The sequence below is a fragment of the Propylenella binzhouense genome (assembly GCF_009866965.1).
GTDB classification, from domain to species: Bacteria; Pseudomonadota; Alphaproteobacteria; order Rhizobiales; family Afifellaceae; genus Propylenella; species Propylenella binzhouense.
Genome location: NZ_SPKJ01000002.1, coordinates 1 through 114,019, shown reverse-complemented (window position 1 = coordinate 114,019; position 114,019 = coordinate 1). Strand labels below are relative to the sequence as shown.

The following is a 114,019-nucleotide window of genomic DNA, read 5'->3' as shown; positions in this document are numbered from 1 at the left end:
TCCGGCTCGCCGACGGACGGGTCCTGGAGCGGAAGGCGCTCTTCTTCGCGATGCCGGACCGCCAGGCCTCGGATCTCGCCGAGCGCCTCGGCTGCCGGTTCACGCGCCGCGGCGCGGTCGACACCGGCACCTACGAGACGACCAACGTGCCCGGCCTCTATGTCGCCGGCGATTCCTCGCGCCATGTCCAGCTCGCCATCGTCGCGGCGAGCGAGGGCGCGATGGCGGCGTTCGCGATCAATTCCGAGCTGCTCGCGGAAGACTTTCCCTAGCGAGCGGGCCCTAGCGAGCGGGCCCTAGCGAGCGGGCCCTAGCAAACGGGCCCTAGCCCCCGTCTCACGCGTCGGCGGGAGTGCCGGCCGTCGCGATGACGCCCTCGCGGTCGAGCCGCGCGATCTCGGCCGGCGCCAGCCCGAGATGCCGCGCGAGCACCGCGGCCGTCGCGCTGCCGAGGACGGGCGGCGGGATCGACGCCGTGGCCGGCTCGCCGACGAACTTCACCGGGTTCGCCATGACGCGCAGCGGCCCGCCCGCCCGCGCCGGCATCTCCTCGATCATCGCGCGGTGCCGGAGCTGCGGATCCGCCATCACCTTGTCGAGCGTGTTCACGACGCCGACCGGAATGCCCTCGGCCTCGAGCAGCGGCACCCATTCGTCGGCGCGGCGGCGGCGCATCGCGGCCTCGAGGAGCTCCGCCAGCGCGGCGCGGTTCTGGTGCCGCTCGCGGTTCGTCACGAAGCGGGGATCGTCGGCCAGGTGGTCGAGCCCGAGGACGCGGCAGAGGCCGCGCCACATGCGCTCGGTGTTGGCGGTGATCACGAGCTCGGTCCCTTCCGCGCAGGTGAAGCCGCGATAGGTCGGGATCGAATCGTGCGCCGTGCCCTGCCGTCCCGGCACCACGCCGGAATGGAGGAAATAGGCCGCCTGGTAGCAGAGCATCGCCGCCTGCACGTCGAGCATCGAGATGTCGCAGATGGCGCCCCTCCCGGTGATGCCCCGCCGCACCATCGCCGAGAGCGCGGCGATCGCCGCATACATGCCGGCGGAGAGGTCCCCGATCGGGATGCCGGAGCGGACCGCAGTGCCGCCCGGCTCGCCGGTGAGGCTCATGCCGCCGGAAAGCGCCTGCACGATCATGTCGTAGGCGGGCTTGTTGCGGTACGGCCCGTCCTGCCCGAAGCCCGAGATCGAGGCCCAGATCAGCCGCGGATGCTCTCTGCACAGCTCCGCCGCGGAGAGGCCGAGCCGGTCGAGCACGCCGGGGCGGAAGTTCTCCACCACGATGTCGCAGGTCGCGATCAGGTCGCGCGCGATGGCGAGGCCCCGCTCGCTCTTCAGGTTCACGACGATGCTGCTCTTGTTGCGGTTGATCGCGTGGAAATAGAGGCTCGACCCCTCGCGGAAATAAGGCGGGATGTGCCGCGCGAGGTCTCCCTCGGGGCTCTCCAGCTTGATGATCTCGGCCCCGAGATCGCCCAGGATCTGCGTGCAGTACGGGCCCGACAGGAACTGGGTGAGATCGAGAACGGTCACGCCTTCGAGCGGGCGCATGGCCGCGGCGGCGTCGTTTGGCATCGGCTCCACGTCCCGTCTGGCGCTAGCGTGTCAGGATGTGGATGGCGCAGGCGCCATGGTCGAAGCCGGAAATGCCGCCGCCGGTGGCGTGCGCCAGCCCGACCTTCGCGCCCGGCACCTGGCGCGGCCCGCATTCGCCGCGGAGCTGGCGGGTGATCTCGACCACCTGCGCCGCCCCGGTCGCGCCGATCGGATGCCCCTTCGAGATAAGGCCGCCCGACGGATTGACGGCGACCCGCCCGCCGATCTCGGTCGCCCCGCTGTCGATCAGCGCGCCCGCCTCGCCCTTCTTCGAGAAGCCGAAGGCGTCGTAATAGATGAGCTCCGCGATCGAGAACGCGTCGTGCACCTCGGCCACGTCGATGTCCTCGGGCCCGAGCCCCGCCTCCTCGTAGGCCTCCGCGGCGCCCCGGACGGTGATCTCCGGCGTCGTCATGTCGCGGAACCCGGCAGTGAAGCGACCGGAGGTCAGCTCGGAGGCGGCGACGAAGACGGGATCGCTCCGCAGCTTCCGCGCAAGCTTTTCTGAGGTGACGACGAGCGCCGCCGCCCCGTCGCCGGTCGGGCAGCACTGCAGCAGCGTGAACGGCTCCGCGATCATGCGGCTGCCGAGCACGTCCTCGACCGTCACGGCCTGGCGGTACTGGGCATCCGGATTGAGCGCCCCGTTCTTCCGGTTCTTCACCGACACCTTGGCGAGCTGCAGCTCGGTCAGGCCGTATTCGTGCATGTAGCGCTTGGCGCGCATGGCATAGAGGGCCGGCATCACGAGGCCTTGCGAGACCTCCCAGTCCTCCTTCTCGAGCGGCAGGGTGCCGCCGCCGAACTTGGTGAGCTTCTCGGCGCCGACGACCAGCACCGCCTCGTACTTGCCCGCGCGCACGGCGAGCACGGCCTGGGCGAGGGCCGAAGAGCTCGAGGAGCAGGCATTCTCGATATTCGTGACCGGGATGCCGGTCAGCCCCATCCGGCCGAGAATGCGCTGCCCGGCCATCATCCCGCCGAGGCTGGTGCCGCAATAGCAGGCCTGCAGGGCCTTCGGCTCGATCCCGGCATCGGCGATGGCCGCCTTGACGGCCGGCCAGCCGATATCGGCGAGCGACTTCTCGCGCATCTTGGCGAACGGGACCATTCCGACCCCGGCGATAGCGGCCCGGACCATCTCAGCCTTCCTTCTTCTCGAAAGCGAAGGTCTCCACCGGCCGCCCGTCCTCGTCGCGGCCGAGGACGGCGGTCGTGAGGGTCACGCGGTCGCCGATCCGGGGGCTCCCCCTCAGGTGTCCGAAGACGCGGGCGCCGTTGGGCAGGTCGACATAGCCGACGGAATAGGGGGTGAACCAGGGCGGCGGGGCGGCGTGGACGGTGGTCTCCGAATAGAGCGTGCCCGATCGCGGCATGTCCTCGGCCGCCTGGTCCGTCGAAGCGCAGCTCGGGCAGATGCCGATCGGCGGAAAGTAGACCAGCCCGCAATCGGCGCAGCGTGCGCCGCGCAGCACCGGCGCGCCGTCGGGGCCCCGGCCGACATGCAGCCGCTCCAGCCCCGACAGGGTCTCCGCGGTCACGACACTGAGCTTCTGCATCATCCACCTGTTCTGCATAAACGAACGATCGTTCTCTTATCGTTAGGCAACTCTGCGGCGGACGTCAACCCGGGTCGCGCAGCTTGACTTCCCGGTCCAAATGAGGTGAACCTCATAAGAGATCATATGTTCCTTATAATGGAACGGCATTGGCGCGGATGAGCGCCTGCCCGCAATCGGCCGAAGGGAGGAAGAGAAGATGGGCCATGCGCCGCGGATCGCGATCATCGGAGCGGGAATGGGAGGCCTCGTGGCTTATTCCGCGCTTCGGCAGCGCGGCATAGACAGCCATATCTTCGAGCAGGCGCCGCATTTCCTGCGTCTCGGCGCCGGCATCCAGATGAGCCCGAACGCCATGCGCGTCCTGCGTTCGCTCGGCCTGGAGGAGCGGGTCAAGGCCACCGCCTTCCGCCCCGGTTCCTGGAAGAACCGGACATGGGACACCGGCGCGATGCAGTTCGAACTTCCGCTCGGCGACGCCGCCTCGGCGAGATACGGAGCCGACTACCTCCTGATGCATCGCGGCGACCTGCACGAGGCCCTCGTCTCGATCGTGCCGGACGAGGCGATCAGCCTCGACAGGCGCGTGGTCGGGATCGAGACCCGTTCGGACGGCGTGGAGATCACGTTTCAGGACGGCACCCGGACCAGCGCCGATATCGTCGTCGGCGCCGACGGCGTGCACTCGCGCGTGCGCGAGACGCTGCTCGGGCCGGAAAAGCCCGATTACACCGGCCGCGTGGCCTACCGCGCCACCTTTCCGGTCGAACGCCTGTCGATGGAGATCGACGAATGCACCAAATGGTGGGGCGAGGACCGGCACATCGTGATCTATCTCACCACCGCCGCGCGGGACGAGGTCTACTTCGTCACCTCGCTGCCGGAGCCGGACTGGACGCTGGAATCCTGGTCGGCGAAGGGCGACGTGGACGTGCTGCGCAGCGCCTTCGCGTCCTTCCACCCGCAGGTGCGGGACGTGCTCCGCGCCTGCCCCGAGGTCAACAAGTGGGCGATCGTCGACCGCAAGCCGCTCCCGCACTGGCAGGACGGCCGGATGGTGATCCTCGGCGACGCGGCCCATCCGATGACGCCCTACATGGCCCAGGGTGCCGCCATGGCCATGGAGGACGGCGTCATGCTGGCGCGCTGCATCGCGGAGACGCCGGACGATGTCGCCGGCGCGCTCGCCCGCTTCGAGGCGACGCGGCAAGCGCGGGCTGCCCGCGTCCAGGCCGGGTCGCACGCCAATACCTGGATGCGCGAGCGGACAGACCCCGACTGGTGCTACGGCTATGACGTCCTGAACGCCCCGATCGCCTCCGGCGACCGCGCGCTCAACGCCGCCGCCGGCTGAGCCGTCGCGAGGCGCGATTGGCTATCGCTTGGGGCGCGCTCGGCCGAAATCGGGTCCGGCCACAGGCAGCGAACGGCTCAGGACGCCGCGCGGCTCCGCTCGGCCGACGCCCCGCCGGTGAGGCGCGTGATCTTGTCCGCGGTCGCGCGCACGGCCGCGATCAGCTTCTCCTGCAGGTCCTCGACGAAGCGCTGTTCGGGGATCGTCACGCTGACGTCGCCGATCACGGCACCCGTGCCGCTGAAGATCGGCGCCGCGATTCCGACCGCTCCGGTGATCCGCTGCCCGTGCGTGAGCGCATAGCCCTGGCGCCGGACCTGCTCCAGCACGGATCTCAGCCTGTTCGGATCGGTGATCGTCTCCGGCGTCAGCCTCTCGAGCGGCCCGGAAAGGATCGCCTCGCATTCCTGCTCCGGCAGGAACGCGAGAATGGCGAGACCGGTCGCGCCGGTATGGATCGGCGACCACTGGTTGAGGCGCACGGCATAGCGCAGCGGATGCGTGGACTCGATCGAGGCGACGAACACCATCTCCCGCCGCGTCGAATCGTAGAGGCCGAGGAGAACCGTCTCATTGTGCTCCTCGGCCAGTTCCTGCATCGCCGCCATGGCGAGCTTGCGGATCGGGATGCGGTCGGCCGAGAGATAGGCGAGGCGCAGGAAGCCCACGCCGATCCGGTAGCGCTGCGTGACCGGATCGCGGGTCACGTAGCCTTCGTCGACGAGGCCGTTCAGGATCCGGTGCGCGCTGCTCGGGGACACGTGCATCGATTCCGCCAGCTCGCGGACGCCGATCTCGGAATTTTCGGCCTCGAGGATCAGTTCGAGGCAGCGCAGGGTCTTGCTGACGGGATTTCGCTCGCGCGGCATGCTTTTCCCGGCCTTTCGCGGCGCTCCCGCCGTGCCGATTGTTTACGAAACTTCAAGGCGATGCGGAACCCGCCAGATGACGGAGCGGTCTCGTTCGGGACTGTCTCTAGGAAAGCGGTTCGAACCGATATCCCTCCTTCGACCGGCGCAGGCGTCCGAAGCCAGGAAAGGGCAGGTGCATGCCCCCGACGACGATCTCCCGCTCCGCCGTTTCCGCGAAGATGTTCCGGCGCTGCTCGGCGGCCGCCTGCGGCTCGACGTCCGCGACATAGCCCCAGTCCGGCACGGCGCATTGCAGCGCCGGCGCGTGGACGATGTCGCCCCAGATCAGGGTCTCGCCCACCCGGATGCCGGTATGCCCCGGCGTATGGCCCGGCAACGGAACCTGCCGCACGCCCGGCAGCGGCTCGACATCGGGAGCGACCGGGCGCAGCCGGTCGCCGAAGCGCTCCAAGAGCGCCGCCACCACCGGCCGCGAGCGCCCCTGGCCGACGGGCGCGCCGAGCGGGAAGCCGGGCCGCGTCCAGTAGGCGAGCTCCGCTTCGGGAACCAGGATCTCCGTCTCCGGAGGCGCCAGCCCCGCCAGCGTGACCAGCCCGCCGATATGGTCGATATGGAAATGGCTGAGGAAGATGCGGCCGGGCGCCTCGAAGCCGGCCGCGAGCCGGCGCGCCAGCGCACCCTCCACGCCCGGGATGGCGGTGCCCACCCCGGTGTCGACGAGGCAGGTGGAACCGTCCGCCGCCTCGAGCAGGAAGCAGTTCACGGTGACGGGCACGCTCTCGGAGAGTTGGCCGAGCAAAGCGGCTGCGCGCTCCGCGTCCGCGCCGGGGAAGTTCCCGACGGGGATCGGCAGCACGGCATCGCGGATCGCATGGATCCGGACGTCGCCGCAGTCCAGCACGTAGACGCGATCGGTCTCTTCCATCAGCGCGCGCCGCTCACATCGTGTTCGGCAGGAACAGCGCGATCTGCGGGAAGAGCACCAGCAGGACCACCACGATGAACTCGCAGAGCAGGAACCAGGCGACGCCGCGGAAGATTTCGGCGAGCGGCACCGCATCGCCCACGGTCGCCTTGATGACGTAGACGTTGAAGCCGACCGGCGGCGTGAGCAGCCCGATCTCGAGGAACTTGACGGTCAGGACTCCGAACCAGATGAGGTCCACGCCCTGCGCCTCGAACATCGGCAGGAGGATCGGCAGCGTGAGCAGCATCAGGCCGATCGGATCGAGGAACATGCCGAGGATGGTGAAGATCACCGAGGTCGCGACGATCAGGAGCAAAGGCGAACCGAGCTCGGAGAGAAGGGAGCCGAAATAGAACGGCATGCCCGTCATGGCCAGGAACTTGGCGAAGAGCGCGGCGGCGGCGGCGACGAAGAAGATGCGCGCGGTCGAGGCGGTGGCCTCGATCAGGCTTGAGACGAACCGCGCCACCGAGAGCCGGCGCTGCAGGAGCGCGATGAGGAGCGCCAGGGCGGCGCCGGCGGCGCCGGCTTCGGTCGGCGTGACGACGCCGGAATAGAGCCCGCCGATGATGCCGAGCATCAGCGCCAGCAGCGGCCAGATCTCGAGGAGCGCCCGGATCCGCTCCGGACGCAGGCGGCGCTGCTCCTCCGGATCGAGCCGGGGCGCGAGCGCCGGATTGAGCGTGCTGCGCACCATGATCATCACCATGTAGATGAAGGCGGTGAGCAGGCCCGGAATGATGCCGGCGATGAGCAGCTTGACGATGGAGACCTCGGCGAAGACGCCGAACAGCACGAACATGATGCTCGGCGGGATCATCGAGCCCAGCGTGCCGGCGCTCGCCACCACGCCGGTGGCGAGGCCGCGGTCGTATCCGGCCTTCAGCATCTCCGGGACCGCTATTTTGGCCATCGCCGCCGCGGTCGCGATGCTCGATCCCGAGGCGGCGGCGAATCCCGCGCAGGCATAGTTCGTCGCGACGGCGAGGCCGCCCGGAATGCCGCCGAGCCAGAGCCGCGCCGCGCGGAACAGCGACTGGCTGATGCCCGACCCGTGGGCAATGGCGCCCATCAGGAGGAACATCGGGATCGCCGAGAGGGTGTGGTGGGCGGCGAACTCGAAAGGGGTGCTGCCGAGAACCGCGTAGGCGATCCTGAAGTCTCTGATATAGGCGATTCCGAGCAGCCCGACGCCGCCGAGGGCGACGCCGATCGGGACGCGGAGCGCGATGAGGATGACGACCGCGCCGAGGCTCCAGAAGCCGACTTCGACCGAACTCATCACTCCTGCCCCTCGAACACGTCGTCCGGCTTGCGCAGCGCGGCCTCGAGGCCGTCGGCGCCGCGTGCGAGGCCCGCGATGGCGAGGCGCAGCGTGACGAGCAGCATGCCGGCCATGCCGACGACCACGATCCAACGGCTCGGCCAGACGCTGAGGAAGCCGCCGGCCGATTCCCAGACCTCGCCCTGCCGGGTCTTGGCGAGGGCGGTCACGTAGGACCGCCAGAGGAAGAGCGCGAGATAGATGGCCGTGGCGACGTAGACGACGGTGTCGAGCCGGGCCCGCGGCCGCCGCGGCATCTGCGACGTGAACAGGTCCACCAAGATCTGGCCGCCCGAGCGCGAGACATAGGCGAGCGGAAAGAAGGCGATCGTCACCATGTAGTAGGACGAGACGATCTCGAGCGTGCCGTCGAGCGGCGCGTTCAGGACGTTTCGGCAGAACACGTCGACGGCGATGTGCACCATCATCAGCGCCGAGGCGAGGCAGCCGATCCACATCAAGACGTCGACCAGCCGGTCCAGGATCTTTCCTATCGCGGTCACGTGGCCCTCAATTTCCGGCAGGGGTCAGGCAGGCAGGGTGCCGGGCGGCGTCCGGGCCGCCCGGCCGACGACGCTCAGAGGTCGTCGACGTCGATCTTGTCGTAGATCTCCCGCTTCAGGGCGGCGGTGAACTTGTCGACGTCGAGGCCGATCTCGGGGGAGAGCTTGCGCCACTTCTCGAGGTTCTTCTCGTAGGCGTCGATCACCGCGCCCGGATCGGCAAGGCCGAGCTTCTTCATGTCGGTGATTGTGATCTCCCGCAGCTTGGCCCGGAACGTCTCGAGCATCGCGTCGAAATCCTTGCCGCCCGGATACATCTTCACGTCGCTGCCCTTCAGCGACTCGAGCACCTCCTGGTCGACGCCGTAATAGGCGTCGAGCGTGCCGCGCGCGTCGAGCTCGGGCGCCCCGTCGAGGAGCGCCTGCTTCTGCTCACGGCTGAGGCCGTCCCAGGTGTCGCGGTTGATGTAGCCGGTCATCACCGGACCCATCATGCCCATCGGCACGTCGAGGATGGCGGTGACGACGTCCCGGTAGCCGTAGGAATCCATCCAGTTGATCGAGCCGAGCACGCAGTCGATGGTGCCGCGCTCCATGGCCGGGGTGCCCTCGGCCGGGTTCATGGCGACCGGCGTCGCCCCCGCCATCTCCATCATCGGCACGCCAGAGCCCGAGACGCGGACCTTCTTGCCCTTGAGGTCGGCGAGCGTGGCGACCGGCTTGCGGCACATCAGCTTGAACGGCGTGGCGCCGTAGCCGGCGATCGCCACCGCGTTGTTCTTCTTCAGCTCGGACTTGCAGGCGGGGCAGTCGAGCAGCAGCGTCTCGAGCGCCGCGCCGCCCGTCGCGACCACGTCGTCGCCGAACACCAGCGTCGAATAGATGGTGGCGATCGCCGGCAGCGCGGCCGGGTTGTAGGTCGGCACGACCAGCCCGGCATCGGCGATCCCCTCGCCCACCCCGGCCACGGTGTCGCGCCCGCTGAGGAGCTGGCCGCCCGTCACCAGCTTCCATTCGACCTCGCCGCCGGTCTTCTCCGCGACCGCCTTGAACCAGGGCGGCAGCGCCAGCTCGTTCACGGCGTGCTTCGGCCCCGCGTAGCTGCTGTAGATCAGCTCCCGCGCCGCCGCCGGGCCGGCGACAAGCGCCCCGGCGATTCCGGCCGCGGCGAGCGCCGCACAGATCTGCATCCGTCCCATCTCTTCCTCCCTGTTGTGACGAGGCGAACGTCCGTCCTCAGCGCCGACCCGCCTCGGGGATCGGGCTGGCTCAACCGGGCGCAGCGGGGCGCGTCCCGCGCCGCCGGCGCCGGGTCTCAGAGCCTCTTCACCGGCTCCGTCGGCAGGTTGAACAGGCGTGCCGCGTTGAGGCCGAGGATGTTCCGCTTCGCCTGTTCGTCGATGAAGGGGATGTCGGCGATCGTCCCCGGCGTGTCGAAGTCGAAATGCGGCCAGTCGGACGAGTAGAGCAGCTGCGTCTCGGCCTTGATCATCTCGAAGGTCGACTGCAGCGCGCGCGGATGGGTCTTCTCCATCGGCTGCGAGGTGTAGAAGCAGTGCTCCGACATGTACTCGCTCGGCAGGCGCTTCAGGAGCGGCGCCTCGGACTGGCGCATCAGGAACTGGTCGTCGAGCCGCTGCATCAGGAACGGCACCCAGGCGAGCCCGCTTTCCACCCACAGGCTCTTCAGCCCGGGAAAGCGCTCCGGAATGCCGTTCAGCACCCAGTTCGTCATGTGGATCATGTTGCACCAGACGAAGCCGAGCGCATGCATCCCGAGGAACTGGTTGACGGTGGCGAGCGACTGGTCCTGCCAGTGGTAGCCGGCATGGAACGCCACCGGCAGGCCGCGCTCCTCGGCCATCGCGTAGACCTTCATGTAGGCATTGTGGTGCACCGGCTTGTGCCGCACCGACGGCACCGTCAGCCCGATGATGCCGGGCTCGTCGGCGAAGTCCTCGATCATGCGGACGCATTCGTCCGGCTCGTTGAAGGGCAGATAGAGGAAGGTCTTGATGCGCGGATCGGCGCGCAGGAGGTTGTCGATCGTCCAGCGCGTATAGGCGCGCGCGAGGATCACCTCCATCCGGGTCTGCGGATGCAGCCCAAGGAACAGCATCGGCGTCGGAAAGACGACCATGTAGTCGACGGCGAGGCCTTCCATGGCGCGCCGCGTGAGCGTCACGTCACGATGGACAGACTTGTCCTCCACGACCTCCTTCTGGTCGTCCTGGTGCGGGATGCGGCCGCCGACGCTCTGGTAGCGCAGGCCGAGATCGCCCGAGAGCCCGTATGGCGGCGCGCCGACCCGGTTCTTGTGATAGTCGAGCGCGGCCGCCCGCTGCACCGGGTCCTCGATGTAGTGGACGATCTGGTTCCACGACACCGATTCGACGTGATGCGCGTCGATGTCGACGATCAGCCAGTCCTCGAGGCCCCGCCGCTTCGCGTCGCGGTTGGCGTGGTCCAGCAGCTCGCGCGTGTTCGTGTGGACGGAGGCTTCCTGCGTCGGCAGAAGCTCGGCCGGTTTGGTGGCGATGGCATCCATGGTCAGTATCCCTGGTCGTCGGGGCGCTGGCGGAACCAGATCGAGAGCTCCATCGGGCTGAGGCGCAGCGCGCGCAGCAGTTCCGAGCAGGCCGAAACGATCTCGGTCGCGGTCACCTCGTCGTCGTATTGTCCCATCAGCGGGCGGAAGGTCCGCTCCTCGCCGTCGGTGCGGGCGACGTAGAGGCGGATCGCCGCCGTCAGCAGCTGGCGGATCGCGGTCTCCGAGACGCGGTCCGCCTCGCCGCGCCCGAGGAGATCCTTGGCCGCCTCGAACAGGCGTTCGGCGGTCGGGTCGATCCACGCATATTCGTCGTTCGCCCCGTGGCCGGGCCTTCGGTCAGGCAGAGACATAGATGCTGCCGTCCTCGATCTCGAGCTTCGCCGCCCGCAGCCGCACCCTCGGGTTCCCCGGATGCTGCCCGGTTTCGATGTCGTATTCGTAGCCGTGCCAGGGGCAGACCAGGTGGAAGGTTTCAGCGTCGTATTCCTGGAAGCGGGTGGTGCCGTCCTCGGCGACCGGCTCCACGACGCGGTTGTAGATCCGTCCCTGGCAGACCGGGCCGTTCTGGTGGACGCAGCGATTGTGCCAGGCGAAGAGCCGGCCCTTCACCCTGAAGACGCCGATCTCCTTGCCGTCGCAGGAAACGACGCGGCGCTCGCCGTCCCCGATCTCGCTCTCTTCCGCCACGTAGTACCGCATTAGGCCGCTTCCCTCTCCGCCTCGGTCAAGAAGACGTTGATGCTCTTGCTCCGCCGGTACTTCTTGAATCCGTCAATCCCGAAGTCCTTGCCGAAGCCCGATTGCTTGAACCCGCCGAACGGGCTGCCGAGGTCGGCGCCGCGGCCGTAGCCGTTGATCCAGATCGTGCCGGCCTCGATTGCGCGCGCGCCGTGGATCGCCTTGTCGATGTCGCGGGTGTAGAGGCTGGCGGTAAGCCCGTAGACCGGGTGGTCGGCGAGCCGCATCGCCTCGTCGAACCCGCGGAAGGTCTGCACGCCGAGCACCGGTCCGAAGATCTCCTCGCGCAGCGCCGGGTTGTCGGAGCCGAGCTCGGCCATCACCGTCGGCGCGAAGTACTGGCCGCCGTCGAGGACGAAGCGCTCGCCGCCCGCAACCACCTTCGCCCCGCCGGCGCGGCCGCTCTCGACCAGCGCCTCGATCCGGTCGGCCTGCCGCTTGGAGATGATCGGCGGCAGGTCGGTCTCCTCCCGCCAGGTCGGGCCCGGCCGCACGCCGCGCAGGCGCTCCACCACCTTCCCGACGAAGCGCTCGGCGACGGCCTCCTCGACGATGAGGCGCGTGCCGGCGAAGCAGATCTGGCCGGCATTGCGCGAGACGCCGAGCGCCACCAGGTCGGCCACCTTCTCGAGGTCGGGCGCGTCGGCGAACACGACCTGCGGGCTCTTGCCGCCGAGCTCCATCGAGACCGGCTTCATGCCGTGATGGGCGGCGTCCGACATGATCGCCGCGCCGGTCGCCGTCGATCCGGTGAAGCTGACATAGCCGACGAGCGGATGGCGCACGGCGGCGCGGCCGGTGGTCGGGCCGCGCCCGACGAGAACGCTGAACAGGCCCCGCGGCAGGCCGGCCTCCACCCCGAGTTCCGCGATCCGCAGCATCGAGAGCGGCGTGAGTTCGCTCGGCTTCAGGATGACCGCGTTGCCCGCGGCGAGCGCGGGCGCGACCTTGGCGGCGGCGAGGAGCGCGGGCACGTTCCACGGCGAGATCGCCAGGACCACGCCCCAGGCCTCGTGCTCGACCATGTTGAGAGCGTCATGCGACGTGGCGAGGACCTCGCCGGGGCACTTGTCGGCGCATTCGCCGTAATAGCGCAGCAGCTCCGCGACGACGGGGATGTCGCGCTGCCGCGCCTCCGTGACCGGCCGGCTGGAGCACAGCGCCTCGAGCCGCGCCAGATATTCGCGGTCGCGCTCGACCAGCTCGGCCCAGCGCCGCAGCACCGCCCCGCGCCGGCGCGGATCGCCGGAGCCCCAGCGCTCGGCCCGGCGCGTCTCGGCGGCGCAGCGGACGGCCTCGTCGACGTCGGCCTCGCTCGCCTCGCGGAAGATGCCGAGGACGGCTCCGTCCGACGGGCGCTCGACCGGAAGCTCGTCGCCGCCGCCCCGCACGAAGCGGCCGGCGATGAACGAGCCCGACGGGCAGTCGATGGTGTCCGGAGCGAAGCTCGACATGTCCTCCCTTTCCGCGGCGGTTCCTTCGGCCGCCAAGTGTTCTTTTGTACGAAACGCTCGTTCCTTACATTGGAGTATGCATGTTGCCCTAGGCGTGTCAACACGGGCGTCCGGCCGGCGCTGCCACGGTCGGGCGCCCGGAGAGCCGCCGATTCGGGGTCCGGCGCCCGCCCGCTCCTGTTCCGGCGCCCCGCCGCTTGCTCGGTCGTCATGCCCGGGGCTCGACCATTGCTGTCCGGTTTGACCTCAGGCCCGGTACAGGACCATCTGGTCGGGCGGAGCAGCGCGCGGATCGCCGCGGATCAGCCGGTCGATGCGGCGTTCGTGCGTGGGATTGACGCGCACCGGGCGGGCGCAGGCACCCCGAGGAACTGACGGAAGGGGCGGCTCAGAGCCAGAGGATCTGCTTGCGGTATTCGAGATCCTCGAGGAGCCGGACGGCGGGCCCTTCGTGGAAGGCGGCGCCGCGCTCGAGCGCGAAGACGCGGTCGGCGAGCGCGAGCACGAGGTCGAGATTGTGCTCGACGATCACGATCGCGATCTCCCCGCGCAGCCTGTCGAAGACCCGGAAGAGGTCGAGCACCACGGCCGGCGCGAGCCCCTCGAACGGCTCGTCGAGAAGGAGGAGCTTCACGTTCCCCGAGAGCGCGCGGGCGACCGCGACCATCTGCTGCTCGCCGCCGGAGAGATAGTCCGCGGCGACGTTCATGCGCTCCTTCAGCCGCGGGAAATAGTCGAAGATGCGCTCCTCGCTCCAGACCACGCCGTCGCTGCCGTCGGTCTTCCGCGCGAGCCGGCCGAGCGCCAAATTGTCGGCGACGCTCATGCCCGCGAAGAGTCCCCTGCCCTGCGGCACGTAGCCGATCCCGAGCCGCGCTATGTCGGGCGCCGGCAGGCCCGCTATGTCCCGCCCCTCGAACATGATCGTCCCGGAGGCGGGCGGCACCAGCCCGGCGATGGTCTTGAGGAGCGTCGACTTGCCGGCGCCGTTGCGGCCGAGCAGCGCCACGATCTCGCCTTCCCGCACGTCGAGGCGGACGTCGTCGAGGATGTGGCTCTTGCCGTAATAGGTGTTGACGCCGGCGACGGCGAGGAGGCGGTCCCCGGCCGCGCGGTCCGGGCCGCGCCCGGCCGCGGGCGGCGTGCCGGTCCCGGTATAGACCTCCTGCACGCGCCGGTCGCGGCGGACCTCCTCGGGCGTGCCGGCGAGCAGCACCTCGCCCTGGTTCATCACCGTGACGCGGTCGGAGAAGCCGAGCACCCGGTCGATGTCGTGCTCCACGATCAGCACCGGGATGCTCGCCGCAACGTCCCGGACGAGGTTGGCGACGCGCTCGCGCTCGGCCGCGGCGAGCCCGGCGAGCGGCTCGTCGAGGAGGAGGAGGCGCGGCTTCGACCCGAGCGCGATGCCGAGATCGACGAGCCGCTGGCCGCCATAGGAAAGGTCGCGCCCGGCAATGCCCTCGATCCCCTCGAGGCCGAGGAAGCGCACCAGCGCCGCCGTCTCCGCATGGATCTCCGGATAGGAATCGACGTCGCGCCAGGCGTTGAAGCGGCCCGGATGGCAGGCCTGCAGCGAGAGCCGCAGGTTCTCGTAGATCGAGAGGCCCCGGAAGAGGTTGGTGATCTGGAACGAGCGCGCGAGGCCGCGCCGGCTGACCGCGTGGGGCGGCAGCCCGTGGATGCCGCGCCCGTCGAGGCGAACGGTGCCGGCATCCGGCGAAAACAGCCCGGAGACGATGTTGAAGAGCGTGGTCTTGCCGGCGCCGTTCGGCCCGATCAGCGCATGGATCTCGCCGGCCCGGATCGTGAGGCTCGCGCCGGAGACCGCCCGGATCCCGCCGAAATGCTTGGAGACCTCGGCGACCTCGAGCACGCGCCCGGCGCGGGGCTCCGGACGCAGGAAGTCCGGCAGCGGCAGGCCCGCGCGGATCCGGCGCCCGCTCATCGCGGCGGCGCCTTCGGGAGGCGGGCGCCAGGCGCGGGCGAGCCGGCCGCCTATGCCGACCAGCCCCTCCGGCGAGAACAGCACGAAGCCGACGAAGATGAGGCCGAACCAGAACAGCCAGTCGGACGTCCAGATCGAGAAGAGCTCGCGGAAGAGGATGTAGAAGAGCGAGCCCAGCGCCGGCCCGAGCATGGTGTGCATGCCGCCGATCACGACCATGGCGAGGAATTCGCCCGAGAGCCCGACCGAGGTGGCGTCGGCGGAGACGATGTAGTTGAGGAAGCCGATGAGCGCGCCGGCGAGCCCGGTCACGACGGCGGAGAGCACGAAGGCCCCGAGCTTGTAGCGCGCGACCGGATAGCCCTGGAAGGTCGCGCGGAGCTGGTTCTCGCGAATTGCCACGAGGACGTGGCCGAACGGCGAGCGGACCACCCGCAGCAGGGCGTAGAGCACGGCGAAGGCGACGAGCGCGACGAAGACGTAATAGGCCGCCGGGTCGTCGAGGTCGATCGGGCCGATCCGGCTCCGCGTGAGCCCGCCGAAGCCGTCCTCGCCGCCGGTGACGGCGGTCCAGCGGAAGGCGATCGTGTAGCAGAGGGCGGCGAGCGCAAGCGTCAGGAGCGCGAAATAGACGCCGCGCCGGCGCAGGATGAGCGCGCCGGTCGCGAGCGAGACGATCGCGACGAGGAGCATCGAGGCGAGGATCGGCAGCAGGAGCCCGCCGGGGAAGAGGTATCGCTGCGCGATCGCGGCCGCATAGGCGCCGATCCCGAACCACGCGCTGTGTCCGAACGAGGTGAGCCCGGTATAGCCGACGAGCACGTTGAGGCCCATCGCCGCGATGGCGAGCGCGACGACCATGGTCGCGGTGTTCGTCGTCAGCCCGAGCGGATGCATGGCGAAGGGCAGCGCGACGAGCGCGGCGGCGCCGATCAGGAGCGGCCGGCGCTTCGGCGCGGTGAGCGCGGCGATCATTCGAACTTCTCGATCCGCTCGCCGAGCAGACCGCGCGGGCGGAACATCAGCACGAGGAACATCAGCACGTACATCGAGGCCTCGCCGGCCGCCGGCAGGAAGTGGATCGTGATGCCGCGCACCACGCCGACCAGCATCGCCGCGAGCACCACCCCCCAGAAGCTGCCGAGGCCGCCGATGACGACGACGACGAAGGCGACGGTGACGATTTCCGCGCCCATCGCCGGATGCACGGAGGCGATCGGCGCGAAGAGCGCGCCGGCGAGCGCGGCCATGGCGACGCCGAGGACCACGATGGCGGTCATGTAGGGCTGCAGCCGGATGCCGAGCGCGGCGACCATGTCGGGCCGCTGGATGCCGGCGCGCACGACGCGGCCGAACGAGGTCCTCTGGATCGCGAACCAGAGCCCGCCCACCACCAGCGCCACGATCGCCAGGAGCAGCAGGCGGTAGCGCGAGAACAGGAAGTCGCCGACGAGGACGGAGCCCTTGAGGCTCGCCGGCATCGAGACCGGGAGCGGCGCGCTGCCCCAGACCATCCGGATCAGCTGCTCGGCCACCATCGCGAGGCCGAAGGTGACGAGCAGGCTCAGGATCGGGTCGGCGGCGTAGAAGCGGCGCAGGATGAAGCGCTCGAAGAGGATGCCGAGAATGCCGACGGCGGCCGGCGAGAGGATGACGGCGGCGCCGAAGCCGAGCCGTCGGGCGATCTCCACCGAGGCATAGGCCCCGAGCGCGTAGAACGCGCCATGCGCGAGGTTCACCACGCCGCCGACGCTGAAGATCAGGGAAAGCCCGAGCGCGATCAGCAGGTAATAGCCGCCGAGGACGAGACCGTTCACCACCTGCTCGAGCAAGAACACCAGCTGCATAGGCGGTCCGGTCGTTGGGGCGAGGCGGGCGGCGGAGCGAGGCGGGCGGTGCGGGCGCCGGCCGGGCGCCCGCACATGCCGGGCCTCAGAGCTTGCAGGGATTCTGCTCCTTGGTCGGATAGATGGTCTCGAGCGGCTCGCCGGCCGCCGGCACCGCCGGGCCGAGCGCCATCAGGTCCCACTTGTCCTTCATCTCGGCGGCGGCCTTCACCGTGAACGGATAGGCCTCCTGGACGAGCTGGTGGTCCCAGGCGCGGAAATAGGCGGGCCGGCCCTTCAGGATGTCGAACTCGGCGCCCTTCTCGAAATGGTCGGCGAGCGCCTCGCTGTCCGTCGATTTCGCCTCGTTCATCGCCTGCGCGAGCATCTTCAGCGAGACATATTCGATCCAGGCGTGGTTCTCCGGCGGCTTGCCGTGCTTCTTCTGGAAGGCGTCGACGAAGGCCTTCGAGGCGGGCACGTCGAGCGTGTGGTACCAGACCGTCGGCCAGGTGCCGCTGAGGTTGCCCTCGCCCGCGGCCCAGGCGTCGGCCGTGTTCAGGTTGAAGCCCACGATCGGGTAGGGCAGGCCGAACTCGGCATATTGCTTGACGAGGTTGGTGACCTGGTTGCCCGCCAGGTTCGAGCAGACGACGTCGGGCCGGGCCTGCCTGATCTTCAGCAGATAGGGGCTGAAATCGGTCACGTCGGTGGCGACGAGCTCGTCGCCCGCGAGCTTCGCGCCGTGCGCGTCGAAGAACGCCTTCGCCGCCCTCAGGAGATCGTGCCCGAAGACGTAGTCGGCCGTGAGCGTGTAGAAGCTCTTGCCTTCCACCATGCCGTCCCGCATGAGCGCGCTGCCGACGGCGTTCACCATCACGGTGTTCGGGATGTCGATGCAGAAGAGGTAGCGGTTGCAGCTCTCGCCGCGCAGCGTGTCGGAGCGCGGGCCGGTCGCCAGGAAGAGCTTCTTGTTGCGCGCCGCGACCTGCGAGATGGCGAGCGCCGAGGCCGAGCTGATCTCGCCCATCAGCACCAGCGCGCCGTCGCGGTCGAGCATGCGCTGGGCCTTGGTGGAGGCGGTCGCCGGATTGATGGAATCCTCCGACATGACCTCGAGCCTGCGGCCCATCACGCCCCCGGCGGCATTGATCTCCTCGGCCGCCATCGCGATGCCCATCACGGCATATTCCCCGAGCGCGCCGAGAAAGCCGGTCATCGGCGTGAGATGCCCGACCTTGATCGTGTCCGACTGCGCCCGGACGATGGCCGGCATTCCGATCGCATAGGCGCCGGCGAGCGCCGCGCCGCCCTTCAGGACGCTTCGTCTAAGCAAATCGCTCATCAGAGCTCTCCCTCCCGTCTTCCGTCCGGTCGGGACCCGCGCCGGCTGCCGCGGCCAGGCCGCGGCGCCGGTCTTTTCGTGCCGATCCGGATCAGCCCCGCTCAGGGGCCGCCCGGCATCGCCAAAGGCAACCGGATGGCAAATCCTCTCACAATGAAAGACGACTTTTCAAGTGCCGGGATGTTTGGACTCCAACCAAAGTCTCATCCTCACTCGGCCGCCTCGTAGGAGGTGGCGACCGACACCGCCTCCCAGGCGTCGAGTTCGCGGGAGACCCGCTCGAGCTTGCCGCGGATCGCGCCGACGCACACGGCCCCGAGCGGCAGCCGCAGGGGCGGCGTTTCGGCGTCGACGGCCGCGATCATCGCCTCTGCGCCGCGATAGGGATCGCCCGGCTGCTTGCCGTCGGTCTCCATGAGCGCCTCGCGGAAGCGGCCGATCGTGGCCGCATACGCCTCCATCGGCGGCGCCGATTCCATGGAGCGGTTGCGGAATTCGGTGCGGAACGGGCCGGGCTCCACGATCGTCACCCTGATCCCGAACGGAGCCACCTCCTGCGCGAGCGCCTCCGACATGCCTTCGAGCGCGAATTTCGTGGCGCTGTAGAAGCAGAAGCCCGGCGCGCCCACGAAGCCGGTCATTGAGGAGACGTTCACGATGTGGCCGCGCCCCCGCGCGCGCATATGCGGCAGAAGCGCCCGGATCATGCGGTAGGGACCGTAGATGTTGGCGTCGAAATTCCGCTTGAGGGCCTCCTCGTCGACCTCCTCGAGCGCGCCGACGAGGCCGTAGCCGGCATTGTTGACGAGCACGTCGATGCCGCCCGTCCAGTCGAGCGCCGCGGGGACGGCGGCGCCGATGCTCGCCGGCTCGGTCACGTCGAGGGGAAGCGCGAGCGCGCGGTCCGGATGGCGGTCGGCGAGGTCGGCGATCCGCGCGGTCTGCCGCGCCGTGCAGACCACGCGCTCGCCGCGCGACAGAAGCACTTCGCTCAAAGCGCGGCCGAGTCCGCTCGAGCACCCGGTGACGAGCCAGGCTCGCCGAGGCGCGGCATTCGATGCCAAGATCTGCTCCTGCTGGGCTGTCATGTCCTTGCCGCCGTTTCCGGCAGCGGCTGGGTCGAGCGTATGTTTCATATCGCTGTACGTCAATCGATCATGTGATAGAACGCTCCTCGCCGATCCGCCCTTTGGCGCGGCTCCAAGCAGGACGGGAACGCCATGGCGCGCATGAAAGGTGCCGACCTCATCACGGAATATCTGGTCGAGTGCGGGATCCCCTACGTGTTCGGGATCTGCGGGCACGGCAATGTCGGCATGCTCGATTCCCTCTATCAGGCGCGCGACCGGATCACGCTCGTCTCGCCGCGCCACGAGCAGGTCGCCGCGCACATGGCCGACGCCTATTTCCGCGTCCGGCACGAGCCGGTCGCGACGCTCACCTCCTGCGGTCCGGGCTCGTGCAACATCGTGATGCCGCTCGCCTGCGCGCTCACCGACAGCTCCGCGGTCTACGCGATCACCGCGAACGTGCCGACCTCGCAGTTCAACCGGAGCCCGTTCCAGGAGATCAACCGGCACTACCAGGCCGACTTCCCGAACATCATCCGGCCGGTGGTGAAGCGGAGCTACCAGCCGACGCGGGTCGACATGCTGCCGCTCGCGCTCCGGCAATCCATGACGACGATGCTGTCGGGGCGGCCCGGCCCGGTCAATCTCGACGTGCCGTTCAACGTGTTCCAGGAGGAGGACGAGGTCGCGCTGCCCCCGGCGGCGCCGAGGCTCGGCGCGCAGCGGAGCGGCGCCTCGCCCGACGAGGTGGCGGCCGCCCTCGACATGGTCCTTGCGGCGAAGCGGCCGGTGCTCTTCGTCGGCCACGGCGTGACGCTGGCGGAAGCGGGCGCCGAGCTCACCGCATTCGCGCGCCGGCTCGGCATCCCGGTGATCGCTTCGCCGAACGGCATGGGCACGCTCGACATGGAGGACCCGCTCTCGCTCGGCTTCATTGGGCGGAACGGCGCCTATCCGGCGAACCAAGCGGGACGCCGCGCCGACCTCGTGATCGCGATCGGCGCCCGCTTCGACGACCGCTCGGCGTCTTCCTGGCTGCCCGGCTATTCCTGGAACTTCCCGCATTCGAAGCTCATCCATGTCGACGTCGACCCGGCCGAGCTCGGCCGGAACTATCCGCCCGAACTCGGCGTGCTCGCCGACGCGCGGACCTTCCTGCGCCAGCTCCTCGCCGCGCTCGAGGCCGGCAGCGTCGCCGCCGATCCGTTCGCGGCCTGGCGGGCCGACATTGCGACCTGGCAGGCTGAGTGGGAGGCCTTCACGCGCCCGAACTTCGAGCTGCATGCCTCGCCGATCCGGCCGGAGCGGGTCGTGGCGGATTGCCAGTCGGTCCTCCCGCCGGACGCGATCCTCGCCTGCGACGTCGGCGTCAACCACAATTGGTACATGCAGTTCTGGAAGGCGCGCCGGCCGCAGACCATGCTGAATTCCTGGGGCTTCTCGGCGATGGGGTTCGGCGCCGCCGGCGCGCTCGGCGCCAAGCTCGCCGCCCCCGACCGGCCGGTCGTGGCGATCGTCGGCGACGGCTCCTTCACCATGGTGCCGCATGTGCTCTGCACGGCGGTCGAGTACCGGATCCCGGTCGTCTGGGTGATCTGGAACAATTTCGGCTGGGTTTCGATCCGCGACATCCAGCTCGGCATGTTCGGCGGCCGCGAGCTCGGCACCATGTTCAATGCGGGCGACAACAACAGGCCGTACAATCCCGATTTCGCGGCCTGGGCGCGGGCGGCCGGCGCCGACGCGCTCACCGTCACGCGCTCGGAGGACTTCAAGGGCGCGCTGGAGCACGCGATCGCGGCGGAGAAGCCCTTCCTGCTCGACGTCCATGTGGACGCCGAGGTCCGGCCGCCGGCGACGGGCGCCTGGGAGCTGCCGCCGACGCCCTACAGGGAGCCGGTCTTCGGATCGCGCTGGCTGCCGGGCGCGGTCGAGCCGGCCGGCTAGGCCGCGCGAAAGGAACCAGCAGAGAGGAGACGACCCGCCATGGCCGAGGATCCGCGCCACCCCTTCATCCGCAACATCGCCGCCGTGCCGTGGCGCGAGTTCCCCGGCCATTTCGGCGGCGCGCTGTCGAAGCCGCTCGCCATGCCCGAGACGGCGGGTACGCGGCACATCGACTACCGCATCTCGATGTACCAGCCGATGGCCCATGTCGCGCGCCACAAGCACGCGGTCCAGGAGCAGGTCTATCACGTGCTCGAGGGCGAGGGCCTGATGGAGATCGACGGCGAGGCGCATGTCGTGCGCAGGCACGACGTCATCTTCCTGCCGCCCGGCGTCGAGCATTCGCTCTCCAATACCGGCCTCGTCGACCTCGTCTTCCTCGTCGTCACGTCCCCGGTCACGGACGACGCGCCGCCGGCCTGACGCGCGTCAGCCCGGATCGTCCCCGGTCACCGCCGCGTAGGCGGCGTTCCGCCCGGCGCGGCGGCCGGAAACGAAGGCCCAGGCGAGGTGGTGCCCGTGGCCCCTGAGGAGCAGGCCGCCCTGGCCGGTCGAGCCGGCGGCGAAGAGGCCGGGGATCGGCCGCCCCTCCGCTCCGAGCACGCGGTGCTCCCGGTCGACCGCGAGCCCGCCCTCGGCATGGACGAAGACGGAGCGGACCGGGCCGAGCGCGACATAGGGCCCGCCGCCGAATCCGGGCCGGTCGCCGGCGCCGGCATTGTAGCCGCCGATGCTCGCCGCAAGCGCGGAAGCCGGCATGCCGAGCCGGTCGGCGAGCGCGGCGATCGTCGCCGCCGAGCGGAACACGTCCGGCCGGTTCCGCCGGTAGTCGGCGACATAGGCATAGGCGACGCCAGGAGCGGTCGAGACGAAATGCGGCCAGCCCGAGAAGAGCCGCGCAATGCGGTCGTCGAGCAGGATGTAGGCCACCTTGCCCGGCTGGTCCGGCACGGCGAAGGCGGGCCGGCCGGTCTCCTCCACGAAGCGCTCGCCCTTCGCGTTGACGAGGACGGCACCGGCCTCGAACAGGCCGGGCGAGGGCGCGAGCGCGGTGGTGACGAAGCTCATCACGAAGGGGCGCAGCAGCGCATTCGGCATGTTGTCGAGCGACCAGGCCATGAAATCGGCGAGGACGGGCCAGGGCGGCAGCTTCAGGAGCAGGCTCTGCCGCGCGGGCGGGACGAAGCGGAGCTCCGGGCCGAGCGCGAGGTCGCCGTTCAGGATGCGCGCGCCGAGCGGCAGCGCGAGCTTCTGGCCGTCGCCGGTGGCCGTCGCGTTCACGCCCTCCACCTTCGCCTCCTGCTCGCCCATGAAGCGGGCCTTCAGCTCCGGGTCGCTGGTGAAGTCGCCGGCGGCGAGCACGATGCCGCCGCGGGCGCGGTAGCGGCGCGGTCCCGCCGGGGTCGCGCAATCGGCGCCGACGACGCGCCCGTTTTCGGTTGCAAGCGCGACGACGCGCGCTTCCAGGCGGACGGCCACGCCGCCGCGCCGCGCGGCCTTTTCGAGATGCGTGACGAACGACCGCGCGTTCGGCACGACGTTGTGCATGCGCGGCTTCTTGTGCGGCGGCTCCGGCATCGGGCCGAAGAAGCGGACGCCGTGCCCGAGGAGCCAGCGGAACGTGTCCGGCATGCCGTCCGCCAGAATGCGGCGGAGCTCCGCATTGTCGCGCGGATCGAGCGCGCCGTTGAAGCCCGCCATGTCGGCCCAGTGATCCTCCGGCCTGTCCTTGATGCCGCGCCGGATCTGGTGCGGCGTGGCGGTCGCGCTGACCGAGCCGACGGACCAGGCGGTCGAGCCGCCGAGCGCGGGGTTCTTTTCCAGGAGAACGACCTCGCGACCGGCGGCGCGGGCCTCGATCGCGGCGGCAAGGCCCGATCCGCCGCCGCCGACCACGATTACGTCGAAGATCGCCTCCGGCGACCCGCGGCCCTCCGGCCCGCCCGCGACTGCCGGGGCGGAGCTCGGGCCGTCGAGGGATTCGCCCCCTTCCGTCACGACGGGCGAGCCTGAACGGAGCCGCCAGCACCGAGGCCGATTGCGGCGAGCCGCGCGGCGCTTTCGACGATCTCCCGATCCGGATCGGCCGAAACGATCTCCAGCACCGGACGGGCCGCGTAGCCCGCCGCAGCGAGCGCGGCGGGCACCGCGCCGAAGGGAACGGTGCCGCTCCCGACCGGCGCATGCCGATAGACGTCGGTCCCGGTGTCGGAGAGGTGGACCAGCTTCAGCCGGTCGCGCGCGCGGAGAAGACCGTCGAACACCGGCTCGCCGATGAAATGCGCGTTGGCGACATCGTAGACGATGCCGACCGCATCGCAGCCATAGGTGTCGACGGCCGCGGCGAGCGTTTCGATCTCAGGCAGGAACGCGAACGGCATGTTCTCCACCCAGAGCGCCGTGCCGGCGGCTTCCGCCTTCGGCACGAGACGGTCGAGCGCGGCGAAGAAGTGCGCCGCGAGCTCCTGCGGCGGCGGCGGGAAGAGCGGGTTCGCCTTGCCCGGCGCGATCACGAGACCCGACGCGCCGAGATCGCCGGCGAGGCCGACCGCCCGCTCGAGCATCCGCAGCGAATGCTCCCGCATCTCGGGCGCCGCGGCCGCGATGTTGATGTCGATGTTGGGCATGTTGAGCGTCACGAGCCCGAGCCGGCGGCTCGCAAGGAGGCGACCGAGATCGCGGACCGTCGCCGGTTCAGAATGCCAGAGATGGCCGGGATGGATCATCACCTCGAAGGTCTCGAAGCCGAGGTCGGCCAGCCGGGCGAGGCAGGCATCCGCAGGTTCGCGGCGCATGTAGGAATAGGTGTTGCAGCCGAAGCTGCCGGCCTTCGGGTCCATCCGTCTTGTCCGCCGCCGTCCCGCCGGGCGCGCCCGCTCCGTCGCGACACTGTGGCCGCGGCAAGCACGAGTCAACCGCATCTTACAATGTGAGCCGTGATTTGCGGATGCGGAATACAGTGGTAGCATTGCGCCGGAATCCGCGTCCCGGCGCCACCGTACCGGAGGCGGGGCCTCTGGAATGATTTCGGCAAATCACTATGAACAGGGGCTGGAAGCCGGAGAAATCGACTTGAGCTCTCAAACGAAGGCCCGGACGAGCAATGGCCGGAGCGGGCGCGCCAGACAGCTGCCGGAACTTGCCGAAATCGTCCCGAAAGGGCTTCCGGCGATGGCGGAGGACAGCGACGGCCGGCAGCCCGGCGGCGTCCAGTCGATCGGACGGGCCTTCGCGATCCTGGAGGAGGTCGCCCGCAACCGCGAGGGAATCGGCCTCGCCGACCTCAGCAAGCGGGTCGGCCTGCACAACAGCACCACGTTTCACATCGTGAAGACGATGGTCTCCCTCGGCTATCTCCGGCAGCTCAAGGACAGCAAACGCTACCGGATCGGGCGGCCGCTCTTCGCGCTCGCCGCAGGCGCGCTCGACGAGACGGAGATGGTGAGCCTCGCCACGCCGGTGCTCGAGGACCTGTCGCGGGTCTCCGGCGAAAGCAGCCATTTCGCCGTTCGCATGGGCGACGCCGTCGTCGTGATTGCACGCACGACCGGACCGAGCGCCTTCCAGCTCACCGACCGGGTGGGCGTCGTGCGTCCGGCGCATGCGACCGCGCTCGGCAAGGTGATGCTGGCGGCGCTCGCTCCCGACCAGCTCGACCGCTTCCTGGAACGCGCCGACTTGAAGCCGCTGACGCCGAAGACGGTCACCGATCCCCAGATCCTGCGCCGCGAGATCGACGAGGTCCGCCGGTCGGGAATCGCGTTCGACGACGGCGAGTTCGACCCGGAGGTGCGCTGCGCCGCCGTGCCGGTGCGGGACTTCACCGGGCAGGCAGTCGGCGCGATCGGAATTTCGGGGCCGATCTGGCGGCTCTCGATCCAGACCCTGCAGGGCCGGATCAAGGACGTGAAACGGGCCGCCGACGAACTCTCGCTGCAGTTCGGCGCGCCTGCGGACGACGCCGGATGACGGTCCGCCCCGGCCGGGCGACGACCGCCGCCCGGCGCAGATGCGCAGCGGAGCCGGGCCGATGACACATGTGGTGGTCGCGCGCTGGCGCTGCGCGCCAGGCAATGCGGCGACAGTGACGGAGATCCTGCGCGACCTCGCGGCGCAGTCGCGCCGCGAGCCGGGTGTCGTCCGCTTCGTGGTGCATCGCGCAGCCGAGGAGCCGGGCTCCTTCCTGATCTACGAGGAATATGCCGACGAGGCCGCCTTTCGCGCCCACCGCGCGACCGCGCATTTCCGCGACCTGGTGCTGGGGCGCGCCGTGCCGCTGCTCGACGCGCGGACGGTCGAGGCCTTCGCGGCGATCGACTGACGCGGCACGCCCGCAGGCGCGGGGACACCGCAGGGCGGCACGACGGATCGGGCCGCTCGGCACGGCTGCGGCGTCGAAGGGCCACAGCCGGCCTTCTTTGCAGCTTTTGCGCGCCGAACGACGGCCCGACGCCGCATAGCCGCGCCCGCGCTTGACGAGAATGCCAGCGCGGCCCCCGCGCTCCTGCAAGGACCTGCTGCCGCGGCGGGCTTGCGCGAGACGGCGAGTCCCTCGGATGGCCACCGCGATCGAGACCATTGCTCAATGGGCGGCGGGCACGCCACCGATAACGTCGCCGGCGGCCCGGCAGAAGGCGGCCCGCGGAATCGTCGATACCGTCGCGGTCATGCTGGCAGGGTCGGCGGAGCCGGCAGCGATCAAGGCGCTCACGGCGCTTCGCGCCTGCTCCGGTCCGGTCACGGCATTTCCCGATGCGCGGCTCGCCGCGCCGTTCGCGGCTCTCGTCAACGGGACGGCGGCGCATGCGATGGACTTCGACGACGGCGAGAATGTCGGCTTCACCCATGTCAGCGCCGTGCTGGTGCCTGCCCTGCTCGCGCTCGGCGAGGAGCGTCACGCCAGCGGTGCCGCGTCGATCGACGCCTATATCGTCGGCGTCGAAGCCATCGTCCGGGTCGGCGAATGGATCGGCGTCGGCCATTACGGCCGCGGCTGGCATTCGACCTCCACGGTCGCGGCGCTCGGGGCGGCGGCCGCCTGCGCCCGACTGATCGGCCTCGACGCGGTCGCAACGGGCCGCGCGATCAGCATCGCCGCCAGCATGGCCGGCGGCTTCCGCTCTCAGTTCGGCACGATGGTGAAGCCCCTGCATGCCGGATTCGGGGCAAAGTCGGGCGTGCTCGCCGCGATTCTCGCCGAGGCCGGCATCGACGGGTCAAACGAAGCGCTCGACGGCCGGTTCGGCTTCGATACGCTCATGGCCGACAAGCCGAAGCGCACCTTTGCCGAGGCGGTCCAACTTGGCGCGCCGCTCTGGCTGGAGGACTTCTGTCCCTCGGCAAAGCGCTTCGCGGCCTGCGGCTCTACCCATGGTGCGCTCGACGCGATCCTGGAACTGAAGGCGGAGCACGCCTTCTCGCTCGCCGATGTCGCGGCTTTCGAGACGATGCTGCCGGACATATCCTACAGCACGCTGATTGCCACCCCTCCGGCCAACGAGATGGAGGCGCGCTTCAGCCTCGAGCATTGCGCGGCGGTGGCCATCGACAAGGGCGCCCTGGCCCTCGCCGACTTCGCCCCCCACGTTCTCACGCGCCCGGACTACCTGGCCTTCCGCGACCGGGTCACGATCCATCCCTATGACGGCACCAACGCCTACCGGGACGGCGTCTATTGGACGCGCACCGAAATTACGTTGCGTGATGGCCGCGTGCTGGCGACGGAGGTCACCGACAAGCGCGGCTCCTCGCGCAATCCGCTCTCCGACCAGGACCTCGCCGACAAGTTCCGCATGTGCGCCGGCCACTCCTTCGACCTGCGCGGCACGGACGCGATCCTCGCGCGGCTCTTCGCGATCGATGCGGTCCCGGATATCGCCGGCCTGCTCTCCGACATCCGCAGCGCCATCGTTCTGCGGATGACGCCGCCCGTGCCATGGCATCCGAGCGCCTAAAGCAGCGGCATCCATGGACGCCGCCGCAATTCGCGGCAGGAGTCTGCCGACGGGACCGATTTTCGCGAAACGTTGCGGGCTTCGCGCCGCGAACATGCACGGAGGGCGCCGAGATCGCCGCTTTTCAGTGAATGTTCACAGGCATCTTGAATGGGTCAAGACTGCGCCAAGGCGATCCGGCAGCCAGGCGGGCCTGAGAAGGTCGACGGATCCGGGGCACAACAACGCAGAGGTTATGAGGGGCATTCGATCCAACCATCTCGCGGTCTTCATCGTGAAGCGGCTGCTTGCGACGATTCCGTTGATGACCCTGGTGATCGCCGTCAGCTTCGTGCTGATCCAGATCGCGCCCGGTGATCCCATAACGGTGCTCATCGGCGAGGGCAACCCGAGCGACGCGCAGATCGCCGAGATCCGGGCCCGGCTCGGCCTCGACCAGCCGATCTACGTCCAGCTCTGGCACTATTTCGCTTCGATCCTGCATCTCGACCTCGGCTATTCCTACGTGTCGAGCGGGCCGGTAATCGAGCTGATCGCAGCGAGGCTGCCGAACACGCTGATCCTGATGCTGCCGTCACTCCTCATCTTCACGGTGGTCGGGGTGGCAATCGGCGTCTATGCCGCGACACGCCCCTATTCAGCGCGGGACAATGCGATCTCGGTCCTGGCCGTGCTCGGCTACTCGGTGCCGGTCTTCGTGCTCGGCCAGATGGCGCTCCTCTTCTTCGCCTCCTGGCTCGGCTGGTTTCCGACCCAGGGCATGCGCAATTTCCGCGCGCCGGCGACGGGCCTCGGCGGCCTCGCCGACCTCCTGATGCATCTGGCGCTGCCGGCGGTGGTGCTCGGGACGCGCTACCTCGCCGTCAATGCCCGCTTCGCCCGCACCGCCATGATCGAGGCACTCGGCCAGGACTACATCACCTCGGCCCGCGCGCAGGGGCTCGGCGAAGGCGAGGTTCAGCGCCAGGCGCTCCGCAACGCCCTCCTGCCGCTCATCACTGTGCTCGGCATGAACTTCGCCGACATCCTCACCGGCACGGTGCTAGTCGAGATCGTGTTCGGCTGGCCCGGCCTTGGCCGGCTCATGTACGACGCGATCTTCGGTCGGGACTATCCGCTCCTCATGGGCCTTTTCGTGATAGTTGCCCTCGGCGTCGTTCTCATCAACGCCGCGACTGACATCATTTACGGCCTCGTCGATCCCCGTATCCGGAACGCCTGAGGGGCCATGCGCGACTTCTGGTACCATTTCCGCAAGAACCGCGTCGCCGTCCTCGGGGCCGAGATCCTCGTGCTGATGACGCTCCTTGCGATCATCGGTCCGTTCTTCCTGCCTTACGATCCTTTCGCCTTCGTCGGACTGCCGATGGAGCCGCCTTCGCTCCAGCACCCGCTGGGAACGGACGATCTCGGCCGCGACGTACTCGCCCGTTTCATCCTCGGCACCCGCGTCTCGATGGCGGTGGGATTCCTCGCGGCGGCGACCTCGATCTTGCTCGGCGTCTCGCTTGGCGCCGTCGCCGGTTATGCGGGCGGGCTCATCGACCAATTGCTGATGCGCACCGCCGAATTCTTCCAGGTGCTGCCGCAGTTCTTCTTGGCGATGGTGCTCGTCGCGCTGTTCGGTGCAAGCTATGCGATCATCATCCTGGTGATCGGGCTCCTGAGCTGGCCGAGCGTGGCGCGGCTGACGCGCTCGGAGTTCCTCAGCCTCCGCGAGCGAGACTATGTGACGGCGGTGCGGGCGCTCGGCCTCAGCACATGGCGGGTGATCTTCCAGGAGATCCTGCCCAACGCAGCGCCGGCCCTCATCGTCTCCGCCGCCATCCAATTCTCCCACGCGATCCTGCTCGAGGCAGCCCTCAGCTTCATCGGCCTCGGCGACGCGAGCTATCCGAGCTGGGGGCAGATGCTGAACAGCGCCCAGCAGATCCTCCGCCAGGCCTGGTGGGTCGCGTTCTTTCCGGGCCTTGGCATCTTCCTCACTGTCGCCGCCCTGAACCTTCTCGGCGACGGCCTGAACGACATGCAGAACCCGAAGCTGCGGGCGCTCTAGCCATGGCGGGCGCAATTCTCTCCATTCGGAACCTGAAGGCCGATATCGGCACCCGCCAGGGCGTCATGCGGGTCGTCGACGACGTCAGCCTGACGATCGGTCCGGGCGAAGCGGTGGCGCTCGTCGGCGAGTCCGGCTGCGGCAAGAGCATGACGGCGCTCTCGATCACCAAGCTCGCGCCGGAGCGGTCGGTCAGCATCGTCGGTGGCGAGGTGCTGCTCGACGGCCGCGACCTCGTGCCCCTCTCGCGAAGCGAGATGCAGGCGCTCCGCGGCAATGTGGTCGGCATGGTGTTCCAGGACCCCATGACCTTCTTGAACCCGGTGATGGCGGTTGGCAGCCAGATCGCCAATCCGCTGCGCCGACACATGGGACTGCGCGGCGCGCGCCTCGCTGCGCGGGTACACGAGCTGATCGACCTGGTGCGGATTCCGGAGGCGGCGCGGGTGGCGAAGAGCTATCCGCATGAATTGTCAGGCGGCATGCGCCAGCGGGTGCTGATCGCGCTCGCCTGCTCGCCGAAGCTCCTCATCGCCGACGAGCCGACCACCGCCCTCGATGTCACGATCCAAGCGCAGATCCTCGACGTGCTGAAGAGCTCGCTGAAGGAGTTCGGGACCGCGCTCCTGCTCATCACCCACAACATGGGCATCGTCGCGGACATGTGCGACCGGGTCTATGTCATGTATGCGGGCCGGATCGTCGAGGAGGCGCGGGTGGAGGACATCTTCGCCCGGCCGCAGCATCCCTATACGCGCGGTCTGCTCGCTTCCGTGCTCCGCCACGACCGGCCGCCCGAAGCGCTGAAGGTGATGACCGGCAGCGTGCCGAACCTGATCGCGCCGCCCGCCGGATGCCGGTTTCGCCCGCGCTGCCCGAACGCCATGGCGGTCTGCGCGACCGATCCGCCTTGGATGGTCGACGACCGGGGCCAGGGAGCGGCCTGCTGGCTGAACTCGCGATGACGGCCCTCCTTCAGGTCCGCGACCTTGCCAAGACCTATCATCCGAGCGGCCTCTTCGGCGGCCGGACGGTACGCGCCGTCGACGGGGTCAGCTTCGACATAGAGCGTGGCGGCACGCTCGCGCTCGTCGGCGAATCCGGAAGCGGCAAGTCGACCACGGGCCGGCTGGTCATGAATTTGATCAAGCCGAGCGCAGGCGAGGTGATCTTCGACGGCGGCTCGGTCTACGAGCCGTCGCGCGTGGTCCAGCGCACGCTCCGCCGCCGCATGCAGGTCATCTTTCAGGACCCCTATGCCTCTCTCAATCCGAGAAAGACGGTGGGGCACATCGTCGGCCAGCCGCTCGCGATCCATCGGGGCGGTGCGCCGTCCCGCTATCGGGACGATGTGATCCGCATGCTTGATCTCGTCGGCCTCAGCCCCGGTGATCGCTTCATCGGCCGCATGCCGCACGAATTCAGCGGCGGCCAGCGCCAGCGCATCGCCATCGCCCGGGCGCTGATGCTGGAGCCCGAATTCGTGGTCGCCGACGAGGCGGTCTCGGCCCTCGACGTCTCGGTCCAGGCGCAGATCCTGCAGCTCCTTCTCAAGCTGCAACGGGACTACAAGCTGACCTTCCTCTTCATCACCCACGATCTCGCGGTGGTCCGCGCGATCGCGCAGCGGGTGGCAGTGATGTACCGCGGCCGGATCGTGGAGACCGGCAGTGTCGAGGAGGTCTTCACCGCGCCGAAGCACGACTATACGCGGGCGCTCCTCGCCGCCTCGCCGATCCCCGATCCGGCGCTCGCGCGGCGGCGCGGCCGGCTCCTTCAGGCGCCGTCTGCCGGGCCGGCGCGATGAGCCGCATCGCCTCATTCTCGATCATCCGACCGCCGGCACGGCCCGCCGGCAGAGTGCATTCGCCCGGCCCTCTCCAACCAAGTGAAAGGTGACGATATGCTTCTCGAAGACGTGTTACGGCCCGCCCTGTCGGTGATCAGGAACATTGCCATCCCGATCTATTCGCTAGCGCTTGCCGGGGTGCTTGCCGCGACAGTGCCCGCGGCCGCCGAAGATGCGGCCACGCCGCTCTATGGCGGCACGATGGTGGTCGGCCTCGCCACCGAGCCCTCGACGCTCAACATCGCGCTCACGACCAACCTGCCGGAATCGCTGGTCGCGGGGAACCTCTACAACAAGCTGCTCCGGCTCGGCATCAAGGAGGAGTTCCTGCCGGAGCTCGCCACCTCCTGGGAGGTCTCGCCGGACGCGCTCGCCTACACGTTCCGCTTGACCGAGGGAGCCAAGTGGCATGACGGCGTGCCGTTCACCTCGGCCGACGTGAAGTACAGCCTCGAGGAATTGACGAAGAGGTACCACCCCAACGCGAGCATGATGGCCCCGGTGAAGTCGATCGAGACGCCGGACGCGAATACCGTCGTGATCACGCTCACCCAGCCGAGCGAGCCATTCCTCGTCTTCCTGGCGCTCCGCGCTTACATCCTGCCGAAGCACATCTACGAGAACACGGATATCCGGCAGAACCCGGCGAACATGAAGCCGGTCGGGACCGGGCCCTACAAATTCGTCTCCTGGGACCGGGGCAGCCAGATAACGCTCGAGCGCAACCCGGACTATTTCGAGAAGGGCCTGCCCTACATCGATCGCTTCGTCTACCGGGTGATGCCCGACGCCTCCTCGCGGATTCTCGCGCTGGAAAACGGCGAGGTGGACTACCTCACCCACGATATCCCTTCGACCTCGCTCGCCGCGTTGAGGAAGAATCCGGACCTGACGGTGACCACCGACGGCGTGTCGTCGATCGTCGCCATCTCGCAGCTGATGTTCAACCTGGATCGCGAGCCTTATGATGACGTGCGGGTCCGGCGGGCCCTCACCATGGCGCTCGACAAGACCTTCATCGCCGAGCGCTCCACGCTTGGAGCCTATACCCGCTCGGACGGACCGATCCACAGCCTGAGCGCCTGGGCCTATGACAAGAACGCCCTCACCATCTACCCCTACGACGTGAAGGGGGCGGAGGCATTGCTCGATGAGGCGGGCCTGAAGAAGGACGCCAACGGAGTACGCTTCTCGATGGAGATCATCGCCCCGCGCGGCCGCGACGACCAGGTGCGGGCGGCCCAGATCATCTCGGAGATGTATGGCAAGGTCGGTGTGAAGGCGACGGTGAAGATCCTCGACAATTCCGCGGTCGGGCAGGTCGTCTATGTCGACCGGAACTTCGATGCGCTCGTCAACCTTCTGACGACGGGCCCGGACCCGGCGGTCGGCGTCGAGCGGCAATATGTATCCTCCAACATCCGGCCGGTGCCCTTCACGAATGCAAGCGCCTACCGGAACCCGGAAGTGGATGCCCTGTTCGCCGATGCAGCCAAGGCGACGAGCCGCGAGACCAGGGCGGCGCACTACAGCAAGATCCAGGCGATCCTGAGCAAGGACGCGGCCGAGACCTGGCTGTGGGAAGTGACGCCCTATTCGATCAGTCGGAACGAATTCAAGAATCTGCACAAGGACAGTGCGGCGGCCGTCTATCACCTGTTCACCGGGTGGTGGACTGGCGGCAAGCCGAAGCAGTGAGCGCGCTCTGCCGGGCGGAAAGCGGTCCACCCGGCAGACTTCTCCCGGCAGGAAATCAAACGAGCCGAGGGCCTGCGGGACCAGGCTTTCGGAATCAGCGGACGAGGCGGCGGGGCCGGTCCGGATCGGATGTCGCCGAGGCGATGTCGGCCCAGCGTTTCTCGTCGCCCTCGGGCTCGTCAAGATGGAGCGGAAGGGCAAAAGAGGTCTTCACCCGGTCCATCACGACGGTGGTCTTGAAGCCGCGGATATCGCGATTCTGATAGAAGAAGTCGCGGGTGAAGTTCTCGTATTCCACCATGTCCCGGGCGCTGACGATGAGGACGAAATCCGCCTCGCCCGTCACGTAGTAGCCGCTCAGGATCTCGGGCGTGCGCCGGATGGCCGCCTTGAAGCGATCGACGATGTCGGCCCGCTCGCGCTCGAGGGTGACTTGGACGATCATGATCAGCGGGCGTCCGACGGCGGCCGGCGAGACGATCGCGACATCACCCTCGATTATGCCCGCATCTCGGAGCCGCTTCAGCCGTCGCTGGCAGGCGGTCGCGGACAGGCCGACGATCTCGCTCAGAGCTTCCGCCGTCAGGCGGTTGTTGGTTTGGATGGCGCTGAGCAGCCGATAATCCAGCCGATCCATCTGCATTCGTCACCTCTGCGGCACATCGAAGACGGGGCCGGCCCGGCGTCCGAAAAGACGGTCTCAGCCTGCGAAAACTCTAAGCCGGCCGCCCGTCCGATTCAACGGGAGGATCGGTCTGCCAGCGGCGGCAGATCGTGCTTACGGCCGGCGGAAACCGGTGGAATCTTGCGTTACCCGGCGTGAAACGATGCCTATTGCCAGGGCGGCCGCCCCATGCTCCGCGGCGCGTCTTCAACAGACGCTCTCGTCGGGGCTCGCATGAAGATAAAGAAGGTTCTCTGCTCGACCGGCATTTCCGGCTTCCTCTACAAGGACCTCGCAGCGATCAAGGCAGGCGCCGAGCCGGACGGCGCGCTGCTCTATAAGGGTAAGCCCGTCACCCCGGGTTTCAAGAAGATCATCCAGCCCGGCAAGACCGTCTCCGTGATGCTGATCCTCGAGGACGGCTCGGTGGGCTTCGGCGACTGCGCAGAGGTGATCCTGGTCGGGCTCGCCGGCCGCGATCCGATGTTCGATCCCGATGTAATGGTGCCCCTCATCGAAGGCCCGATCAGCGAGGCGTTGATCGGACGCGACGTGTCGCGCTTCCGCGCCCTTGCGGTCGAGATCGATCGGATGGAGGTGAACGGGCGGCGGCTCCATTCGGCCGTCCGCTACGGCGTTACCCAGGCGCTGCTCGATGCCTGCGGGCAGGCCAACCGTCTGACCATCGCCGAGGTGGTTGCGCGCGAATATGCCACGACTCCCGTCAAGAAGCGGCTGCCGGTTCTCGCCGGAGCGCTCCGGCTCGACTGGGCGCAGCACGACCGCATGATCCTGAAGCGGGCCGACGTGCTCCCGCACACGCCCTTTCTCAGCGTGCGCGACCACGTCGGCTATCAGGGCGAAAAACTCGTCGAATACATGCAGCGGCTGGCCAGCCGCATCGCCGAGATCAAGGATCAGGACTATTTCCCACGCATCCACATCGACCTCTACGGCACGCTCGGCGAGCTTTTCGAGAACGATCCGGCCAAGATCGGCGCCTATATCGGCAAGCTCGAAGAGATCATCGCGCCCTACGATCTCCTGGTCGAATCGCCGGTAATCGCGCCGACCCGGGCCGAGCAGATCGCGATCTATAAGGCGATCCGCGGCGAGATGGACAAACGCGGCATCAAGGCCGGTCTCGCCATCGATGAATGGGCGAACACGCTCGACGACATCAAGGCCTTCCACGACGAGCGGGCCATCCAGAACGTGCAGATCAAGACGCCCGATATGGGCGGCGTCACCAACACGATCGAGGCGCTGATCTATTGCCGCAAGAACGGCATCGGCTCCTGCCTCGGCGGATCGTCGAACGAGACCGACCAGTCGACCCGGATCACCGCCGAGATTGGCATCGCCTGCGGCGCCAACATGGTCTCGACCAAGCCCGGACAGGGCTCCGACGAAGGCTGGATGATCCTCGTCAACGAGATGGAGCGGGCGCTCGCACTCATCGCCTCGCGTCAGGTCGGTTGAGGAGCGGTGACAATGCTTCCCGAGGCGGCAGGCCGTCACGCGGCCAGCATCGAGCTTCCCGAGAACGCCTATATCGCCGGCCGGTGGATCGAGGCGGATTCCGGGGCGCGCGTCGAGGTGTTCAATCCCTCGACCGGGGCCCTGATCGGCAGCGTGCCGGATATGGGCGCCGCGGAAGCGCGCCGCGCGATCGAGGCGGCGGCGGGGGCTTTCCCGCGGTGGAGAGGTCTGCTGCCGCAAATGCGCGCGGCGCTGCTCAAGCGCTGGCACGACCTGATCGTCGCCGAGCGGGAGACGCTCGCCCGGCTGATGACCCGGGAACAGGGCAAGCCGCTCCGCGAAGCGCGGGGCGAAATCGACTATGGCGCGAGCTTCGTCGAATGGTTCGCCGAGGAGGCGAAGCGTCTCGACGGCGAGAGCCCGCTCAGCCATCTGCCCTCCCGGCGGATGACCGTGCGACGCGAGCCAGTCGGCGTGGTCGCCTGCGTGACCCCCTGGAACTTCCCTTCGGCGATGCTTACCCGGAAGGCCGCGGCGGCGCTCGCGGCGGGGTGCACCGTGGTGGCGCGGCCGGCCTCGGAGACACCCTTCTCCGCGCTGGCCCTCGCCGCCCTCGCCGAGCAGGCGGGCATACCGGCCGGTGTGTTCAACGTGGTAACCGGCGATCCGGAAACGATCGTCGGCGAGTTCTGCGCCAATCCGCTAGTGCGGGCGATCAGTTTCACCGGCTCGACCGAGATCGGCAAGGCGCTGATCGAGCAGAGCGCGGGAACCGTCAAGCGGGTCACGATGGAGCTCGGCGGCCACGCCCCCTTCATCGTCTTTCCCGATACGGACCTCGACGAGGCGGTCGCGGCCGCAGTCGATGCCAAGTTCCAGACCACCGGGCAGGACTGCCTGGCGGCCAACCGCATCTATGTCCATGAGGCGATCTATGAGGATTTCGTCGCCCGCTTCACGGCGGCCGTGCGGCGGCTGAAGGTCGGCGACGGCTTCGACGAAGGGGTCGATCTCGGCCCGCTGATGCATGAGCGGGCGGTGGCGAAATGCCTGCATCACGTCCGGGATGCGGTGACAAAGGGCGCAAGGCTGACGACTGCCGGGGCGGCCCGGCGGCTCTTCGTCGAGCCGGCGGTGCTCGCCGACGTGACGCCCGCCATGGCGATCTTCCACGAGGAGACCTTCGGCCCGGTCGCCGCCCTCATCCGCTTCTCATCGGAGGCGGAGGTGGTCGCCTCGGCCAATGACAGCCGCTACGGGCTCGCCGCCTATCTCTTCACCCGCGATCACGACCGCATCTGCCGCCTGACCGATGCGCTCGAGACCGGGATGATCGCCGTCAACTGCGTGCAGATGACCGGATATCCGGTGCCATTCGGCGGCGTCCGCGAATCCGGGCTCGGCCGCGAAGGCGGCCGGCACGGCATCGAGGAATTCACCCACCTGAAATATGTCTGCGCCGCCTTCCGCGCGGCGTAGCCGAAAGCAGAGCCATGGATCAGAGCATCAACGACCTTTCCGTCATCGACCGCGCGCATGTGTTCCACCCCTCGACCCATGCGGCTCAGTTCGCGCGAGGCGAGATCCCCAACCGGATCATGACGGGCGGCAAAGGCGTCTACGTCGAGGATCGCGACGGGCGGAGGAGCATCGACGGCTTCGCCGGGCTCTACTGCGTCAATGTCGGCTACGGGCGGCACGAGATGGCGACCGCGATCTACGAGCAGGCCAAGCAGCTCGCCTACTATCACACCTATGTCGGCCACTCGAACGACCAGATCATCCGGCTCTCCGAGCGCATCGTGCGGAAGGCCGGGATGGGGATGAGCCGAGTCTATTACGGCCTGTCCGGCTCGGACGCCAACGAGACCAACATCAAGCTGGTCTGGTACTACAACAACGTCCTCGGCCGGCCGGAGAAGAAGAAGATCATCTCCCGCCGGCGCGGCTATCACGGCTCCGGCCTGATGACCGGGAGCCTGACCGGCCTGCCCGGCTTCCAGAACCATTTCGACCTGCCGCTCGGCCGCGTGCTGCACACCGGGACGCCGCATTACTGGCGCGCCGGCAAGCCTGGCGAGACCGAGCGGGCCTTCTCGCGCCGGCTCGCGGACGAGCTCGATGCGCTGATCCGCGCCGAAGGACCGGAGACGGTCGCCGCCTTCATCGGCGAGCCGGTGCTCGGCACCGGCGGCATCGTGCCGCCTCCGGAGGGGTACTGGGAGGAGATCCAGAAGGTTCTCGCCGCGCACGACGTGCTGCTCATCGCCGACGAGGTGGTGACCGCCTTCGGCCGGACGGGGGAATATTTCGGCTGCCACACCTACGATATCCGGCCGGACATCATCACCATCGCCAAAGGCGTGACCTCGGCCTATCTGCCGCTGTCCGGCAGCATCATCGGCGAGAAGGTCTGGTCGGTCATCGAGGAGGGCAACGACAAGTTCGGCGCGATCGGTCATGGCTGGACCTATTCCGCCCATCCGCTCTGCGCGGCGGCGGCCAATGCCAATCTCGACATCGTCGACAGGGAGGATCTGACAAGGAACGCCCGCGAGACGGGCGCCTATCTGCAGGCGGCGCTGCACGATGCCTTCGACCACAATCCCCTGGTCGGCGAGGTTCGCGGCGTCGGACTCCTCGCGGCCCTCCAATTCGCCGCTGACCCGGATGAGAAGACGCCGTTCGATCCCGCACTCGGCGTCGGTGCCAAGGTCTCCGCGGCGGCGCTCGAGGAAGGGCTGATCGCCCGGGCCATGCCGAACGGCGACATCCTCGGCTTCGCCCCGCCGCTGATCATCACCCGGGGCGAGATCGACCAACTCGTCGCGATGACCAAGCGGGCGGTCGACAAGGTCGCGAAGGATCTCGGCCGGTAGGGGTTCAGCCCGGAAGGGGGAGAAATCAGTCGAACCGCGCCGACGCTCCGAGAGGGATCATGGGCCAGGTTCTGCACGGCAGCGCCACGACGACAGAGGCGCTCCGTCGAGCGATACAGCGTGGTCACGAGAGCCTGCAAACGCCGGCCAAGCGCTGTGGGGACCGACCGGAAGATTGTCGGGACATGGCACCGGCTGGGGGCCGGGCGCGGCGGGCGCGTCGCGCTGATAGACCCTTGGCGGGCCGAATTCGATCTCGGCTGCGACGGGGGACCAGTCTGGAACCATGAGCAAGTTCGGCGCGGCGCTATTTGACGAAGAGGTCGCGCGGCAGCCTGCTGAAGCTCTCGATGCCGCCTTCCGTGACCCGGAAGGCCTCGCTCAGCACATAGCCCCAGCTGTCGTACCACATGCCCGCCATGAGGTGGAACGTCATGTCCGGCTTGAGGACGGTGAGGTCGCCTGGCCGGAGGCTCGCGGTCTTCTCGGTCCAATCGATGCCGATCGCGTAGCCGACGCGGGACTTCTTCTCGAAGCCGTGCTTGCGCGTGGTCTTGCGGAAAAGCGCCTCGACCTCCTCGCAGGTCCAGCCGGGACGGACGCTGTCGAAGACGGTATCGACCGCTTCCTTCGTCGCCAGGTGGAGGCGCTGCAGCCGCTCCTCGGGCGTGCCCTGGACGATGGTGCGGGAGAGGCCGGTGACGTAGCGGTGGCGGAAGCCCCCGAGCTCGACATTGGTGACCGTGCCCGGTGCGAGCTTCGCGTCGGTCCAGGCGAGATGCGGAGCGGCGACGCGCGGGCAACCGGAGGGCATGTGGGGCGTGACTGGCCGGTCGCCGCCGAATTCCGGCAGACCGCGAATCTGGGCTGCCATCACCTCGGCGCCGACATCGCATTCGCGTGCGCCGACGACGCTCTTCTCGATCGCGACGCGCATGGCGGCGTCGGCGATCTGGCCGGCCTGTTTCATATAGGCCAGCTCGGCCGGCGACTTGATCAGGCGCTGCCACGTGACGAGGCCGTCGGCATCGGGCCAGCGGACATTGGGGAGGGCCTGCTGCAGACGGCCCCAGCTCACCACGTCGAGCTGGGAGAGCTCGACGCCGATCCGCTTCGACGCGATGCCCCAGGCGCGGAAGAGATCGCCGAAATGGTCGTACGGATGGCTGCGCGGATGGGCGATATAGTCCTCCGGATAGCCGTGGATGTGCTTCGCCGCCATGAAGGCGGTGTCGCCGGGAACGTCCATGTCCCGCACGATCAGGCGCGGCTCCTCTTCGCCGGCGATGACGACCAGAGCCTGCGGGACATAAGCCGAATGGGCGTCGAAGCCGCTCAGATAGAAGATGTTCGCGGCGTCGATCACCACCAGGCAATCCATGCCGGCGGCATCCATCCGGCGCTTGGTCTCGTCGACCCGTCCGAGGAATTCTTCCTTGGGGAAAGCGGGCATTGGCGGTCCTTGTCGAGGGCGGAACGGGATCAGGCGGCGGCGAGCCAGGGACTGTGCCTGTGCTTCAGGAGGGCAATGGTCCGGTTCATCTCGTTGACCTGAAGGGCGAAGCTCTCGTCGCCGCCCATGCCGGGCTTGGAAAGCAGGAAGGCGGGGCGGGTGGCAAGGCCGATATGGGTGGTGATGCGGGAAGATTGCTGCGTCTCGTTGGCGGTGCCGCCGAGATAGGCATCCATTCCGGCCTCGTTGCAGTAGATGACCGCTTCTATCGTATTGTTGATGCCGCCGAGGTCCGGAGTCTTGATCTGAACCATGTCGGTCGTGCCGGCATCGGCCCAGGCGCGGATATCCTCGAGCGTATTGCACCACTCGTCGGCGATGATGATGGTCCTGATGCCCTTCCGCTTCAGAGCATCGCGAAGCCGGCCGAAGATCTCGATCTGCGGCTCGAGGGCATCGACTACGAAGGGAGATTCGATCATCAGATCATAGGGCGCGACGGCCGCGGCGACCTTGCCAAGATAATCGGCAACGCGCTCCGGATCATTGTCGAAGAGCTCGCCGATGCTGCCATAGACGTCGAAATGGAGCTGGGGCCTGTAATCCGGCGCGCCGATCGCCTGGACGCGCTTTCGGAATTTCGTGACGTAATCGAGGAAGATCTGGCCGTCGCGGCCGATATGGCGGTCGATCTCGCCGAACGAGGAATGGGGCAGGATATCGGCCCGCTTCAGGATCATCCGGTCGTGGAGATTGTAGTTGTCGCGCATGCAGGAGGAGAGGATGCGCAGGCGGCGCGGGGCGATCGTCTGGCCGTATTCGCGGGCCACCACCTCGGCCATCTGCTCGCGGCGGGAGAGCGCGACGGCATCGAGGAGCGCCTGGGTGACGCCATAGCGGACGGCCATGTGGAGCGGCTCGCCATCGACTCGGAGCGCGTCGAATTCGGTCGCGAGGTCCTTGAAGCTGTCGAGGCTGCGGCCGACAAGGCGCGGCGCGATCACCTCGTCGAGAACCTTCTCCTGCTCGGCGGGCTTGAAGGGCCGGTCGCGCCCGGCATAGCCGGCGAGGATCACGTCGGCGCAATCCCCGAGCGCAACGATGTCGTCATCGAGGACGAGCATGACCGAAGCGATCCCGGCCGGCTGGACGATGGTGTCGAAGCCGGGGATCACGGGCTTGCCGTCGAAGAGATAGCCGTTCGGCCTGGCGCCCTGGCGGATGGCGGCGCGGTCCGTATGGACAAAGCTCGATTGCCCCGTTGCGAATACCACGTCCTTGATCTTCACGCTCGGCTCCTCTCGCGCACTGCGCGGCAAGGATGCTAGCGGAGCCGATTCGCCGTATTTCCTCGTTTTCCGCGGCTCGCTTGCCGGATTCGGTCGTGTTGGAGGAGACCGCGCCTTTGTGCCGCCGGATGGTATTTCCCGCCGAGCGGGGCGGCGGCCATTATCAGGGCGGGAAGAGCATCCGGACCGCGGCAGTCAGGAAGGCAAGGCCCCCCGGGAGTGACGCCCACACGCTTCGTAATTTTGCCCTCTTAAGGTTCCTGACCCACGCGGGCGATCGCGCCCAAAAGTTCAGGGCTGCGCGTGCGCGTTTCGCCGAGGGTTCTTGGGAGTGAGCCGCAGCCGTCCCGTTTCTCGCCCCAGACCAGGCGCCCGAGTGCCCCCTTTCGTGCAAGTCATCGCGAAAGGCGGGATCGGCGATGGCAATCAAGGCTTCGGGCCGCTGCGCGAGCGTGGGCGTGCGCAGGTCTGCGATGCCGTGTTCCGTCACAATGATGGCGGCGTCCGCCGCTCCGGGCGCTGGCCAACCTGCATCCAGACCTATGGCGGGTTCGGCTTCGCCGAGGTGTATGACGTGGAACGCGAGTTCCGCGAGAGGCGGCTCTTTCAGGTGGCGCCGATCTCCGCGAACCTTATCCTGTCCTATCTGGCCGAGCATGTGCTCGGCATGCCGAGGTCCTACTGATGTCCGCGCCGGATCGGCCCCTGATCGACATGGATCACCTCAAATCCTGGGTCGGCCGCGAGGATACCGGCTCCGAAATCCTCAGCGAGGAGCTCGCGCGCAAATATCACGCCATGCTCGACATGCCAGGCGCCCCGCCCGCCCATGGCGCGGCGGCGCCGCAGCTCATCCACTTCTGCCTCGCCCAGCCCGCGGTCGCCACGGCGGGGCTCGGCCCGGACGGGCATCCCGCACGCGGCGGCTTCCTGCCGCCTGTGCCTCTGCCGCGGCGAATGTGGGCCGGCGGCGCACTCACTTTCCACCACGATCTCAAGGTCGGCGATTTGGTGCGACGTGTGTCCCGCGTCGCGGACGTGTCGTTGAAGGAGGGGCGCACGGGCCCGCTCTGCTTCGTCACCGTGGCTCACAGGATCGAGGCGAACGGCGTGCTCGCCATTGATGAGCGGCAGGACATCGTCTATCGCGGGGCCGATTCAGGCGGCGCGGGGAAGTCGCCGCCCGCTGCGGAATCAGGTGCGTTCGTCGAGCCCGTGGCGGTCGGCGCGCCCCTGTTGTTCCGCTATTCCGCTTTGACCTTCAACGCCCATCGCATTCACTATGATCGGTCGTACGCCACCGAGGTCGAGGGCTATCCGGCGCTCGTCGTCCACGGGCCGATGCAGGCGGCGCTCTTACGCAATTTTGCCACCAAGCTTCGGGGAGCGCCGCCCCGGCGCTTCAGCTTCCGCGGCCTCGCACCCTTGTTCGATACGGACACCGTTGCGTTGCATGCCAGGGCCGAGGGCGACGGGTTGGTGCTGTGGACCGCTCGCGACCGCGGGCCGGTTTCCATGGCTGCAGAGGCCACGTGGTGATGGGCGGGTCGCTGAATTTCACCGCCGCGCTGTTCCTGCCTGCCGACCGTCCCGAACGCTTCGGGAAGGCGACGGCCGCCGGCGCCGACGCAGCGATCCTCGATCTCGAGGATGCGGTGGCAGCCGACGCAAAGGGCGCGGGCCGTGCGGCCTTGCGCTCGGACCTCGCATTTGTGCCGGTCCGCGCGCGCGTCAACGGACTGGGGACGCCTTGGCACGCCGCCCACATGGCGGCCCGTGCCGGCCGAGGTCTCGCCGCCGTGATCGTGCCAAAGGCCGAGGCTGGCGCGGCATTCACGGCGCTTTGCGAGACAGCGCCGGTCCCCGTGATCGCGTGGCCGGTCTCCTCAGATTACCGGAGGAGACCGGAATGGCCAGGGCCCGCCTCCGCTGCCGTAAGCCCTTCGAGAGCGAGGGAGCGCACCATCAGCTGCGCCGGCGCTGCGCCAACCGGCACGTGAGCCCTTACCCGCTGTGAGGAGCTAGTCCCCAAAGGCTTCGTTGATGGCCTTGAACACCTTCTCAGCTCGACCGGCCGTATGTGCCGGGAGATCATCAACCGACTTCCAAGTGTCGAATTGTCTCCACATCTCGCCCATGATGCGCTTCTTATCGAGTTGCGTATGGCCGTGCCTCATCTTCAAGACGTGCTCGACCTTCTTGCTGATCATGTCGGAGCCGTCCTCTGGGAGGTCCTCTGGCTTAATGGCTATGCCGTAGATCTCGTTCACGCAGTCGATAAAGAATTTGGGCGGAAACAGGTCCTCGATTGCGAAGTCCGTCTGCTTCGTTCCAGCTGCCTTACCGAGCATGATTGTCCTGAACTTCTGCCCACTGTCCGCGGCCATCTTGGACACATAGAGTTCATCAATCTTCGCCCTCGCCTTGTTGCCGGCCTCATCGCTGTCAAGGAGTACGCCCGCATCCCAACCCTGGCCGATGGCAAATCCGGCATACATCGGGGTTTTGGAAGCGCCGTCGGCCGGCCAAAGGTGTATCTTGTCCGACAACCCCTCTCTCCCGGCGGCTTTAAGCAAGCCTGACAGCTTGTGCAGGACCACCGCATCGCCGCCGCCCTCGACAACCATCACCTGCCGGCTCCCGAGGATGCCGCTGTGGTCGCCGGTAAGGCCAAGGCTTTGCTCAATCACTGCCATCGGCGCGCGTTGCGAGCTTACAATGCCCTGTGTGACCGCAACATGATTGTCTCGACTTTCGATGATCCGGACCCGCTCCGGGTGGGCTTGATCCACCATGGAAGCGAGATGCGTGGTGTAAAGAATGGTGTTGTGCTCTGCGAGCCGCTCGAACACCTTGAGCAAGTCCCGTTGGCCTGTGAAATGGAGGTGCACCCCCGGCTCTTCGAGGAGGAGGACACAATCTTTAAAATCACCGTTTGTCGCATGAGTAAATTTCCATGCAAAAGAGACGTACCAGCGAAAGCCCGTTGAGCGACGGTGCAGTCGCACCGGCATTCCTATTCCTGCGTCCTCCGCAAAGATATTCAGCGTTGGCCCATCAATCTCAATATCGAACGACACGTCCTTTTGTTGCCAGAGGTGAGCGAATTGCTGGGTGAGGTACCTCGACGCCGAGCGCTTATCGAAGGATCGGATCGTACGACCCTCGGACGACTGCCCTTTCTTGAGAAAGTCCTGCAGTTCGATGTTGGCGAGATCGAGAATTATGAGGATTGTCTGGTCCTCATTGGGAAGTTTGTGGCGCTGCCCGCCAGCCTTGTCGAGACGTTGCTTTAGCTGATCGAGTTCGATTTGGGCACCGGACATCTCATAATCGCGGATGTAAACAAAATTGGGCGTGTGCTCCTGCATCCACTCCGCTGCTTTGTCCTCGTCTAGGATGCCGTCATCGAACCCACGCAGATGGAAGTCCGTCCGATATCCATAGGCTTTCGCCAGTGAGACCTTCGCCTCTGTCGGGAGCGAGACTTTGGCAGGGGATTTGCCTTCGCCTCCTTCCGAGCCCTCGGCCGGTGCCTCGGGCTTGATGGCGGCATACTCATAAAGCGCTTCTATCTCGTCCCCATCGAGAGAGAACAATGCCCAGCAAACTCGCTTCCCCTTGGCGTCCTTTCGTCCCTCCCACTTATCGACCGGCCAATCTTCATCGAGATCATAGGTCGCGTCATCGATGGGGTTCAGACAGTATAGCGCCTCGAAGAGATTGCTCTTTCCAGCCTCGTTCTGCCCAACAAACGCAGTGATTTGATTGGCGTTGATCCAGCCGGAATCAATCACGTTTCGGAAGTTCGTTACCTGAAAACCTTCGAACTTCATTCTGAGCCCCCCTTTGCTGATCAAGCGCCCCAATCAGATAGGACACAAGGGGGCTAGAGCCAATGGCGAGAGGGTAATTGGTACCCAGCCGGGACAGGTATCGCGTTACCTTGCCGGTTGCCTATGGCCCGCCGCCCGAAAGCGAAAAGTTATGGAAATGTTGGGAAACTGGAGCGGGCGAAGGGATTCGAACCCTCGACCCCAACCTTGGCAAGGTCGTTCGTGAGTTTTCGCTAGAGCCTGTCTTTGCTCGCTATAACTCGCTAAGCCCCTCACAGGCAAAAGGAAATCTCTACACCAATCTTCGCTGGGGTATCCTCAAGCGGCCCCTCAAGTTGCGCCCGCGTGCTTCCCCCGTGCTTCCCCGCCCTCCGCCGCCATGGCCGGGGAAGCAGAAACGGAACGAACTCGGAACGCATAGAAGGTAGGATCATGACCAAGATCACGAAGCGTACAGTCGATGGCCTCCAGCCGCAGGCGGGCCGGGACGTGTTCGCCTGGGACGCCGAGCTGCGCGGCTTCGGCATTCGGGTGAAGCCGTCAGGCGTGAAGACATACCTGATCCAGTATCGCAACGCGGAGGGGCGCACCCGGCGCCTGGTTCTGGGACAGCATGGAGTGCTCGCACCGGAACAGGCACGCGAGTTCGCTCGACAGAAGCTGGCCGCAGCGGCGCGGGGCGAAGACCCGTCGGCCGAACGCCACGCGGCGCGAGAGGGAATGACCGTCGCCGAGGTTTGCGACTGGTATCTCGAGCAGGCCCGAGCGGGTCGCATCCTCGGGCGCAAGCGAAAGCCGATCAAGGCCTCCACGCTAGATTCGGACGAGAGCCGGATTGATTCGCACATTAAGCCGCTGATCGGATCGCGCACGGCTCGTGGCCTCACGCTCCGCGACATCGAAGCGATGCAGGCCGACATCATGGAGGGCAAGTCGGCGAAGGGCCGGAAGGGGAGAGGCGGAAGGACGACGGGCGGAGCGGGGGTTGCGGGCAGGACGGTGGGTACATTGCGGAGCATTCTTGGGCACGCCCTCCGGCTGGAGCTCATCGAGAGGAACCCGGCCGCCGGCGTCCGCCAAGTCGCCGGGAATCAGAAGAAGCGGCGCCTCAGCGAGGAGGAACTGCAACTGCTCGGTCGCACGATGCGCGAGTGCGAGGAAGAAGGTGAGCACCCGACCGGCTTGGCCGCCATCCGGCTCTTGCTGCTCACCGGCTTCCGCCGGATGGAAGCGCTCGCGCTTGAACGCGCGTGGATCAACACGCGCCGGAGTTACGTGAGCTTCCCGGACACGAAGGGTGGGGAGCAGGTCCGTGCGATCGGCAAGGCGGCTGTCGCATGCATCACGGAGCAGATGAGGGTGAGCATGGGCTGGCCCTACCTGTTCCCAGCCGACTGGGGCGAAGGTCACTTCGTGGGTGTCGTGCGCGTGCTCGATCGCGTCTGCGCTCGGGCCGGACTAACTCAGGTTACTCCCCACACTCTCCGCCATACCTTCGCGAGCGTAGCCGGCGACCTGAACTTTTCGGAGCTGACAATCAAGGGCTTACTCGGACACGCCCCTCGTGGCGTCACACAGGGGTATGTCCACCTCGATGTCGCCTTGGTGGTCGCTGCGGATCAGGTTGCAGCTCGGATGGCGGAGTTGCTGGACGGCCCACGAGCGAAAACCGCTAAGACCAAGCGCGGCACGACCCGCCGCGGCTTCGCGAAGGCAGCATGATAAGCATTCACGGTCGAACTCTGGCGACAGCTTGGTTCGAATCCTTTGCGGCGCACCACCTACGCCATACAGCGATCGCTTACGCTCAGGCTCGCCACGTTACTCGGGAGCATCCTGTCGCCCTACGCCGAAGCGGCGCCCCATCGTGGATGAAGATGCGAACTTCTTACTCGCTGCCGCACTATGACCGCGCTTCCCAAGAGCTCCGACGACAGCCGAAGCTGCGATGAATTACGACGAGTCACTACTATGCTTCGAGACGCTCCACGAGCTTCCTCGTGTTCAGATGCGTGCTCGACTGAATCGCACCCCGCTGACGGAAGGATTTCAACGACGATCGGCGGTGCTTCTCAAACCAACGGCAGCGGCGGCCCAACCCGCCTCTTCCAGCGCTTGTCGGCCTTGAACTCGTTGCGATCTCGAGTTGGTCCTCGGCGCACGAGACGTCCCGTTGGTTAGGGTCAATCCGAAGCAGACATGCAGGCTGGCGCAGCGCTGCACATTGACCTATGTCAGTGATCGCTGCTCCGGTCTTTATATCTTTGTTGACCAGCCATGGGCAGAGGCAGTCCAAAGGAGCTCCAGTGCGGTTAGCCGGCAGGACATTCGGTGCGGCAGGTTTCGCGACCAGGATGCTCCTCATCGCGGCCGTCCTGCTTTCCGGATTCGCCGGACAGCCGCACGCGAGCGCTGCGACTGGCACCGACCACGCAGATCAGTTGTTGGCTGTGACACTGGACGGCGCGTCCGCTGAATCTGCCGAAGGTGCCGGCCGCGTCTGGCTTATTGCCGTAGCAAGTGAGTTCGCCCCAAGGGACTGCGCCGCCGAACGTGGCGGCGGAGGAATGCGCCATTGTGGCAGTCCGCACTCGCCGCTTGCTTGCGGCTCCGCTCTTCCCGCGCCATTTCCGGCGACCGAGCTCACCAGCGTGTGCTCCGGTGCCTGGCTCACCCAAACAAGCCTCCTGGGCGGTCGCGAGAGCACGCCTCCCATCCCTCCTCCCCGCCATCTGATCTGAGCCGGCAGCTGCTGCCGGTGAGGTGAGCGCAGCGACGATTCCGCGCCCGCGTCAGACGCTCGCCCGGTGCTCATACGCGAGTACCGGCCGTCCGGACCCATCAGATCAATGGTGCACAATGATATCGATTACCCGTCGTCACCTTATGGCGCTTGCCGGAACATCGGCAGCCTTGGCCGGAACGAACGCCTTCTTGCCCGGTGCGGTGCGGTCCGCATTCGCCGGGGCAGCAACCCCGCTGAGGATCGAACGTCGAACGCTCGATGTCCGCGGTCGCGCGGCATCCGTCTTCGGGATTACCAAACCTGGCGGCTCGCACGGGATCGCGCTCGATCCGGGCGAGGGTTTTACCGTCGACCTTCACAACGCCACGGCCGAGGACACCATTGTCCATTGGCATGGCCAGACGCCCGAGTGGAGCAAGGACGGCGTTGTCATCGGGCCACATGCAGCACTCCGGCCGAACGAAGTCCGGCGCTATGATTATGAGCCGCGGCCAGGCACCCACTGGATGCATTCGCATCTCGGCCTGCAGGAGCAGCTGCTGCTCGCGGCGCCGCTGATCGTCCGCACTCCTGAGGACCTTCGGGCCGATGTGCAGGAGGTTGTCATCCTCCTGCACGATTTCACATTCCGCGATCCTACCGAGCTGCTGGCCGATCTCCGGGGCAGCGCCATGGCGCATGCAACCGAGAATGTATCTTCGATGGGCCATGGAGGCATGGCCGGCATGGATCACATGACCGGAGACGAGCCCGATGTCCCGCTCTCCGGTCTCACGGTGGCACCCGACGCCCATGCCGGTGGTCCCGGTCAGCCGGACCTGAACGACGTCGAGTACGATGCGTATCTCGCCAATGACCGCACCCTTGACGACCCGGAGGTCGTCACGGTGGAGCGCGGCGGCCGCGTGCGGCTGAGGATCATCAACGGCGCCACGACCAGCGCATTTCAGATCGATCTCGGCACCCTCCAGGGGACGGTGATTGCCGCCGATGGCAACCCCGTACGGCCGGTCAAGGGCAAGCGGTTCGGCATGACCATGGGCCAGCGGCTCGACGTGGTTCTCAGCCTGCCACGCGAAGGCGGCGCCTGGCCGATCCTCGCACAGCGGGAGGGCGACAGGGAAAGAACGGGGATCATCCTCGCAACGCAAGGAAGTCCCATCGCCCGGGTGGCCGGAGAGGCGGGAAGCGCAGCACCGCCGGTCGATCTTTCCCTTGAGGAGAGCCTATTCGCCGTGGATCCGCTTCCGCACCGGCATGCGGATGTCACCTTCCGCACCGCATTGACCGGCACGATGATGGGCTACGTCTGGTCGATTGACGACCGGACCTGGGGGAACCACACACCGATCGAAGTGCATCCGGGTCAGCGGGTGGCCATCGAGATGCGCAACGTGAGCCCGATGGCTCATCCGATGCATCTGCACGGGCATCACTTCCAGGTCATCGGGATAAACGGGCGCCCGCTGAAGGGGGCCGTGCGCGACACGGTCCTGGTGCCGGTGAACGGTGCCGTGACCATCGCCTTCGATACCGACAATCCGGGACGTTGGCCCTTCCACTGCCACAACCTCCTCCACATGGCCGCCGGCATGATAACCGAGGTTGCCTACGAAACTGCGCCCGGACGAAGCTGAGGGAGATAGCAATGAACAGCAACAGATCCACCATCGCAGCGGCCGTGACAGCGGCCACCATGCTTTGGGGCTCCGGAGCAATGGCTCAGGACAGCCAGGACCACGAGGCGCCTGCACAGGGGCAGCCGGGCTGGCCGACACTTCTCGAGAGGCACGAGACCGCGCTCGCCGCACGCCTCGAAATGGTGAGGAACATCAGGCCTGCGGCCGAAGCGCTCTATCAGGAGCTGGATGAAACCCAGCAGCGGCTCGCATCCGAGCTCGCCGGCGGCTTGATCGGCGCGCCGTGACGAGGCGGGGCGAAGCGATGGTAATTCCGACCTGCGCGGCTTCTCCGCTCTGGCTGCGATCGTTGCGGCGCTATTTCGCGCTGCTGGCGATCGGCAACCTTGGCTGGGAGGTCGCGCAGCTCCCTCTCTACACCCTCTGGCGGGACGGCACGACCGCGGAGATTGCCTTCGCGGTCCCCCACTGCACGGCAGGCGACGTATTGATCGGGCTGACCGCACTTCTAGGCGGGCTTATGGCCGCAGGCGACGATCGCTGGCCAGGCGAGCGCTTTGGGGCGGTGGCACTCATCACGATCGGAATCGGCCTCGGTTACACGGTGTTCAGCGAATGGCTGAACACCGAAGTCCGCGGCACATGGGCTTACTCGAACCTGATGCCGGTGCTGCCCGGCATAGGCACTGGATTGTCCCCGCTCGCCCAGTGGCTCGTCATCCCGGGGATCGCCTTCTGGTGGGTTCGCCCGACCCGAAAACTGGGGAACGCGACATGACAGGAAGCGGAATGGTCCGCGTGGCGGTGAACGGCTACGGGGTGATCGGCAAGCGGGTCGCCGACGCGGTTGTCCAGCAATCGGAAATAGTGCTCGCCGGAATTTCCGACATCGGGAGGGACTGGCGGCTGCACGTGGCTACCGCCAGAGGGCTCAGGCTTTTCGGCGCCACCGCCGAGCACGCGGATGCGGTGTCATCGGCAGGGCTGGACGAGGTCGACATCGTCGTGGAATGCCCGCCCAAGCGGATCGCAGCCAGGAATGCCGACGAGTACCGGCGACGCGCCAGGACGAGGACCCCCATCCTTCAGCGCGAGCCGGTCAGCCTCGTCGAGGTCGCGTCTGACGGCACGGTGTACGCCTTCATGCTCGGACACGGCCAGTTGAGGGCGAGCGAGCCCGCAGCAATGTTCGCAACGGTCTCCGAGGGCTTCGGAACCTCGTACCTGCTGCACCTCACGGTCGATCCCAGCGATCCGAATCGCCTCTTCGCTGCATCGGCCGATGGCGAAATCCTCCACAGCATCGACCACGGCCGCACCTGGCGAAGGCTGGCCGGTGCCGCACCTGCAGAGAACAAAGAGTAATGGACATGATGGACGGAACAGGCTGGGGCATGGGGGGAATGGGGATCCTATGGATCCTTGTCGCCATCCTGCTCGTCCTCGGGATTGCCGCGCTTCTCAAATACCTGTCCGGCGGCCGCCGATGAAGACGGAGACGGACTCATATCGGGCCTGGCCGCGCCGGTTCAGCGACGGCTTGGGAGACCCTGCCCGCGCCAAAATGCTTCGGAGCCGCTTGAAGACGAGCTTTGCAGGATGAGGATTCCGTTATGAAGCAGCACAAAGAGACGATGGGCATGAACTGGGGCCGGTTCGCGGCGATGATCGCGACCTCGACCTTCATCATGTTCTTCCTGATGTATCATCTTGTCTATTCGTTCGACCACGCTTTCTTCAGCATCAACCGGTTCGTGGCCTCTCTGGTTATGGGCAGCGTGATGATGCTCGTCATGCTGGCGTTCATGTGGTCCATGTACAAGGGTATAGCCGCCAAAGTTGCAGTACTGGCCTTGGCCGCTCTGGCCAGCATCGGCTTGCTCTACGTGAATAGGAGCCAGCTTCTGGTAGACGACCTGAAGTTCATGCGCTCGATGATCCCTCATCACTCGATTGCCATCAACAATGCACGCAAGTCGAGCATCAGTGACCCGCGCGTGCGCGAACTCGCTGACAAGATCATCGAATCTCAGGTGCTTGAGATAACCGAAATGAAGCTGCTTATCGCCGACATCGAAGAGAACGGCTTGCGAGGAACGACCGAGCTTCCGGCGAAGTCGGCCGATGTGACCCCCGAAGTCGTGAGCGAAGCCAGGAAGGCGCTCGAGTAGGCCTCGCTCACGCCGGCGCAGTAATTTGCTGCGCCGCGGGACGGGGTGGCGGTGCGGACGGAACGGGTCTTCTTGCACAGCACCGCTGAGGAGCCCTGCGCGCCTGCCGCCGCCTTGCGCACACTGGCGGTGTCGCCACCTGCGCGCCGAGAGGTGCCATTAAGAACAGCTTCTCTCCGGGATTCTACAGCAGCTCGGCGAAACCGAACGAGAGCATGTGCCCCTGCAATCCGTTCTGGCGGCCGTGGGGACGCGCGTCCATGGGACCGCTCTCTTCATCCTGTCCGTACCCGAGGCGGTGCCTCTCCCGATCCCCAGCGCCTCGATGATCTTTGGAATGCCCATCATCATGATTGCGGGCCATCTAGTCTTCTTTGGAGAGCAGGCCGGACTGCCGCGCCGGATGCACACCCTACCGGTCCCGGCCCGGGCGCTGCGATTGCTCGCCTGTTACCTCACGCCTCTCCTCCTTGTGATGGAGCGCGTCTCGCGGCCGCGCCTAGCCCGGATTTCTCACCGGGTCTCTTTCGTGAGCGGCGTGGTCCGTGATTGTGGTTGCCGATTTTGCGATCCCGATGTGCGGGCACGGGCCGCGGTTTCCGCGCGGGGCGGCTGGCGGCCTGGATGGTGTTCCCTGGGTTCTTGGCCGTCGGGTGGAACGGGGCCGTCAGGCGGCGGCGCGGATCAGCCGGAGCGGTCGTTGCCGGCGCGGCGACAACCTGTTATTTTTATTTTATGTGCCTAGTCCTGTCCCGCCGTCTCTTTGCATTGCTCACCATTCTCGCGGTGACGCTGGGATTGGTGGCGCATGGCGTCCAGGCGGTCAGCATGGGCGCGAGCATGGCGGCGGCCGCTTCCCTGGACATGCCGGCGCCGGAAAACTGTGGCGGCTGTCCGGGCGGGGATGAGCAAGGCGGCATGGTGATGGAAGCCTGCTTCGCCCTATGCGGCGCCACGACCGCGCTGCCGCCCGTCGTGGCCGCTGTCCATTCATCTCCGGCCGAGCAGCCGGTCCCGCTGGTCGCAAGCTTCAGCCTGGGCCGTACCGGTCCGCCTGACCCTTATCCTCCCAGACCCGATCTGAGCTGACGGCGTCCGCCCGCTACGCGGGCGGTGAGCCGTCGCCGGGCGAGCTCGCGTTCAGGCGGGCTCGCTCCCGCTGCGGATCCGAGCCACTTCGCGGCTGCTCCGGTTCCGCGCAGCGTAACCCACTCGACGAAACTCCAGAAAATGACTCCGTCACGCGGTCCGGCTGTCAGCCGCCGAATCCTCGACCTTGCAGCATACCGACCGCCGGCCGGAAGCAAGAGCGCCGGGGGCCGGCGGTGATGCGCCGCCATGTCGCGATCCTCACTACCCTCGTCGCCCTGGCGGCGGGCGCTGCGGCGCTGGGCTGGTTCGGGTTCTCGTCACGAGGGGCGATCGACCCGGACGACCCGGCCCAGGGTGCGCTCGGCCGCGAGATCTACGCCGCGCACTGCGCAAGCTGTCACGGCGCCAATCTCGAAGGCCAGCCGGACTGGCGTGAACGCCGGCCCGACGGCCGCCTGCCGGCGCCGCCGCACGACGCTTCGGGGCACACCTGGCACCATGCCGACCAGCAGCTCTTTGAGCTCACGAAGAAGGGCTTGTCCGGCGTCGTGCCCGGCTATCAGAGCGATATGCCCGCCTTCGAGGGCACGCTCACGGACGAGCAGATCGCGGCTGTCCTCGCCTTCATCAAGAGCACCTGGCCGCCCGACATCCGCGCCCGCCAGGACGCCCGCAGCCGGACCCAACCCTAGCCGGGGGGAAAACCGCCCCTCATGAAAGGAGAGGACTTCGTGGACACGTCAACAACCGCACCGGTTATCGGCCCAAGCTTGGGGCGGGCCGCGCAACGGGCGCTACGCGATCGCCGCGTGCTGATCGGCGTCGCGGCCGCGCTGATCGCAGGCGGAGCGGCGTTCAACTGGGGCTGGCTCGTCGCGGTTGGCGTCGCGCCGCTGCTGCTGTCGCTCGCGCCTTGCCTGATCATGTGCGGCCTCGGCCTCTGCATGACGCGCTCATGTTCCAAGCACGAGCAGGCCGCGAACGGCGCCACCCTGTCGCCTAGACAGATCCTTTCCGCATCGCCGGCGGCTGCGGTGACAAACTCCAGCCGAGCTTGTTGCGGCGCCCCGGTTGGGGACGAGGCGCCATCCCGGCCCTAGCAGCGTAGTCATTCCTTCAAGCGATCGAGGAACTCATGACCAAAGCTTTGAAGAGGACCACCGACGGACGCGCGATGAAGCGGCCGATCAGGTTGATCTTGGCTGCCGGCGCCGTGACGGCGGTGCTCGGCGTTGTCCTGATGTGGCAGGCCGATGCCTCGGAAACCGTGCCGCTCTCCAGGGTGTCGCATATCCACGGCATCGCGGTGGATCGGCAGGAGCCGTCCTGGCTCTACCTCGCCACGCACCATGGCGTGTGGCGCACGGCGCCGGACGGCATGGCCGAGCGCATCTCGGCCGACCGCAGCGACTACATGGGCTTCACGCCGCACCCGATCGAGCCCGCGACCTTCTACGCCAGCGGCCATCCGGAGGGCGGCGGCAATCTCGGCGTGCTCGTCTCGCGCGACGGCGGCCGAAGCTGGACGCAGGTCGCCAGGGGCGCGAACGGCTCGGTCGACTTTCACGCCATGGATGTGAGCCCGGCGGACCCGCACGTGATCTACTGGCTCTACCGCGGCATCCAGGTGAGCCGCGACGGCGGCACGAGTTGGACGATTACCGGGACGCCGCCGGCCGACATATTCGACCTCGCGGCCGATCCGCAGGAGCCGGACACCGTCTATGCTGCGAGCCGCAATGGCCTGATGGTGAGCCGCGATGGGGCCAGAACCTGGCGGGCGGCTACGGTGTGGACTCGTCCGGCGAGCCTGGTCCAGGGCACGCCGGACGGGACGGTCTATGCCTTCGTCGTCGGCGCCGGCCTGGTGAAGCGGTCGGGCCCAATTGGAAGCTGGGAGACAGTGAGCGACGGCTTCGGCGATCGCTTCCTGCTGCATCTTGCCGCCGATCCAGCGGATCGCGATCGGCTGTTCGTCGTGACGCAGCACAGCGAAATCCTCGCCAGCGCCGACGGCGGCCGGACCTGGACGCGGCTCAGCTAGGGGTCGGGGCAACGCGACCGCCGGGGCTCGTGATGGATCGCATGATGGAGGGCATGATGGAGGGCATGGGTTGGGGGATGGGTGGCATGGGCCTGATCGGACTGCTGCTCCTCGTCCTGCTGATCCTGGGGGTCGCCGCGCTCGTGAAGTACCTGATCTCCGGCCGCAGATGAGCGGGCGCTGGTGCGGAAAAGGGGAGGACAATGGCCACGGAAAGAGAAACCGTTCTCGTGACCGGCAGCAGCGGCTTTATCGGCCGGGCGATCGTCGGCCGGCTGGCTGAGCGCTTCGCGGTCGTCGGTCTGGACCTGCATCCGCCGGGCGAACTGCCACCGTCCGCGAGCTTCGAGCGGATCGATCTCACCTCGGACGAGAGCGTCCGCGAGGCGCTGGCTTGCGTGCGCGAGCGGCACGGGAACCGGATCACCTCGGTGGTGCATCTCGCCGCCTACTTCGATCTCTCGGGCGAGCCCAGCCCCAAATACCAGGCGATCACGCTACACGGCACCGAACGGTTGCTGCACGCGCTGCAATCCTTCGAGGTCGAGCAGTTCGTGTTTGCCAGCACGATGCTGGTACACGCAGCCGGCACGCCTGGCGAGCACATTGACGAGGACCGGCCGCTCGATCCCAAGCTGCCTTATCGGGCCTCGAAGATCGAAACCGAGCGGCTGATCCACAAGCGGCGGGGCGAGATCCCGGTGGTCTACCTCCGCCCCGCCGGCGTGTATAACGATGGTTGCCGCAACGCCTTCCTCGCCCGCCAGATCGCCCGGATTTATGAGCGCAGTCCCAAGGCTCGCGTCTATCCCGGCGACCTGCGCACCGGGCAATCCTTCCTGCACCTGGACGATCTTATCGACGCCATCGTCCGGCTGATCGAACGCCGCGCAACGCTCCCGCCGGAGTTTCCGCTCCTGCTGGGGGAGCCGGACGTCATGGGTTACGGTGAACTGCAGCGCGAGATCGGACGGCTGCTCCACGGCGAGGCATGGGAAACCTGGGAGGTACCGAAGGCGCTCGCCAAGGCCGGCGCCTGGGTTGAGAACACGGTCCTGGACGAGGGATCCCTTTATCAAGCCCTGGATGGTCGACATCGCCGACGACCATTACGCGCTCGACACCGGCCGCGCGCGGACGCTGATCGGCTGGGAACCGAAGCACAGCCTGCGCGAGACGCTCCCCAGGATGGTTGAGGCGCTGAAGGCCGATCCGGCCGGCTGGTATGCGGCGAACAAGCTCAATGCCGCCAAGGTGGCGGGGGGCAGCGCGGCGCCGCGCCGCGCCGCGGAACACGACGCGCCGATGCACGGCGACGCGATGCAGGAGCATCACGCCGAAATGGCGGCGATGCGCCAGCGCATGCTCTGGGTGCACTTCCTGGTGGTCGCGCTCGGCGCCTGGCTCCTCACCAGCCCGTTTCAGTTCGCCTTGTTCGATCCCGCGGCGGCAGGCACGGTACGCGACGTGACGCAGGAGCGCGGGCTGTGGGATCCGGCCTTGCGCAATGCGCTCACCGGCTGGAGCGACATCGCGAGCGGGCTGCTGCTGATGCTGTTCGGCGCGCTCGCCCTGTCGCCGCGCTTCGCCTGGGCGCAATGGGGCACCACGGCGGTCGGCCTGTGGCTGCTGTTCGCGCCCTTGTTCCTGTGGACGCCGAGCGCTGCGGCCTACGCCAACGACACCATTGTCGGCGCACTCGCCGTCATCTTCTCGGTGCTCGTGCCGATGATGCCGGGGATGAGCCACGAAGGCATGATGGACGAAAGCGAGATTCCGCCGGGCTGGACCTATTCCCCGTCGAGCTGGCTCCAGCGCCTGCCGATCATCGCGCTCGGCTTCTTCGGGTTCCTGATCGCCCGCTACATGGCCGCCTACCAGCTCGGCCATATCGACGCGGTGTGGGAGCCGTTCTTCTCCGGCGGGAGCGGCAGGAACGGAACCGAGTACATCATCACCTCCGACGTGTCGCGCGCCTGGCCGATCGCCGATGCCGGCCTCGGTGCCACCAGCTACATGATCGAGGCGCTGATGGGCGCGATGGGCTCGGCCAAGCGCTGGCGCACCATGCCCTGGATGGTGACCTTCTTCTTCATCCTGGTGGTGCCTCTCGGCGGCGTCTCGATCTTCTTCATCATCATTCAGCCGATCGTCATCGGCACCTATTGCACGCTCTGCCTGATCGCCGCGGCGGCAATGCTGGTGATGATTCCGCTCACGCTCGACGAGGTGGTCGCGATGGGCCAATACATGCTTCGCTCCGTACGCGCCGGGCGGCCGTTCTGGCGCACCTTCTTCCACGGCGGCCCGGATGTCGGCGGCCAGCCGGACGAATGATCCGGGCTTCGGCGCGCCGCTCGCCCGGCAGGCGGAGGCGGCGGTCTGGGGCGTCACGCTGCCGTGGACGCTGGTCGCCAGCTGCGCCCTCGGCGCTTGGCTGATGCTTGCGCGCGGCGTGCTTGGCACCGAAGGGGCGATGGCCGACAGCGACCATTTGGTCGGCGCCATGATCATCACCGTCGCCGTGTGCGCCATGGCCGAGGTCGGGCGCCCCTTGCGTTTCCTCAACATCCTGTTCGGGCTGTGGCTGATCGCGTCGCCGTGGCTGCTCTCGGGCGCGACTATCGCGGCAAGCTGGAACGACGTGGTCATCGGCCTGCTGGTGGTCGGCCTGAGCCTGCCGCGCGGCCGGCGCAGTGACGAGCACTACGGTTCCTGGGATCGCTATGTCGTATGATCCAAATTTGGCGTTCTTTGAGTCCGACGGGCAGGTCGCGGGCGGCTCGGCCGGTGATCGGAGGCACCCTCGTGCGACGCGCCGCGGGGCCGTGTCCGGCGGCTGGCACGCCGCGCTCCGTCGCTATCTGATCGCGACCGCGGTCGGCCATCTCGCCTGGGAATTCCTCCACATGCCTCTCTACACGATCTGGCGTGAAGGCACCTGGGGTGAGGTTGCCTTCGCTGCCCTTCACTGCACCGGCGGCGATGTCCTCATCGCCCTGACCTCGTTGATGCTTGCGCTGCTGCTGCTCGGGAACGAGACTTGGCCGCGCGAGCGCTTCCGCCCGGTGGCGGCGCTCGCCATCGCGCTTGGGGTGGGGTACACGGCCTTCAGCGAATGGCTGAACGTCGTCGTGCGCGCGGCCTGGGACTATTCGGAATTGATGCCCATCCTGTCGCTGTTCGGCGTGGAGGTCGGGCTGTCGCCGCTGTTGCAGTGGATCGTTGTGCCCGCCGTCGCGTTCGCGCTGGCTGGACGCGCTGCCGCAAGCGCCGGGGCGCAGCGTCGGCGATGAGCGTCTAGGAGAGAGGGTTGGGCGTTTATGCGCGCTGGGTTCTGCCGCTTCTGATCGACTGGACGATGCGGGACGAGGATCTCGCCGCCTACCGCCGGCGGCTGGCGCCGCGCGCCCGCGGGTTCGTGCTCGAGGTCGGCGTCGGCTCGGGGCTCAACCTGCCGCTCTACGGCCCCGCCGTCGAGCGGGTGATCGGCCTTGATCCTTCCTTCGAGCTGTTGGCAAGGGCCGCGGCACGGGCGTGCGGCGCCGCGCTGCCGGTCCACTTGGTCCGCGCCTCCGCCGAGGCGATGCCGCTCCGAGACGCAAGCGTCGATACGGTGCTGATGACCTGGACGCTGTGCTCGATCGCCGATGCGCGAGCGGGGCTGCGCGAGATGCGGCGGGTGCTGAGGCCGGGAGGCGAGCTCCTGTTCGTCGAGCACGGTCTTGCGCCGGAACGGCAGGTCGCCGCCTGGCAGCGCCGGCTGGATCCGCTCTGGAGCCGCATCAGCTGCCACCTCGACAATCCGGTCGACCGCCTACTCCGCGAGGCGGGCTTCTCGATCGAACGGCTCAATACCGGCTATTTGGGCAAAGGGCCGAAGCCGCTGACCTTCATGTATGAGGGGTGCGCCCGCGCGACCTGATCGTCGGCCGCAGGGCATGGCTCAGTAGCGCTCTCGCCACCATCGTCTTGACGACAGCCGCTTTCTTCCTACTTCCGCAGATATGAAGGTAAGCGATCTGCAGCAGGCGGCGGACCGGGCCACCGCCCTCCTCAAGGCGCTCGCCGGCCGCAACCGGCTGATGATCCTGTGTCAGCTCGTCGAGGGCGAGCGGTCGGTCGGGGAACTGGCCCGCCTTATCGGCGCGCGCGAGACCGCGGTGTCGCAGCAATTGGCGCTGCTACGCGCGCAAGGCCTCGTGAGCACGCGGCGCGACGGCCAGACCATTTATTACACGCTCGCCAGCCCCGACGCCGCCGCCGTGATCGCCACCCTCTACCGGCTCTACTGCGCCGCCGAGCAGCCCGACCCCTCCGCCGCTCGTGGGCGGGAAGTCGAACCCGCATAGGCCCGGTCCGACCTGAACGCCAGCAGAAAGGCAGATCATGCTCACCCGCCGCACGTTCATCGCCGCCACCGCCGGGCTCGGCGCCGCCGCCCTCGGCGGCCGCGCCCTGTTGCGCGCGGCGAAGGCCGCCGAGCCGCAGCCGCTGCGCATCCCCGAGCTGATCGACGCCCGGAGCCAAGGCCAGTCCATCGCGCTCAGGGTCCAGCGCGGGCGCACCGCCTTCTTCCCCGACCGGCCGACGCCGACGCTCGGCTACAACGGGAGCTATCTCGGCCCGACGCTGCGCCTCCACCGCGGCGACGAGGTGGAGGTCGCCGTCACCAACGCGCTGGCCGAGGACACGACGGTCCACTGGCACGGGCTGCTGATCCCCGGCCACCTCGACGGCGGCCCGCACCAGCCGATCCGGCCGGGCGCGACTTGGCGGCCAGTGCTGCCGGTCCGCCAGCCGGCGGCGACGCTGCTCTACCATTCGCACGTGCACGGCCGCACCGCCGAGCAGGTCTATAGCGGGCTGGCGGGGCTGCTGCTGATCGCCGATGACGAGGAGCGGGCGCTCGGCCTGCCGTCCGAGTACGGGGTCGACGACCTGCCGCTGGTGCTGCAGGACCGCGCTTTCACGACCGAGGGCGAGTTGGTCTATCCCGGCGGCCCGATGGCGATGATGCACGGCGCGCGCGGCGGCGCGATCCTGGTTAACGGCACGCCCAACCCGGTCGCCCGCGTGCCCGCGCGCCTGGTACGGCTGCGGCTCGCCAACGCGGCCAACGCCCGCATCTTCGAGCTGTCGTTCGACGACAGCCGCGTCTTCCACCGCGTCGCCAGCGACGCGGGTCTGCTGGAAGGTCCGGTCGCGCAGCGCGCGCTGCTGCTGGCGCCAGGCGAGCGGGCCGAGATCCTGGTCGATTTCTCCGATGGGCGGCCGGTGGCGATGCTGACTCGGCCGGACCGCAACGGCCCGATGATGGGAATGGGCATGATGGCCCGCTTCGGGGACGATGGCGGAGGCGCCGCGCCGGTCCTCCGGTTCGCGCCGGCCGGCCGCGGTGCCGTCGCCGTGACCGTCCCGGAGCGCCTGGTCGCGCGGGAGCGACTCGACCCCGCCCAGGCGGTGCGCCGCCGACGGCTCGTCCTCACCATGGGCATGGGGGGAATGGGCATGGGCGAAATGATGGGCGGCCGCATGGGCACCATGATGGGGCCGGGCATGATGGGGCGCGGCATGGGAATGAGCGGCATGATGAGGCTCGGCATCGACGGCCGTCCCTTCGCCATGGAGCGCATCGACCAGCGTGTGCGCCTGGGCGATGTCGAGATCTGGGAGGTCGCGGGCGAGATGATGGCCCACCCCTTCCACATCCACGGCGTCCATTTCGAGGTGCTGGGGGGCGGCGCTGATCAGGGCGCCAAGGACACCCTGCTCGTCCGCGAGCCGGTCGAGCTGCTCGTGCGGTTCACCCAACCCGCCCCGGAGGCGCCGTTCATGTACCACTGCCACATCCTCGAGCACGAGGATAATGGGATGATGGGGCAGTTCGTGGTGGTTTGAGCCGCCGACGCAATCGCTGGCCCGCAAGCCAGAACTGCCTCAACTGCTTTTCCAGTCCGGAGGACGATCAATGACCTACTATTTCGCCAAGACGATTACGGGACCGTTCGAGGCGGCGGTGAGCCGCGTCAAGGGGGCACTCCAGGACGAGGGATTCGGCGTCCTGACCGAGATCGACGTCGCTCGCACGCTGCAACAGAAGCTGGGCGCCGATTTCCGGAATTACCGCATTCTCGGCGCCTGCAATCCGACGCTCGCGCATGAGGCGCTGCGGCGCGAGGACAAGATCGGCACGATGCTGCCCTGCAACGTCATCGTGCAGGAAGTGGACTCCGGAGCGGTCGAGGTCGCCGCGGTCGATCCCGTCGCGTCGATGACTGCCGTCGAGAATGCGGGGCTCCGCGACATTGCCGGGCAGGTGCGCGAGGGTTTGCAGCGGGTGGTCGAGGGCCTCGGCTGAGGCGGTTCGAGCGCTGTGGGCAACGCCGGGCTTCTCTCCGGCGCTGCCACGAGCGGAGGGCAGCATGGGCCTCCACGGATTCTTTCCCGCCACCGCAATGCCGGATCGCGACTGGTGGGCGGCGCTCTGGCCAAAGCCGGAGGACGTCCTGCGGTCGCTGGGCATTCGGCCCGGCATGACCGCGGTCGATCTCTGCTGCGGGGATGGATATTTCACCGCGCCCTTGGCCAAGATTGTCGGCGGGAAGCTCTATGCCCTCGACATCGACCCGCAGATGCTGGAGCAGGCGCGGGCCGAGGCCGCACGGCAGGGCGCCTCCGTCGCCGAGTGGATCTGTGCCGATGCGCGCGACGTCGCCAAGCTCATCCCCGAGCGGGTGGATTACGTCCTGATCGCAAACACCTTCCATGGCGTTCCGGACCAGACGGGTCTCGCCCAGGCCGTGGCCCAAGTGCTCAAGCCCGGCGGCTGCTTCGCGGTCGTGAACTGGCATCCCATACCGCGGGAACAGACGACGGTGCTCGACCAGCCGCGCGGGCCGCGCACCGAGATGCGCATGTCACCGGATCAGGTACGGGCAATTATCGAGCCGGCGGGCTTCCGGCTGCTCCGCGTCATCGAACTGCCGCCGTATCATTACGGCGCGATCTTCGTCAGGTCGGACGCAGAGCCGATAGAATCGACAAAGTAGAAGAAAGTCGTTGTGCCCGGGCGGTTCGTGCCGCGACGGAGCCGCCGCGGATCTATCGCAGATACGCCTTGGCGGCATAGCGGCGCATCATGCGCGGGCCAAATACCGCCGGCGCTGAAGCCCGAGCACGAAGAGCTGCACTGTGAGCTGATCGCCGCCACGAAGGCCGGTGGGCGCACGGGCGAGGCAGCCGAGGCTGTCGCCAACCTGATGTACCCGCATTTCGCTAGTGAAACAGGCGGCTGATCATGTCCTGGGCGTCGTTCTGGATCTTTCGCAAGTGGGCTTCGCTGCGGAAACTCTCGGCATAGATCTTGTAAACATCTTCGGTGCCGGAGGGCCGCGCCGCAAACCAGCCGCTCGCGGCAATGGCCTTGATGCCGCCGAAGAGCTGTCCGTTGCCGGGCGCGGCGGCCAGCGTCGCGCCGATCGGCTCGCCGGCGAGCTCACGGGCGTCGAGCTGATCGGGAGTGACGTTCCTCAGAATCCTCTTCTGATCGGCCGTCGCCGGCGCGTCAAACCTCGCATAGTAGGCCGTGCCCAGCTCGCGAGTGAGACGGTCGTAAGCCTCGCTCGGGTCGTGACCCGTGCGCGCCGTGATCTCGGCGGCAAGCAGACCGAGGATGATCCCGTCCTTGTCGGTCGTCCAAACAGACCCGTCCCGCCTCAGGAACGAGGCGCCGGCGCTCTCCTCGCCGCCGAACCCGACCGAGCCGTCGATCAGGCCCTCGACGAACCATTTGAACCCGACGGGGACCTCGAGCAGCCGGTGGCCGTGCCTTGCGGCGACGCGGTCGATCATGCTGCTGCTGACCAACGTCTTTCCGACCGCGCAGTCCTTTCGCCAGAGATGGCGGCTGTCGAGGAGGTACGAGATTGCCGCAGCCAGGTAGTGATTCGGATTCATCAGCCCCGCCGAGCGGGTGACGATCCCATGACGATCGGCGTCCGGGTCGTTCGCGAAAGCCACGTCGAACCGGTCGCGCAGGTCCACGAGCCGAGCCATCGCGTGAGGCGATGAGCAGTCCATGCGGATGCGTCCGTCCCAATCGGCCGGCATGAACCGGAACGTCGGATCCACCTCGTCGCTGACGATTGTCGCGGTGAGCTTGTAGCGATCGACCAGCGCCGCGCACACGCCGACGGCCGCGCCGCCCAGCGGATCGATGCCGAGAGTGACGCCGGATGCGCGGATCGCCTCCAGATCGATGACCTCACTCAGCGCTTCGATATAGGGCGTAGTGAAATCGTGCCGATGAACGCAGGGCGAACGCAGGGCGCGCTCGTAGGGCATGCGCCGCACGCCGTCGAGCGACCGCGCGAGAATCTCATTGGCTGTCTGTTCGATCCAGCCGGTGGTTTCTGTATCCGCCGGGCCGCCATGCGGCGGGTTGTACTTGAAGCCGCCATCTTCCGGCGGGTTGTGCGATGGCGTGATCACGATTCCATCGGAAAGGCCGCTCGTGCGATTCCGGTTATGCGTCAGGATCGCGTGGGAGATGACCGGGGTCGGCGTGTAGCCGTCGTGGGCGTCGACCATCGTATCGACCTCGTTCGCGGCGAGGACCTCAAGCGCGCTCGCGCGCGCGGGCTCGGAAAGCGCATGCGTGTCGATCCCGAGAAACAGCGGGCCGCCGACGCCGGCGCGCCTCCGGTAGAGGCAGATTGCCTGGGCAATCGCCAGGATATGAGCCTCGTTGAAGGAAATGGCGAAGGCGGAGCCGCGATGACCGGAGGTGCCAAACGCCACGCGCTGGGACGCCACGACTGGGTCGGGCTCGGCGGCGAAGTACGCGGTCACTAACCGCGGCACGTTGACCAGTTGGGACGGGTCGAGCGGTTTTCCAGCTTCCGGGCTTACCGTCTGAGCCACCTCGTTTCTCCCCAACACGGTGCGACGAAGTCTTTTGCCGATATGAGCCTGGCTGGCTCTCCGGCCGCATCCCAAGCCGGCGGTCGTGGCCAGCGCGGGCTGAAACTGCGCGTAGCTATCGCAGGTAGGCCTCGGCGGCGTAGCGGCGCATCATGCGCTGACTGTTGAAGCGGGCGGCGATCTTGCTGATCGACTCCTTCATCATCCAGATCCAGCGGCCGAGGTCGCCGTGGTAGAGCGGCAGGACTGTGCCTTCGAGCTTGTCGTAGAGGGCGCCGGCGTGGTCGCCGCCGTCGCGATCGCGGCCGATCGCCCAGCCGGTGACTCCCTCGATGCAGCCCTCGATCCACCAGCCGTCGAGCACGCTGAGGTTCAGGACGCCGTTCAGCGCCGCCTTCATGCCGCTGGTGCCCGAGGCTTCGTAGGGCGGCAGCGGCGTGTTGAGCCACACGTCGGCGCCAGCGACCAGCAGCTTCGCCAGCGCCATGTCGTAGTTCGGCAGGAAGGCCATCGGGATCTCGTCCGCGAGCCGGCGCATGTGGCCGGAAAGGGCATGGATCAGCGCCTTGCCGCCATCGTCCCGCGGATGCGCCTTGCCCGCCATCACGACCTGGAACGGCTGCCCGCGAGAGATCGCCCGCAGCCGCTCGACATCCGCGAACAGCAGGTCGGGTCGCTTGTAGCCGGTCATGCGGCGGGCGAAGGTAAGCAGCGGCAGGTCCGGCCGCATCGCGACGCCGGTCAGCCGCTCCACCTCGGCCAGCAGCCCCGCCTTGGCCTCCTGGTGGGCCGCCCACAGCGCCTCGTCCGGCAACTGGTCGGCGACGGCCAGCGCCTCGGGGTCGTGCCCCCAGTCCGGCGCGACGGTCTGGAACAACCGGGCCAAGGCCGGGTGCGTCCAGGTCGGGACATGCACGCCATTCGTGACCGCCCGGATCGCATAGCCCGGAAACATCTGCCGGGCGGTTTCGGCATGGCGGCGCGCCACCCCGTTCACGTAGCCGCTCAGGTACAGCGCCAGCCGCGTCATGTTGAGCCGGTCGGCCCCGGCCAGCAGCTTCAGCTGGTCGATTTCGATAAAGTCGCCGAGCAGCCGCGCCACGTCGGCGTAGTCGAAGCGGTCGTGCCCAGCTTCGACCGGGGTATGCGTGGTAAAGACGCAGCGCTCGCGCACGCGGTCATCGTCGTAGCGCAGGCCGCCGTTGGCGGGCCGCCCGGGCGGTCGAGGATGCCGCCGCAGCAGCGCCGCCGCGAGGAGCGCGGCGTGGCCTTCATTCAGGTGATAGGTCTCGATCTCGAAACCGAGGGCGTGCAGCAGCCGCTCGCCGCCGATGCCGAGCACGATCTCCTGCTTCAGCCGGTACACGTCATCGCCGCCGTAGAGGCGGTCGGTGATCGCGCGGTCAGCGGCGTCGTTGTGCTCGAGCCGGGTGTCAAGCAACAGGATCGGGATCTCGCGGCCGATCGGGCAGGTCAGCACACGAAGCCACGGCCGCACCCAGACCGGGCGGCCCTCGATCCGGACGGCGACCATGGCGTCGAGCGGCGTCGCCCAGTCCGCCGGCTCCCAGGGATCGGCATGGTCGACCTGGCGTCCCTCCGCGTCGATCTCCTGGCGCAGATAGCCTTCGCGGCTGGCGAGCGTGACGAACACGACCGGCAGCTCCAGGTCGGCGCAGGACCGCGCGGTGTCGCCGGCCAGCACGCCGAGCCCGCCCGAGTAGGTGTGCATCTCCGGACGGAGCGCCACCTCCATTGAGAAATAGGCGATCCGGGTGCGCGGCAAGAAGGGATCAATTGGCGACATCATCGCTCGTTCCTCAGGCCGGAGGGCAGCCTCATTCACCCCACGCGTAAGCGGGAATGCTGCTGACGTTCAATTCCACGGCCTTCACCCCCGGGACGTTCTCGGCGGCAACCCGGAGGGCTTCGCCCTGTTCAGGCGACTCGACGATTCCCCAGATCCGCACGGTCCCGTCCGCCACCACCACGCTCAATCCGTAGGTCGGGGCCCAATCTGCGTGTGCGATCTCGTCGAGAAGCTGCTTTCGGATCGTCTCGTCGCCGACGGAGGTCTGGGCGGGTGCGATGTCGCGGCTGGCGGCCAGGCCACGCAGGAGATCGGCGCGACTGACGATGCCGACGAGCTTTCCGTCGCGCAGGACGGGCACGCGCTTGATCCGTTTGGTTTCCAGGAGGTGTGCCGTGTCCCCGACCGGCATATCCTCGGTGACGGTGATCACGTCGCGGGTCATCACGGCGGCAGCGGTGCGGCCGTGCGTATTCACATAGTCCGCTGCGCTGGCGCCGGAATCCGACAGCAGCCGCAGCCACCAGGAGCCGTGCCGATGGCTTCCGTCCTCGGCGCGGCGCAGGAAGTCGCCCTCGCTCACCATCCCCACCAGTCGGCCGCCCGGCTCGATCACCGGCACGGCGCTGATATGCCGTTCGAGAAGAAGCCGCGCGACCTCCGGAACGCTCGTCTCCGGCGTCACCGAGATGACGGGCGTCGTCATGATGTCCTTCGTCTTCATCATCGCCCTCCCAGCGCTTCGGTGAGCAAGCCGATGCCCAGCGCAGCGTTGGTCGTGGCAATCGACTCGTGCGGATCCTGCACGTGCCCGGCGAGGGCGCGGATGGCGTCGATCGTCTCCGGTATGACGATCGCCTGGTTGTCGACCATGTAGGCGTAGAAGAGCTCGTCGCCCTCGACCTTCAGCATGTCGGCCCACAGCGCCACCTCGTAAAGGTTGTCGTGCGGTCGGCCGAGATCGGCCATCAGCTCCTTGACCGTATTGATCGCCGTCAGGCCGTCCGCCATGCGGATGAGCGCGATGCGGGGGGACGAGCGGAAAGCGTCGAGGATCTCCTCCTTGTCTGCCGCGCGCGTCAGTTGCACCGCCCAATAGTGCAGGTGTGCCAGGGTTTCCGGCACCTTGACCGCCATCGTCACCACGTCGAGCGCGGGATCGACGCTCTGGGCATCGGGGCCTTGGTGACTGGGGATCTCGGGCTCGGGGACCAGCGTGTTCATGATGCCGCCGAGATGGCTCTCCCAAGGGTCGGTCGCGCGGCGCAGCAGCGTGCCGCGGGCCCGGCGGAGCAGGCCGGCGTGCTTCAGCGCCGTGAGGGTACGAACGATCGAGGTCGTGTTGCAGGAGACGACGCGCGTGCTGTCTCGGCCGAGGGCATCCTTGTAACTCGCCTCCGCCACGAAGGAGTGGCCGGTCACCGCGTGCTTTTCGCCACCCTGCACGATGAACTTGACGCCCTTCTGCCGGTAGAGGTCCACGTTTTTCGCTGCCACGCGCTTCGGCGTGCAGTCGACGACGACATCGGCAGCACCAAGGAGATCCTCAAGCGTTCCGGCGACTGCGAGGCCGGCATTCTGCATCGCCTCAGCGTGCTCGCTTGCGGCTCCATAGAGTCGATAGCCCTTCTGCGTCACGATGCGCGACCGCCAGTCGGCACTGATGTCCGAGACTCCAGCGAGTTCCATGTCCTCTTGCCGGACCACCGCGTCGGCCACACGTTTGCCGATCACGCCGTAACCATTGACCGCGACACGGGTCCTGCTGCTTGCGTTCATGTCTTGCTCCTCCGGTGAGAATGGAACCAGTTCTTTCGCGCGGAGGCTCTCGGGCGACTCCCGCGCATTGCTACAGCCGCCCCGAGCGGGCGATCGCCCGCACCAGGCGGAATGACAGCCACAACGCGAGCGCGTAGCCGAACAACGCCAGCAGCGGCATATCTCCGAACACCCGCGGTCCGACGCTGTGCAGCATGAGCAGCGAGGCTGCGACGTACAGACCCAGGATGATCATCGCCAAGGCGAGGCGGTTGCCGGTGCGGTCGAGATGAGCCTCCAGGCTCTCCAGGCCCTCGTGCCGCATGACGAGGAACGGCCCGCCGCTCTCGCGCTGCGCCCGGTGGAGCCAGGCTGCGAGTAGTCCCGGCAGATCCTGGGCGGTCAGCGCGACTTCCGTCTTCAGTCGGGCAGCGGCCGCCGTGGCCACATTCGCGCGGAGAGCGCCTTCCATGGTTTCGCGGCCGCGCGTCAGCAGGGTATCGAGGATCTTGAAATCCGGATCCAGCGTGCGCAGCGCATTTTCGACCAGGAACAGCGTGCGCATCAGCACGACGAGATTCTGCGGAATGAGGAAGTTCTCGCCCGATCCCAACCGCGCGACGCGCAGCGCGGCCTCGGCCAGCGACCAGTCCTTGAGCGGCAAGGACGCGTAGTCGGCGAGGATCTGCTCGATTCCGCGGACGAAGACGGAGCGGTCCATCGGGCCGCCGAGCAGGCCCAGATCGACGGCCGCGTCAAGCAGCCAGACGGCATCTTGTTGCACGAATGCCTGCAGGTAGACGGCAAGCGCGCGGCGGGTTCGCCCGTCGAGATAGCCGACGAGGCCGAAATCATGGAAGCAGAGCCGCCCGTCGGGCATGACGAACAGGTTGCCCGGGTGGGGATCACCGTGGAACAGGCCAAGGACGAAGAATTGGTGGAGGTAGGCGTCGACAAGCGTTTGCGCGAGCGTTGGACCGTCTACCGAAGGATCGCCGATGCCGAGCCCCCCGCTCATCTCCTGCACCAGCACGGCCTCGGTATAGAGCTCGTCGATGACATCCGGGATGTAGAGCGCCGGCCACGTTCGGAACGCTTCGCCGAAGCGGCGAATGCTGCGCGCCTCCTGGCGGAAATCACTTTCCCTGAGGAGGTTGATCCAGATCTCGTCGATGAGGCGGAGCGGCTGAAAGCGGCGAAGGCGCGGCGCCACAGCCAGGGCGAGGCGGCCGACGCTGACGAGCGCTCGCATGTCGCGATCGATCTGGGCGCGGATGCCAGGCCGGCGAATCTTGACGATCACGGCGCGCCCGTCGGCCAGGCGCGCCCGATGTACCTGGGCAATCGACGCCGCCGCCATTGGTTCTTGCTCAAAGGTTGCGAAGATCGCCTCAACAGGGCGCCCGAGCGCTGCTTCCACGGTTCGCCTCGCCTCGGCGCGCGGGAAGGGCGCGACACGGTCCTGCAGCTGCCGGAGCTCCGCGAGCCAGGCATCGGGTAGCAGGTCGCGGCGCAAGCTGAGTGTCTGCCCGAGCTTGACGAATGTCGGTCCGAGCCCTTCGAGCGTCACGCGAAGACGCCATGGCAGCCGCGAGGCATCGGCGGGAGTTCCGCGGAAGCGCTCTTGCGCCGCCAGCCAGAGAAGGCCAGCCACGGCTGCGCCGATCCGGGGCAGACGGCTGCCGATCATGGACCCGGAGTCCAGCCGATGCGCACGTCCCGACGGCCGGCGGCACGGGTAGCCGAGCGTTCCCGGTCGGCGATGTAGTCGCGCGTCAACGGCACTGCATCGCGCCGACGCGCGAGCTGGATCTGGAACACCATCATCGGGCCGTGCCGGAAGGCAGCCTCGCAGGCCGCGAGGTAGAACTCCCACATACGGCAGAAGCGCTCGTCGTAGATTTCCTTCGCGCGATGTCGATTCGCCTGGAAGCGCTCGAACCAGTGACGCAGCGTCTCGGCATAGTGCAGCCGCAGGATCTCGATGTCAGTCACCCAGAGCCCGGACCGCTCAACGGCGGCGAGGACCTCCGACAGGGCCGGGCAGTAGCCGCCCGGGAAGATGTACTTGCGCAACCAGGGTTCGGTGGATCCGGGCGGATCGGCCCGCCCGATCGCGTGCACGAGGGCGACGCCGTCCGGGTTCAGACGCTGGCGGAGCGTGTCGAAAAACGTGCGGTAGTCCGCCACGCCGACATGCTCGAACATGCCCACGGACACGATCCGGTCGTAGGTCTCCTGCTCCTCGCGATAGTCGCGCAGGACGAAACGGACGCAATCCTTCAGTCCCGCGATCGCGGCGCGCTCACTTGCGGCTGTGAGTTGCTCCTGGGAGAGCGTGAGGCCGGTGACGTTCGCCTTGGCGGTCCGGGCCAGGTCGAGCGCCAGTCCGCCCCAGCCTGAGCCGATGTCGAGCACGCGCATGCCGGGCGCGAGCAGGAGCTTCGCCCTGATGTGGCGCTTTTTCTTCTCCTGCGCTTCCTCGAGAGTTTCGTTGCCCGTCTGAAAGTAGGCGCAGGAATATTGCCGGTCCTCGTCGAGGAACAGGTCGAACAGCCCACCCGAAAGATCGTAGTGGTGCGCGACGTTGACGCGTGCCCGCCGGAGGCGATTTTTCTGGTGGGACCGGCGTAACAGCCGGTCGAGCTCACCGCGCAGAGCCCCTACTGGATGCCGGTCGAGGGCCTCGAGATTGGTCGTACAGAGATGGAGAAGGTCACGCAACGTCCCCTCCTCGATCGTGAACGTCCCATCCATGTAGGCTTCGCCCAAGGCGAGCGACGGACGAAGCAGGATGCGCAGCGGGAGCGTCGGGCTGCGCAGCCGCACCGTCACGTGTGGGCCGCCTCTTCCAGGGCCGAAGCGACAGATCCGGCCGGCCGCATCGACGACCGTCAACCGGCCGGTTCGGATCAGCTGGCCAAGAAGGGGGGACAGGAACGGCAGAGGAGCGCAGACCATTCCCTCGGAACGGACGTCCCAACGTTCCGATAGGGGTTGCGTGGACATATCCGTCGTGTCGTGTTCGCTCATTGCGCAGATCGAGGCGGCCCGGAAACATGGTCACGGGACATTGGCGGACGGTGCGAGGGGGCATAGCGATCCGGCGCCGTCAGGAACGCGCTGCGGCAAGCGTCGGAGCAGAAGAAGTATGCCCACCCCAGATACTCGGTCGGCTCCGCCACTCCGAGGTCGATCGTCTTTCCGCAGACCGGATCGGTTACCTGCATGTGGGACCTCCTCAATGGGACGCGACGCCTTCGCGACGGAAGGCTGCGTCGAAAACATCAGACCGCGGTGACGCAGCGAAGCAGCCATTCGCGAGGAATGCCGAGCGACGCCCAGCCCGCCCTGCCCCAACGGCACGCCGGCAGCAGCACATTGCCTCGGCCGCATGGTCGTGAGTGTGCTGGGGCCCGCAGCTGGTTCCCGCTCCGTCCTTCAACTCTGGTGCCTCTCAAGCCTCAACTGACCCACTCGGCCGCGCGATTTCGCATTGCGTTCGGACGCAAGCTCCGTACGCAGGCGCGGTTACCAGAAGAGACGCGTGAGCAGCCGATCTCTTACAGATGAGAAGCGGGTCACTGCGCTGCGGCGGGGCTTACGACAGATGGGCGATGCTTGGCTTCGAGGGGCACCGGTAAGGGCCGACAAGCTGCCGGCCGATGGCCGGCAGCGGATCACCGGGTTCCTGCACGGCAAACGATTTTCTCGGCCTCCTCCTTGGCGCATCGCTGCACATGGCAGAGCGCCGAGACGGTCACGCGCGTGCGCTGCCGCAGGCTCTCCGCAGGAGCCTCGGACAGCGCCTGAGCGACTTCCCAGCCATGGGGCGATGGTTGCTCGGGGTCGCCTCCAGTCAGATGCTCAGATGCTGCTTCTCGGTCGCAAGATGGCGCGCGAGCGGGTCGGCCCCTCGGCGGGCATGCTGTTCCGGCGCGCCACGCGCATCGGGACGGATGAGGATCCGGTAGCGCTATCGACTTCTTTGGCTGGCATCGCCGGCCACTTTGGGCTCCTGCCCGAGGCCGTCAGCGCACGATCACCAAGTTTAATGAAATGAGTTGGATCGTCGAGGCCCAAAGCACGAGCGAGGCTCGCTTCCTCGACTCCGCGACCTTCATCTCTGCGGGACCGCAGTGGCTGCGGCCCAGCCGACGCCGGATGGCACCGCTGCCCGGTCCGCCGCGTCACGAATCACGGATCGGCCGATCGTCTCCAGCTCTTGCGATGAGAGCGTCTCCCGGCGTAGCAGGCTTTCCGCCGCACGGCCGAGCAGGTCTCGGTTCGCCGTAAGGATCGAGACGGCGCGTTGGAACGCCGTCTCGACCAGCTCGCGAACGGCAGCATCGATCCCCGACGCGGTTTCCTCGCCGTAGCGCCGCGGCTGCCAACTCGCTCCGCCCGGCCCTCCCAGGAAGGGCGCAGCATCCGTCTCATAAGCGACCTGCCCCAGCTTCGGGTCCATGCCGAACCGTGCCACCATGCTCCGCGCGATGTCGGTGGCCTTCACAAGGTCGTCGGCCGCGCCGGTTGACACTTCGTCGTAGACCAGGCTTTCGGCCGCCCGCCCGCCGAGGAGGACGGCCATGCGGTTCATCAGCTCATTCCGGTCCATCAGGAAGCGGTCCTCGAATCGAGCGGCCGCTGGATCGTGTAGCCGAGAGCCGCGACGCCGCGGGGGATGATCGAGACCTTCTGCACCGGGTCTACGCCCGGCAGGGCCATCGCCACCAAAGCGTGTCCCATCTCGTGATGGGCGACCACGTCTCGCTCGTGCGGGTTGAGCAGGCGGTTCTTCTTCTCGAGGCCGGCAACGATGCGCTCGATCGCTTGCGTGAAGTCCTCCAGCTCTATGCTCTCCGCGGCGCGGCGCGTCGCCAGCAACGCAGCCTCGTTGACCAGGTTTGCCAGATCGGCTCCGGTGAAGCCGGGCGTGAGCGCCGCCAGTTCCTCCACGGGGACACCCGGCGCCAGCTTCACCTTCTGCAGGTGGACTTTCAGGATATCGACACGGCCCTGCTTGTCGGGCCTGTCGACCAGCACCTGGCGATCAAAGCGTCCGGCGCGCAGCAGGGCCGGATCGAGGATCTCCGGGCGGTTCGTCGCCGCCAGCAAGACGGTGCCGACGCTCGGATCGAAGCCGTCCATCTCGGTCAGGAGCTGATTGAGCGTCTGCTCCTTCTCGTCATGACCGCCGCCCGGTAGCATCGCGCCACGGGCACGTCCGAGCGCATCGAGCTCGTCGATGAAAATGATCGCGGGCGCCTGCTTGCGCGCCTGCTCGAAGAGGTCGCGGACGCGGGCGGCGCCAACGCCGACGAACATCTCGACGAACTCGGAGCCTGAGATCGAAAAGAATTGCACGCCGGCCTCGCCCGCAACGGCCCGAGCCAGAAGGGTCTTGCCGGTTCCCGGCGGTCCCACCAGCAGCACGCCCTTCGGCATGCGCGCACCGAGCCGGCCATACCCCTGGGGGTCCTTGAGGAAGGCGACGATCTCTCGGAGCTCGTCCTTCGCCTCGTCGACGCCGGCCACGTCGGCGAAGGTGACCTTCGTGTCCTTCTCGACATAGACCTTGGCCTTGGACTTGCCGATAGTCATCAGCCCGGCCCCGTGGCCCATCGCCATCGGCTTGACCAAGAACATCCAGAGCAGAACGAAGCCCAGCATGGGCATGAGCCAGCTCAGCACGCTCTGTAGAAGGCCCGGGCCCGCCTGACCGGAAAAGGAAACACCCTTGCTGGCCAAGGACTCGGCCAAGTCCTGCGGCACGCGCTCCGCCCTGAAATGCTGCGGCTGGCCTTCCTGCGGCGCGGCTTGGCCTTCCGGCGTCTTGTAGGTGCCGGTGATCTGGTCGGGGCCGATGACGACGTCGGTGACCTTGCCCTAGTCGACGAGCCGCTGAAATTCGCTGTAGGGGATCGTCTTGATGTGGGTCGGCTGGAAAAGCAGTTGCTGGATCCAGATGACCGCGAGAGTCGCAGCGATGACGTACCAGAAGTTGATCTGGTGCTCGCGTTTCATGTTCCGGCTTCACGGATGCTGTTTGCCGCCGCGCGATGCGCGGCCGGCGAGTCTGGATAGGTTCGGGATGAATCCCGGCACATTCGCCATGTAGCGGCGATAGGCTTCACCGAACTCGGCCAGCGCCTCGCGCTCCTCGGTACGGGCAAGCCGCACATACATGAAGACGAGCACCGGGAACATGAGCAAGGTCAGCAGCGTCGGCCACTGCAGCAGGAACCCGAACAGCACCAGGATGAAGCCGACATATTGCGGGTGGCGGACATGGGCGTATGGTCCGGTGGTCGCCAGCGCATGCCGGCGCTGCGCCTCGTACAGCACCTTCCATGCCGCCGCGATCACGACGAAACCGCCGCCGATGAAGGCGAAGCTGAGGAGGTGGAACGGCCCGAAATGCGGGTTGGCCTTCCAGCCGAACAGCATCTCGAGCAGGTGACCGGCGTCGTGCGACAGCCAGTCCACGCCCGGATAGCGGCTCTGTAGCCAGCCGGAAAGAAGATAGATGGTCAGCGGAAAGCCGTACATCTCGGTGAACAGCGCCACGAGGAAGGCGCTGAAAGCGCCGAAGGAACGCCAATCCCGCGCGGTGTTCGGCTTGAAGAAGCTGAAGGCGAACAGGATGAAGATCGCCGAATTGAGCACGACCAGGAACCAGAGGCCGTAGGCGGGGGCGTCGTCGGTCATCGCGGATCTCTCGTTCGGTGGCTCAGTGGCGGTGACCGTCGGGTGCCCGGCCGCCAGGCGGAGGATCGTCATCGCTGCCCGATCCGTGCCCGCCGTGACCAGCGTGCATGAAGAGATGCATGCCGACGCAGAGACCGAGGAGCAGGAGCAGCGGCCCCGCGCCCACGAGGTGAGCCCAGTGCTCGGACATCAGGTAGAAACCCGCCACCGCGAGAAACACCAGGAGTACCAGGTTGGCGCGCGAGGCGAAGAACCCCCGCTGCCTCGGGTGGCCGTGATGGTCCATGCCGTGGTCCTCCGCTTGCCGCGCCGGCACGTCCGTCACCGCGCGGGGTGCTGGTAGGTGAAATCGACCCGCGTCGGCACCGCCTGGTTCGGCCGCCGGATCTCGACCGTGATGGTGTAGCGGTCGCTACCCGGCAGGCTCACAAACTCGCCATAGGTGATCGTACCCGCGATGCGCATCGGTTCGAGCTGGAGCCGCCTTCCGCCGACATGGCCCAGGCCTGAGATCGTCGCCGTCACCGCGGCGTCCTCGATCCGGGCGCCTGACGCGGCGTCGAACAGCGCGACCACCAGGTGGTAATCATGACGTCCACGCGGAGCGCCGCCGTGCATAGCGCCCTCCGGATGCCCAGCCGGATGGCCGCGAACCACTGCGGCAGGCAGTACGCCGAGATAGGCGGCGAGGTCGCCGGCCCTCCTGTAGGCCTCATCCTGCGCCGCTCCAGCCGGAGGACTGAGCGCCGTCAGGAAGGCGAGGACGAACAGGGCGGAGATCCTGGCGATCCAGCCGCTTGCTGCTTGGCGCGAGCCGTTGCTCATGGTCAAAGCCCCTCCGACGGAAAAACGTGCGGCGGAGGCGCGGGACAGCCGAGACGCGCCGCCGCAGTCGTTTGCAAGCGCCGCGGCCGTCACGCTGCTGCTCCGACGGGCTCGGTGGTGGCCAGTTCCGGCGGCGGGGCATCGGCGCGACCGATCCCTTCCAGGCGCGTGCGCTTCAGGAGTAGGGCGTTGACGGCGACCAGCGCCGAGCTGCCCGACATCGCCAAGGCCGCGACCTCGGGGCTGATCACCAGGGGATAGAAGACGCCGGCCGCCATCGGGAAGGCGACGACATTGTAGGCGACCGCCCAGAACAGGTTCTGGCGCATCTTGCGCAGGGTGGCGCGCGAAAGCTCGATGGCGCCGACCACGTCGTAGGGATCGCTCTTCATCAGCACCACGTCGGCGCTCTCCATCGCCACGTCCGTGCCGGCGCCGATGGCGAAGCCGACATCGGCCTGCGTCAGCGCCGGCGCATCGTTGACGCCGTCGCCGACCATGCCGACGCGCTTGCCCTGGGCTTGTAGCTCCTTGACCTTCTCGGCCTTCTGGCCGGGAAGCACATCGGCCAGCACGATATCGATGCCGCCGAGCTCCTCCGCGATCCGTCTTGCCGTGCCGGCATTGTCGCCGGTCAGCATCGCAACCTGTAGCCCGCGCTGGCGCAGGGCCGCGAGCGTCCTGGCCGCCGACGGTCGTGGCGCGTCGGCAATGGCGATCAGACCGGCAGCAACGCCGCCTTCGGCGACATGGACCACGGTGCGACCGGCGCCCTTCAGCCGTTCCGCCTCGTCAGCGAGGCCGCCGAGGTCGACCCGCTCGTCGTCCATGAGGCGGCGATTGCCGATCAGCACTGTGCGACCACGGATCTCCGCGCGTGCGCCCTTGCCTTCGAGGTTGAGGAAAGCGCGCGTCTCAGGGACGTCGAGACTTTCGGCGCGCTCGACGATCGCCAGGGCGAGCGGGTGGTCGGAGCCGCGCTCAACCGCCGCCGCCGCACGCAGCACGTCATCTTCTGTGCGGTCGGGCGCCGGCACGACCTCGACGACCTTGGGCTGGCCCATGGTGAGCGTGCCGGTCTTGTCGAAGACGATGACGTCGAGCTTGGTCGCTTCCTCGAGCGCGCTCGCGTTCTTGAACAGGATGCCGTGCGTGGCGCCGAGCCCGGTGCCGACCATCACCGCCATAGGGGTCGCGAGCCCGAGCGCGTCAGGGCAGGCGATGACGAAGACCGTGATGGTGAGGGTCAGCGCGAACAGCAGCGGCTCGCCGATCCACCAGAACCACACGGCGAAGGTGACTAGACCGATGACAATCGCGATCAGCACCAGCCATTGGGAGGCCTTGTCGGCGAGGAGCTGGGCCGGCGCCTTGGAGTTCTGCGCCTCCTGCACCAGCTTGACGATCTGCGCCAGCGCCGTGTCGGCGCCCACCTTGGTGGCCCGGTACTTGAAGCTGCCGCTCTTGTTGATGGTGGCGCCGATCACCTCGTCGCCCGGCGCCTTCTGCACCGGCATGGACTCGCCGGTGAGCATCGACTCGTCGACGAGGGACTCGCCCTCGATAATCTCACCGTCGACCGGGATCTTGTTGCCCGGCCGAATGACGACGGTGTCGCCGGCCTGAACCTCGGCGGTGGGCAGTTCGACCTCGCGGCCGTCGCGCAGCACGGTGGCCATCGGCGGAGCGAGATCGAGCAACGCCCGGATCGCCGCCGAGGCGCCGGCGCGCGCCCGCATCTCCAGCCAGTGGCCGAGCAGGATGAACACCAGCAGCACCGCAACGGCTTCATAGAATTGCACGCCGGGGAAGAAGAAGGTCGAGCCGACGCTGAAGATGTAGCCGGTGCCGACGGAGAGCACGACGAGGACGGCCATGTTGAGCACGCCGTTCTTGAGCGCCCGCCAGGCGGCGACCACGAACGGCCAGACCGGATAGAGCACTGCGGCGCTGGCGAGGAAGAACAGCCAGAGGTCGAGGTCAAGGCCAAAGGGCGGCGCCGGCGGGGTGAACATCCCGCCCATCGGCGAATAGACGAAGATCGGGATTGTAAAGACGAGCGCGATCCAGAAGCGGTTCCGCATGTCGCGGACCATGTCCTGCATGTCCATGCCGACGTCATGGCCCATCTCGTGCGCCATTTCGTCATGCGCAGGCGCGGAGGCCTGGCGCGTCGAAGCGCCTGGCCCCGGTGCGCCGGTTCTCGACGTTTGGGCATGTCCACAGTGCGTCGGGGTCTGCGGCGGCACTGTGGCGCTGTCTGGTCTGCAGACGTGTCGTGGCACCACCTTACCGCGGCAGCGGAAGCCGCAGGACTTCACCGTCCTCCGCAGTGCCTCGGCGCTCGTCACCGCCTCGTCATAATCGACCGTGACGCTGCCGGAGGCAGGGTTGGCGCTTGCCCTAATGACGCCCTTCTCTCCGTTGAGCTGCTTCTCGACACCAAGATGATCGAGCTCTTCGAAGAGGCCGCCGACCTCAAGCGTCACTGTCTGCAATGCGAGCCTCCTGGGATGCTAATCAGGAATGGTCGGGTGATGCCGGACGGACGCCGCCCGAAAGCTGCGCCGTACGGGCGTGCGGGAACGCGGCACTTGGTCCTGTTCCCGCACGCCCGCCGGTGGTTAGCCGCCGCAACAGCAGCCCCTCGACTTGGCACCCGTGGTCTGTGCACGTGCGGTCTCTGGTGCGGCCGCTGCTTGCCGATCCGCAACGGGCTTCTCGGCCGCCACCGGCGGCCGAGTCTCCTCGGTCGCCTCACGCGCGCCGTGGCCACAACAGGAATCTCCGCTGCGAGCGGATGGACCCGCCATCGGGGTGTTGGTGTCTGGCTTCATCGTATGTCTCCTCTTGGTGCCGGATGCGCTGCACTGTTGAAGGACCGCCGGCTCCGTGCAGCAGAGCCCCAGGCGGGACCGGAGTTCTCGGCGTCTGCGAATATGGACGCGGCAAGGTCTCCCGCATTACAGGTCCAAGGCAGCAGCCGCTTCCTCGCGCTGGCGGCGGGCGCGCTCCGCCTCCTCGCAGCGGCAGTCGAGAAAGCCGTGCACCGGGCAGATCTCGCACATCTCCTCCAACCGCTTCTTCAGCGCCTGCCGACCGCGGTGCAGCCTCACGGTGATGTTGTTCAAGCTAACGCCGAGGCTTGCGGCCACACGGTCCCGTGGCTCTCCCAGCAGGTCGATCCGCCAGATCACCTCGGCATATTCCGGCTTTATCGTTGGAAGGAGCTTGTAAAGGCAGTTGCAGACCGCCTCGTCCAGCTCGGCATCGGGCTCGATCGACAAGGCTTCGAGATCGTCAGGGCTCATGACCGCCTCCCGCTGCCGCCGTCTGGCGGCGCGACGCTGATGGTCGACGATGGTCGTGGCAAGGATCCGGCTTAACCAGCCGCGGACCGTCCGCACGTCGCGCAGCTCGGCCGAGCGCTCGAGCGCCCGAAGCATGAAGGCCTGAAGCACGTCTTCCGCTTCTTCCGCGCTCCCCAGCCGCCGCCGAAGGAAGCCGAGCATCTGACAGCGACTTTCCACGAGAGCTCGGCGCACGGCAGCGTCCGCCCGCAACGTAGCTCCTTTCGGCTCGCTCTCTGCCTCGCCAGCGCGTTCCGGATCATCAGACATCGTCATCTCCGGTTCTTTCCGACGCGGGGCTTGTCAAGTTCTTACATGCGCTATCTATGAAGACCTCGAAGCACAATGCTAGGGCGGGTGTGGTGTTGACCCTGTCAGACCGGACACGCGGTAGGCTGCGACATGGCCCGGAGGTACTCGCGGGGCGAGCGATATCCGAGCCGGCTGTGAGGATGGACGGTGTTGTAGTCCTCCATCCAGTCCCTGACGGCGGCGATGGCGGTCGCCGCGTCGGGGATCGGGTTCACGCGGACGTAGTCGCGCTTGAACGTCTTCACGAAGGCTTCGGCGAGACCATTGCTCTCGGGGCTCTCGACGGGCGTGAAGCAGGGCTCGAGGTTCAGCGCGAGCGCCATGTCGATCGTCTTCGCCGCGGCGTAGGTCGAGCCATTGTCGGTCAGCCACTGGATGCGCTCCGGCGCCCGTGGCGAGCCGAACCTGGTCTCGACGCACTCGACCATCATGTCGCGGATCATCTCGCCCGAGATGCCGGCGGTTGTCGCCGTCCACCCGATGACCTCGCGGTCGTGACAGTCGAGCGCGAAGGCGACGCGCACCACCTCGCCGTTCCAGCACGAGAACTCGAGCGCGTCGGAGCACCAGCGGATGTTCGAACGCGGCGTCGCGACCTCTCCCTCGTGCCGCCGTGCCAAGCGGCGCCCGCTGTGCCGGGCGAGGAGCAGCCCGTTCTTCTTCATCAGCCGGTAGACGCGCTTCGCGTTGACGGACGGCTCTTCGGCGGTCCGCCGCTCGCGCCTGAGAAGCGCGGCGATCCGCCGGTACCCGTAGGTCGGCCTCTCGTCGACGGGGCGCCGGATGTCGGCCGTGAGCTCCAGATCGCCCTCGCGGATCTGGGGGCCGCGCTTCGGCCGAGCCGCCTTCACGCGCTCGACGACGTTCGAGCGGGCGACGCCGAGGGTCTCGGTCACCGCCTTCACCGGGAACCGTCCCCCGGCCGCGAGCTGGACAGCAAGGTCGGTTTTTTTGCCCGGGCGAGGTCCAGCGCCTCTTTCAGGATCTCCACCTCGAGCGTCTTGCGCCCGAGCTGGCGCTCGAGCGCGCGGACGCGCTCCTCGAGCCGGCGCGCCTCGGCGGCCGGCACCACGTCGTCGTCCGCACGCACCGCCTCGCGGCCGCCATCGGTCATCAGCCGCCTCCACCGGAACACGAGGCTCGGCGAGAGCCCGTGGCTGCGGGCAACGTAGCTGATCGACATGCCCGGCTGCATCGTCTCGGCGACGATCGCGAGCTTCTGCTCGGCCGTGAACCGACGCCGCCGGGCGACGCCGCTGATCACCTCCGCGCGGGAGAACTCCTCGGACATAGGCGTAGCCCCAGGTCTATGCCTGGGTCCCCTGCTTACGCCGCCTGTCCGGTCGAAACGGGGAGCACTTCAGGGTGCTAAATAAGTGGTGGTGAATTCACCAGGAGCCGCGAACTAACGATGCACCCGAACGCCGTCGTATAAGAGGCTACAATCGCGGACGGCTCGTTGGCGATTAGGGAAGCCTGGCCAAGGTGCTTCGGGTCTGAACTTGATCCAGCGCAATGTCGGTACCCGCGGACTCCGCATATGTGGTGTCTCAGCGCGATTCAACTATGCGAGCGGGCGTTTGACAGCACGGCATCGGGCGCCAGCACAGCAGCGCTGCGGGAGATGCGGCAGGCATGGTGAATGAATATCAACCGATGGTTTTCGCAGAGAGATCTGAGCGCATGGTCAAGAATGGTCTCCGCACGGGAGGGAAAGCGCCACCGACGTCTCTGGATGCCTGGGTTACACCCTCGGTCTGGAACTCGTGCCCATCATGCTCTACCCGTGGGTGGCGTCAGTCCTCTGTCATGGTCATTGCCGGGCAGACGATCGGGTGAAACAAGGGCATATGGCTGTTTAGGAATGGCATCGCTGGCCCGATTCATTGCTCTGGTCCTCGTGTTAGGAGCAGCCGCGGGGCTCCTCCTTCAGGGGCCTGTTCATGCCGCGTCGATGGCAACGGCGTCGCCAGCCCAGCACCACCTCCACGCCGGAATTGACTGCGACGGAAAGACCGATCACTCGCTGGCAGCAGACCATTCCCATCACGGCGGCCATGGCTACAGCGCCGACACCATGCCCTGCGTAAGTGCCTGCTTGTGGTCGGCGGTAATGTCCGAGGGTGCTGTCGCGATCACCGCGACGAGGCAGTCTTTTGCAGATGTCGCCCGCCAGCTCCGGCCGGGGTGACAGTTCCGGGGCTCCGCCGCCCTCCACGCGGCATCTGATCCTGAGCACGGCCGGCGCGCCAGCGCGGACTGTGCGAGACCACCAGCAGGAATTCAGAACAGGCGCAGGGACTCTCTTTGAGAGAAACCGATCTCCGTCCCGCGGCGCCAGGAGCTCAAAGACATGAAAAGGTTCACGATCACTGCCGCTGCGGCAGTCCTCATCATTGGTTCGACAGCCCCAGCCTTCTCGGCGGGCAGCCACGCGCATGACCACCCGGCCGAGAACGGGACGGCAGACGCCCCGCTCAACGTCATCCGTGCTCCAGACGATCTCCCGGGATCCGTTGACGACCGCGGGCCCCGGACGGTGAAGATCGGCTTGGAGACGGTTGAGGTGACGGGGCAGCTCGCAGAGGGCGCCACCTACCACTACTGGACCTTCAACAGGAAGGTCCCGGGCCCTTTCGTGCGCGTGCGCGTCGGCGACACAGTTGAGGTGACGCTGGCGAACCGAGCCGACAGCGCCATGAAGCACAACGTCGATTTCCACGCCGTGACCGGACCGGGCGGCGGCGCCCATGCCACCGATGCGGAGCCGGGCGAGACGAAGGGCTTCGCCTTCAAGGCCACGAAGCCGGGACTGTATGTCTACCACTGCGCAGTGCCGACGGCCGCTTCGCACATCGCCAACGGGATGTACGGCCTGATTCTCGTGGAGCCGGAGGGCGGACTCCCGGCTGTCGACCGCGAGTTCTACGTGATGCAGGGGGAGATCTATACCCAGGAGGCGTTTGGCTCGCAGGGCATGCTCGCGGAGAGCGAGGCGAAGCTCCTGAGCGAAGCCCCGGAGTACTACGTGTTCAACGGCGCCGTGGGTGCTCTTGCGGGCGAGAACGCTCTCACGGCAGAGGTCGGCGAGACGGTCAGGATCTATTTCGGCGTGGGCGGACCGAACAAGACGTCGAGCTTCCACGTTATCGGTGAGATCTTCGACGCAGTATACGAGCTTGCATCTCTGGCAACCGAACCGCTCAGGGACGTTCAGACTATCTCGGTGCCTCCGGGCGCTGCGGCGGTTGTCGACCTGAAGCTGGAGGTCCCGGGCGAATACGTGCTCGTCGACCATGCGCTTTCGCGGGCAGCCCGGGGGTTGGTCGGCAAGCTCGTCGTCGAAGGACCTGATCAGGCGGACCTGTTCACTCCTCACCAGGCAACGGAGCAGACGGCGCACGAGGCTCACTGAGCGCTCGAAGTCGCGCCAGAGCTGCAACGCTGACTGTGGAAAGGTACTCTGTCATGAAGCTCAAAATCGCACTCGCGGCCGCTGCGGCCGTCCTCGTCCCGGTGTCTTTGGCGTCCATGGCCTCGGTTGCTTCGGACGAGACGGTCCAGGTCTACAAGGACGCCAACTGCGGCTGCTGCGGCGGATGGATCGACCACATGCGAACCTCCGGGTTCGACGTGGAAGCCACGAACCTTTCATACGAGGCTCTGTCGGCGAAGAAGGCTGAGGCCGGGATCGCCGACGAGCATGCCTCCTGTCACACGGCTTTCGTCGGTGGCTACGTGATCGAGGGCCATGTCCCCGCGGAGGATGTCCGGCGGTTACTGTCGGAACGGCCCGAGGCGGTCGGGCTGACCGCTCCGGGGATGCCAGCTGCGTCACCGGGTATGGACATGGGCAGCGAGCCTTATGATGTCCTGCTCGCTCACGGAGATGGAACGACTGACGTTTACGCCCGACACTGAACGGGCCTTCGGCCGCCAGTCCTGGCCGGTGCCCGAGACGAGCCGATCCGCGATGACACAGTACACCCGCGCCGCCCGTCGCGGATCGGCGCATTCTTGGGACAGTGGAGCTAAGTTCTCGATTTTTCCGTGAACGCCATACGGCTCGTTTGGTGGACGCTTATACCTGATGTCGCATGTTTCGGATCATCGTCCGACATCGTCCACCTCCAGCCTATCGGACGCACAGCTTGCGCCCTCGTTACACGCACAGCCCCCGCACAGGATACCGATACGGCGTGGGGTTCGGACCGGTCGTTGACTGGCGCCGCCGCAGCGGTACGGACCGTGACGGTGTAAGGACGAGCCTGGCTCGAACGTCCTTTAGGACAGATACGCCGAATCAGAGGCAGGGCGCGGTTTGTGCCGGCGCTTGGCACCTCGCTGGCTGCCGCGCACTCCTCAGAAGGAAACAGGCTAAGATCATGCGGGTCCTGTTCGTCACCTCCGAATTCTACCCCCTGGTCAAGACGGGCGGACTCGCCGACGCCTCGGCCGCCCTCCCGGCTGCACTGAGCGAGCTCGGTCTCGACATCCGCGTAATGCTTCCCGGCTATCCCGAGGTCATGGACTGCGCGGTCCATCTCGGCAGTGCGGTTCCGCTCGGTGAGGTGCCGGGCGCAGGTCCGGCGCGGCTCCTCCCCGCCCGAAGCCCCGGTTCCGATCTGCCGCTCTTGCTGATCGACTGTCCCCCGCTCTATCGCCGAGCGGGTGGACCGTACCAGGACCCGGATGGTCGCGACTGGCCCGACAACGACGTGCGATTCTGTCTGCTGAGCCGTGCTGCCGCGCGGGTCTCGCAAGGCGAGCTGGGGCTGGATTGGCGCGCGGACGTCGTCCACGCAAACGACTGGCATGCGGGGCTGGTGCCGCTGCTGCTCGACCACCACTCCGCGCAACGTCCGGCAAGCGTCTTCACGATCCATAACCTCGCCTTCCAAGGGCTGTTTGGTGCCGACCGGCTGCCGCGCCTGGGCATCCCGGCGGAGTGCTTCTCGCCGGATGGGATCGAGTTCCATGGCCGGATCTCCTTCCTGAAGGCGGGAATCCGCTACGCGGATCGTCTGACAACGGTCAGCCACACCTACGCGCGCGAGATACAGACGCCGGAATTCGGCTGCGGTCTCGATGGCCTGCTCCGTCACCGGGCCGGGCATCTCGCCGGTATTCCGAACGGAGCCGATTACGGCGTCTGGGATCCTGCCAATGATCCGACTTTGCCCCGGCGGTACAATCTGGCCGAGACCGGCGGCAAGCGCGTCTGCAAGGAAACTCTCCAGCGCGAGCTCGGCCTCGCCGTCGAACCGGATACGCCCGTCGTCGCCTTCCTGAGCCGCCTGACCGAACAAAAGATGGCCGACACGGTCGCCGAGGCCGTGCCGTGGCTCGTCGGGGCCGGCGCCCAGCTCGCCTTGCACGGGCAGGGCGACCGGGGGTTGGAGAGCCGCCTGCTGACTCTGGCGGAGCGTTATCCCGGCCGCGTCGCGGTGCGGATCGGCTACGAGGAACGATGCGCCCGACGTCTGCTGGCCGGATGCGACATCCTGCTGCATCCGTCGCGCTTCGAACCTTTCGGCCTCGTCCCAATCTACGCCATGCGCTACGGGACCCTGCCGGTGGTCCGGGCGGTCGGCGGGCTGGCTGACACCGTGGTCGACAGCTCCGCCCGGAACGAGCGCAATGCGACGGGCTTTGCCTTCTCCGGCGAGTCTCTGGAGGAGATGCTGGCCGGTCTGGAGCGCGCCCTGACCGGCTTCCAGCAGCCCCTCGCATGGCGCCGGATGCAACGCAATGCCATGCGGCAGGACTTTGGATGGCAGAAGCCAGCCGAGCAATATCTTGCACTTTACCGGTCGCTCGTCGGAAGCCGCGCTGCGTTCGGATCAGGAGAATCGGAGCGCCGGCGCGCTGCGCAACCGGGCGAAGATCCCACGCGACTGTCTACTCCGCTGCGAGCGCGGCCCGGAAGGGCGTAGGGCATCCCTCGTCTGTCGGGGTAGGCGGAAGCGCGGCTGCGCATCTTTCGTAAGACTGGTTGACGCGCTGTTTCGGCCCTCCCTCTGCGCCCCCTCAGACCGTCCGATCTTTCACGCCACCCCAGCGCCTCTGCAACCAATTGTAAATTGGACAGAACACGAGACCGGCATAAGCGCCGTACAGGAAGCTCTCGACGAGGCCCAACAGAAATCCCCACCAAGTCAGCCACGTGAAGGCCGGCAGCACCATTTCGAGAAATCCTTGCATACCCAGGCTTTGCGGCGTCACCAAGCCATAGACCACGCAAACCACGAAGGTGATTGCGGCCCAGAGGCCGAGGGCCCAGGTCACCAGCTTCGTGTTCAGCATCGCAGTCTCCGTTTGCGTTGGCGTGGGGATGGAACTTTATTCGCAGGCTCGGGAACTCTGGCCCATGCTCCGGGCGCTTGTTGCTCCGCCGGAACGACGGCAGGCCGGCCTCACCCCAGCTGCATTCCCCTAGTGGCGATGAGCGGGCGGGGCATTGTCGTCAGGCCTATCGACAGGCCCGGAACGATCTTCCCTGCCGGCACGATTACGCCGGCCGCGATGTCCATGGCCGCCGTGACCGCCATGGCCGAACATGTGCATGGCGATGAAGGCCAGGCCGATCACGACCCAAAGCCAGTTCTCCGAAAGCCAGTCCATGGCTCGACCTTCACCTTTGCGACTCGAACATGCTCGGCCTGAACCTTCGTTCCGGCGCTACCGCCGAGCCGGCTGGGCGATCTGATGGCCTTTGCCGTCGATCTCGATCTCGTGCAGGACGGCGAGCGTCTCCCCGTCGACAACCCAGAGCTTCGGCTCCACGTCGCTGGAGACGTAGAGCTTGCCGGTCCCGGCTATTGCCGCGACGTGATAGGGCGCGGGCGCCAGCGCGACATCGCGCCGCTGGCGGCCGGCGAGATCGAACGCGACGACGCGATCCTCGCCCATTACGGCCACGAAAATCGTATCGCCATCGTCAGCCAGCTCGAGGCCGTGCAGCGGCGCACCGGCGGCCAGATTGTCGACGACCTCGAATGTCGGCGTGTCCACCACCGACACGGTACCCGCGTCCACGTTGTTCACATAGAGCCTGCCGCCGTCGCGGGAGAGCACGAGGTGCTCGGGGGTCTCCCCGACGATCACATTGCGGCGCACGATCCAGCGCTCGACGTCGAGCTCGCTCACCGTCCCGTTGCCGGCGTTGCTCACGTAAAGCCGGCGGCCGTCCGGCGAGAAGGCGGCGTAATTGGCGTACGGCCCCGTGGCGACGGTCGCCGCGATCTCGAAGCTGGAGAGATCGAGCGCCGTGACGCCGCCGAGGCCCGGGTGGGTGACCGCGGCGAAGCGGCCGGTCGGATCCACCGCGACATGGTGGACGTCGCCCGGGACATCGACGCGGCGGATGACCGCCGCCGCCGCCGTGTCGATGATCGAGACCGTGCTCACCGTTGCCGAGGGCGGCGCGACCTCGGCGCCGGCAGCCGGGTGGTGGGCGGCATGCTCGGCGTCGGGGACGGCTTCGGGCTTGTCGGGCGCACCGGCGCCGGCCGGGCGCTCGTCCGCGCTCCCGGCGACGAGGTGCCGGCCATCGGGTGTCGATGCGAGGCCATGCACGGCGGGAACGCCTTCGATGCTGCCGATGACCCGGTCGGCGGCACCGTCGATGACGAGGATAGAGTTGGCGTGTCCCTGCGGGACGTAGACCGGATCGGCCAGCGCCACCGCAGGCATTGCAGCAAGCGCCGCGACAATCGAGAGACGGAGTTTCATCGCTTTACCTCTTTCGGGTTCGAGTCATGGAAGCGCCGCGTTCGAGCCGACCACCGAGCCGGAGGCGGGGCGGATAGCCGTCTCCGATACAGACGCAGCGGCAGCGTTGCCATTACGCCCGCCGGCGCAAGGAGTCGGGCCGTCGTTCTCGCGCGCCGCGTCGCAGCTGCAGTCACCGAAGCCGCCATCGCGGCAAGTCGGGCAGCAGTCCTCAAGCTTCTTCCTGAGGGCGCGCCGCGCCCGATGCAGGCGCACCCCGAGATTGTTGGCGGTGAGCCCGAGGTCGGCGGCAATCCGCTCGCGCGGCTCTTCGTCGAGATCAGCGCGCCGCAAGATCTCGGCGTAATCCGGCCTGAGCGTCGGCAGTGCATCGTGGAGGCAGCAGCACGGCAGTCCGTCCTGATCCGCGTCGACCTCCGACACCGTGCCTTCGATCTCGCGCCGATAGGCGGCTTCGGCCCGCTGGCGCGCGGCGCGCCGCCGATAGTGGTCGGTCAGCGTGTTGCGCAGAATGCGGCCGAGCCAGGCATCGATCTTTTCGTGGTGATCGGGCTTCCGTGCCGCGCGGATGACCTTCAGGCAGAAATCCTGCAAGGCATCCTCGGCGTCCTCGCGCCGGTCGAGGCGGCGGCGGAAAAAACGGAAGAACTCCCCCCGGCACTCGGACAGTCGCCGGCTTACCGTGTCATCGAGGGCAGCCGTCTCGGAGGCAGGAAATTGGTTGCATGACAATGCAGGCATCGTAGGGACTCCATGCGCAGAAGAACGTCTTCGGGCTCACGGAGCGGGCGGCGCATCGAGCGCCGCCACGCGTCCGTCAGGCGTGCGCAGGGAGACGAGGTGGGCGGAAGTGCGAGTGGAGAGCGGGCGGTGCCAGAGAGGTTGCCCGCCGGAATGGCCAGTCGTCCGGACCCGGGTGTAAGAAAAACGGCGCAAGTGCCACCGGCGCGCAACAGGGACACGAGCCGGACGAGTGGCAGTGCACGCCATCAAGGGCATCCGGCAGCGAGCGGTCGGGCTGGTGCTCGGCGTTCGTCACCTGCCCCATGTCCGTCACGTCCGCGCCGGCGAATGCCGGCGTGTCGTACGCGACGTGCAAGTTCGTGCTGAGCACGAGAAGCAACGACAGGACAAGCGCCACCGCTACCCGCCGCACGGGTCCGATCTGTGCCGCCCTTGTCGTACGCGCCCGCATCAGGAACCTGTGGCAGTCCTCATCATCATGGAATTATCCGTGCGGGAGTCTAGGCGCACATTGAGCTGGATCAAGTTGTCGCGACAGATCAGGTCTTGCTCGCCGAAAGGGATCGGGGTGACCGAGCATGGCGTCTGAAAATTCTCGACGGGAGCCCTGATTACCGATCGACACTGCGCGCCCCGCAGTGGGCCGTGCGCTGACGGGCAATCCTTCCACTCAGCCGCTTGCGATCGAGGACGGCACGCTGATCCTCTTCATCTCATCGTAGAGGCGCTCGACGTCTTCCCGCCGGCACAGTTCGGTTCCGGGCGACATCACGGCGGCGGCTCCCGCGGCCGTGCCGTATGCGAACGAATCTTCTGACGAGCGCCCCTGTGCGAGCGCAAGCGTCATCGCCGCGACGAAGCTGTCGCCGGCGCCGACGGCGCTCTTCACCGGCACTGCGGGGGCGGACAGCCGGAGGGCGCTGTCCGCGGTGACGAGCAGCGCGCCGTCGCGGCCCATGGTCAAGGCCAGCATTTCGCTCGCTCCCGTTCGTACCAGCTCCCGCGCGGCCTCCTCCTGGAGCGCCGGCTGGGGCAGCTGCCGTCCGACCAGCGCTTCGAACTCCCCGAGGCTGGGCTTGACCAGGTGGACGCCGCGCTCAAGTGCAGGGCGGAGCGCCCGGCCGGAGGTGTCCAGGACCAGTTTCACCTTTTTTCGGTCGGTCACATCGATGACTCTGGCATAGAAGTCGTCCGGAGCGCCGCGCGGCAGGCTGCCACTGACCACGAGGTAGTCGCAGTCGAGGTCCTCGAGCGCATCCAGACACGCCCGCCATTCGGACTCCTTCAGCAACGGACCTTCGGGGACGAACCGGTATTCGAGGCCGCTCGACCGTTCGTAGACGGCGTGGCTGATACGGGTGTGATCCCCGATGGCAATGCGCCGCCGCGGAATTGCTGCGGAATCTAAGAGTTCGTCGAGCACGCCGCCAGTGGCCCCGCCAGCCATATAGACCGCGAGCGCCGTGCCGCCGAGTTCCTGGACGACCCGCGCCACGTTGATCCCGCCGCCGCCCGGATCATACCGTTCGTCGGTTGTCCGGACCTTTCGGATTGGCTGAACCACCTCCGCTTGGGCCGAGCCGTCGACCGACGGGTTCAAAGTCAGCGTTACGATCGGTTTCACGGCGCAACTCCTCTGGTTCAAAGCTCAACGGAACAGCTGTGCGAGGCAAGGCAGAGCAGCCCTCGGCTGTGGCAAAGCGTCGCCAACCGCGTAGCGCTGCAAAGGAGGGCCAACAGCAAAAAGACGTAACAGGCTGCCCATCCTTACGCTGGCTGGATGCCGATTCCTGGTCCGCCACTGGTCCGCCACGCTAGAGAGACAAAGCACGCGAGCAGACCGAGCGGCGGAGCCGGGATGTGACGGCAGCGCGGTGCTGTAACCGGGCGCACCCTTGAGCGTCTTCGGTACCGAGGCCCTCACATACGCTTTTGGATCTTCGTTGGCGCATTCAACAGCACCTCAGCCGGAGCAAGACCGCATGGCCGCCCAGCGTCGATGTCCGCACCATTAATTCTGGCCGCGCTGACGCCCCTGCTCGCCGTCCTCGGCCTGCTGGTGGTCCTGCGCCTGCCGGCCGCCCAAGCGATGCCGATCAGCCTCGCCCTCACTGCCACCGTGAGCATCGTCGTCTGGAGCGTTTCCGTCCGGCACGTGCTCGCAGCGGCGATCGAGGGGGTGGTGATCGCGGCGTCGATCCTGTGGATCGTGTTCGGCGCCATCCTGCTGCTGAAGACCCTGACGGCGAGCGGCGCGATGGCGGCGATCCGCGGCGGGTTCAAGCGCATCACCCCCGATCCGCGCGCCCAGGTGATCCTGATCGCCTGGCTGTTCGGCGCCTTCCTCGAAGGGGCAGCCGGGTTTGGGACTCCGGCGGCGATCACCGCGCCGCTGCTGGTGGCGCTCGGCTTCGCGCCGATGGCCGCTGTCGTGCTCGCCCTGATCGCCGACAGCAGTCCGGTGTCGTTCGGCGCCATCGGCACGCCGGTCGTGGTCGGCCTCGCCCAGGGGCTGCAGGAGGGCGGCGATCTCGCCCCTGCCGCGGCCGACGTGATCGGCGACGCATCCTTATCGGATTTTCTTCGGTCTGTGGCGGTGCAGGCGATCACCATCGACCTGTTCGTCGGCAGCTTCATCCCGCTGATCCTGGTGCTGGTGCTGACCCGCTTCTTCGATCCGCGGCGGAGCTGGCGGGACGGGCTGCGCGCCTGGCGCTTCGCTATGTTCGCCGGCCTCGCCTTCACCCTGCCGGCGCTCGGGGTGGCAGTGCTGCTCGGGCCGGAGTTCCCCTCGCTCATCGGCGCCCTGGTCGGGCTCGCGGTGGTGGTGCCGGTCGCGCGCAAAGGGCTGCTGCTCCCGCCGCGCCTGCCGCCGCGGGGCGGGGATGATCGGCCCGCCGCCGCGCCGGCCCCCGGAATGCCGCTCGGCCGCGCCTGGGCGCCCTATCTGCTGCTGGCCCTCCTGCTGGTCGCGACCCGCGTCGAGTTCCTGCCGCTGAAGCAGTGGTTGCAGGCCGCGATGATCTCCTGGACGGGAATTCTCGGCACCGGGGTCGCCGTCTCGCTCGCACCGCTCTACCTGCCAGGGACCGTGTTCGTCGTCGTCGTGCTGGCCACCATCCCCCTGCAGGGGATGGGCGCCCGCCAGGCCGGCACCGCGCTACGCGAGACGGGTCTCGCCCTCGCCGCCAGCGCGCTGGCGCTGGGCACAGCCGTGCCAATGGTGCGCATCTTCATCCATTCCGGCGTCAACCAGGCCGGCCTCGGCAGCATGCCGATGGAGCTGGCGACGGTCGCGGCTGACTGGGTCGGCGCCGGCTGGCCGCTGCTGGCCCCGTTCGTCGGCGCCCTCGGCGCCTTCCTGTCGGGCAGCGCCACCTTCAGCAACATGATGTTCGCGCTGTTCCAGCTCGGCGCCGCCGAGCGCGCCGCAATCCCCGACACCGTCGTGCTGGCGGCGCAAATGCTCGGCGCCAACGCGGGGAACATGATCTCGGTGCTCAACGTCGTCGCGGCGGCGGCGGTGGTCGGCCTGCTTCGCCAGGAAGGAACGATCATCCGCTTCACGCTCGCGCCGATGCTCTACTACTGCCTAGCGGCGGGCATCGTGGCCCTGCTCCTCACGGTCGTGTTGTGAGCATGTCGCGATGGTAAACGAGGCTCCCCACGAGGGTTCTGCATCCGGCCGACTGTCAGTCCCGGTGCTCCTGCGGATCGTCACAGTGATGCTGCTTTGGGCGCTGTGCTTTCCGCTGATCACCGTCGGCCTTGAAATGGTGCCGCCGTTCTACTTCGCCGCGGCACGGGCGTTCATGGCTGGCGGCGCGTTGCTGGTGTTCGCAATGACGCTGGGGCGGCCGTTCCCGACCGCATGCAGCACCTGGGCTTCCCTGGTCGGGATCGGCCTGACGGCGACCAGTTTGGGATTTCTCGGCATGTTTCTGGCGAGCCAGTTCGTTGCCCCGGGTTTTGCCACGGTGGTCGCGAACACGCAGCCCTTGATCGCCGGCGTGCTCGCGTCGGTCCTATTGGGAGAGCGCCTCCGAGCGGGCGACCGTGTAGGACTGCTCCTCGGCTTTGCCGGCGTGACGATCATGACCTTGCCGCGCGTTCTGGCCGATGGCGGCAACGCATACTCGCTTGGCACCGCCTACGTCCTGCTCGCCGCCATCGGCGTTGCGATCGGCAACATCCTCATGAAACGGGTCGCCAATGGCGTGGACCCGCTCATGGCCATGGGATGGCAGTTGGTGTTTGGCGGCGTGCCGCTGCTGATCGCCGCGGCTGTCCTGGAGCCACTCCCCTCAGGCCTGTGGACGCCGCGGTTCCTGACCGTTCTCGTGACCCTCGCGCTCCTCGGCACCGCTCTCGCCTTCTATCTCTGGTTCGCGGTGCTGCAGAGCAGCTCCCTGACCCGAGCGAACGCGTTCAGTTTCATGACGCCGGTCTTCGGCATTGCGATCGGGATCGGCCTCTTCAGTGAGGATCTGGGCGCATTCCAGCTCGTTGGGATCGGCTTGGTCCTGCTCGGGATCCAACAGGTTACGCGGGGTTGAACGCACCCGAGCAGCGCCGGTCGTGGTGATGCTAGGTGGCGGGACTGCGGCCGATCGTCTGCTCTCGCAGCCGGACGGCCTCGGCCACTGGGTAATTTGCGTGCGCGTGCGGCGTCTATTGATGAAGGTCGCGGCGTGTTGCAGTTGCCGCTTCCTTGGAGAGTTCGCGGCCGCCAACCCGATGCTCGCCATGGACGATATTGATGCTATGGGAAGGAGGAGGCCAGTGGACCGTGTGCAGGACAAGGTTGCGATCGTGACCGGGGCCGCGCTGGGGCTCGGCGAGGCCTCGGCCCGGATGCTGGGGCGCGAGGGCGCCAAGGTCGTGCTGACCGACATCAAGGACGAGGAGGGCGAGCGCGCGGCGCAGACGATCCACGAGGCGGGCGGCGAGGCGATCTACCTCCACCACGATGTTGCCGACGAGAGCGCCTGGGAACGCGTGATCCAGACCAGTCTCGACCACTTCGGCCGGCTCGATGTGCTGGTCAACAATGCCGGAGTTGGCTGGGGCGGCGCACCGGAGGAGGAAACGCTGGAGCGCTGGCGGCGGCTGATGAGCATCAACCTCGACGGCGTCTTCCTCGGCACCAAGCACGCCATTCTGGCAATGAAGCGGATCCCGCCGAGGGGCGGCTCGATCATCAATCTCTCCTCGATCGAGGGCCTTGTCGGCGACCCGAACCTCGGCGCGTATAACGCGTCCAAGGGCGGCGTGCGGCTCTACACCAAGTCGGTCGCGCTCTATTGCGCCAAGCAGGGTCTGGGCATCCGGGTCAACTCGATCCATCCCGGCTACATCTGGACGCCCATGGTGGAGAACTATCTGCGTGAGCACGGAGGCGTCGAGGAGGGCCGAACGGCACTTGATGCTCTGCATCCAGTCGGTCACGTCGGCGAGCCGGACGACATCGCCTATGGAGTCCTCTATCTGGCATCGGACGAGTCCAAGTTCGTGACCGGCACGGAGCTGGTCATCGACGGCGGCTACACGGCGCAATAGAGGCTGGAGCGGCGAGACCGCACTCGCGGCTAATCGGAAAGCTGGCCGCCGGCGTCGCGGCGCCAATGTCCGATAGCAGTCCGACGCAAATATCAGGAACTCATGGCAGACGCTCTCGACACGCAGGCAAACCACGCGGCGCCGACCGGAGCGATTTTTGACCGGTCCTGGCACGCCGTTCCGGCCGACGAGGCGCTGCAGGCGCTGGCGACCGGTCACGACGGGCTGGACGAGGCCGATGCGGCGCGGCGACTAACGGCACATGGCCCCAATCGTCTGCCGGCCGCGGCGCCGCGCAGCGCTTTCCGCCGCTTCATCGCCCAGTTCGATAACTTGCTGATCTATGTCCTGCTGGCCTCGGCCGGGATCACCGTCGCGCTCGGGCACCTGATCGACGCGGGCGTCATCCTCGCCGTTGTGCTCGTGAACGCCGTCGTCGGCTTCGTTCAGGAGGGCCGCGCAGAGAGAGCGCTGGACGCCATCCGCGGCATGCTGGCCCCGCAGGCCTCAGTCGTTCGCAGCGGCCGCCGTCGCACCATCGCCGCGGAAGATCTGGTTCCGGGCGACCTGGTTCTGCTGGAGGCCGGCGACCGGGTGGCGGCCGATTTGCGCCTGGTCCGCAGCCGCAGCCTGCGGGTCGAGGAGGCGGCGCTGACGGGGGAATCTGTGCCGGTGGAGAAGTCGCCCGCGCCTGCTCCGCCCGAGGCCTCGCTTGGGGACCGGACCTCGATGGCGTTCTCGGGAACGCTGGTGGCGGCCGGGCACGGCGCCGGCGTGGTGGTGGCCACCGGCGCCGCCACCGAGATCGGCCGCGTCAGCGCCTTGGTCGGCACGGTCGAGACGCTGACGACGCCGCTCTTGCGCCAGATGGGCGTCTTCGCGCGGCAGCTCACGGCCGTGATTCTCGCCGGCGCCGCGGCGGTCTTCGCCTTCGCGGTGCTCGTCCGCGACTACGCCGCAGAGGACGCCTTCCTGATCTCGGTCAGCCTGGCCGTCTCGGCGATTCCCGAGGGCCTGCCGGCGGTGATGACGATCGCGCTCGCCATTGGCGTGCAGCGCATGGCGGCGCGCAACGCCATCGTGCGCCGCCTGCCTGCGGTCGAGACCCTCGGCTCGGTCTCGGTCATTTGCACCGACAAGACCGGCACGCTCACGCGCAACGAGATGACCATCGGCGCGGCGGTGAGCGCGACGGGCATCTTCGACGTCACCGGCGGCGGTTACGAGCCTCGCGGCGCCATTTGCCGGAACGAAGAGGAGGTGGACGCGGCCGAGCATCCGCCGCTGCTCGAGCTGGCGCGCGCGGCGCTGCTCTGCAATGACGCGGCGCTGCAGCGGACCGAGCACGGCTGGATCGTGGAAGGTGACCCGATGGAGGGGGCGCTGCTCGCGTTTACCGCAAAGGCGGGGCTCGACCCCGCATCCCTGCGCAAGCAGTTCCCGCGGACGGATGAGATTCCGTTTGATGCCGAGCACCGCTTCATGGCGACCCTGCACCACGGCCATGACGGCGAGACCTTCGCCTGCCTGAAGGGAGCGCCGGAGCGTGTGCTGGCGATGTGCGACCACGCTCGCTGGCCGGCGGGCGACGAGCCGCTTGACTTAGCTGCGTGGCAGGAGCTGGTGGAGAGGCTGGCGGCGCAGGGACAGCGGGTGCTTGCGATCGCCACCAAGCCAATGCCGCTCGGAACGCGCGACCTCGCCTTCGCCGACGTCGAGGGCGGTCTGGTGCTGCTCGGCCTGCTCGGCCTGATCGATCCGCCGCGCGAGGAGGCGATCGCGGCGGTGCGCGACTGCCAGGCGGCCGGAATCCGGGTCAAGATGATCACCGGCGACCACGCCGCGACCGCCCGCGCGATCGCCCGGCAGATCGGGATCGCCAATTCCGACGCCATTGCCACCGGCGCGGAGCTCGACCGGCTTGAGGACGAAGGCCTGCGGCGCGTGGGTCGCGAGACCGACGTTTTCGCTCGCACCGCGCCGGAGCACAAGCTGCGCCTGGTCGAGGCGCTCCAGGCCGAGGGCACGGTGCTGGCGATGACCGGCGACGGCGTGAACGACGCGCCGGCGCTGAAACGAGCGGATGTCGGCATCGCCATGGGCCGCAAGGGAACCGAGGCAGCCAAGGAGGCGGCCGAAATGGTGCTCGCCGACGACAACTTCACCTCGATCGTGGCAGCGGTCCGCGAGGGCCGGACGGTCTACGACAACCTCAAGAAAGTCATCACATGGACGCTGCCGACGAACGGGGGCGAGGCCCTCGTCATTATCGCCGCCGTCCTGCTCGGGTTCACATTGCCGCTCACCCCGGTCCAGGTGCTATGGATCAATATGGCGACCGCGGTCACGCTCGGCCTCACCCTCGCCTTCGAGCCGACCGAGCCGGACGCCATGCGGCGCCCGCCGCGCGCCGCCGACGAGCCTATCCTGTCGGGCCTCCTGGTCTGGCAGATCATCTTCGCCTCGGTCCTTTTCCTGATCGGCGCCTCCGGGATGTTCTTCTGGGCGCTCGCCCGCGGCCTACCGCTGGAGACGGCGCGAACGCTGGTGGTCAACACCATCGTCGTAATGGAGATCTTCTATCTGTTCAGCGTGCGCTTCCGGCACGGCTCGTCGCTCACCTGGCGCGGCCTGTTCGGGACGCGCGCGGTGCTGGCCGGCGTGGCCATGGTCACGGTCCTGCAGTTTCTCTTCACATACGCGCCGTTCATGCAGGCGCTGTTCGACACGCGGCCCGTCGCATTCCAGGACGGGCTGGCAGTGGTGGGCGTGGGAATCGCGCTGTTCGTCATCCTGGAGGTCGAGAAGCTCGTTCGACGGAGCCTTGGTCCGACTGCGCGTTCACGATAAGCGCACGGGAGCGTAATGGAACACGCCCTCCACCTTTTCCTCCTCCTCGTTACGACGCGACTCTTCGGCGAATTCTCCGAGCGTATCGGCCAGCCGGCCTCGATGGGCGAGATCGTCGCCGGCGTGGCCATCGCCCTGGGTGCCGCCGCAGCCCTGCCGCTCCCACTGCTCGCAGATTTGCCCGAGAGTCCGTTCCTCGACGTGGCCGCCGAGTTCGGCATCTTCTTCCTCCTGCTGCTCGCCGGGATAGAGATGCGCCCGAGCGAGATTGCGGAGCATTCGGGTGGGTCACTCGCCGTCGCCCTCGGCGGTGTCCTCCTGCCGCTCGCCGGCGGCTTCGCCCTCGCCTGGGCCTTCCTGCCCGAGACGTCGCTGAAATTCGCGCAGGCACTCCTTGTCGGCGTGGCGCTGTCGATCTCGGCAGTGCCCGTGACCGTACGGATCTTTATGGAGCTTGGGCTTCTACATACGCGGGTGGGCCGCACGGTGGTCTCGGCGGCGATCTTTGACGACGTGATCGGGCTGATGCTGCTTGCGGTCCTCACCGGCGTGATCGAGACAGGGGTCACGCCCGATGTTGGGTCCATGCTGGTGCTGCTTGGTAAGGTCGGCGCATTCTTCGTCATCAGTGTGGCCGCCGGGCTCCTCCTCTATCCGCGGATCGCCCGGATGGTTGACCGGCTGCGCATCCCGGCGCCGCATTTCAGTGCGCTCATGGCCGTGGCGCTTGCCTTCGCCATCCTGGCGGAACTCCTGGGCATGGACTTCATCCTGGGCCCGTTCATGGCAGGCCTGTTCTTCGATCCCGCTGCGGTCGGTGAGGAGCCCTATGTCGACGTCAAGCAGAGTATCGGAGACGTCACCAACGGCCTGCTGGCACCGCTGTTCTTCGCCTCCATAGGGGTTCGGGTCGACCTCGGTGCCGTCACGGCGGTTCCAGGCTTCCTGTTGGCGCTGCTGGCAACAGCGTTTCTCGGCAAGCTGATCGGGGCGGGGGTACCGGCGCGGCTCACCGGGCTGTCCTCGCGCGAGGCGGTCGCAGTCGGCGTGGGGATGAGCGGGCGCGGCGCCGTCGAGCTCATCATCGCCAGCATCGCCCTGGAAGCGGGCCTGTTCGATCAGCCGGATCCCGTTGTCGCGAACCTATTCTCCGCCCTCGTGATCATGGCCGTGGTCACCACCCTGGTGACGCCGCTCGGCTTGCGGCGCGTCCTGGCGGCAGTTCCGTCTTGCGGTGGAGGGAATCAGGGCAGTTGAGCAGGTCATGCCTCAGCCGGGCGTCAGGGACGCAGGCGGCAGCGGCCCCGGTGTGTTTCGCAGCCGTTGCGGTGCCCCGGACACTTCCGCCACCGGCGCCGATCTGGGAACGGCGGGACAGGTGTAACCAGACGGGCTGCGGCGCGTCTCTAAGGAGGTCACGGCAAGACGCGAGAGGAGCTCGAGGGTTAGGCTCCGTGACGGATCGAACATGAAGGCACGAATGTCGATGACCCACGCCCAGCTGACTGCGCGAGACAAGAGCGCTCTCAACGCCGTCATATTCGATCTCGACGGCGTGGTGACGCGCACGGCCGGCCTCCATGCCGCCGCCTGGAAGCAGCTCTTCGACGATTATCTCGGGCGGCGGGCGGCGCAGCAGGGGGAGCCCTTCCGGCCGTTTGACGCCGAGGGAGACTACCAGCGCTTCGTCGACGGCAAGCCGCGCTACGAGGGGGTACGCAGCTTTCTCGAATCGCGCGGCATCGCCCTGCCCTATGGCGATCCCGCCGACCCGTCCGAGGCGGAGACGGTCTGCGGCCTCGGCAACCGCAAGAACGCGATCTTCCAAGAGCTGCTGGCGCAAGGTGGCGTCGAGGTGTTCGAGAGCTCGGTCGCTTTCATTCGCCACCTTCAAGCGCGAGGCGTGAGGGTGGCGCTCGTATCGTCCAGCAAGAACACGACGGCGGTCCTCGAATCGGCAGGCCTATCGGACCTGTTCGAGGTGCGGGTCGACGGGGTGGAGGCGGCGCGCCTCGGCCTCAGAGGGAAGCCGCACCCGGAGACCTTTCTCGAGGCGGCGCAGCGTCTCGGCGTCGATCCGGCGCGGGCGGCGGTCGTCGAGGACGCGATCGCCGGGGTCGCGGCTGGCAGGGCCGGCGGGTTTGGGCTGGTCATCGGCGTTGCCCGCGCCGGCGACGGCGCCGTGCTGCGGGCCAACGGCGCCGACATCGTGGTCGGCGACCTTGCCGAGCTTTGCGACGACGCCAAGCTGCGTCCCGGTGCGGCTGCGCTCCCAAACGCGCTCGCGCGCGCCGCCGAGATCCGGGCCCGCCTTGCCGGCAGGCGTCCGGCCGTCTTCCTCGACTATGACGGCACGCTGACCCCGATCGTCGCCCGGCCCGACCTCGCCGTGCTCTCCGATGCGATGCGCGCCGTCGTGCAGGCGCTAGCGGAGCGCTGCACGGTGGCCATCGTCAGCGGCCGCGACCGCGCCGAGGTCGAACGGCTGGTCGGGCTGGACGGCCTCGTCTATGCCGGCAGCCACGGCTTCGACATCGCCGGACCGGGCGGCTTGCGCAAGGAGCATGAGCGCGCCGCCGAGTTCCTGCCGGCGCTCGACCGGGCGGAAGAGCGGCTGCGCCGGGAGCTGGCCGGCGCCGCCGGCGCGCTGGTCGAGCGCAAGAAGTTTGCTATCGCAGTCCACTACCGCCTGGTCGCCGATGACGAGGTGCCGCGTGTCGATGCCGCCGTCGCGACTGTCGCCGCCGAGACCCCGGAGCTGCGCCGGACCACCGGCAAGAAGGTCTTCGAGCTGCGACCGCGCCTTGACTGGGACAAGGGGAAAGCAGTGCTGTGGCTGCTGGCAGCGCTTGGGCTCGACCACGAGGACGTGCTGCCCCTCTATCTCGGCGATGACGATACCGACGAGGACGCCTTCGCCGCCCTTGCCAACCGCGGCATCGGCATCCTCATCGCCGAGGCGCCGCAGCCGACCGTCGCGCATTACGTTCTGTCCGACACCGAGGAGGCGGCCCGCTTTTTGGGCGAGCTGGCCGCCATGCTGGACGGCGCGACGACCGACTGGACGCTTCGCTACGACGGCTTCGAGCCGGACCGTGAGGGGCTGCGCGAGGCGCTATGCACCCTGGGCAACGGCTATTTCGCCACGCGCGGCGCCGCCGAGGAGGCGGAGGCCGACGACATCCATTATCCGGGCACCTACCTCGCGGGCGGCTACAACCGCATCGAGACGGAGATCGCCGGGCGGGTGATCGAGAACGAGGACCTCGTCAACCTGCCGAACTGGCTGCCCCTCACCTTCCGGCCGGAAGGCGGAGACTGGCTCAATCTGCTGGCGGCCGAGATCCTCTCCTACCGCCAGGAGTTGGATTTGAAGCAGGGGGTGCTGCGGCGCGCGATGCGCGTGCGCGACCGCCAAGGGCGGGAGACGACATTGGTCGGCCGGCGCGTCGTGCACATGGGCGCGCCGCACCTCGCCGCAATCGAATGGACGCTGACGCCCGAGAACTGGTCGGGGCGGATCGAAGTCCTCTCCGCTCTCGACGGGCGCGTCATCAACGCCGGCGTGCCCCGTTATCGCCAGCTCAACGGCAAGCACCTCGTCCCGCTCGAAGCGCGAGAGATCGGCGGTGACGGCATCCTGCTGATCGTCGAAACCAGCCAGTCGCATATCCGGATTGCCCAGGCCGCACGGACGAACGTGTTCGCGGGCGGGGGGCCGGTCGAGGCCGAGCGGCAGATCCGGCAGGAGGAGGGCTATATCGCCCATGCGCTCTCTTTCGCTGTGGCCGAAGGGCAGTCGGTCGCGGTCGAAAAGGTCGTTGCCCTGCACACCTCCCGCGACCGCGCCATGTCGGAACCAGGAATCGCCGCCGAGCAGACACTGCATGCCGCCGGGCGCTTCGGCGCTCTCCTGGCCGGCCACGTCCTGGCGTGGTCGCATCTGTGGCGCCGCTGCGACCTGGTGCTGGAGGGCCACCCACGCACGCAGATGATCCTGCGGCTGCACGTGTTCCACCTGTTGCAGACGGTCTCCTTCAACACCGTCGAACTCGACGCCGGCGTGCCGGCGCGCGGGTTGCACGGCGAAGCCTATCGCGGCCACATCTTCTGGGACGAGCTGTTCATCTTCCCGTTCCTCAACCTGCGCATCCCCGAGCTGACCCGCGCGCTCTTGCGCTACCGCCACCGCCGCCTGCCGGCGGCGCGGCAGCTGGCGCGCGCGGCGGGCTATCGCGGTGCGATGTACCCGTGGCAGAGCGGCAGCGACGGGCGCGAGGAGACGCAGATCCTCCACCTCAACCCGAAGTCCGGCCGCTGGTTGCCTGACAACACGCATTTGCAGCGCCACGTCAACGCCGCCATCGCCTACAACGTCTGGCGCTACTACGAGGCGACCGAAGACCGCGAGTTCCTCGCCTTCTACGGCGCCGAGATGCTGTTCGAGATCGCCCGCTTCTGGGCCAGCATTGCCGCCTTCAACCCCGAGCGCGGCCGCTACGAGATCCGCGGCGTGATGGGCCCGGACGAGTTCCACGACCGCTATCCCTGGGCCGAGGCGCCCGGCCTCGACAACAACGCCTACACCAACGTCATGGCGGCCTGGGTGCTGCTGCGGGCGCTGGACGCGCGCACGCTGCTCGACCCGGAGCGTCGCGCCGAGTTGGACGAGACCCTCGCCCTCGGGCCGCAGGAGATCGCCCGCTGGGAGGAGATCAGTCGGACGATGTTCGTGCCGTTCCACGACGGCGTGATGAGTCAGTTCGAGGGCTATGAGCGGCTGGAGGAGTTCGACTGGGCCGGCTATCGCGAGAAGTACGGCGACATCCACCGCCTCGACCGCATCCTGGAGGCGGAAGGCGACACGGTGAACCGCTATAAAGCCTCCAAGCAGGCCGACGCCCTGATGCTCTTCTACCTCTTTTCCTCGGAGGAGCTCGGCTCCCTGTTCGCGAGGCTTGGTTTCCCCTTCGACCCCGACCTGATCCCGCGCACGGTGGAGTACTATCTCCAGCGCACCTCAAATGGCTCCACATTGAGCGGGATCGTCCATTCCTGGGTGCTGGCGCGCTCAGACCGGGCGCGCTCCTGGGCGCTGCTGAAGCAGGCGCTGGAGAGCGACATCGCCGACGTGCAGGGTGGCACGACGCCGGAGGGCATCCATCTCGGCGCCATGGCCGGCACGGTCGACCTCGTCCAGCGCGGCCAGACGGGTCTGGAGATCCGCGGCGACGTGCTGCGCCTCAACCCCTGCCTGCCGCAGGAGCTGAAGGGCTTGCGCTTTCGCATCCGCTATCGGCAGTACTGGCTGCAGATCGACATCGGCTGCGAGCGGATGATCGTCTCGGCCCTCGACGGCTGGGCCGGACCAGGCCGGATCACGGTCCGCGACGAGACCTATCCATTCGGCGCGGGTGCCCGTCTCGATATCCCTTGCCACCTTGAGGACGGCGGCTGGCGCCCCCAGCGAGGCCCGGCAAGCCTGGCCGGTGAAAGCCAAGTGGAGGTGTAACAACTAGGCAACGAGTGCGTCTTTGGTGGCCGGGCGCATCCTAAACGAATGAAGCTCCCGCCCTGAAGGGATCAGAGGATATGCGGCGGATCGAGAGCGACTTACGCCCAACGCAACCCGGTTTTCAGACCACCAACCGAGAGGAGAATCGACGTGAGAAGGACGCTTCTGGCCCTGGCCGCTTCCGCCTTCGCTCTGGCGGCCGGCACCGCCGTTGCACAGACCCAGCAGGGCCCCGGCGGCCCGATGATGCAGCAGGGTCGCCCTGGGATGATGCAGCAAGGCCAGCCCGACATGATGAGGCCCCAACAGGGCGCCGGCCCGATGTCCGGACAACGGTCCGATGAGAGGGGGCCGGGAATGATGGACCCTAGCGGTGGTCCTGGTCACCGCCGCGGAATGATCGACTCCGACAGGCGGGATCGATACGGCTGGCGTCCTGATCGGATGGGCCCGCGCATGATGGGCCCTGGCATGATGACCATGATGATGATCCTGGTCGACACCGATGGCGATGGCGCGCTGTCGCTGGAAGAGGTTCAGGCCGCCCATGCGCGGATGTTCAACTATGCGGATACCGATAAGGACGGCAAGCTCACCCGGGAAGAGCTGCAGAGCTTCTTCCATGGCGGCGGCTTCGGTCGGGATGATGATGATGATGACTGATGCTGGCGCGGCCGCGCCCTTGGCGGCCGAACGGTAGGAGCTGGCGGGAGGTGTGCAGCGGTTCGAAAGCCGCTGCTGCGCCTGCCCTGTGCAGCGGACACTGGAAAACGGGGCTGGTGGTTCATGCCGGCCTCTGCACGGGCCCTCTTCCGGAATCTCGCCTTGAAACACCTGAACGGAGGAAGAGCAAGATGCGTGTGTCTTATCACCTTGCCTGCACGCTTGTCGTTACGATGAGTATGCCTGTGGCTGTTCGCGCCGCGGATGTCGAAGGGCTGCCGGGCGGGGCGGGCCAGGAGAGACAGGTGGCGCAGCAGTGTCTCACGGACCTGCGCGCCTTCGAAGACGAACTCGCAAGCGTCGGGTTCGGCGTTGTCGCACCGGGTGGGTACGGGGCCGGGTACAGCGTGTTCGGGATGACCGGAACGCCACGACAGAAGATGCAGTCGTTGCGCGACGCCGCCTACGTCTATGCCCTCGACGGCGACGAGCAGTCCTGCCAAAGGGTGCTCGCGTCCATGCGCGAAATCTATCAGGAGCACCAGGAGCTGGTCGGGCTCGAGAGCGACGACCCGAACGCGCGGACCGCATGGCGGCGCGCCCATCTGGCTCGGACCACGCCGGTGACCGAAATGAGTCGCCTGATGCGCGCCGATGTCGTCGTTGGTGCAGATATCCGCACGCCGGATGACGAGAAGCTGGGCGAGATCGAGGATGTCGTGATCGATCCTGAGCGCCAGGCGATCGCCTATGTGCTCGCCTCCCGCGGCGGCTTCCTGGGACTGGGTGAGGAGTTGGTCGCCATCCGCTGGGCTGATCTGCGTGCCACTGCGGACCATGAGATTTTCGTGCTGGATGCATCGATCGACGCATTCGCGTCGGCGCCCAAGGTGGAGCGAGGAAGTTTCGAGGAGACTTCCGACGATTCGTGGCGCAGCAACTTGGACCAGTACTGGGGTCGGGCCGTGCAAAAGTAAAGGTTGCCGGCTGCCTGACCTCTCCACCTCGTTCACAGCAGCCGGCGCGCCACCCAGCCCATTAGCTCGAGACCGCGGCTCCTCCAGCTGCGGCGGCGCCACTGGTGCAGGCTCACTTCCGCCGTGCACTCGAGATCCCGTTGATACTGGACCCGCAGCGCCTCGGCCAGGGTGCGGTCTCGGGCGATCAAGACCAGCTCCTGGTTTAGGAACAGGCTGAGATAGTCGAGGTTCGCCGACCCGACGACGGCCCACTCCTCGTCAATGACAGACGTCTTGGCGTGGAGCTTGCGCGGCAGGTACTCGTAGATCCGCACGCCTGCAGCGAGAAGCGGCTCGTAGGCAGCGCGGGTCGCCCAGCCTGCTGCTGGCGGATCGCCCCGGCGAGGTACCAGAAGGCGCACGTCGACGCCCCGCCCGGCGGCGGCCCGCAGCGCAGCCTCAACGATCGTACCCGGTCCGAAGTACGGCGAGGTGAGATATACGTGCCGGCGTGCGCTCTCGATCAGGCCCGCGTGTAGGCAGGCGAGCCGCTGCTGGCAGTGGTGGGAATAGCTGGGCACGAGCAGGGCTTCCAGGCCCGTCATGTCTTCGGGAATAGCCTCAGCGCGAGGCTGTCCGTGGTCGTGCCAGAGCCGATCAAACAAGACAGCGGCCAGCGGCGCAAGCTCGCCGGCTACGCGCACATGGCTGTCGCGTTGGCGTGTTTCCCCGTGGAGCGCGCGCGAGTTCAAGCGCCGGATGTTGAAGCCACCCAGGAACGCTTCCCGCTCGTCGACCACAAGGAGCTTGCGATGGTTGCGCTGACGATACTGGAGCGGACGGCTGAGTCGGAAGGGATGGAACCACTGGAACCGCACGCCCGCGCCTTCAAGCTCGCGCTGCAGGTCCCGGAACCCTCGGAAAGCGGAGCCGAAGCTGTCGAGGTGGAGACGTACGTCCAATCCAGCGCGGGCTTTGCGGCCAAGGGCAGATGCGAACCGTTGTCCGACCTCGTCAGCCGCGAAGATGAAGGATTCCATGCGGATGTGATGCTCGGCTCGATCAATTGCCGCAATCATTGCGTCGTAGAGATCGTCGCCCTCCACAAAGAGATGGAAAGCGCCCCGCCCCTCGCGAAGGCTAGGCAAGCAGATCAAGGCGAGATCACGGGCAATCTCCGCCTGTCTCTGCGGGTCTTGACGTTCGCGGGTGCCGCGTCCTCCGAGGAGATCTGGGCCGCTGTTTCCAATCCTCATCACGAAATGTCCTGCTTGCCACGCGCGCAATGGTCGACCTTGGCCCGTGCCTCAGGACGGCATGATCCGTCAGAATTCAAACGACAGAACGGCAGTTCCTCGAATCGCACTCGCACTCGGGAAGGGGTCTTGTGTCGCTAGGCGCTGCTGGTTTCCAGCCGCTAGGCCCTTCATGGGCCGAGGTGCGTCCGAGAGCACCCCGGTGTCGCTGCAAGTGTAAGGACGCGGCAGCTATAGCGTCTGTAAGGAACACCAGGCCGCCCGCCGGAAAGGTGGCGCGAGAGACGCTGTGCTCGAGCTTGAGCGAATGGAGTAAGCTGATGACCTCTGCCTATACCGCCTGGTTTGACGAGCTGACCGCGGGCGACGTCGCGCAGGTGGGCGGTAAGAACGCCTCGCTCGGTGAGATGGTGCGCAGCCTCAAGGGCGAGGGCGTGTACGTCCCGGACGGGTTTGCCACCACGGCGACCGCCTACCGTGAGTATGTGGCGGTGAACGGCATCGAGGCGGGTCTGCGCGAGCGCCTCGGTGCGATGAACAGCGGCGCGGCGTCGCTGCACGAAACCGGCGCGGCGATTCGCCGGCTGTTTCTCGACGGCGAGTTCCCCGAGCCGATCGCCGAGGCGATCCGGACCTCCTACCGTGAGCTCTCTCGGCGTAGCGGTCGGGACGAGGCAGCGGTCGCCGTGCGCTCGAGCGCCACCGCCGAGGACCTGCCCGACGCCAGCTTCGCCGGGCAGCAGGAGACATTCCTGAACGTGCGCGGCGAACGGGCCCTCCTGGAGGCTTGCCGGCGCTGCTACGCCTCGCTCTTCACCGACCGCGCCATCAGCTATCGTGAGACCAAGGGTTTCGACCACCTGCAGGTGGCCCTTTCGATTGGCATCCAGCAGATGGTGCGCGCCGACAAGGCGGGATCGGGTGTGATGTTCTCCATCGACACCGAGACCGGCTTTCCCGGCGTGGTCGTCATCAGCGCAGCTTGGGGGCTCGGCGAGAACGTCGTGCAGGGCGCGGTCAACCCCGACAAGTACCTGGCCTTCAAGCCGGCGCTGGATGAGGCGCGCTTCCGTCCGATCATCGAGAAGACGCTGGGGGAGAAGGAAAAGAAGATGGTCTATGCCGAGGGCGGCAGCGGGCGGACCAAGAACCTCGATACTACGCGGCGCGAACGGGAATCGTTCGTGCTCGCTGACGAGGAAATCCTGCAGCTCTCCCGATGGGCCGTGGTGATCGAGAAACATTACGGCCGGCCGATGGACATGGAATGGGCCAAGGACGGGGAGACGGGTGAGCTTGCCATCGTCCAGGCGCGGCCGGAGACGGTGCAGTCGAGCAAGGGCTCGGCGCCGCTGAAGGTCTATCGCTTGAAGGAGAAGGGCAAGCGGCTTGTCTCCGGCGCCGCGGTCGGACAGGCGATCGCAACCGGTTTGGTCTGCGTGATCAAGACCGCCGAGGAGATCGATCGCTTTCGGCCAGGCGCGATCCTGGTGACCGAGATCACCGACCCGGACTGGGTGCCGATCATGAAGCAGGCGGCCGGCATCATCACCGACCATGGCGGCACGACCAGCCATGCCGCCATCGTCGGCCGCGAGTTGGGAGTGCCGGCAATCGTCGGCACCGGTCATGCCACGGAGATCCTCCGCGACGGACAGGAGATCACGCTGTCCTGCGCCGAAGGCGACGAGGGCCATGTCTATGAGGGTAAGCTCGCCTTTGAGGCGACAGAAGTCGATCTGTCGCAACTGCCTGAAACGCGCACCACCATGATGGTGAACATCGCCAGCCCGGGCGCTGCGTTCCAATGGTGGCGCCTGCCGGCGAAGGGCGTCGGGCTGGCGCGGATGGAATTCATCATCAACAACATCATCAAGGTCCATCCGATGGCGCTGGTCCACCCCGACCGGGTCGAGGATCGTCAAGCCGGCCGCCAGATCGAAGAGCTGACCCGCGGGTATCGCGATCCGCGCGACCATTTCGTCGAACAGCTCGCGCGCGGCATCGCCAAGATCGCCGCTCCCTTCCATCCCCATCCCGTGATCGTGCGGCTCAGCGACTTCAAAACCAATGAGTACGCCCATCTCATCGGCGGCGCCGCCTTCGAGCCCAAGGAGGAGAACCCGATGCTCGGCTGGCGCGGCGCTTCGCGCTATTACGACGCGCGCTATCGCGAGGGCTTCGCGCTCGAATGCCGGGCGCTGCGCAAGGTCCGCGACGAGATCGGCCTCCCCAACGTCATCGTCATGGTGCCGTTCTGCCGCACGCCGGAGGAGGCCGACCGGGTGCTCGCGGTCATGGCCGAGTACGGGCTGAGACGCGGCGAGGACGGGCTGCAAGTCTACATGATGTGCGAGATCCCCTCCAACGTGATCCTGGCCGAGGAGTTCGCGACGCGCTTCGACGGCTTCTCGATCGGCTCGAACGACCTCACCCAGCTGATCCTCGGCGTTGATCGCGACTCGGGCGATCTCGCGCCGCTGTTCGACGAGCGCAGCGAGGCGGTTAAGCGCGCCATCCGCGAGGCGATCGGCAAGGCGCATGCGGCGGGGATCAAGATCGGCATCTGCGGCCAAGCCCCCAGCAACTACCCCGACTTCGCCGCCTTCCTGGTCGAGGAAGGGATCGACTCCATCTCGCTCAATCCCGACAGCTTCGTCGCGACGGTCCGGCATGTAGCCGAAGTCGAAAGCCAGCAGGCGCCGGCGTCCCGTCGCAAAGCAGACCGGTCGCGAGGTGCCCGATGAAGGTCGTGGTCTTCGAAACGGAGGAATGGGAGCACCAGGCGTGCCTGCGGCTGCAGCCGGAGCATCAGGTGGTCTGCACCCGCGACGCGCTCGACGAGGAAGCAGTTTCCAATCACGCCGAGGCCGAAACCATCAGCACTTTCGTCAACTCGACCCTGAGTGCAGCCGTCCTGATGCGCTTCCCAGAGCTGAAGCTCATCGCAACGCGCTCGACGGGATACGACCACATTGACCTAGACTATTGCCGCAGCCGCGGAATCGTCGTCAGCAACGTTCCGGACTACGGCGACTCGACGGTCGCGGAGCACGCATTCGCCCTGCTGCTCGCGGTGGCCCGTCACCTGGTCGAGGCGGTCGAGCGGACGCGGCGCGGCAACTTCTCACAATCCGGCCTGCGCGGCTTCGAGTTGCGGGACAAGACGCTCGGCGTGATCGGGACAGGTCGCATCGGACGCCGGGCCATCGAGATCGCCAAAGGCTTCGGCATGACGGTCCTTGCCTTCGATCTTCATCCCGACGAGGCGGCGGCGCAGCGGCTCGGCTTCCGCTACGCCGATGTCGATGCTGTGCTCGCGACGGCCGACGTGCTGACGCTGCACGTGCCTGCCACGCCGGAGACCGCGGGCCTGCTGTCCGACCGGGCGTTTGGGCTGATGAAGCCGGGCGCGGTGGTGATCAACACGGCCCGGGGCAACATAATCGACATCCCCGCGCTGGTGCGGGCGCTCGCGGATGGCCGGCTCAGGGCGGCCGGGCTCGACGTGCTGCCGCAGGAGCCGCTGATCCGCGAGGAGGCGCAGATCTTCCGTGCCGACGCGCCAGCGGACGGCCACGACTTGCGAGCCCTCGTGGCCAATCACGTGCTGCTCCGCTTCCCGAACGTGATCGTGACGCCGCACAACGCCTACAACACCGACAGCGCCGTTGGCCGCATCATCGAGACCACGCTCGACAACATTGAGGCTTTCGCGCGAGGCGAACCCCGGAACGTGGTGTCGCATGGCTAAGCGCGGCTCCGCACTGGTGCCTGAGCGGCCTCGGGCCGACGCCGCGGGTCAGTCCGTGAAATCCGTCTGCTCAGGCAAGCCGGCGAACGAGGCAGCCACGCCGACCACCGGTCGCCTTCATGCGGTCCAAATCGGCGACGGCGAACCGCTGCCGCTTGGCCTGCACGAATGCTGGAATGGCGTGAACCTCGCCGTGTTCAGCCGACATGCCACGCGCATGACGCTGCTGCTGTTCGACGATGCCGCCCAGGTCGAACCGACCGCCCGCATCAATTTCGACCCGCGGCGTCATCGGACCGGGGACATCTGGCATACCCGCCTATCGGGAGACCTTCGCGGGAAATTCTATGCGCTCCAGGCCGATGGTCCACGCGTCCCGGCCGCAGGGCATGTGTTCGATCCGAATCGGGTTCTGCTCGACCCCTACGCCGGCGCCGTCGCCGGCTTGCCCGGCAACGGCGCGTCCAGCCTGGTTTCGGCCCCGACGCCGTCTCCGGCGCCGGGCATCCGGTGCATGATCGCCGACGAGCGGTTCGATTGGGAGGACGCCAATCCGCCGCGCCGTCCCTGGAGCGAGACCGTCATCTACGAGACCCACGTCCGGGGGCTGACGATCCATCCCTCGTCCGGCGTCCGCCATCCCGGCCAGTATCTCGGCGTGATCGAGAAGATCCCCTACTTTCAGGCGCTGGGCGTGACCACGCTCGAGCTGATGCCGGTACAGGCCTTCGTCCCGGATGCAATAGACCGACGAAACCCGCTCACTGGCGAGGTGCTGCGGGACTACTGGGGCTACAACCCCGTTGCCCTGTTCGCGCCGATGCCGGACTACGCGGGCGATGTCGCGCCGGGCGGCGAGCTTGCCGCCTTCAAGACCATGGTGCGCGAGCTGCACCGGGCGGGCATCGAGGTCATCCTGGACGTCGTCTTCAACCACACGGGCGAAGGCGGAAGGACCGGCCCGACCTACAGCTTCCGCGGGCTCGACAACGCGATCTACTACATCCTGACACCGGACGGCGAGTATGCGGACTACACCGGCTGCGGCAACACATTGAACTGCAATCATCCGGTGGTGCGCGGCATGATCGTGGACTGCCTGCGGCACTGGGTGGTGCAGTACCACGTCGACGGCTTCCGCTTCGACCTCGCCTCGGTGCTCGGGCGAGACTCCCGCGGCGATCTCTTGCCGAACCCACCGCTGCTGGAGCAGATCGCCGAGGACCCGATCCTGCGCGACGTGAAGCTTATCGCCGAGGCCTGGGACGCCGGGGGCGCCTTCCAGGTGGGACATTTCCCCGGCCGGCGCTGGGCCGAGTGGAATTGCCACTACCGCGACGACGTGCGGCGCTTCTGGCGCGGCGACCCTGGTATGACAGGAGCCTTCGCGACCCGGCTGGCCGGCAGCAGCGACCTTTACCGCGGCGGGGGCGAAAGCCCGCTCAACAGCGTCAACTTCGTCACGAGCCATGACGGCTTCACGCTCAACGACCTCGTGAGCTACGCGCGCAAGCACAACGCGGCCAACGGCGAGGGAGGCCGGGACGGTCTCGACGAGAATCACAGCGACAACAACGGCGCTGATGGCCCGACGGACGATCCGCGCGTCGAGGCCATGCGCCTGCGGCAGATCAAGAACCTGCTCGCCACGCTTCTGCTCTCGCGCGGCGTGCCGATGCTGCTCGGCGGCGACGAGTTCCGTCGCACGCAAAGCGGCAACAACAACGCTTACTGCCAGGACAATGCGATCTCCTGGTACGACTGGTCGCTCGTCGAGCGGAACGCGGAGCTGGTACGCTTCGTCCAACGGCTGATCGCCTTCCGCAACGCGCATCCGGTTCTGCGCGCCGAGAGCTTCTACACCGACGCGGACGTCGCCTGGCTCGGGGCCAAGGGCGGTACGCCGGACTGGCACGGGCCCGACAACCGGCTGGCCTGCCTTGTCCGCGGCAGCCACGCAACCCTGTGCCTGCTCTTCAACGCCGCTCATGGGCCCTGCCGATTCGTTCTGCCGACGCCGCGGGCGGAGCCGTGGTGCGTTGCCATCGATACGTCGAAAACTGCCCCAGACGACGCACCGGACTTCGGCGACGAGCCCTCCCTCGGCGCCGTGCACGAGATCGGCCTCGAAACAGGAACGACGATGGTCCTGGTGTCCCGGCGGACGGGGGATCCACCTGGGCCATCATGGGACAACCGAGCGGAAGACGGCAAAGCAGGAGAGATGTCATGAACAAGGGCACCAAGATGAACGAGGGCACGGAGATGAACGAGGAGGTGGAATCGCGGATCCGTCGGCGCGCCTACTTGCTCTGGGAGCGCGAGAACTGCCCCGAAGGGAAGCATCTCGATCACTGGTTTGCCGCGAAGGCGGAGATCGAGGCTGGGCAAGACGCCGAAAGTGTCGCCGATGAAGAGCCGGCCGCGAAGGAAAGTCAACCAGAGCCGGCTCGACGGCGCTGAACCCTGGACCCAGTCAACGCGAGCGTTCTGTCGCTGGTGACAACCTGATGATCCGCCGCGGGGCTCTCTCCGAGTTCCTTGAGCGTTCCGGTGCGAGCCGCAGTGAGATGAAGTATGACGACTGAAACCACATCTCCGACGCGGCAATGGCGCTCGCGAGGACGGAAAGCGGGCCGCACGGCGGCACCGCCGCTCACCTTCCTTGGCGGCGCCGTGTCGCCGGGTCGAAAAACCTCCTGGACGCCGGACGGGCGCGTGCTCGTCGACTGCGGCCTGTTCTTTGGGCTGTATCAGAGGGGCCCGGATGGCTAGGCGCGTTGGTCTTCCGTCCCCAGCGCCTGCTTCAGCCTCGGCTGGTTTACTGCACCAGGGCAGAGCAATGAGCCAATCGGGCGCGCTCCGTCTTGCTTCGTACTTCCGGTACCGACGGCTGCACAGCTACCTCTCCGAGGCTAGCTAAGCCATGGTGCCGGGACAGCGCCCTGACCGGCACAGGAGCATAGAACTGCGCCAGCTCCGCTACTTCATCGCGGTGGCTGACGCCGGGAGCTTCAGCGGCGCCGCTTCGGCACTCGGCGTGCTACAACCTACAGTGAGCCAACATATTCAGCGTCTTGAAGATCGGCTCCACACCAACTTGTTCGAGCGCCACCCTCGCGGCGTGCATCTAACATTCGTCGGCAGGCACCTGCTCCGAGCCGCTCGGAGAATCATCCGTGAGGTTGATCAGGTGCTCGGTCTCGCAATGCGCGTAGGGCGAGCGGAGGCTGGGCTACTGCCGCTTGGCTTTTACCTCTCCCTCAGTGCCGGCCCACTGCGCGAGGCCCTTCTTGCCTTCCGGCGCGCCAGTCCGGAGGTCATGATCGAGCTCTACGAAGGCAGCCCGTCCGATCTTCTGACCGCCTTGCGCGAACTCAGAATCGACTTGGCTTTCACGGTGCTCGAGGTTAGCTCGCCGGAGTTCGCCACACTGCGTCTCTGGGACGAGCCGCTGGTGGCGGCACTTCCTGAAGACTGCGTGTTAGCCTCCCAGGACACGGTCACCTGGTCGGATCTCGCCAAGGCTTCAATGGTGATGCGGACTTGGGAAAGTGGCTCGGTGCTCACAGCCCTTCTTGCTGGCCGAATCGCGCCCGACAGCCATCTCCAGGCCGAGGAGCATTTCATCTCTCGCGAGGCGCTCCTCGGAATGATCGGGCTGGGATTTGGAGCCACAGTACTCGGGATCTCGGCAGCAGGCGCGAGTTATCCCGGCGTGGCATTCCGGCCGATTGCAGAAGCCAACGCGTCCATTCCGGTCACCGCCGTTTGGCTTGTCGGAAACGACAATCCAGTCCGGCACCGCTTTGTGGCCATGCTCCGCGACCGCCTCAAGGTGCAGGGCCGCCTGGCGAGCGGAAAGCTAGCCTCCTGGCTCGCGTCGATCTCCACGATGCTGTTCGGCGCTATCTGAAGCACGCGATAGGGCGCTCGTGTCGCTGCGCTTGAGCCGCCTAAATGCCCTGTCGGTAGCCATAAAGCGCGCCAGCATCGGGGCAACGAGCTTTGCCGGCTCCACTGGCTGGCCGCCCTCCCGACCCAGCACCTCGGCATAGGCGGCAAGATCGCGATGTACCTGCGCCGGCAGCTCGATCGTGAGCCTGATCGGCTTGTCATCCACCAGCGGTCCGAGCTTCAGCTTCGCCATGGATCACCCCCTGTATGGCTCGAGGACGAGGTCACGGGTGACGATCACCCGCACCGGGAAGCCAGGCCGGACGGTGAGCGTCGGCTGCACGTTCATCTGCTGGCGCACGAGCTGGTCGCCGGCGCGCCCGACCGTGTCCTGGCCGCTCTCGCGGATGGCGCGGGCGATCTCGTCCTCGTCGTCCTGACCGAGCTCCGTTGCGACCCCGAGCAGCGTGGCGAGGCCCGCGGCCATGAGCAGGCGGCCCCAGTGGTAGTTCACGCCGTCCTCCAGCCCCGCGTAGCCGCCGCCGTCCGTGCCCGGCTGGCGCTCCAGCACGATCGAGCGGCCGTTCGGGAGCAGCAGCCGGTTCCAGACGAGCAGGACGCGCGACTGCCCGAACGAGACCTGGGCGTCGTACTGACCGGTTAGGCGCGAGCCCTGCGGGATCAAAAGATAGCGGCCGCTTGGGCTGTCGTAGACGTTCTCAGTCACCTGCGCGACCACCTGGCCCGGCAGGTCGGAGCGCAAGCCGGTGACCATCGCGGCCGGGATGACGTTGCCGGCCTGCAGCACGTAGGGACTCGCCGGCGCACGGACGCGATCCGGGCTGACGGTGCGGCGATCGACGGCCGCGTTCAGGAACGCGAGCTTGCGATCCTGGCCGTTCTGCGCGATCGCGTCGTCGGAGGTCCGGCGTTCGGCGGATGGCGTCCCCTCCCCGCCGGCAGCGCCGATCGGAACCGCCGACTGCGTTATGCCCTCCGTCTGCGCGAACAGTCGGCTCACCCGCGCTGCTTCCATCTCCTGGAGGCGACGCTGCTCGGCCGGGTCGATCTGCGGTACGGGTGGGGCAGCCGTGGGCGGGACCGGCACGGGCTGACCCCGGTTCTGAGCCGAGACGATCGGACGGCCGAGGTCACCCGGAAGCGGCGGCCCGAGCTGCGGCACGTCCCTTGGCAGCCCCGAATAATCCCGCGGCAAGGTGACCAAACCATCCGCGGTCGGCTTGCGATCCGTGTTGTAGAGCTCGGCCGGCGTGTCCGCATCGCGCGTCTGAAGTGCGAACAGGAGCGCCCCGCCAATCCCGAGACCTGCCACGGCGCCGAGCGCGGTCAGCACCTTGCGCGACAGCCGGGTGACCCGCGGCGGCTCCGGCCGCAGGCGCAGCTCCTGCGCGATCTCCTTCTCCCCTTTCGGGCGTTCTTCGCTCACGATGTCCGCCTCCCGTCCGTTCGCACGATCCGCACTACCTGCTGGGTCTTCCCGGCGCCGAGGCGCAGCTCGGCCGCCGCGAACAGCCGGTCGACGATCAGGTAGTTGCCGTAGGCGCGATAGTTGACGACCTCAGTCTTGCCGTCGGCGCCGATCACGAACAGCGGCGGCATCTCGCCCTGCACGATGCCGGGCGCGAACTCGATGTAGACCTTGCGCCCGTCGTCGAAGACCCGCCGCGGCCGCCACGGAGGCGCCTCGCCTTGGATCTCGATCGCGTAGCGGAAGCGCACGTTGGCGGGATCGGGCGGCGCCGGCGTGGTCGGCACGGCAGTGCGGGGCCGCGTCGGATCTTGCGGGTAGAACCAGGCGACTGACGGCATGTGCGTGCGCTCCCGCGACAGGAGCTCAAGGTGGTAGGTGCGCCGGTCGGTGTTGATGACGAGGTTGGTGTCGATGTCGGGCCGGGTCGGCTTGATGAGCACATGCACGCGCCAGGTCTCGCCTGCGCCGCTCGTCGTGTCGCCGATGATCCAGCGCGCCGTGTCGCCGGCCGCGATCGGCCCGGTGCCGGTGAGCTGTTCGCCGTACTCGAGCGCGATGTCGGTGACCTTCCCGGGCGAGGCATAAATTCGGTAGAGCGCGCCGGGGCTGAAGCTGTAGACCTGGACGGCGTTGTAATAGCCCTCGCGCCGCGGTTCGATCCGGGCGGCGCGGTTGGCGATCGCGACCCGCTCCAAGGGGTCGCTCGCCTCGCTCCCCGCACCGCCGCGCGAGGGCGTCACGGCGGGTGGCCGGTGCAGCGGACGCGGGCCGGTGTCCTGCACGGTTGCGGCGACTGGGGTTGGTAGCGGTGGGACGCTGGCATCGTAATCGATCGCGGGCGGCTTGAAGGTCTGGCAACCGCCAAGCGCAAAGCCGGAAACGAGGAGAGCCGCCGTTCCGGCTCGGCGGATGTGCGGCGGGGTCATTGGCTGAGTTCCCGGGACCAGTTGAGGGCGTGGACGTAGACGCCGAGCGGGTTCTTGCGCAGCCGCTCGGCATCGCGCGGGGTCTGCAGCACCACCGTCAGGATCGCCGTCCACCGCTCGGTCGCGGCGAGCTGGCCCTCTTGGTAGCGCCGCTCGATCCAGGCGACGCGGAAGCTGTTTTCCGACGCCCGGATGACGCTCGAGATCTCGACCGCGACCTGCTCCCGGCCGACCCTGGCGAACGGATCGTTGGCGCGGGCGAAGTCGTTGAGCGCGGCCGCGCCGCGGTCGGTGGTGAAGTCGTAAGCGCGGAGCCAGTTCTGCCTGAGCACGATCGGGTCGGCCGGGATCGAGCGGACGTTCTCGACGAAGCGGGCGAGGTGCCAGGCGATCTGCGGGTCGGTCGGGCGGTAGTCGGCGACCGCCGGTTTGACGGCCTGGGCTTGGCCCAGCCGATCGACCTGCACCACCCAGGGCGTGACGGTGCCGCGGGCGGACTGGAAGACGAGCGCGGCCGAGAGGCCGGCGACGAGCGCGAGCTCGCCCAAGGCCATGAGCCGCCAGTTCTTGGCTTGGACGCGGGCGGAGCCGATGCGCTCGTCCCAGGCTTGCGCCGCGCGCTGATACGGGGTCTCGGGTTCGGGCGTCTTGCCGTAGCGGACGCTCGCTCGCTTGAAGAACATCCTCAGTCCCTCTCAGACAGGCTGATGGAGGTGCCGCTGCCGCCGGCATCGCCGGACTTAAGTGCGTGAGCGACGGCGGTCGCCCCGTGGCTCATGGCTTGGCTCTGGCGCATGCGCCGCGCCCAAGCGGGCGAACCGTCAGCGGCGGCAGAAGAGGTGGAAGCGGCCGCGGCCGGCGGTGGACCACCCGCATAGGCGGCACTGGTTTGGCCGCCTGCGACGTAGCTCTCGCGCATCGACGCGGCTGCGCGGCGCAGCGGGCTCGTCGCGGTCATCGCGCTGGCCTTCGCCACGCCTCTCGTCCCGGCCGCCACGCCGCCGAGTCCGCTCTGGCCGGCCGATCCGGCCTGGTAGGCGCCGACCGCGCCGCCGGCGACGGACGCGCCGCC

Annotated in this window: 100 protein-coding genes and 5 pseudogenes (1 of these 105 cut by a window edge); 57 read left to right on the top strand and 48 right to left on the bottom strand. The window is 67.5% G+C overall.

Features of this window, described 5'->3' with window-relative positions; genetic code table 11:
- A protein-coding gene (locus tag E4O86_RS01295) for an NAD(P)/FAD-dependent oxidoreductase (RefSeq protein WP_343039058.1) crosses the window boundary here: on the top strand, window positions 1–272 show its 3' portion. It extends 628 nt beyond the left edge of the window; the window shows 272 of its 900 coding nt (coding positions 629–900); its start codon lies off the left edge, out of view; the stop codon is at window positions 270–272.
- Window positions 273–336: 64 nt separating this feature from the next.
- Here E4O86_RS01295 and E4O86_RS01290 read toward each other — a convergent pair whose 3' ends face one another.
- From E4O86_RS01290 to E4O86_RS01280, 3 genes are read right to left on the bottom strand one after another with little or no spacing between them, the layout of a single operon-like run.
- Entirely contained in the window at window positions 337–1,575 is a 1,239-nt protein-coding gene (locus E4O86_RS01290; RefSeq protein WP_161138701.1) for a CaiB/BaiF CoA transferase family protein, read from the bottom strand.
- Between the two features lie 22 nt (window positions 1,576–1,597).
- The gene (locus E4O86_RS01285; protein ID WP_161138700.1) at window positions 1,598–2,737 is read right to left on the bottom strand and encodes a thiolase family protein; all 1,140 of its coding nucleotides are present in this window, start codon (window positions 2,735–2,737) and stop codon (window positions 1,598–1,600) included.
- Between the two features lies 1 nt (window position 2,738).
- Window positions 2,739–3,155 (bottom strand): Zn-ribbon domain-containing OB-fold protein, encoded by a 417-nt coding sequence (locus E4O86_RS01280; RefSeq protein WP_161138699.1) that lies wholly within the window; start codon window positions 3,153–3,155, stop codon window positions 2,739–2,741.
- Window positions 3,156–3,354: 199 nt separating this feature from the next.
- Here E4O86_RS01280 and E4O86_RS01275 point away from each other — a divergent pair, with 199 nt between their 5' ends.
- Window positions 3,355–4,509, top strand: coding sequence for an FAD-dependent monooxygenase (locus E4O86_RS01275; protein WP_161138698.1), 1,155 nt, complete (start codon window positions 3,355–3,357; stop codon window positions 4,507–4,509).
- 77 nt (window positions 4,510–4,586) lie between these two features.
- Here E4O86_RS01275 and E4O86_RS01270 read toward each other — a convergent pair whose 3' ends face one another.
- From E4O86_RS01270 to E4O86_RS01210, 13 genes are all read right to left on the bottom strand, one after another.
- Window positions 4,587–5,378 carry an IclR family transcriptional regulator gene (locus E4O86_RS01270; RefSeq protein WP_161138697.1) on the bottom strand — a complete coding sequence of 264 codons (792 nt, stop codon included), beginning with the start codon at window positions 5,376–5,378 and terminating at the stop codon, window positions 4,587–4,589.
- Between the two features lie 106 nt (window positions 5,379–5,484).
- Window positions 5,485–6,306, bottom strand: coding sequence for an MBL fold metallo-hydrolase (locus E4O86_RS01265; RefSeq protein ID WP_161138696.1), 822 nt, complete (start codon window positions 6,304–6,306; stop codon window positions 5,485–5,487).
- A 13-nt stretch (window positions 6,307–6,319) separates the two neighbouring features.
- Entirely contained in the window at window positions 6,320–7,630 is a 1,311-nt protein-coding gene (locus E4O86_RS01260; RefSeq protein ID WP_161138695.1) for a TRAP transporter large permease, read from the bottom strand.
- Window positions 7,630–8,175: a TRAP transporter small permease subunit gene (locus tag E4O86_RS01255; protein WP_161138694.1), complete on the bottom strand. Its 546-nt coding sequence runs from the start codon at window positions 8,173–8,175 to the stop codon at window positions 7,630–7,632. The genes E4O86_RS01260 and E4O86_RS01255 overlap by 1 nt, the downstream gene beginning before the upstream one ends.
- 74 nt (window positions 8,176–8,249) lie before the next feature.
- Window positions 8,250–9,374 carry a C4-dicarboxylate TRAP transporter substrate-binding protein gene (locus E4O86_RS01250; protein WP_161138693.1) on the bottom strand — a complete coding sequence of 375 codons (1,125 nt, stop codon included), beginning with the start codon at window positions 9,372–9,374 and terminating at the stop codon, window positions 8,250–8,252.
- Between the two features lie 116 nt (window positions 9,375–9,490).
- Window positions 9,491–10,723 carry an amidohydrolase family protein gene (locus E4O86_RS01245; RefSeq protein WP_161138692.1) on the bottom strand — a complete coding sequence of 411 codons (1,233 nt, stop codon included), beginning with the start codon at window positions 10,721–10,723 and terminating at the stop codon, window positions 9,491–9,493.
- Between the two features lie 2 nt (window positions 10,724–10,725).
- Window positions 10,726–11,076, bottom strand: a complete 351-nt coding sequence (locus E4O86_RS01240; RefSeq protein WP_161138691.1) for a hypothetical protein — start codon at window positions 11,074–11,076, stop codon at window positions 10,726–10,728.
- Entirely contained in the window at window positions 11,063–11,425 is a 363-nt protein-coding gene (locus E4O86_RS01235; protein WP_161138690.1) for a Rieske (2Fe-2S) protein, read from the bottom strand. The genes E4O86_RS01240 and E4O86_RS01235 overlap by 14 nt, the downstream gene beginning before the upstream one ends.
- A complete protein-coding gene (locus tag E4O86_RS01230) occupies window positions 11,425–12,918 on the bottom strand; it encodes an aldehyde dehydrogenase family protein (RefSeq protein ID WP_161138689.1) in 1,494 nt (497 codons plus the stop codon). Before E4O86_RS01230 ends, E4O86_RS01235 begins: the two co-directional genes overlap by 1 nt.
- Window positions 12,919–13,306: 388 nt before the next feature.
- The gene (locus tag E4O86_RS01225; RefSeq protein WP_161138688.1) at window positions 13,307–15,841 is read right to left on the bottom strand and encodes a branched-chain amino acid ABC transporter ATP-binding protein/permease; all 2,535 of its coding nucleotides are present in this window, start codon (window positions 15,839–15,841) and stop codon (window positions 13,307–13,309) included.
- Window positions 15,838–16,713, bottom strand: a complete 876-nt coding sequence (locus E4O86_RS01220) for a branched-chain amino acid ABC transporter permease (protein ID WP_161138687.1) — start codon at window positions 16,711–16,713, stop codon at window positions 15,838–15,840. The genes E4O86_RS01225 and E4O86_RS01220 overlap by 4 nt, the downstream gene beginning before the upstream one ends.
- Window positions 16,714–16,798: 85 nt before the next feature.
- A complete protein-coding gene (locus E4O86_RS01215) occupies window positions 16,799–18,037 on the bottom strand; it encodes an ABC transporter substrate-binding protein (protein WP_161138686.1) in 1,239 nt (412 codons plus the stop codon).
- Window positions 18,038–18,246: 209 nt separating this feature from the next.
- A complete protein-coding gene (locus E4O86_RS01210) occupies window positions 18,247–19,125 on the bottom strand; it encodes an oxidoreductase (protein ID WP_161138685.1) in 879 nt (292 codons plus the stop codon).
- Between the two features lie 132 nt (window positions 19,126–19,257).
- On the opposite strand from E4O86_RS01210, the gene E4O86_RS01205 reads away from it, so the two are divergent.
- Window positions 19,258–21,054, top strand: coding sequence for a thiamine pyrophosphate-binding protein (locus E4O86_RS01205; RefSeq protein WP_161138684.1), 1,797 nt, complete (start codon window positions 19,258–19,260; stop codon window positions 21,052–21,054).
- Between the two features lie 39 nt (window positions 21,055–21,093).
- A complete protein-coding gene (locus E4O86_RS01200; protein WP_161138683.1) occupies window positions 21,094–21,477 on the top strand; it encodes a cupin domain-containing protein in 384 nt (127 codons plus the stop codon).
- Between the two features lie 6 nt (window positions 21,478–21,483).
- Here the strand turns inward: E4O86_RS01200 and E4O86_RS23885 are convergent, their stop codons facing one another.
- Window positions 21,484–23,052: an FAD-dependent oxidoreductase gene (locus E4O86_RS23885; protein WP_343039057.1), complete on the bottom strand. Its 1,569-nt coding sequence runs from the start codon at window positions 23,050–23,052 to the stop codon at window positions 21,484–21,486.
- Window positions 23,049–23,894 carry a sugar phosphate isomerase/epimerase family protein gene (locus tag E4O86_RS01190; RefSeq protein WP_161138682.1) on the bottom strand — a complete coding sequence of 282 codons (846 nt, stop codon included), beginning with the start codon at window positions 23,892–23,894 and terminating at the stop codon, window positions 23,049–23,051. Before E4O86_RS01190 ends, E4O86_RS23885 begins: the two co-directional genes overlap by 4 nt.
- A gap of 232 nt (window positions 23,895–24,126) precedes the next feature.
- On the opposite strand from E4O86_RS01190, the gene E4O86_RS01185 reads away from it, so the two are divergent.
- The 8 genes from E4O86_RS01185 (at window position 24,127) to E4O86_RS01150 (ending at window position 32,611) form a co-directional block, all read left to right on the top strand.
- Window positions 24,127–25,023: an IclR family transcriptional regulator gene (locus E4O86_RS01185; protein ID WP_246206067.1), complete on the top strand. Its 897-nt coding sequence runs from the start codon at window positions 24,127–24,129 to the stop codon at window positions 25,021–25,023.
- A 61-nt stretch (window positions 25,024–25,084) separates the two neighbouring features.
- Window positions 25,085–25,375, top strand: coding sequence for a putative quinol monooxygenase (locus E4O86_RS01180; protein ID WP_161138681.1), 291 nt, complete (start codon window positions 25,085–25,087; stop codon window positions 25,373–25,375).
- A 235-nt stretch (window positions 25,376–25,610) separates the two neighbouring features.
- Window positions 25,611–27,008: an MmgE/PrpD family protein gene (locus E4O86_RS01175; protein ID WP_161138680.1), complete on the top strand. Its 1,398-nt coding sequence runs from the start codon at window positions 25,611–25,613 to the stop codon at window positions 27,006–27,008.
- A 235-nt stretch (window positions 27,009–27,243) separates the two neighbouring features.
- Window positions 27,244–28,230 (top strand): ABC transporter permease, encoded by a 987-nt coding sequence (locus tag E4O86_RS01170; RefSeq protein ID WP_161138679.1) that lies wholly within the window; start codon window positions 27,244–27,246, stop codon window positions 28,228–28,230.
- A 6-nt stretch (window positions 28,231–28,236) separates the two neighbouring features.
- On the top strand, window positions 28,237–29,064 hold the full coding sequence (locus E4O86_RS01165; RefSeq protein WP_161138678.1) for an ABC transporter permease: 828 nt from the start codon (window positions 28,237–28,239) through the stop codon (window positions 29,062–29,064).
- A 2-nt stretch (window positions 29,065–29,066) separates the two neighbouring features.
- Complete coding sequence (locus E4O86_RS01160) at window positions 29,067–30,029, top strand: ABC transporter ATP-binding protein (RefSeq protein ID WP_161138677.1); 963 nt, start codon at window positions 29,067–29,069, stop codon at window positions 30,027–30,029.
- A complete protein-coding gene (locus E4O86_RS01155) occupies window positions 30,026–30,871 on the top strand; it encodes an ATP-binding cassette domain-containing protein (protein WP_205520568.1) in 846 nt (281 codons plus the stop codon). The genes E4O86_RS01160 and E4O86_RS01155 overlap by 4 nt, the downstream gene beginning before the upstream one ends.
- 96 nt (window positions 30,872–30,967) lie before the next feature.
- Window positions 30,968–32,611: an ABC transporter substrate-binding protein gene (locus E4O86_RS01150; RefSeq protein ID WP_161138675.1), complete on the top strand. Its 1,644-nt coding sequence runs from the start codon at window positions 30,968–30,970 to the stop codon at window positions 32,609–32,611.
- Between the two features lie 187 nt (window positions 32,612–32,798).
- On the opposite strand, the pseudogene E4O86_RS01145 reads toward E4O86_RS01150, so the two are convergent.
- Window positions 32,799–33,254 (bottom strand): annotated as a pseudogene (locus E4O86_RS01145) (Lrp/AsnC family transcriptional regulator); the annotation flags it as partial.
- Between the two features lie 255 nt (window positions 33,255–33,509).
- Here E4O86_RS01145 and E4O86_RS01140 point away from each other — a divergent pair.
- From E4O86_RS01140 to E4O86_RS01125, 4 genes and pseudogenes are all read left to right on the top strand, one after another.
- On the top strand, window positions 33,510–34,757 hold the full coding sequence (locus tag E4O86_RS01140; RefSeq protein WP_161138673.1) for a methylaspartate ammonia-lyase: 1,248 nt from the start codon (window positions 33,510–33,512) through the stop codon (window positions 34,755–34,757).
- A gap of 12 nt (window positions 34,758–34,769) precedes the next feature.
- Window positions 34,770–36,236 carry an NAD-dependent succinate-semialdehyde dehydrogenase gene (locus tag E4O86_RS01135; RefSeq protein ID WP_161138672.1) on the top strand — a complete coding sequence of 489 codons (1,467 nt, stop codon included), beginning with the start codon at window positions 34,770–34,772 and terminating at the stop codon, window positions 36,234–36,236.
- A 14-nt stretch (window positions 36,237–36,250) separates the two neighbouring features.
- A complete protein-coding gene (locus tag E4O86_RS01130) occupies window positions 36,251–37,636 on the top strand; it encodes an aminotransferase (RefSeq protein WP_161138671.1) in 1,386 nt (461 codons plus the stop codon).
- Window positions 37,637–37,695: 59 nt separating this feature from the next.
- Window positions 37,696–37,797, top strand: a pseudogene (locus E4O86_RS01125) (IS481 family transposase); the annotation flags it as partial.
- Between the two features lie 146 nt (window positions 37,798–37,943).
- Here E4O86_RS01125 and E4O86_RS01120 read toward each other — a convergent pair.
- From E4O86_RS01120 to E4O86_RS23995, 3 genes are all read right to left on the bottom strand, one after another.
- Window positions 37,944–39,089: a M24 family metallopeptidase gene (locus E4O86_RS01120; protein ID WP_161138670.1), complete on the bottom strand. Its 1,146-nt coding sequence runs from the start codon at window positions 39,087–39,089 to the stop codon at window positions 37,944–37,946.
- Window positions 39,090–39,118: 29 nt separating this feature from the next.
- The gene (locus E4O86_RS01115; protein WP_161138669.1) at window positions 39,119–40,378 is read right to left on the bottom strand and encodes a methylaspartate ammonia-lyase; all 1,260 of its coding nucleotides are present in this window, start codon (window positions 40,376–40,378) and stop codon (window positions 39,119–39,121) included.
- Window positions 40,379–40,541: 163 nt separating this feature from the next.
- Window positions 40,542–40,868, bottom strand: coding sequence for an acetyl-CoA hydrolase/transferase C-terminal domain-containing protein (locus E4O86_RS23995; protein WP_205520566.1), 327 nt, complete (start codon window positions 40,866–40,868; stop codon window positions 40,542–40,544).
- 39 nt (window positions 40,869–40,907) lie between these two features.
- Between E4O86_RS23995 and E4O86_RS23085 the strand changes: the two are divergent.
- The 3 genes and pseudogenes from E4O86_RS23085 to E4O86_RS23730 all read left to right on the top strand — a co-directional run.
- A pseudogene (locus E4O86_RS23085) lies at window positions 40,908–41,063 on the top strand (acyl-CoA dehydrogenase family protein); the annotation flags it as partial.
- Window positions 41,063–41,917, top strand: a complete 855-nt coding sequence (locus E4O86_RS01105; RefSeq protein ID WP_161138667.1) for an HTD2 family dehydratase — start codon at window positions 41,063–41,065, stop codon at window positions 41,915–41,917. The pseudogene E4O86_RS23085 and the gene E4O86_RS01105, both read left to right, overlap by 1 nt.
- On the top strand, window positions 41,917–42,378 hold the full coding sequence (locus E4O86_RS23730) for an aldolase/citrate lyase family protein (protein WP_161138666.1): 462 nt from the start codon (window positions 41,917–41,919) through the stop codon (window positions 42,376–42,378). Before E4O86_RS01105 ends, E4O86_RS23730 begins: the two co-directional genes overlap by 1 nt.
- A gap of 21 nt (window positions 42,379–42,399) precedes the next feature.
- Here the strand turns inward: E4O86_RS23730 and E4O86_RS01095 are convergent, their stop codons facing one another.
- Window positions 42,400–44,214 carry an ATP-dependent nuclease gene (locus E4O86_RS01095; RefSeq protein ID WP_161138665.1) on the bottom strand — a complete coding sequence of 605 codons (1,815 nt, stop codon included), beginning with the start codon at window positions 44,212–44,214 and terminating at the stop codon, window positions 42,400–42,402.
- 432 nt (window positions 44,215–44,646) lie between these two features.
- Between E4O86_RS01095 and E4O86_RS01090 the strand changes: the two genes are divergently transcribed.
- The 21 genes from E4O86_RS01090 to E4O86_RS01010 all read left to right on the top strand — a co-directional run bounded on the left by E4O86_RS01090 (window position 44,647) and on the right by E4O86_RS01010 (window position 60,959).
- Window positions 44,647–45,936, top strand: a complete 1,290-nt coding sequence (locus tag E4O86_RS01090) for a tyrosine-type recombinase/integrase (RefSeq protein ID WP_161138664.1) — start codon at window positions 44,647–44,649, stop codon at window positions 45,934–45,936.
- Between the two features lie 1,191 nt (window positions 45,937–47,127).
- Window positions 47,128–48,597: a multicopper oxidase family protein gene (locus E4O86_RS01085; RefSeq protein WP_246206064.1), complete on the top strand. Its 1,470-nt coding sequence runs from the start codon at window positions 47,128–47,130 to the stop codon at window positions 48,595–48,597.
- 11 nt (window positions 48,598–48,608) lie between these two features.
- Complete coding sequence (locus E4O86_RS01080; protein WP_161138662.1) at window positions 48,609–48,887, top strand: Spy/CpxP family protein refolding chaperone; 279 nt, start codon at window positions 48,609–48,611, stop codon at window positions 48,885–48,887.
- 17 nt (window positions 48,888–48,904) lie between these two features.
- The gene (locus tag E4O86_RS01075; protein ID WP_161138661.1) at window positions 48,905–49,378 is read left to right on the top strand and encodes a hypothetical protein; all 474 of its coding nucleotides are present in this window, start codon (window positions 48,905–48,907) and stop codon (window positions 49,376–49,378) included.
- 11 nt (window positions 49,379–49,389) lie between these two features.
- Window positions 49,390–49,965 carry a hypothetical protein gene (locus E4O86_RS01070; protein ID WP_161138660.1) on the top strand — a complete coding sequence of 192 codons (576 nt, stop codon included), beginning with the start codon at window positions 49,390–49,392 and terminating at the stop codon, window positions 49,963–49,965.
- 248 nt (window positions 49,966–50,213) lie between these two features.
- Window positions 50,214–50,771, top strand: coding sequence for a DUF305 domain-containing protein (locus E4O86_RS01065; protein ID WP_161138659.1), 558 nt, complete (start codon window positions 50,214–50,216; stop codon window positions 50,769–50,771).
- 181 nt (window positions 50,772–50,952) lie between these two features.
- Window positions 50,953–51,516 carry an exopolysaccharide biosynthesis protein gene (locus E4O86_RS23990; protein WP_161138737.1) on the top strand — a complete coding sequence of 188 codons (564 nt, stop codon included), beginning with the start codon at window positions 50,953–50,955 and terminating at the stop codon, window positions 51,514–51,516.
- Window positions 51,517–51,539: 23 nt separating this feature from the next.
- The gene (locus E4O86_RS01055) at window positions 51,540–51,860 is read left to right on the top strand and encodes a hypothetical protein (protein ID WP_161138658.1); all 321 of its coding nucleotides are present in this window, start codon (window positions 51,540–51,542) and stop codon (window positions 51,858–51,860) included.
- Between the two features lie 239 nt (window positions 51,861–52,099).
- Window positions 52,100–52,555 (top strand): c-type cytochrome, encoded by a 456-nt coding sequence (locus E4O86_RS01050; RefSeq protein WP_161138657.1) that lies wholly within the window; start codon window positions 52,100–52,102, stop codon window positions 52,553–52,555.
- Window positions 52,556–52,594: 39 nt separating this feature from the next.
- Window positions 52,595–52,963: a hypothetical protein gene (locus tag E4O86_RS23080; protein WP_205520564.1), complete on the top strand. Its 369-nt coding sequence runs from the start codon at window positions 52,595–52,597 to the stop codon at window positions 52,961–52,963.
- 35 nt (window positions 52,964–52,998) lie between these two features.
- Window positions 52,999–53,907 (top strand): WD40/YVTN/BNR-like repeat-containing protein, encoded by a 909-nt coding sequence (locus tag E4O86_RS01045; RefSeq protein WP_161138656.1) that lies wholly within the window; start codon window positions 52,999–53,001, stop codon window positions 53,905–53,907.
- A gap of 32 nt (window positions 53,908–53,939) precedes the next feature.
- Window positions 53,940–54,080: a hypothetical protein gene (locus E4O86_RS23075; protein ID WP_205520599.1), complete on the top strand. Its 141-nt coding sequence runs from the start codon at window positions 53,940–53,942 to the stop codon at window positions 54,078–54,080.
- Between the two features lie 30 nt (window positions 54,081–54,110).
- Window positions 54,111–55,103 (top strand): NAD-dependent epimerase/dehydratase family protein, encoded by a 993-nt coding sequence (locus E4O86_RS23380; protein WP_246206063.1) that lies wholly within the window; start codon window positions 54,111–54,113, stop codon window positions 55,101–55,103.
- The gene (locus tag E4O86_RS23375; RefSeq protein ID WP_246206062.1) at window positions 54,994–56,244 is read left to right on the top strand and encodes a vitamin K epoxide reductase family protein; all 1,251 of its coding nucleotides are present in this window, start codon (window positions 54,994–54,996) and stop codon (window positions 56,242–56,244) included. Before E4O86_RS23380 ends, E4O86_RS23375 begins: the two co-directional genes overlap by 110 nt.
- The gene (locus E4O86_RS23370) at window positions 56,219–56,644 is read left to right on the top strand and encodes an SPW repeat protein (RefSeq protein ID WP_246206060.1); all 426 of its coding nucleotides are present in this window, start codon (window positions 56,219–56,221) and stop codon (window positions 56,642–56,644) included. Before E4O86_RS23375 ends, E4O86_RS23370 begins: the two co-directional genes overlap by 26 nt.
- Window positions 56,645–56,651: 7 nt before the next feature.
- Window positions 56,652–57,203, top strand: a complete 552-nt coding sequence (locus E4O86_RS01035; protein WP_246206059.1) for a hypothetical protein — start codon at window positions 56,652–56,654, stop codon at window positions 57,201–57,203.
- A gap of 17 nt (window positions 57,204–57,220) precedes the next feature.
- The gene (locus tag E4O86_RS01030) at window positions 57,221–57,832 is read left to right on the top strand and encodes a class I SAM-dependent methyltransferase (protein ID WP_161138655.1); all 612 of its coding nucleotides are present in this window, start codon (window positions 57,221–57,223) and stop codon (window positions 57,830–57,832) included.
- An 82-nt stretch (window positions 57,833–57,914) separates the two neighbouring features.
- The gene (locus E4O86_RS01025) at window positions 57,915–58,259 is read left to right on the top strand and encodes an ArsR/SmtB family transcription factor (protein WP_161138654.1); all 345 of its coding nucleotides are present in this window, start codon (window positions 57,915–57,917) and stop codon (window positions 58,257–58,259) included.
- A 37-nt stretch (window positions 58,260–58,296) separates the two neighbouring features.
- On the top strand, window positions 58,297–59,808 hold the full coding sequence (locus tag E4O86_RS01020) for a multicopper oxidase family protein (RefSeq protein ID WP_161138653.1): 1,512 nt from the start codon (window positions 58,297–58,299) through the stop codon (window positions 59,806–59,808).
- 70 nt (window positions 59,809–59,878) lie between these two features.
- Complete coding sequence (locus tag E4O86_RS01015) at window positions 59,879–60,268, top strand: DUF302 domain-containing protein (RefSeq protein ID WP_161138652.1); 390 nt, start codon at window positions 59,879–59,881, stop codon at window positions 60,266–60,268.
- A 64-nt stretch (window positions 60,269–60,332) separates the two neighbouring features.
- The gene (locus E4O86_RS01010; protein ID WP_246206057.1) at window positions 60,333–60,959 is read left to right on the top strand and encodes a class I SAM-dependent methyltransferase; all 627 of its coding nucleotides are present in this window, start codon (window positions 60,333–60,335) and stop codon (window positions 60,957–60,959) included.
- A gap of 226 nt (window positions 60,960–61,185) precedes the next feature.
- On the opposite strand, the gene pgm is transcribed toward E4O86_RS01010, so the two are convergent.
- The 7 genes from pgm to E4O86_RS23985 form a co-directional block, all read right to left on the bottom strand.
- Window positions 61,186–62,832: a phosphoglucomutase (alpha-D-glucose-1,6-bisphosphate-dependent) gene (pgm, locus tag E4O86_RS01005; protein ID WP_161138651.1), complete on the bottom strand. Its 1,647-nt coding sequence runs from the start codon at window positions 62,830–62,832 to the stop codon at window positions 61,186–61,188.
- Between the two features lie 115 nt (window positions 62,833–62,947).
- A complete protein-coding gene (gene glgP / locus E4O86_RS01000) occupies window positions 62,948–64,639 on the bottom strand; it encodes an alpha-glucan family phosphorylase (RefSeq protein ID WP_205520583.1) in 1,692 nt (563 codons plus the stop codon).
- A gap of 31 nt (window positions 64,640–64,670) precedes the next feature.
- A complete protein-coding gene (locus E4O86_RS00995; protein WP_161138649.1) occupies window positions 64,671–65,366 on the bottom strand; it encodes a CBS domain-containing protein in 696 nt (231 codons plus the stop codon).
- Window positions 65,366–66,421 carry a type II glyceraldehyde-3-phosphate dehydrogenase gene (locus E4O86_RS00990; protein ID WP_161138648.1) on the bottom strand — a complete coding sequence of 352 codons (1,056 nt, stop codon included), beginning with the start codon at window positions 66,419–66,421 and terminating at the stop codon, window positions 65,366–65,368. The genes E4O86_RS00995 and E4O86_RS00990 overlap by 1 nt, the downstream gene beginning before the upstream one ends.
- Before the next feature lie 70 nt (window positions 66,422–66,491).
- A complete protein-coding gene (locus tag E4O86_RS00985) occupies window positions 66,492–68,090 on the bottom strand; it encodes an ABC1 kinase family protein (protein ID WP_161138647.1) in 1,599 nt (532 codons plus the stop codon).
- Complete coding sequence (locus E4O86_RS00980; protein ID WP_281351502.1) at window positions 68,087–69,433, bottom strand: class I SAM-dependent methyltransferase; 1,347 nt, start codon at window positions 69,431–69,433, stop codon at window positions 68,087–68,089. Before E4O86_RS00980 ends, E4O86_RS00985 begins: the two co-directional genes overlap by 4 nt.
- Window positions 69,430–69,630 carry a YHS domain-containing protein gene (locus tag E4O86_RS23985; RefSeq protein WP_161138646.1) on the bottom strand — a complete coding sequence of 67 codons (201 nt, stop codon included), beginning with the start codon at window positions 69,628–69,630 and terminating at the stop codon, window positions 69,430–69,432. Before E4O86_RS23985 ends, E4O86_RS00980 begins: the two co-directional genes overlap by 4 nt.
- A 641-nt stretch (window positions 69,631–70,271) precedes the next feature.
- On the opposite strand from E4O86_RS23985, the gene E4O86_RS00970 reads away from it, so the two are divergent.
- Window positions 70,272–70,463, top strand: a complete 192-nt coding sequence (locus tag E4O86_RS00970; protein ID WP_161138645.1) for a hypothetical protein — start codon at window positions 70,272–70,274, stop codon at window positions 70,461–70,463.
- Window positions 70,464–70,520: 57 nt separating this feature from the next.
- Here E4O86_RS00970 and ftsH read toward each other — a convergent pair.
- The 7 genes and pseudogenes from ftsH to E4O86_RS00935 form a co-directional block, all read right to left on the bottom strand.
- Window positions 70,521–72,427, bottom strand: a pseudogene (ftsH, locus tag E4O86_RS00965) (ATP-dependent zinc metalloprotease FtsH).
- Window positions 72,428–72,436: 9 nt separating this feature from the next.
- The gene (locus E4O86_RS00960) at window positions 72,437–73,111 is read right to left on the bottom strand and encodes a methyltransferase family protein (protein WP_161138644.1); all 675 of its coding nucleotides are present in this window, start codon (window positions 73,109–73,111) and stop codon (window positions 72,437–72,439) included.
- A 22-nt stretch (window positions 73,112–73,133) separates the two neighbouring features.
- Entirely contained in the window at window positions 73,134–73,397 is a 264-nt protein-coding gene (locus E4O86_RS00955) for a DUF2933 domain-containing protein (RefSeq protein WP_161138733.1), read from the bottom strand.
- A gap of 35 nt (window positions 73,398–73,432) precedes the next feature.
- Entirely contained in the window at window positions 73,433–73,936 is a 504-nt protein-coding gene (locus tag E4O86_RS00950; RefSeq protein WP_205520562.1) for a hypothetical protein, read from the bottom strand.
- An 89-nt stretch (window positions 73,937–74,025) separates the two neighbouring features.
- Window positions 74,026–76,425: a heavy metal translocating P-type ATPase gene (locus E4O86_RS00945; RefSeq protein ID WP_343039063.1), complete on the bottom strand. Its 2,400-nt coding sequence runs from the start codon at window positions 76,423–76,425 to the stop codon at window positions 74,026–74,028.
- 474 nt (window positions 76,426–76,899) lie between these two features.
- On the bottom strand, window positions 76,900–77,556 hold the full coding sequence (locus tag E4O86_RS00940) for an RNA polymerase sigma factor (RefSeq protein ID WP_161138642.1): 657 nt from the start codon (window positions 77,554–77,556) through the stop codon (window positions 76,900–76,902).
- A gap of 104 nt (window positions 77,557–77,660) precedes the next feature.
- Window positions 77,661–78,889, bottom strand: a protein-coding gene (locus E4O86_RS00935; RefSeq protein ID WP_246206053.1) for an IS3 family transposase whose coding sequence is annotated in 2 segments (ribosomal slippage) — window positions 77,661–78,553 and window positions 78,553–78,889 — 1,230 coding nt in all. Because the reading frame shifts where the segments join, the coding sequence is not laid out codon by codon here.
- A 1,062-nt stretch (window positions 78,890–79,951) separates the two neighbouring features.
- Between E4O86_RS00935 and nirK the strand changes: the two genes are divergently transcribed.
- The 3 genes from nirK (at window position 79,952) to glgA (ending at window position 83,534) form a co-directional block, all read left to right on the top strand.
- On the top strand, window positions 79,952–81,013 hold the full coding sequence (nirK, locus tag E4O86_RS00930; protein WP_161138641.1) for a copper-containing nitrite reductase: 1,062 nt from the start codon (window positions 79,952–79,954) through the stop codon (window positions 81,011–81,013).
- Between the two features lie 53 nt (window positions 81,014–81,066).
- Window positions 81,067–81,519, top strand: coding sequence for a DUF411 domain-containing protein (locus E4O86_RS00925; protein WP_161138640.1), 453 nt, complete (start codon window positions 81,067–81,069; stop codon window positions 81,517–81,519).
- A 464-nt stretch (window positions 81,520–81,983) separates the two neighbouring features.
- Complete coding sequence (gene glgA / locus E4O86_RS00920; protein ID WP_161138639.1) at window positions 81,984–83,534, top strand: glycogen synthase GlgA; 1,551 nt, start codon at window positions 81,984–81,986, stop codon at window positions 83,532–83,534.
- 94 nt (window positions 83,535–83,628) lie between these two features.
- Here glgA and E4O86_RS00915 read toward each other — a convergent pair whose 3' ends face one another.
- The 5 genes from E4O86_RS00915 to E4O86_RS00895 form a co-directional block, all read right to left on the bottom strand.
- Window positions 83,629–83,904, bottom strand: coding sequence for a DUF5676 family membrane protein (locus tag E4O86_RS00915; protein ID WP_161138638.1), 276 nt, complete (start codon window positions 83,902–83,904; stop codon window positions 83,629–83,631).
- Between the two features lie 129 nt (window positions 83,905–84,033).
- Window positions 84,034–84,222 carry a DUF2933 domain-containing protein gene (locus E4O86_RS00910; protein WP_161138637.1) on the bottom strand — a complete coding sequence of 63 codons (189 nt, stop codon included), beginning with the start codon at window positions 84,220–84,222 and terminating at the stop codon, window positions 84,034–84,036.
- Window positions 84,223–84,279: 57 nt separating this feature from the next.
- Window positions 84,280–85,332, bottom strand: coding sequence for a YncE family protein (locus E4O86_RS00905; RefSeq protein ID WP_161138636.1), 1,053 nt, complete (start codon window positions 85,330–85,332; stop codon window positions 84,280–84,282).
- A gap of 24 nt (window positions 85,333–85,356) precedes the next feature.
- Entirely contained in the window at window positions 85,357–86,073 is a 717-nt protein-coding gene (locus E4O86_RS00900; protein ID WP_161138635.1) for an RNA polymerase sigma factor, read from the bottom strand.
- A gap of 673 nt (window positions 86,074–86,746) precedes the next feature.
- On the bottom strand, window positions 86,747–87,700 hold the full coding sequence (locus E4O86_RS00895; RefSeq protein ID WP_161138634.1) for a hexose kinase: 954 nt from the start codon (window positions 87,698–87,700) through the stop codon (window positions 86,747–86,749).
- Window positions 87,701–88,075: 375 nt separating this feature from the next.
- Here E4O86_RS00895 and E4O86_RS00890 point away from each other — a divergent pair, with 375 nt between their 5' ends.
- From E4O86_RS00890 to E4O86_RS00855, 8 genes are all read left to right on the top strand, one after another.
- Window positions 88,076–89,713: an L-lactate permease gene (locus E4O86_RS00890; protein WP_161138633.1), complete on the top strand. Its 1,638-nt coding sequence runs from the start codon at window positions 88,076–88,078 to the stop codon at window positions 89,711–89,713.
- Between the two features lie 10 nt (window positions 89,714–89,723).
- Window positions 89,724–90,632 carry a DMT family transporter gene (locus E4O86_RS00885; RefSeq protein ID WP_205520558.1) on the top strand — a complete coding sequence of 303 codons (909 nt, stop codon included), beginning with the start codon at window positions 89,724–89,726 and terminating at the stop codon, window positions 90,630–90,632.
- Between the two features lie 226 nt (window positions 90,633–90,858).
- A complete protein-coding gene (locus E4O86_RS00880) occupies window positions 90,859–91,635 on the top strand; it encodes a glucose 1-dehydrogenase (RefSeq protein ID WP_161138632.1) in 777 nt (258 codons plus the stop codon).
- A 102-nt stretch (window positions 91,636–91,737) separates the two neighbouring features.
- Window positions 91,738–94,485: a cation-transporting P-type ATPase gene (locus E4O86_RS00875; RefSeq protein ID WP_161138631.1), complete on the top strand. Its 2,748-nt coding sequence runs from the start codon at window positions 91,738–91,740 to the stop codon at window positions 94,483–94,485.
- A 15-nt stretch (window positions 94,486–94,500) separates the two neighbouring features.
- Window positions 94,501–95,742: a cation:proton antiporter gene (locus E4O86_RS00870; RefSeq protein ID WP_161138630.1), complete on the top strand. Its 1,242-nt coding sequence runs from the start codon at window positions 94,501–94,503 to the stop codon at window positions 95,740–95,742.
- A 211-nt stretch (window positions 95,743–95,953) separates the two neighbouring features.
- The gene (gene otsB, locus E4O86_RS00865) at window positions 95,954–99,997 is read left to right on the top strand and encodes a trehalose-phosphatase (RefSeq protein WP_205520556.1); all 4,044 of its coding nucleotides are present in this window, start codon (window positions 95,954–95,956) and stop codon (window positions 99,995–99,997) included.
- A 153-nt stretch (window positions 99,998–100,150) separates the two neighbouring features.
- Complete coding sequence (locus E4O86_RS00860; protein ID WP_343039056.1) at window positions 100,151–100,663, top strand: EF-hand domain-containing protein; 513 nt, start codon at window positions 100,151–100,153, stop codon at window positions 100,661–100,663.
- Window positions 100,664–100,854: 191 nt separating this feature from the next.
- The gene (locus E4O86_RS00855) at window positions 100,855–101,640 is read left to right on the top strand and encodes a PRC-barrel domain-containing protein (RefSeq protein ID WP_205520554.1); all 786 of its coding nucleotides are present in this window, start codon (window positions 100,855–100,857) and stop codon (window positions 101,638–101,640) included.
- A 32-nt stretch (window positions 101,641–101,672) separates the two neighbouring features.
- On the opposite strand, the gene E4O86_RS00850 is transcribed toward E4O86_RS00855, so the two are convergent.
- Window positions 101,673–102,878: a phospholipase D-like domain-containing protein gene (locus tag E4O86_RS00850; RefSeq protein WP_161138628.1), complete on the bottom strand. Its 1,206-nt coding sequence runs from the start codon at window positions 102,876–102,878 to the stop codon at window positions 101,673–101,675.
- A gap of 320 nt (window positions 102,879–103,198) precedes the next feature.
- Here E4O86_RS00850 and ppsA point away from each other — a divergent pair, with 320 nt between their 5' ends.
- The 5 genes from ppsA to E4O86_RS00825 all read left to right on the top strand — a co-directional run bounded on the left by ppsA (window position 103,199) and on the right by E4O86_RS00825 (window position 110,548).
- Window positions 103,199–105,625, top strand: a complete 2,427-nt coding sequence (gene ppsA / locus E4O86_RS00845; protein ID WP_161138627.1) for a phosphoenolpyruvate synthase — start codon at window positions 103,199–103,201, stop codon at window positions 105,623–105,625.
- The gene (locus E4O86_RS00840; protein ID WP_161138626.1) at window positions 105,622–106,632 is read left to right on the top strand and encodes a hydroxyacid dehydrogenase; all 1,011 of its coding nucleotides are present in this window, start codon (window positions 105,622–105,624) and stop codon (window positions 106,630–106,632) included. Before ppsA ends, E4O86_RS00840 begins: the two co-directional genes overlap by 4 nt.
- Complete coding sequence (glgX, locus tag E4O86_RS00835) at window positions 106,625–108,865, top strand: glycogen debranching protein GlgX (RefSeq protein ID WP_161138625.1); 2,241 nt, start codon at window positions 106,625–106,627, stop codon at window positions 108,863–108,865. Before E4O86_RS00840 ends, glgX begins: the two co-directional genes overlap by 8 nt.
- Entirely contained in the window at window positions 108,862–109,095 is a 234-nt protein-coding gene (locus tag E4O86_RS00830; RefSeq protein WP_246206051.1) for a DUF2934 domain-containing protein, read from the top strand. The genes glgX and E4O86_RS00830 overlap by 4 nt, the downstream gene beginning before the upstream one ends.
- Before the next feature lie 463 nt (window positions 109,096–109,558).
- Entirely contained in the window at window positions 109,559–110,548 is a 990-nt protein-coding gene (locus E4O86_RS00825; RefSeq protein WP_161138623.1) for a LysR substrate-binding domain-containing protein, read from the top strand.
- Here E4O86_RS00825 and E4O86_RS00820 read toward each other — a convergent pair.
- The 5 genes and pseudogenes from E4O86_RS00820 to E4O86_RS00800 all read right to left on the bottom strand — a co-directional run.
- A complete protein-coding gene (locus E4O86_RS00820; protein WP_161138622.1) occupies window positions 110,498–110,782 on the bottom strand; it encodes a DUF2274 domain-containing protein in 285 nt (94 codons plus the stop codon). The two genes, E4O86_RS00825 and E4O86_RS00820, sit on opposite strands and share 51 nt — an antisense overlap.
- A 3-nt stretch (window positions 110,783–110,785) precedes the next feature.
- Window positions 110,786–111,976, bottom strand: a complete 1,191-nt coding sequence (locus E4O86_RS00815) for a TraB/TrbI/VirB10 family type IV secretion system protein (protein ID WP_161138621.1) — start codon at window positions 111,974–111,976, stop codon at window positions 110,786–110,788.
- The gene (gene trbG, locus E4O86_RS00810) at window positions 111,973–112,947 is read right to left on the bottom strand and encodes a P-type conjugative transfer protein TrbG (protein ID WP_161138620.1); all 975 of its coding nucleotides are present in this window, start codon (window positions 112,945–112,947) and stop codon (window positions 111,973–111,975) included. Before trbG ends, E4O86_RS00815 begins: the two co-directional genes overlap by 4 nt.
- On the bottom strand, window positions 112,944–113,630 hold the full coding sequence (trbF, locus tag E4O86_RS00805; protein WP_161138619.1) for a conjugal transfer protein TrbF: 687 nt from the start codon (window positions 113,628–113,630) through the stop codon (window positions 112,944–112,946). Before trbF ends, trbG begins: the two co-directional genes overlap by 4 nt.
- Before the next feature lie 2 nt (window positions 113,631–113,632).
- Window positions 113,633–114,019 (bottom strand): annotated as a pseudogene (locus tag E4O86_RS00800) (P-type conjugative transfer protein TrbL); the annotation flags it as partial.

Excerpts from the sequence above, each read along its gene's own strand:
- E4O86_RS00950 (WP_205520562.1), bottom strand. The coding sequence starts at position 73,936 with ATGAGCAACGGCTCGCGCCAAGCAGCAAGCGGCTGGATCGCCAGGATC.
- E4O86_RS01265 (WP_161138696.1), bottom strand. The coding sequence starts at position 6,306 with ATGGAAGAGACCGATCGCGTCTACGTGCTGGACTGCGGCGACGTCCGG.
- E4O86_RS00995 (WP_161138649.1), bottom strand. The coding sequence starts at position 65,366 with ATGAAGACGAAGGACATCATGACGACGCCCGTCATCTCGGTGACGCCG.
- E4O86_RS01270 (WP_161138697.1), bottom strand. The coding sequence starts at position 5,378 with ATGCCGCGCGAGCGAAATCCCGTCAGCAAGACCCTGCGCTGCCTCGAA.
- E4O86_RS00820 (WP_161138622.1), bottom strand. The coding sequence starts at position 110,782 with ATGGCGAAGCTGAAGCTCGGACCGCTGGTGGATGACAAGCCGATCAGG.
- E4O86_RS01120 (WP_161138670.1), bottom strand. The coding sequence starts at position 39,089 with ATGCCCGCTTTCCCCAAGGAAGAATTCCTCGGACGGGTCGACGAGACC.
- E4O86_RS01025 (WP_161138654.1), top strand. The coding sequence starts at position 57,915 with ATGAAGGTAAGCGATCTGCAGCAGGCGGCGGACCGGGCCACCGCCCTC.
- E4O86_RS01190 (WP_161138682.1), bottom strand. The coding sequence starts at position 23,894 with ATGGACCCGAAGGCCGGCAGCTTCGGCTGCAACACCTATTCCTACATG.
- glgX (WP_161138625.1), top strand. The coding sequence starts at position 106,625 with ATGGCTAAGCGCGGCTCCGCACTGGTGCCTGAGCGGCCTCGGGCCGAC.
- E4O86_RS01290 (WP_161138701.1), bottom strand. The coding sequence starts at position 1,575 with ATGCCAAACGACGCCGCCGCGGCCATGCGCCCGCTCGAAGGCGTGACC.
- otsB (WP_205520556.1), top strand. The coding sequence starts at position 95,954 with ATGAAGGCACGAATGTCGATGACCCACGCCCAGCTGACTGCGCGAGAC.
- E4O86_RS00970 (WP_161138645.1), top strand. The coding sequence starts at position 70,272 with ATGCTGCTTCTCGGTCGCAAGATGGCGCGCGAGCGGGTCGGCCCCTCG.
- E4O86_RS01160 (WP_161138677.1), top strand. The coding sequence starts at position 29,067 with ATGGCGGGCGCAATTCTCTCCATTCGGAACCTGAAGGCCGATATCGGC.
- E4O86_RS01020 (WP_161138653.1), top strand. The coding sequence starts at position 58,297 with ATGCTCACCCGCCGCACGTTCATCGCCGCCACCGCCGGGCTCGGCGCC.
- trbG (WP_161138620.1), bottom strand. The coding sequence starts at position 112,947 with ATGACCCCGCCGCACATCCGCCGAGCCGGAACGGCGGCTCTCCTCGTT.
- E4O86_RS00910 (WP_161138637.1), bottom strand. The coding sequence starts at position 84,222 with ATGGACTGGCTTTCGGAGAACTGGCTTTGGGTCGTGATCGGCCTGGCC.
- E4O86_RS01095 (WP_161138665.1), bottom strand. The coding sequence starts at position 44,214 with ATGAAGTTCGAAGGTTTTCAGGTAACGAACTTCCGAAACGTGATTGAT.
- E4O86_RS23730 (WP_161138666.1), top strand. The coding sequence starts at position 41,917 with ATGGGCGGGTCGCTGAATTTCACCGCCGCGCTGTTCCTGCCTGCCGAC.
- E4O86_RS01135 (WP_161138672.1), top strand. The coding sequence starts at position 34,770 with ATGCTTCCCGAGGCGGCAGGCCGTCACGCGGCCAGCATCGAGCTTCCC.
- E4O86_RS00890 (WP_161138633.1), top strand. The coding sequence starts at position 88,076 with ATGTCCGCACCATTAATTCTGGCCGCGCTGACGCCCCTGCTCGCCGTC.
- E4O86_RS01155 (WP_205520568.1), top strand. The coding sequence starts at position 30,026 with ATGACGGCCCTCCTTCAGGTCCGCGACCTTGCCAAGACCTATCATCCG.
- E4O86_RS01045 (WP_161138656.1), top strand. The coding sequence starts at position 52,999 with ATGACCAAAGCTTTGAAGAGGACCACCGACGGACGCGCGATGAAGCGG.
- E4O86_RS00960 (WP_161138644.1), bottom strand. The coding sequence starts at position 73,111 with ATGACCGACGACGCCCCCGCCTACGGCCTCTGGTTCCTGGTCGTGCTC.
- E4O86_RS01240 (WP_161138691.1), bottom strand. The coding sequence starts at position 11,076 with ATGTCTCTGCCTGACCGAAGGCCCGGCCACGGGGCGAACGACGAATAT.
- E4O86_RS01220 (WP_161138687.1), bottom strand. The coding sequence starts at position 16,713 with ATGCAGCTGGTGTTCTTGCTCGAGCAGGTGGTGAACGGTCTCGTCCTC.
- E4O86_RS01225 (WP_161138688.1), bottom strand. The coding sequence starts at position 15,841 with ATGATCGCCGCGCTCACCGCGCCGAAGCGCCGGCCGCTCCTGATCGGC.
- glgA (WP_161138639.1), top strand. The coding sequence starts at position 81,984 with ATGCGGGTCCTGTTCGTCACCTCCGAATTCTACCCCCTGGTCAAGACG.
- glgP (WP_205520583.1), bottom strand. The coding sequence starts at position 64,639 with ATGTCGCCAATTGATCCCTTCTTGCCGCGCACCCGGATCGCCTATTTC.
- E4O86_RS23075 (WP_205520599.1), top strand. The coding sequence starts at position 53,940 with ATGGATCGCATGATGGAGGGCATGATGGAGGGCATGGGTTGGGGGATG.
- E4O86_RS00850 (WP_161138628.1), bottom strand. The coding sequence starts at position 102,878 with ATGAGGATTGGAAACAGCGGCCCAGATCTCCTCGGAGGACGCGGCACC.
- E4O86_RS00955 (WP_161138733.1), bottom strand. The coding sequence starts at position 73,397 with ATGGACCATCACGGCCACCCGAGGCAGCGGGGGTTCTTCGCCTCGCGC.
- E4O86_RS00915 (WP_161138638.1), bottom strand. The coding sequence starts at position 83,904 with ATGCTGAACACGAAGCTGGTGACCTGGGCCCTCGGCCTCTGGGCCGCA.
- E4O86_RS23375 (WP_246206062.1), top strand. The coding sequence starts at position 54,994 with ATGGTCGACATCGCCGACGACCATTACGCGCTCGACACCGGCCGCGCG.
- E4O86_RS01230 (WP_161138689.1), bottom strand. The coding sequence starts at position 12,918 with ATGTCGAGCTTCGCTCCGGACACCATCGACTGCCCGTCGGGCTCGTTC.
- E4O86_RS00825 (WP_161138623.1), top strand. The coding sequence starts at position 109,559 with ATGGTGCCGGGACAGCGCCCTGACCGGCACAGGAGCATAGAACTGCGC.
- E4O86_RS23380 (WP_246206063.1), top strand. The coding sequence starts at position 54,111 with ATGGCCACGGAAAGAGAAACCGTTCTCGTGACCGGCAGCAGCGGCTTT.
- E4O86_RS00855 (WP_205520554.1), top strand. The coding sequence starts at position 100,855 with ATGCGTGTGTCTTATCACCTTGCCTGCACGCTTGTCGTTACGATGAGT.
- E4O86_RS00990 (WP_161138648.1), bottom strand. The coding sequence starts at position 66,421 with ATGAACGCAAGCAGCAGGACCCGTGTCGCGGTCAATGGTTACGGCGTG.
- E4O86_RS01130 (WP_161138671.1), top strand. The coding sequence starts at position 36,251 with ATGGATCAGAGCATCAACGACCTTTCCGTCATCGACCGCGCGCATGTG.
- E4O86_RS01280 (WP_161138699.1), bottom strand. The coding sequence starts at position 3,155 with ATGCAGAAGCTCAGTGTCGTGACCGCGGAGACCCTGTCGGGGCTGGAG.
- E4O86_RS01070 (WP_161138660.1), top strand. The coding sequence starts at position 49,390 with ATGGTCCGCGTGGCGGTGAACGGCTACGGGGTGATCGGCAAGCGGGTC.
- E4O86_RS01010 (WP_246206057.1), top strand. The coding sequence starts at position 60,333 with ATGGGCCTCCACGGATTCTTTCCCGCCACCGCAATGCCGGATCGCGAC.
- E4O86_RS01065 (WP_161138659.1), top strand. The coding sequence starts at position 50,214 with ATGAAGCAGCACAAAGAGACGATGGGCATGAACTGGGGCCGGTTCGCG.
- E4O86_RS01050 (WP_161138657.1), top strand. The coding sequence starts at position 52,100 with ATGCGCCGCCATGTCGCGATCCTCACTACCCTCGTCGCCCTGGCGGCG.
- E4O86_RS01250 (WP_161138693.1), bottom strand. The coding sequence starts at position 9,374 with ATGGGACGGATGCAGATCTGTGCGGCGCTCGCCGCGGCCGGAATCGCC.
- E4O86_RS01175 (WP_161138680.1), top strand. The coding sequence starts at position 25,611 with ATGGCCACCGCGATCGAGACCATTGCTCAATGGGCGGCGGGCACGCCA.
- E4O86_RS00830 (WP_246206051.1), top strand. The coding sequence starts at position 108,862 with ATGAACAAGGGCACCAAGATGAACGAGGGCACGGAGATGAACGAGGAG.
- E4O86_RS01150 (WP_161138675.1), top strand. The coding sequence starts at position 30,968 with ATGCTTCTCGAAGACGTGTTACGGCCCGCCCTGTCGGTGATCAGGAAC.
- E4O86_RS01165 (WP_161138678.1), top strand. The coding sequence starts at position 28,237 with ATGCGCGACTTCTGGTACCATTTCCGCAAGAACCGCGTCGCCGTCCTC.
- E4O86_RS00980 (WP_281351502.1), bottom strand. The coding sequence starts at position 69,433 with ATGAGCGAACACGACACGACGGATATGTCCACGCAACCCCTATCGGAA.
- E4O86_RS01205 (WP_161138684.1), top strand. The coding sequence starts at position 19,258 with ATGGCGCGCATGAAAGGTGCCGACCTCATCACGGAATATCTGGTCGAG.
- E4O86_RS23370 (WP_246206060.1), top strand. The coding sequence starts at position 56,219 with ATGTCGGCGGCCAGCCGGACGAATGATCCGGGCTTCGGCGCGCCGCTC.
- E4O86_RS23985 (WP_161138646.1), bottom strand. The coding sequence starts at position 69,630 with ATGCAGGTAACCGATCCGGTCTGCGGAAAGACGATCGACCTCGGAGTG.
- E4O86_RS01140 (WP_161138673.1), top strand. The coding sequence starts at position 33,510 with ATGAAGATAAAGAAGGTTCTCTGCTCGACCGGCATTTCCGGCTTCCTC.
- E4O86_RS00940 (WP_161138642.1), bottom strand. The coding sequence starts at position 77,556 with ATGTCTGATGATCCGGAACGCGCTGGCGAGGCAGAGAGCGAGCCGAAA.
- E4O86_RS01200 (WP_161138683.1), top strand. The coding sequence starts at position 21,094 with ATGGCCGAGGATCCGCGCCACCCCTTCATCCGCAACATCGCCGCCGTG.
- E4O86_RS01075 (WP_161138661.1), top strand. The coding sequence starts at position 48,905 with ATGGTAATTCCGACCTGCGCGGCTTCTCCGCTCTGGCTGCGATCGTTG.
- E4O86_RS00985 (WP_161138647.1), bottom strand. The coding sequence starts at position 68,090 with ATGATCGGCAGCCGTCTGCCCCGGATCGGCGCAGCCGTGGCTGGCCTT.
- E4O86_RS00840 (WP_161138626.1), top strand. The coding sequence starts at position 105,622 with ATGAAGGTCGTGGTCTTCGAAACGGAGGAATGGGAGCACCAGGCGTGC.
- trbF (WP_161138619.1), bottom strand. The coding sequence starts at position 113,630 with ATGTTCTTCAAGCGAGCGAGCGTCCGCTACGGCAAGACGCCCGAACCC.
- E4O86_RS01215 (WP_161138686.1), bottom strand. The coding sequence starts at position 18,037 with ATGAGCGATTTGCTTAGACGAAGCGTCCTGAAGGGCGGCGCGGCGCTC.
- ppsA (WP_161138627.1), top strand. The coding sequence starts at position 103,199 with ATGACCTCTGCCTATACCGCCTGGTTTGACGAGCTGACCGCGGGCGAC.
- E4O86_RS01235 (WP_161138690.1), bottom strand. The coding sequence starts at position 11,425 with ATGCGGTACTACGTGGCGGAAGAGAGCGAGATCGGGGACGGCGAGCGC.
- E4O86_RS01285 (WP_161138700.1), bottom strand. The coding sequence starts at position 2,737 with ATGGTCCGGGCCGCTATCGCCGGGGTCGGAATGGTCCCGTTCGCCAAG.
- E4O86_RS01210 (WP_161138685.1), bottom strand. The coding sequence starts at position 19,125 with ATGACAGCCCAGCAGGAGCAGATCTTGGCATCGAATGCCGCGCCTCGG.
- nirK (WP_161138641.1), top strand. The coding sequence starts at position 79,952 with ATGAAAAGGTTCACGATCACTGCCGCTGCGGCAGTCCTCATCATTGGT.
- E4O86_RS01090 (WP_161138664.1), top strand. The coding sequence starts at position 44,647 with ATGACCAAGATCACGAAGCGTACAGTCGATGGCCTCCAGCCGCAGGCG.
- E4O86_RS01275 (WP_161138698.1), top strand. The coding sequence starts at position 3,355 with ATGGGCCATGCGCCGCGGATCGCGATCATCGGAGCGGGAATGGGAGGC.
- E4O86_RS01170 (WP_161138679.1), top strand. The coding sequence starts at position 27,244 with ATGAGGGGCATTCGATCCAACCATCTCGCGGTCTTCATCGTGAAGCGG.
- E4O86_RS00925 (WP_161138640.1), top strand. The coding sequence starts at position 81,067 with ATGAAGCTCAAAATCGCACTCGCGGCCGCTGCGGCCGTCCTCGTCCCG.
- E4O86_RS01245 (WP_161138692.1), bottom strand. The coding sequence starts at position 10,723 with ATGGATGCCATCGCCACCAAACCGGCCGAGCTTCTGCCGACGCAGGAA.
- E4O86_RS00905 (WP_161138636.1), bottom strand. The coding sequence starts at position 85,332 with ATGAAACTCCGTCTCTCGATTGTCGCGGCGCTTGCTGCAATGCCTGCG.
- E4O86_RS01015 (WP_161138652.1), top strand. The coding sequence starts at position 59,879 with ATGACCTACTATTTCGCCAAGACGATTACGGGACCGTTCGAGGCGGCG.
- E4O86_RS00885 (WP_205520558.1), top strand. The coding sequence starts at position 89,724 with ATGGTAAACGAGGCTCCCCACGAGGGTTCTGCATCCGGCCGACTGTCA.
- E4O86_RS01080 (WP_161138662.1), top strand. The coding sequence starts at position 48,609 with ATGAACAGCAACAGATCCACCATCGCAGCGGCCGTGACAGCGGCCACC.
- E4O86_RS01260 (WP_161138695.1), bottom strand. The coding sequence starts at position 7,630 with ATGAGTTCGGTCGAAGTCGGCTTCTGGAGCCTCGGCGCGGTCGTCATC.
- E4O86_RS00870 (WP_161138630.1), top strand. The coding sequence starts at position 94,501 with ATGGAACACGCCCTCCACCTTTTCCTCCTCCTCGTTACGACGCGACTC.
- E4O86_RS00875 (WP_161138631.1), top strand. The coding sequence starts at position 91,738 with ATGGCAGACGCTCTCGACACGCAGGCAAACCACGCGGCGCCGACCGGA.
- E4O86_RS00900 (WP_161138635.1), bottom strand. The coding sequence starts at position 86,073 with ATGCCTGCATTGTCATGCAACCAATTTCCTGCCTCCGAGACGGCTGCC.
- E4O86_RS01105 (WP_161138667.1), top strand. The coding sequence starts at position 41,063 with ATGTCCGCGCCGGATCGGCCCCTGATCGACATGGATCACCTCAAATCC.
- E4O86_RS01180 (WP_161138681.1), top strand. The coding sequence starts at position 25,085 with ATGACACATGTGGTGGTCGCGCGCTGGCGCTGCGCGCCAGGCAATGCG.